This is a genomic window from Ewingella sp. C233 (assembly GCF_055407225.1).
Genome location: NZ_JBUZRI010000002.1, coordinates 402,065 through 516,619 on the forward strand (window position 1 = coordinate 402,065; position 114,555 = coordinate 516,619).

Here is a 114,555-nt window from a genome sequence, read left to right on the forward strand (position 1 = left end):
CATTAATGACCAGTTATGGTTATTTGAATGGATTATTTACTTTTGCATAATCAAAAGGTGAGATAGTTTGCTGCCTGTTGGCATCCAAAAAATCCGCCCACCACTGCAGCATCAGTCTGCGCTCTCCCAAATGCTCCGCTTTATGAATGTAAGACGCACGCACGGAGTTACGCTCCTGATGGCTCATCTGCCGCTCTACTGCATCCTTCGACCATATCCCTGACTCAATTAACGAACTACATGCCATTGTTCTAAAACCGTGACCACAGACTTCAACTTTCGTGTCATAGCCCATAACTCGTAGTGCATTGTTAACCGTGTTCTCACTCATCGGTTTACGCGGATCATGGTCGCCAACGAAAATTAAATCGCGATTACCATTTAGTCGTTTTATTTTCTCAAGGACTGCAAGTGCCTGACGAGATAACGGTACCAGATGCGGCGTTCGCATCTTAGATCCACGGTGAGAATGCTTAACGCCTTCCAATTGTTCACGGTCAGCCGGTATCGTCCACATGGCTGTCTCGAAGTCGATCTCTGACCAACGTGCGAACCGCAGTTCACTAGAACGGATAAATACCAGCAGCGTCATCTCTATAGTTAAACGAGTGAGCGGTCTGCCGGTGTAGGTATCAATACGGTGAAGGAGTTCAGGAGTACGGCTAAGTTCTAAAGCGGGACGATGTTGCCGTTTTGCTGTAGCGACGGCTCCAGCCATTTCCTGCGCGGGATTATAATCGGTCAAACCGCTTTGAACGGCATAGCGCATGATTGCGGTGGTACGCTGCTGAAGACGTGAAGCAACCTCAAGACGCCCTGACTTCTCTACAGCTTTGATGGGTGCCAGCAAATCGCGGGTTTTAAGTTCGGCAATATTGAATTTACCGATGAAGGGGAAGAGGTTGTCCTCGAGGGTTTTCAAAACACGATTGCTATGATCCTTCGACCACTTTTTATTCGTAGCATGCCATTCAATCGCAACTTCTTTAAATGTTCGAGTTTCAGCTTGCTCGATCTTATCTGTTTTCTTTTTATCACTAGGGTCAATACCGTTCGCTAACTGCTTACGGGCTTCATCACGTCGCCCCCTGGCATCAGCAAGCGTTACTTCTGGGTATATACCCAGCGCCAGCATCTTCTCCTTACCATCAAAGCGATAACGTAAGCGCCAATACTTTGAACCGTTAGGATGAACCAGCAACACCATGCCATCGCCATCTGTGAGCTTATAAGCTTTCGTTTCAGGCTTGGCTGTACGAACCTTCACATCACTCAGAGCCATGTTGAATATCCTTTCAAAGGTTCTGTGTGGGTACAAATATTATCGAAGCGGGATATACCCACAATTGTACCCACATCAGTAAGTTGATGTAGATTGAATCAGGTTGACTTATGTTGACTGAAAAAGCGAGAGGAGCCTTGCGGGGACTGAATTTTAGACATAAAAAAAGACCTCAGTTGAGGTCTATTTACATACTAATGGTGCCGAAGGCCGGAATCGAACCGGCACGCCTTGCGGCGGTTGATTTTGAGTCAACTGCGTCTACCGATTTCGCCACTTCGGCACAGAAAGTAGTATGCGGAAAACGTGGGCATTATACCCAGCACAGCGAGTCACGCAATAGTTATCCTGATGGTGACGCGCTAAGTGTTGAAAAATTCCGCGTTTTGGCGTTTTTTGAGCCGGTGACTGTCAGTTTAGCGGGCTGAGGGGCCGCAAAAAGCCGTCGATCAGCGGGTCGCGTTGTTCGAACATGTTTACCAGCGCTTTCACCACTTCTCCACCCCGCTCATGGGACCATGCCAATGACAGCGGTGAACTTTGACGTTTATTGACCAGCGTGCGGGCCAGCAGTTCGCCGCTGTCGAGATACGGCTGGCACAACACTCTTGGCAGAAAGCCGATTCCCACACCGCGCAGGTGACATTGCAGTTTGGTTTGCATATCCGGCACTTTGATTTCGTTTTGCCCGCTCAGCAGCCAGGCCACCCGCTTGGTGATATTTATCGCCGTATCTTCTATGTTAACGGCGGGATAACCACGCAGCAGCTCTTCGGTCAGAACGCCTTCCTGCGCCGCCAGCGGATGCCCCGATGCCACCACGAATACCCATTCGACTTCGCCGAGTGCCATCACGCTGATGCTGTTCTCCAGCGACTCCCTCCCCGTTACGCCAATCGCCAGATGGCTGTCGCCGTTAAGCAGCGTGTCCCACACTCCCATATAAACCTGACGCGAAATATGAAACGTGGTGAACGGGTAACGCTGGTTGAGGTGCGCCAGCAACGTTGCCACACAGTGGCTATCATAGAGCAGGTTGTTAACCACGATATCAATGCGGCTCTCAACGCCCTGATTAATTTGCCGCAGTTCGCCCGGCATGGAGTCCAGCCAGCTCAGCCATTGCTTACAGCGCTCAAGCAAATACTCACCGGCGGGCGTCAGTACCACGCTGCGGGTCGTGCGCAGAAAAAGCTGCGTACCTATCCCCTCCTCCAGCATTTTTATCCGGTAGCTGATGGTCGCCGAGGTTTTATGCAGTGACTCGGCGGCACGGGAAAAGCTGCTGCACTCAGCAACTTTGACGAAAGAACGGATAGTCTCGTGGTCCAGCATGAGCAGTCCTGAATGAGGTAAGCGACGCTCTACTATGGCTTTTATTCGCTATAAAAGTCTCCTCATAGGCCTGACCTGAATCACAAAACGTGCACGACGCCGGTCTGAATGCGTAAAATCTGTGCGAAATTTGCTGTAAGGAAGAATAAGGTCGCCGGAATTAAAATCTGCGCCCTCACATTTTTCAAAAATAACGCAGGCGAAAAAGACGGTAACGTTATTCAACTCGCATTTAATTAATCCGGGTAAATATAAAATCAGGTTATGGATTGCAATGACTTGCAGCCCTAAGACTTTTCTTTATCACCCTGCATCATTAACAATGATGTAACAGCCGTCTGGCACCCACTTATACAACCGGTCTTAATAAATAAAATTGGATAATAAACCAGGGAGATAGGTATGGCCGTTACCGATACGATCAGCATTACAACCCGCCATGAAAAATCAAAGCTTTATCGAAAAATCGCATGGCGAATAATGCCTATTCTGTTAATAAGCTACGTGGTTGGCTATCTGGACCGCGTGGGGATCTCATTTTCAAAGTTTCAAATGATGCCGGATATTCTCCACGGCAATACAACGCTGGCGGAATCGGTATATGGGCTCGGTGCTGGCGTATTTTTTCTCGGGTATATCATCGCCGGCGTTCCCAGCAATATGGTTCTGAGTAAATATGGTGCCCGGAAAATTATCGCGTTATTGATGGTGATATGGGGCGTTATTTCCATGCTCGGCATATTTATCACGTCACCCACTCAGTTTTATATTGCCAGATTTTTCTTGGGTATTGCGGAGGCCGGGTTTTATCCGGGGGTTATTCTTTATTTGACGCTATGGTTCCCCTCCGGTCAGCGCGCGAAAATGACCGCGTTGTTCGTCTGCGGAATTCCCATCAGTAACATTATCGGCGGGCCGCTGTGCGGCTGGATCATCGAGCATATGAACGGTCTGCTGTCGCTCTCAGGCTGGCAGTGGCTGTTTTTTATCAGCGGGCCACGTGCGCTGCTTATCGCACTGGTGATTTTTTTCTTCCTCGACAACACCTATCAGAATGCTAAATGGCTGAGCGATGACGAGAAAGCGACGATTCGTGAAGATATGGAAAGCGCCAATCAGCAGCGTTTACTCAACTCTCAAATCGGAGAAATACGGCAGGAGTGGACGATGAAAACCATGCTGAAATCCTCCGCGTTCACCAAGATGTGGCTGATCTGTTTTTGCACGGTAATGGGCCAGGGCGGGCTGGCGTTCTGGGTGCCGACCATCATCAAAGACACGGGCGTAAAGTCGGTGTTTGACGTCGGGCTGCTGACGATGGTGCCGTACATGCTGGCGGTGGTGGCGATGCTGTTAGCCGCACGCAGTTCCGATAAACACCGCGAACGTCGCTGGCATATTGTGGTGCCATTTTGTATTGCAGCCGTGGCGCTGGTAAGCATCGGGCTGTTTCAGGATAACAAACCGGTGGTGATGTTCTCGCTATGCGTGGCCGTCGCGGCCAGTCTGGTACCGTCGCCGCTGTTCTGGAGCCTGCCGAATGCCATTTTTACCGGCACCTGTGCCGCTGCGGGTATCGCACTTATCAACTCCATCGCCAACATCGGCGGTTTTATCTCGCCTTACATTATCGGCCACTTCAAAAATGTGACGCACAGTAATCTGGCCGCCATGTGTGTGCTAGCCTCGATGATGATCCTCGGCGCGCTGATTACCCTGTCGGTGCCCGCAAGAATGGTCAATAAGTAGCGGCGAAGCGTAAAAAAAGGCCTGAGGATCGCACCCTCAGGCCTTATTCAATTTACCGATACGCTGTTACAGCTCTGCGTCGCGATGGCAATCTTTAGAGTATATGTAGCTGAAGACCTCACTCTGGCCGACGGCATAACCCGCCTGCGGGCAGTATGCGCCCATAAAGATGTAATCTCCTTTCTTCACCGGCACCCATTCGTTGTCGAGGTTATACATGCCCGCGCCACTGAGAATATAGGCGCCATGCTCCTGCACATGCGTCTCGATATAACCATGGCTGGCGCCCGGTTCGAACGAGAGGATGTGCATGTTCATATCAAATCCCAGCTCTTTTGGCAGGAAGTCCTGCAAAATCACGTCACTCATGCCTTCGTATTGAATGCGCTCAAGCTGGCTGGCATTGCCGCTGACCACATAGGCTTTGTGTCCGGCAACCGGCTGATATTTTCTTTTATACAAGAACAGTTTGCTGGTATGGCCTTCGCTGTTGTTGTCGAGAAACAGCGGCGTACCGGCCGGGCAATAGAGGTATCCCCCGGCCGTCAGAGAGAAAGACTGATCACCCGCGCCAGCGGAGACGCTGCCGTCAATCACATACACGAAGGTTTCAATATCGCTGCCGCCAAAACCCTGATGGTTTCTGCCGCCGTCGTGCATCGTCACGAGATAGTCGACAAAAGTCGCACCCAGTTTTGGCGAGGAGAGGATGGTGATATCGCAGTTTTCGAAGCCCGGTATAATGTTTTTTACCAGCCCGTCGGGTTCGATCAGCGCGTAGTTGTGGCGCTTGATAATAGAGCGCGAAGAGAGAATATCCGCCGGATAACCGGTCCGCTGATTGATGTAGCCCATGAGTTTCTCCTTAATCTTTTAAGACAATACGTTATGGCGTTGCCCGCATCAGGAAGCCGCAGGCAACATTTTTTTCAGAGGGAACCGGTCAGAGCCGGTGCAGGCCTGCTTTTCTGTTTCATCAGCACGTTGACGGTGAAGAACACCGCAGTGCCGATAACCAGAATCGCAGCCGAGATATAAAAGCCCATCACCTTGGAACCGGTGTGATCGGAAATCATGCCGGTGACCAGCGGCGCGATAACGGAAGAGGACATGCCGAAGAAGTTGAAAACGCCGAAGCTGGTGCCGTAGCCTTTTTTCGGCGCGTTATCTGCGACAAACGAAATCATGATGGGGTCGACCGCCAGCTTGCCGAGCAGGCCATAGAGGATGAGGCTTATCAGCAACATGGTTGAGTCCGGCGACAGCACGGTGCAGGTGAGCATCACCGCCGCGCAGATCTCAAGGAAGATAATCAGGCTGATTTTTTTGTTGCGAAAACGGTCTGACATGCGGCTGAAGAACAGCGCGCCCGGCACAGAGGCAAAGGCCACCAGCGCCGAGGAAAAACCAATCGCCACCCCCTGAAAACCACGTTCTTGTTGCAGGAACGACGGTAGCCAGGTGACGATCATGTAGTAGCCGTAACAGGTGGCGAAATACATGATGTAAGCCGAAATCATTCGTGCACTGAACAGGCCGCCGGGGTTGTCATTTGCCTCTTCGGCCACCGGGGCAGCTTTAGTCACCGTCGCCGCAGCCGGAGCCGGAGCCGGAGCCGCTTTTGGCGTACTTTTGATAACAAAGAAAAACACCAGCGTCATAATGATCAGCAGTGCGGTGATCATAAACAGCAGCAACTGCCAGTTCATACCGACACTTTTCACCAACAGGCTTGATGCGATAAGCCCAATCCCCATCCCCAGCGCCGAACCACTGTTGATGATTGCCGTGGACAGCCCACGTCTTTCCAGCGGAATATTTTCAGAAGAGAGGGAGTACGCCGAGCCGTAGTAAGACCCGCACCCCATCCCCGCCAGCAAACTGCCCGCATAAATCATATTGAGACTGGTGGCGTTACCGATAAGCAACGTCGCGATGATAAACAGACAGAAGCCGGGGATCAGCACCACTTTCTTGCCAAACTTATCGACCAGGATCCCGGCTGGGATCTGCATACCGGTATAGGCGAAGAAGTAGAAACTGGCGATAAGCCCCATCTGGGTGTCGGAGTGCGCGCCGATAGTCGCCTGAATCTCAGGAAAAATCGGCGTGAGGATGGTGCGGTAAATCCAGATCACCGCCCAGCCGAGGCACAGTACCACCACGATTTTTTTCCAGTACAGCGGATCACTCGCGGCATTTTTTTGTGTAGTCACAGTACTCATTGGGCACCTCCCGTCTCCTGATAGGCCAGTGCGTAAAGCACATGCGCCAGTGCGTTAACGCCTTCGTTCAGATCCGCCAGCGCGGTTTTCTCCGCCGGGTTGTGGCTGATACCGGCGATGCTCGGGACAAACAGCATGACGGTCGGCACGCGGGGGGCGAAAATCTGCGAGTCATGGCCTGCGCCGCTGTGCATCAGGCGGTAATTGAGCTTCTGGCCTTCGAAAATACCGGCGACCTGCCTGACCAGCGCCTTGTCCATCGGGATTGGCGGTTCATCCATCCACAGATTAATCTCTGCGGTGATGCCCATTTCGCCACTGATGCGCTGAATATCCGCTTCGAGTTCCTGTGTAAAACGCAACAACACGGCCTGATCGGTATGGCGGCAATCGAGCGTAAAATGCGTAAAGCCCGGCACCACGTTGACAGTGTTCGGTTTTGGCTCAACTTTGCCGAAGGTCAGCACCAGCGGATCGCCTTCGCGACGGGCTTTTTCAATCGACTCACAGCAGATACGGCTGAAAGCGTGCACGGTATCCCGGCGATAGCTCATCGGCGTGGTACCCGCGTGATTAGACTCACCTTGCAGACGAATATCATATCGGCGTTGGCCCACAATGCTGGTCACGACGCCGAGGGTTTTCCCTTCGGTCTCCAGCACTTTGCCCTGTTCGATATGCAGTTCAACAAAGGCTTTAATATCCTTGCGCACCGGTTCATCCGTTGGCCTGAAATCAAAACCTGCGTCGTGCATGGCGGCAACAAAACCGACGCCTTTCGCGTCCTGTACGTTGTGCATGTCGCCATTTTTAGCCAGACCAAACACATTTTTGCTGCCCCAGAAAACGAACGGGAAACGGCTCCCTTCCTCTTCAGCCATTGACAGTATTTCCAGCGTGCGCAGCGGTTGTCCGTACTTCTCTTTCAGGTAATTCACCGCGAGATAGGCCGCTTCGATACCAAACTGACCGTCAAGGTTGCCGCCGTTCACCACGGTATCAATGTGTGAACCGGACATAATCACGTCTTCAGGATAACGGCTACCCTCAAGGCGGGCCGAGAGATTACCGACCGCGTCAAAGCGCGTAATAAAACCCAATCCGGTTAACCGCGCTTTGAGCGCCTGCTGCGCGGCGACCCATTCCGGCGTATATAACAGACGCGTCATTCCGCCTGTCGGGTCAGCACCAAATTGCGAAAGCCATGCCGAGGACTCTTCTATCTGGCGTGAGAAATCATGCATATTCCTGTCCTTATTCAATTTCCCTATCAATGGCTGTTAACCATGGCGTGGATAAACAGAAAGAGAATGACGGGTCACACGCTTTATGCGGCCCGTCGTCATTACACATTATTTAATTAACTGGCGAAGGGATCTTTGTGATCGTACGAACGTAAATAGAGCGCATCGGAAATAAGGTAGTTATAAATTTCATCGACAATTTCAATGCCATTTATTTCGCTATCACGCTCGTTATTTTCGCTGTTCTGCCCCGGATACATAACCTGCTTAACACCCGGCGCAGGGGTAATACCATTTAAATCATGCATGACCTGCGTGATATTTTTGCGGAACCCTTCGACGCTGGTAAATGCGGCCGGATCAATCACGATATGCAGCTGGCCCAGATTGCGGCCTTCGGTCAGATCGTGATACATCGAGCTCACGTTACGACCAAACGGCAGGCCAAGCAGGATGCCTGACAGCACGTCCACCATCAGCATCAGGCCATACCCTTTCGGCCCGGCAATCGGCAGCAGACCGCTGACCGCAAACGGATCGGTGGTACGTTCACCAGCGGCATCAACCGCCCAGGTATCCGGAATTGTGGCATTGCGTGAGCGAGCGTCGAGCACTTTGCCCCACGCCTGCACGGTGGTCGCCATATCAAACGTGATCATTTTGCCGTCTTCGCCCGGTGCGGCGAAGGCGATAGGATTGGTGCCGTAATACACTTCTGCACCGCCGTAAGGGACAACCATCGGGTCAGACTGGCAAAGAGAAATTCCGATAAGCCCCTGTTTTGCCGCTTGTTGCACGAAATAGGACAAGGCACCGCTGTGGCCGATGCGGCGGATCCCCACCACTGCCACGCCGTTGTCTTTGGCAATGTCGATGGCGTGTTCCATGGCGATTTTCGCCGCGACCTGGCCCGAGCCATTGTCTCCGTCAAATACTGCACTGCACGGCCCGGTCTTCTCAAATTTGAATTCAGGGCGGTTATTCGTGCCCCCTTTGCTGATACGTTCTGAATAATATTCCACCCTGACTGCGCCGTGGGAATGCACGCCTCGGGCATCGGCATGGACTAAAACGTCGGCGACAATATCGGCCTGATCTTTCGGTAATCCGGCATTATTGATTTTTTTACTGATGAGCTCGTGAAGCTGTTCCCGGGTGACTTTCATAGATAATCCTTTTTGGTAACCACATACAGAACGTATTAATGGTCACAATCTATAACCCTGAAACATTAAAAATGTGATCGCTGGCATTGTTATTCTATTAGATTAAATTTTCATTCACTCGGGCGGTAATTATTAGAATTATTTTTATAAACCTCCGAACCATTACCTCACTATTTTAAATAAACATGCCCTGTTCATATGAATATTTCTAACAATGTGCGAAGTGTGATTAATCTCTCCTTGTGGACCGCCGGTAATTTGTAATTTCCAGCCAGCCGTTAATGAATTAAAAAGCACAAGGAAATAACCATGGTCCACGCTTTTATTAAGAAAGGGAGTTTTCAGGACTCGGTCAGCCTGATGCTGGTTTCCCGCAAGCTCAGTGAATTTCCCCAGGTTGACGAGACGTCAGTGATGATGGGCACGCCAGCCAATAAATCGCTGCTGGAAGCGACCGGCTTCTGGCACGACCTGTTTAACGACGCCACGCCGAACGACATTTGTGTTGCGATAAAAACCGACGCGGCCGACCCGTCCATCACTCAATTTATCAGCGATGCGCTGGAAGAAGCCCTCAAGGCCATCGCACAGGGCCAGCAGGGCGGCAAACGCCTGCCGGTGGCACGAAGCTGGCAAACCGCCTGCCATAAACTGCCGGACGCCAATCTGGTGCTGATCTCCATTGCCGGTGAATACGCGGCAGATCTGGCCGATCAGGCGCTCGACGCGGGCTGTAACGTGATGATGTTTTCCGACAACGTTTCGCTTGAACAAGAGGTAGCGCTGAAGAAAAAGGCCCAGGAAAAGCAGCTCATTGTCATGGGCCCTGACTGCGGCACCGCCAATATCGCGGGCGCACCGCTCGCTTTCGCCAATATTGCGCCAACGGGCGGAATTGGCATTATCGGCGCTTCAGGCACCGGTATTCAGGAGCTGACGTCTCAGATAACCCTGGCGGGACAAGGCATTTCCCACGCCATCGGGCTGGGCGGACGTGACCTGACGGCTGACATCGGTGGTATCAGCGCGCTGACCGCCCTTTCGATGCTGGAAAACGACAGCCAGACCCGTGTCATAGCCTTCGTGTCCAAACCGCCTGCCCAGTCGGTTCAGCGACAGGTAATGCAGGCGATGCAAAAAATCCCCAAACCGGTGGTCGCACTTTTCTTAGGCACAAAACCTGAGGTTCGCCAACAGGGCAATGTATGGCTCGCCAGCACGCTGGATGAGGCCGCCCGCCTCGCGGCCATGCTTGGCAATGTGCAGCAGCAGGTGGCGGAGCAGCCCGCCGTTCACGGCAAGAAAATTGCCGGTTATTATGCCGGAGGCACGCTGGCAGCCGAAGTCACCATGTTGCTGGCGGAACATTTGCACGTGGAAACCGACCGTCAGCATCACCACGGCACCATGCTCGACACTCACGGACACCGCATTATCGATATGGGTGATGACTTCTACACGCAGGGCAAACCGCACCCGATGATCGACCCGTCCACCCGCAATCAGGCGATCGCCAAACTGGCGCAACAACCTGAAGTCGGCATTTTGCTGATCGACGTGGTGATCGGTTTCGGCGCGCAGTCAGACCCGGCCACGTCGCTGGCAGAAGAGGTGCGTCGCGTAACAGCTTTACGTGGCAACGCCAGTCCGCTGGTCGTCATCGCCACCGTCACAGGCACCGAGCAAGACCCGCAGCAGCGCAGCCAGCAAATTGCCATGCTGAAATCTGCAGGCATTGTGGTGATGAACACCCTGCCCGAGGCCGTGCTGCTGGCCTATCAGCTCATCAGCCCGCCACCACTGGTGGCTAAACTCACGCCTTATCCGCTGCTGAAAGGTGTCTCGGTGATCAACGCCGGACTGCGCAGCTTCGCCACCGATTTGCAGACCAATCAGGTGCCGGTGGTGCATTACCAATGGGCACCGATCGCCGGTGGAAATCAACGTTTAGCCGCGATTTTGAAAAAATTGCACTGAGGGATCTTATGTACGCAACTATTGAACAGGCCAATATCGCCGTTATCGCCCGCATCAAAGAAGCCCGTCCGCACTGGTGCGACGTCAAACTGGCTAAAGAAGTGATCCCTGCGTTATTGCAGGGCCGCGCGTTACTGCATGCCGGGCCACCGGTTATCTGGGAAGACATGAGCGGGCCGGTTCGCGGCGCGTGTATCGGTTGCTGTCTTTTCGAGGGCTGGGCCGACACCGAACAGCAGGCATTGGCGCTGCTGGAACAAGGCGAAATCACATTTATCCCTTGCCACAGCGTGCGGGCCGTCGGGCCGATGGGCGGCATTACCTCAGCCAATATGCCGATGATCGTGGTGAAGGATCAGGTTCACGGCAATGATGCCTTCTGCAACATGAACGAAGGGATCGGCAAAGTAATGCGCTTTGGCGCATACGGCCCGGATGTTCAAACCCGTCTGTGCTGGATGCGCGACACGCTGGCTCCGGTGCTCAAGGACGTGCTGGCCGATGTGCCGGAAGGCATCGATCTTACCGCGCTGATGGCGCAGGCCATCACCATGGGGGATGAATTCCACCAGCGCAATATCGCCGCCTCCGCGCTGCTGATGCGCCAACTGGCACCGAAAATCGCCGGTCTGGACCGTCCGCAGGAAGAAAAAACCAGCGTGCTCTCTTTTCTGGCGATCACCGATCAGTTCTTCCTCAATCTGGCGATGGCCTACTGTAAAGCGGCCATGGACGCAGGCGCGGAAATCAAGCAAGGCACCATCGTCACCGCCATGACCCGTAACGGCAAAGACTTTGGCATCAAGATCAGCGGCATGGGAGACACCTGGTTCACTGCGCCGGTCAACACGCCTGAAGGGCTGTTCTTCTCTGGCTACAGTCAGGCGGACGCCAACCCGGATATCGGCGACAGCGCCATCACGGAAACCTTCGGCATTGGCGGTGCGGCCATGGTGGCTGCACCAGGCGTGACCCGTTTTGTCGGGGCAGCAGGTGGCATGGGGGCGGCGCTGGATGTCTCCGAAGAGATGGCTGAGATCTTCCTCGAGCGCAACATGATGCTGCAAATCCCAACCTGGGATTTTCAGGGGGCCTGTCTTGGTCTGGATGCCCGCCGTGTCGTGGAAACCGGCATCACACCGCTGATTAATACCGGCATCGCCCACCGTGATCCGGGCGTCGGGCAGATTGGTGCCGGAACAGTTCGCCCGCCTCTGGCCTGCTTCGAGAAAGCCATTGAAGCGCTGGCCGCTGAGCTTGGCATCAGCGAATAACGCTTAGCGTTATTCACACCACATTTGCCCGGCCTCTGCGCCGGGCAATCAGGAGCCTTTATGGTTTGTATTGTGATTTCATCCAGCCTTCATGCCACTCAGGACTTCGGGCCGTTACGCCGGGCCGGGCTCTTCAATAATGCGATGAATTTCCTGACGTCAGGCAATCAGTTACTGACCTTACATCGTGATGGTTACGGCTTAAGCCCGATGGGCTGGGTCATTGATGAAAGCGATTTTGACCTGATTGCCCGCCATCTTCATACGGCAGAGCCGCTGCGTTATGACGAACAGGGGGTGTGGTTTGATGCGCTACAACTGAAAAATAGCGGGCCGCGCCGCGCGCTAACCGTGCCACAGCAGGGTCAGGTGACCGCTCAACCGTTACGGCGAACGCTGTTTTGCTCCCCGGCAGAAACGGGTTTGTTTGGCCCTCTGGAACGGGTGATCGAGCAATCCGCCACCGGCGAACTTCTGGCTCTGCAACACGCGTTTGCAGACTGGTTGAAAGGAGCCCGCGTTGACTGGTCAGCCTTTATCGGTAAAGGGCCGGGGCTGACGCCGAGCAACGACGATACGCTGACGGGCATGTTGCTGGTTGCGTATACCGATAGCCGTGTTGACCCGGCGCGGCTGGCACCTTTTTTCGCCGCGAGTAAGCCTCTCGCCGGTTTAACAACACTGATAAGCCACCACTATCTGGCCTATGCACAGCAGGGCATTTTTGCCACACCGCTGCTGGATATTGCTGCGGGCCTGCTGGCTCCGCAAACCCTGCTGCCGGCGGTACAGCGCCTGCTCGGCGTCGGCCATACGTCGGGGGCAGATACGCTGCTCGGCGTCTGGCTGGCGACCCAAACCCTCAACCAGCAACAGGATCAGAGCGTCAGACTGCGCCCTGCGACCTCTTCATCTTTCTGACTTATTACTGACTTTTGAGAGCCGTAAATGGAAACTTTGGTTATCGCTTTAGGTGGGAATGCCCTGCTGCAACGCGGCGCGGTGCTTTCTGCCGAGAATCAATACAAGAGCATCGCGCTGATAGCGGAGGCTATCGGCGAGTTAGCGAAAAAATACCGTATCGCCATTGTCCACGGTAATGGCCCGCAGGTCGGGCTTCTGGCCCTGCAAAATCTGGCTTATCGTGATGTCCCGCCCTATCCGCTCGACATTCTGGTGGCCGAAACACAGGGCATGATTGGGTACATGATCGCTCAGCAGCTTTCGGCACACCATCCTGAGCAGCCGGTGTCCACGCTGCTCACCCGCATTCTGGTGGATGCCCAAGACGCGGCATTCAGCCAACCCAGCAAATTTATCGGGCCGGTTTACCCACCGGAAGAAAAACAGGCTTTGCAACAGCGTTACGGCTGGTCAATGAAGCAGGACGGCGAACACCTGCGCCGCGTTGTACCGTCGCCGGATCCGAAGAAAATCCTTGATATCGAAGCCATTAATACGCTGCTGGCGAAGAATCACATTGTGATTTGTAACGGCGGCGGCGGCATCCCGATGGTCAGCACTGAGCAAGGTTTACAGGGCGTAGAAGCGGTGATCGACAAAGACCTGGCCGCCGCCTTGCTGGCCGAAGCGCTGAATGCTGACCATCTGGTCATTCTCACCGACGCCGATGCGGTTTACAGCGGCTGGGGCACGCCATATCAGCGGGCGATCCGCGCCGCAACCCCACAGGAACTGACCCCGATGGCGGTGCAGGACGGCTCAATGGGGCCGAAGATCATCGCCGTCAGCCGCTTTGTTCAGCGCTCAGGAAAAGAAGCGCATATCGGCGCACTGAAAGATATTCAGGCCGTACTCACGGGTCAGGCAGGCACATTAATTCATCCCTGAAACGGGATTTCACACTGCGGCTTCGCAGAAGGAAAACACCATGGAAAATACCCAATCCGCCTCTCGGTTCCCCTATTGGATCCGTCTGGTCATTATTTTCTTTTTTGGCTGGGTGGTAATTTACGCGGGCCGCTCGGTGCTAAGCCCCTTAATGCCAATCATTCAGGACGAATACGGGCTGACGAAAACACAGCTTGGTACGATCAGCAGCCTGTTTTTCCTCGCTTACACCCTGTTGCAGGTTCCGGCGGGGCTGTTGGGTGACCGACTTGGTCACAAGAAAGTGCTGGTGACCGGTTTTATGTTGTTTGCGGTCTTTATTGCTTCCATCAGCATCACGCCCGGATTTCTGGGTTTCATCATTTTATGGATGATGACCGGTGCCGCACAAGGCGTGTATTACGGCCCGCAGTACGCCGTCTCCTCCAGCGCGATCCCTAAAAAGTGGCTAACGCTCGGCAGTGCGGTGATTGGCAGTGGCATGTCGTTTGGTATTGCGTTGGGTTATCAACTTTCCAGCATCTCGGTAAATCACTTTCATACCGGCTGGAAATTACCCTTTGTGATCATCGCCCTGCCGGTGTTGATCGTTGCGCTGTTAATGCTGTTTGTGATTCACCGCAGACCGCCATTGCCCGCAGGAAAGGCAGTGCAAAATGAAACCGGAGAACCCCCGTTTCGCTTTACCGATCTGCTGAAAAACCGCAATCTGGTGCTGGCCTACATCACTATTTTCTGCTCGATTTACGGCTTCTTTGTGATCATCTCCTGGCTGCCGTATTACCTGCAACAGGAGCGCGGTATGGATATGGCCCGCGCCAGTAACATCGCGTCGATTGTGCCGTGGATTTCTATCATCGGGACGCTGATTTTCAGCTACATGTCAGACAAACTGGGCCGCCGCAAACCGGTCGTGCTCTGCATGATGCCGCTGTCATTAGTGGCGCTGTTTGGCATCGTCTATTCCACATCAGAAACCATGCTTATCGCGGTGCTGATCCTCTACGGATTGATTGGAAAAATCAGCCTGAACCCGATTCTGGTGGCACTGGTCGCCGACAATGCCCCCAAACAGGCGCTCGGCACGGCCTTCAGTTTGTATAATTTCTTTGGCATGGCGGCGTCGATTTTCGCCCCTTATGTCACCGGCTTTATTGCCGACCGCACCGGTTCGCTTAACGCAGGTTTTTACTTTGCCGCCTTCATTACGCTAATAGGTATCAGCGCTATGCTGCTGGTCAGGGAAAAGCGGCCATATCAGGCCAACGCCTGAGGTCGGGGGGATTTCTTACAAGATTTTTTGCGTTTGCGCTCTTTTTTCTCATGCCGTTTAAGAAAGTTCGCATTAGTATACGAATCATCGAAGAATACTTTGCTTTGCTGATGGATACCGGTTTGTTGAAAAAATTCTCTCTTACGCTTCTGGCGATGGCTTTTGCCAGCGCGCCACTGTTGAGCCATGCGCAAAATGCGCGTCTGGCCTCGCAAGTTGTTGATGATTATGCCGAGCACATTTTCTATGGCAGCGGTGCCATGGGCATGGCGCTGGTCGTAGTCGATAATCAGCAGCAGGTGTTCCGCAGCTTTGGCGAAACCCGCCCCGGTTCGGATATCCGCCCGCGTGAAGACTCGGTGATCCGCATCGCTTCGCTGACCAAGCTTATTACCAGCGAAGTGCTGGTGAAGCTGTCGCAGCAAGGCACGGTGCGCATTAACGATCCGCTTCGCAAGTACTCCGGCGGCAACGTAGTGCCTTCTTACAGCGGCACCACGCCTATTACCCTGCTGAACCTGGCGACCCACACCAGCGGCCTGCCGCGTGAGCAGCCGGGCGGCGCACCCAATCGTCCCGTTTTTACCTGGCCGACCAAAAATGACCGCTGGACCTGGCTGCGGGTGGCGAAACTGACCACGCCACCGGGCGCCAAGGCGGCGTATTCAAATCTGGCGTTTGACCTGCTGTCTGACGCGCTCTCAAACGCGGCGCGCAAGCCTTACACCCAGTTGCTGAGTGAGCAAATCACCCAGCCGCTCGGCATGGTAGATACGACGCTGACGCCTAATGCCAGCCAATGTGCTCGTCTGATGAGCGGCCTGCGCCCAAGCCCCTGCCTGAACACCACGGCAGCGGCGGGCAGCGGCGGCATTTACTCTACCCCAGCCGACATGGCCCGCTGGATGCGTCAGTTCCTGCCTTCTGCCCTCGGTAAACGCAGTGCGACCGCTGAACTGGCGCAGAAGATGTATTACCAGCGTACCGATCTGGTGTCATTGAAAGGGATGGACGTGCCGGGCATGGCGGACTCTCTCGGGATGGGCTGGGTAACGATGGCCCCTACGCCACTGTTGCCGCGCATCATTCAGAAAACCGGCGGCGGAGGCGGGTTTATCACCTATGTGGCGATGGTACCGCAGCGCGGTATTGGCGTGTTCGTGGTGGTGACCCGCAGCGAGCTGACTAAGTTCAAGAACATGAGCGACGGCGTGAACGAACTGGTGGCTGAACTGGTTCGCAATAACGAAATCTGACGGCACCACAACACAATAAAAAAGGGCGCTCACGGGCGCCCTTCTGTTTATCTGTCACTTTCAAACTATCGTCATCGTTTTTTCAGCAGCAGGAAGATACTGATCACCAGGAACAGCGCGCTAGGCAGCAGCGCACCGAGCACCGGCGGAATGCTGTACACCAGGCTGAGTGGTCCGAAAATCTGATCCAGCACGTAGAACAGAAAACCAAAGCAAATCCCCGTCACCACGCGCACGCCCATAGGTACGCTGCGCAAAGGTCCGAAGATAAACGAGAGTGCCATCAGCATCATCACCGCAACCGACAGTGGCGAGAAGATTTTGCTCCACATGTTCAGCTGGTAACGCTTGGACTCCTGCCCGCTTTGTTTGAGGTATTTCACATAACTGCGCAGGCCGCTGATCGACAATGCGTCCGGATCGAGCGCCACTACGCCCAGTTTGTCTGGCGTCAGGTTGGTTTTCCAAACGCCTGTCAGGGTCTGAGACCCCGTGATTTGCTTAGGATCGGTCAGGATAGATTCATCCACCTGAGACAGTTTCCACACGCCATTCTCGAAGGCCGCTGAGGAAGCGTACCGCACGGATTGCAGTTTATTGGCATCATCGAAATGGTAGATGTTAACGCCGGTGATCTCGTTGTCACCTGCCACCCGCTCGATATAGATAAAGTCTTTACCGTCTTTGGCCCACAGGCCGCTCTGCGTGGAAAGCAGTGAACCGCCGTACATCTGCTGCGCACGGTAGTTACGCGCCATCTGCTCGCCCTGTGGTGCCACCCATTCACCAATCGCCATGGTCAGTAATACCAGCGGAATGGCGGTTTTCATCACGGAAGAGGCAATCTGCATACGGGTAAAACCCGACGCCTGCATGACCACCAGCTCACTGCGCGTAGCCAATGTGCCAAGGCCAAGCAGTGCGCCCAGCAGGGCCGCCATCGGGAAGAAAATCTCGACGTCTTTCGGCACGCTGAGCAAGGTATAAATACCAGCACCCGATGCGGAATAGGCACCCTGCCCGACCTTGCGCAACTGGTCGACGAACTTGATGATGCCCGACAGCGACACCAGCATGAACAAGGTCATCATGATGGTATTGAAAATAGTGCGGCCGATATACCGGTCTAAAACTCCAAACATCAGGCAGCTCCTCTTAAACGCGCCCGGATTTTACGTACCGGCAGCGTGTCCCACATGTTAAGCATCATTGCTAACGCGAAGTAGGCCAGGTTGGTGACCCACATCCAGACCAGCGGGTCGAGCTTGCCTTTCGCGCCGTTAGACCGCAGCGAGCTTTGCAGCAGGAAGAAGATTAAGTAGAGCAATATAGCGGGTAGCATACTGAGAACACGGCCCTGACGCGGGTTCACCACGCTGAGCGGCACCACCAGCAGCGCCATAATAAAGACAGACACCACTAAGGTCAGACGCCAGTGGAACTCGGAACGGGCATCAGGCTCGTTGGACTGCCATAGCTGATGCATCGACATCTGGTCGGAATCGCTCTCATCTACCGCCACCGTCTGATGGCCAATCACCGCCAGATAGTTAGTGAAATCGGTAATGCGGAAGTCACGCAGCAGCGCGGTACCTTCGTAGCGGGTGCCCTGATCGAGAGTCACCATCTGGGAACCGTCCGGGCGCTGTTCCATATGGCCCTTATCGGCGATAACCACGGAAGGACGCTGGTTGCCGTTAGGCCGCAGTTGCGCCAAGAAGACGTTATGGAACTCTTTTCCCTTCACGCTGCCGACAAACAGCACCGCGTTACCGTTCTGTGCCTGCTGGAACTGGCCTTCAACCATGGCTGCCATGCTCGGGTTGGCCTTGGCCTCGGCCAGCACTTCGTCCTGATGTTTTGAAGACCAAGGGCTGACCCAGAACGCATTGATACCGGCAAAAACAGCGGTGATCAGCGCCAGACTGAGGGCAGCAAGGATTAGTGAACGTTTACCGAGTCCACAGGCATGCATGACCGTGATTTCACTGTCAGTGTAGAGCTTGCCTAACGTCATCAATAAGCCCAGAAACAGACTCAAAGGCAGGATGAGCTGCGCCATTTCCGGCACACCTAAGCCCAGCAGAGAAAGGACTAAATTTGTTGGGATATCGCCATCAACCGCCGCGCCCAGAACCCTGACCAACTTCTGACAAAAGAAGATTAACAGCAGGATAAAGAGGATTGCGATTTGGCTCTTGAAGGTTTCCCTAACCAGATATCTAATGATGATCACGCTTAATACGCCTGTGAAAACTTGTCTTTTTGCAGGAAAATCGATAGTTTCATCGCTAATCCGTCATTTATTCTCATCATATGGCAACCTTCACACTAAAATAGTATTAAAACACCGAGAATTGGGGTGTCCTATAGGAAGATACTTATAGCCGCCAAAATAAAAACTAACGCCGTTCAGGTTAACACAGGTCGTTAACACAGTGACGGGAGATGTCTCCGGCGATCCATTCTAGCCGCAGCCCCCGCCGTTGTCTTTAAGATTCAGGAGAGTGCATGGAGTTCAGCGTAAAAAGCGGTAGCCCGGAAAAACAACGCAGTGCCTGTATTGTAGTCGGCGTTTTTGAACCTCGCCGTCTGTCACCGATTGCCGAGCAGCTCGACAAAATCAGTGACGGTTACATCAGCGCTCTGCTTCGCCGCGGCGAACTTGAAGGCAAAGTAGGCCAGACCCTGTTGCTGCACCACGTTCCAAATATTCTTTCCGAACGCATCCTGCTTATCGGCTGCGGGAAAGAGCGTGAGCTCGATGAGCGCCAGTACAAGCAAGTGATTCAGAAAACCATCAATACCCTGAATGACACCGGTTCAATGGAAGCGGTCTGCTTCCTGACCGAGCTGCACGTTAAAGGCCGCAACACCTACTGGAAAGTGCGTCAGGCGGTTGAAACGTCCAAAGAGTCGCTTTACACCTTCGATCAGCTGAAAAGCAACAAAGTCGAACCTCGACGTCCGTTACGTAAAATGGTCTTCAACGTGCCAACGCGCCGTGAATTGACCAGTGGCGAACGTGCTATTCAGCACGGTCTCGCGGTCTCTGCCGGTATCAAAGCGGCGAAAGATCTCAGCAACATGCCGCCAAACATCTGTAACGCCGCCTATCTGGCCTCTCAGGCCCGTCAGTTGGCGGATGCTTTCAGCACTAATATCACCACCCGCGTCATCGGCGAACAGCAGATGAAAGAGCTGGGCATGAATGCCTATCTCGCCGTCGGTCAGGGTTCGAAGAACGAATCATTGATGTCGGTGATGGAATATAAGGGCAATCCTAACCCGGACGCTAAGCCTATCGTGCTTGTCGGCAAAGGTTTAACCTTCGATTCCGGCGGTATTTCCATTAAGCCTGCGGCTGATATGGACGAAATGAAGTACGACATGTGCGGTGCAGCCGCGGTCTACGGCGCAATGCGCGTGGTGGCTGAGCTGAATCTGCCGCTCAACGTGATTGGCGTGCTCGCGGGCTGTGAAAACATGCCTGGCGGCCAGGCGTTCCGTCCGGGCGACATTCTGACTACCATGTCCGGCCAGACCGTCGAAGTGCTCAATACCGATGCCGAAGGGCGTCTGGTGCTGTGTGATGCGCTGACCTACGTCGAGCGTTTCGATCCTGAGCTGGTGATTGACGTTGCCACGCTGACCGGCGCGTGCGTGATTGCCCTCGGCCATCACATCACCGGTTTGCTGTCGAACCACAATCCGCTGGCTCACGAACTGATCGGCGCGTCCGAGCAGTCCGGTGACCGCGCATGGCGTCTGCCGCTGGCTGATGAATATCAGGAGCAACTGGACTCGAACTTTGCGGACATGGCGAACATTGGTGGCCGTCCGGGTGGTGCTATCACCGCCGGTTGCTTCCTGTCGCGCTTTACCCGCAAATACAGCTGGGCGCATCTGGACATCGCCGGTACTGCATGGCGCTCAGGTAAAAACAAAGGCGCGACCGGTCGTCCTGTCGCACTGCTGGCACAGTTCCTGCTCAACCGCGCAGGTCTCGACGGCGACGATTAATCTATCCCAACCTCTAAACGATACCCAAAATCATTCGAGCTGTATCAAGGCGGCAACTGAATGAATCCCTGGGAGCTTACATCAAGTAAGTGACCAAGGTGAATGAAGGCAGCCAACGCAGAGACAGCTTGAAGGATGAAGGGGATCAGGCCGGTTAACTCCGGCCTGTTTCATTCTGCATAAATGCACTGGATAACTGATGAAACAAGCCACCTTTTTCCTTATCGATGCGCCCGACCCGGACGGAACCCTGACTTCTCACGAAGCGCTGGCCTGCCAGATTGCGGCCGAGCGTTGTCGTGCGGGGAAACGCGTTTTGCTGGCCTGTGAAGATCAGCAGCAGGCAGAGCGTCTGGATGAAGCCTTGTGGCAGCGTGATCCAAGCCAGTTTGTCCCGCACAATTTAGCCGGTGAAGGGCCGAAGTTCGGCGCGCCGGTTGAGCTTTGCTGGCCAGGAAAACGCGGTAATGCGCCGCGTGATTTACTGATAAGCCTGCTGCCTCAGTTTGCAGATTTTGCTACTGCTTTCCATGAAGTGGTAGACTTCGTTCCTTACGAAGATTCCCTTAAACAACTGGCGCGCGATCGCTACAAAGCCTATCGCAGCGTCGGTTTTACGTTGACCACGGCCACGACGCCGTCTGTCACTACATCGACCGACTAAAAAACGAAAGCGAAATGGATAAGACATATAACCCGCAAGACATCGAGCAGCCGCTTTACGAGCACTGGGAAGAACAGGGCTACTTCAAGCCACATGGTGATACCAGTAAAGAAAGCTTTGCCATCATGATCCCGCCGCCGAACGTCACCGGTAGCTTGCACATGGGTCACGCTTTCCAGCAAACCATCATGGACGCCATGATCCGCTATCAGCGTATGCAGGGTAAAAATACTCTGTGGCAGGCGGGGACAGACCACGCCGGTATCGCCACGCAGATGGTCGTTGAGCGCAAAATTGCCGCTGAAGAAGGCAAAACGCGTCACGACTATGGCCGCGACGCGTTTATCGAAAAGATCTGGGACTGGAAAGCGGAATCAGGCGGCACCATCACCCGCCAGATGCGCCGTCTGGGCGACTCCGTGGACTGGGAGCGTGAACGCTTCACCATGGATGAAGGCCTGTCCAACGCCGTGCGTGAAGTCTTCGTGCGTCTGTACAAAGAAGACCTGATTTACCGTGGCAAACGTCTGGTGAACTGGGATCCGAAACTGCGCACCGCGATCTCCGATCTCGAAGTGGAAAACCGCGAGTCCAAAGGTTCCATGTGGCACCTGCGTTATCCGCTGGCTGACGGCGCAAAAACCGCTGAAGGCAAAGATTATCTGGTGGTCGCCACCACCCGTCCGGAAACCGTGCTCGGTGATACCGGCGTGGCCGTTAACCCGGAAGATCCGCGTTACAAAGATCTGATCGGCAAAGAGATTATCCTGCCGCTGGTCGGCCGCCGCATTCCGATCCTCGGTGACGAACATGCCGACATGGAAAAAGGCACCGGCTGCGTGAAGATAACGCCAGCGCATGACTTTAACGACTATGAAGTCGGTAAACGTCACGGCCTGCCGATGATCAACATCCTGACTTTTGATGGCGATATCCGCGAAACCGCTGAAGTGTTCGACACCAACGGCGAAGAAAACGACGCGTGCAGCAACGATATTCCGGAGCAGTTCCGTGGCCTTGAGCGCTTCGCCGCGCGTAAAGCCGTGGTCGCCGCTTTCGACGAGATGGGCCTGCTGGAAGAGATCAAACCTCACGACCTGACCGTACCTTACGGCGACCGTGGCGGCGTGGTCATCGAACCCATGCTGACCGATCAATGGTACGTTCGCACTGCTCCGCTGGCGAAAGTTGCGGTGGAAGCTGTAGAAACGGGCGAGATTCAGTTCGTACCAAAACAGTACGAAAACATGTACTTCAGCTGGATGCGCGACATTCAGGACTGGTGTATTTCCCGTCAGCTTTGGTGGGGACACCGTATTCCAGCGTGGTATGACACCGAAGGCAACGTATTCGTCGGCCGCGACGAAGCGGAAGTGCGCAGCGAAAACAATCTGGGCGCAGACGTGGTTCTGACGCAGGACGAAGACGTGCTCGACACCTGGTTCTCGTCCGGTTTGTGGACCTTTTCCACGCTGGGCTGGCCAGAGCAGACGCCTGATCTCAAAGCTTTCCACCCTTCAAGCGTGGTCGTGAGCGGCTTCGACATCATCTTCTTCTGGATCGCACGCATGATCATGATGACCATGCACTTCGTGAAAGATGAAAACGGCAAACCGCAGGTTCCGTTCAACACCGTTTACATGACCGGTCTTATCCGCGACGACGAAGGGCAGAAAATGTCCAAGTCAAAAGGTAACGTCATCGATCCTCTGGATATGATCGACGGGATTTCGCTGGAAGATCTGCTGGAAAAACGTACCGGCAACATGATGCAGCCGCAGCTGGCGGAGAAAATTCGCAAGCGCACCGAGAAGCAGTTCCCGAACGGTATCGAACCGCATGGCACCGACGCCCTGCGCTTCACGCTGGCGGCACTGGCCTCTACCGGCCGTGACATCAACTGGGACATGAAGCGGCTTGAAGGCTACCGCAACTTCTGTAACAAGCTGTGGAACGCCAGCCGCTTCGTGCTGATGAACACAGAAGATCAGGATTGTGGCCTGAACGGCGGCGATCTCGAACTGTCACTGGCTGACCGCTGGATCCTCGCGGAATACAACCGTACGGTGAAAGCCTACCGCGACGCGATGGACACCTACCGCTTCGATCTGGCCGCCAGCATTCTGTATGAATTCACCTGGAATCAGTTCTGCGACTGGTATCTGGAACTCACTAAACCGGTCATGACTGGCGGCAGCGAAGCACAACTGCGCGGTACCCGTCATACGCTGGTCGAAGTGCTGGAGGGTCTGCTGCGTCTTGCGCACCCGATCATTCCGTTCATCACAGAAACCATCTGGCAGCGCGTGAAAACCCTGAAAGGCATTACGGCTGACACCATCATGCTGCAACCTTTCCCGGAATTTGACGCGGCAAAAGCAGACGAACTGGCACTGGCCGATCTCGAGTGGATCAAGCATGCGATCATCGCTATCCGTAACGTGCGCGCCGAGATGAACCTGTCTCCGGGCAAACCGCTGGAACTGCTGCTGCGTGGCGCAAGCGCTGAAGCACAGCGCCGCGTCGAGCAGAACCTGAACTTTATCTCCTCGCTGGCACGTTTGGAGTCCATCACCATTCTGCCTGCTGGCGACAAAGGCCCGGTTTCTGTCACCAAACTGGTGGAAGGCGCTGAGCTGCTGATCCCGATGGCCGGTCTGATTGATAAAGACGCCGAACTGGCGCGTCTGGACAAAGAGATGGCGAAACTGGATGGCGAGATTGCGGCTATCGAGGGCAAACTGTCGAACGAAGGTTTTGTGGCGCGTGCGCCAGAAGCCGTTGTCGCCAAAGAGCGCGACCGTCTGGCAGCCTGTGGCGAAGCCAAAATCAAGATTGCAGAACAGAAAGCGACTATCGCTGCGCTGTAAGGTGTAGTGCAAAGAAAGCCGTAACGAAAGGCCGCGAAAGCGGCCTTTTTTATTGCGCTGCCGCCTCGATATGTTCGATGCGCGACTGCATGGCCGGGTGCGTGCTCAGCCAGTCTGGCAGTCCGCTGCCCTGCTCATCTTTAGACTCCGCCACGAGCCGTCGGAACATGCCGGCCATCTGCGTCAGTGAACGCCCCTGATGTTTCATTTCGACAATCGCCCAGTCATCGGCCTCCTGCTCCATCCTGCGTGAAAACTGCAACTCGTTCGCCAGAGAAGCCGCCTGTAACAACGTGTCACCCACGCCGCTGACGTCGCCGGTCATCCACAGCAGGCTGAGCGAAACCAGCGAGGAACGCACCAGCATACGCATCGGATGCCGGTAAGCATGATGGGCCATTTCATGGAGCATCACCGCTGCCAGCGCGTCGCCGCCCGGCGCAAGCGCGACCAGCTTATCGCTAAGCACCAGCGTGCCGTCGGTCAGCATAAAAGCGTTGGCGACATCGGGGATGTTCATCAGTTTCAAAGTGACCGGCGTTCGGGCATCACGCAACGATTCAGGCAACACCTGCCGGAACAACACTTCGGTCCGCTTTTGCTGCGCCAAGGATAATTCCGTCGGTTTGAAATCGCTGGCCTGAAGTAACGTCATGGTATGACGACCCAGACTTTGTTCGACAGAGGTGGGTATGCGCAGCGCAATAGCATTGCTGGCCCACGGCAGTAAACCGTAGACGTAGAATACAATCAGCAGGCAGGTCACCAGCAGTGTAGCAATCACGCCGATTTTGTGACTTTCCATCCGGTGAACTAGACCGGGTTTGCGCCACTGCCGATACCAGTGGCGAAACGCCTTGTCATCGGCAGGCACAAAACGGCCGCCGTCAGGAAAAGTGAGAAACAGCGGAATGGTGCCAAGTGCACCGGACACTGCGATCTGAGACAAGGTGAACGTCTGCGTGACGTCCTGCGCAGTCAGCGCCAGGCATTGTTCATCGCCTAAAAAGAGACGGGCAGCCTCGCGAGCTGCCCGTCCGGGAGGCTGATAAAAGCCATCAAGCGTCATGCATTATATTCCGACGCCGAGATCAAACGCCTGCGCTACTTCTTCTGCCACTGCCGTATTGGCGGTGTCATGGTGCGCCTGCACGTTCAGCAGTGAGAGATCACCCTCAACCGCCGTACAGTTTGCGATGTAACGTGCGTAACGCACATGCGCCACCGGCGTCGCCAGACCCAGCGAGAAGATAACGATCAGCGAGTTGGTGAACAGCAGACCGAGATACGACAGGGTTTTCATCGATGAATGCAGCTGCACGTGGCCGTCAATTTTGGTCTGGTTAAAGACGTAATTACGGATTGCCACCACCTGATAACTGGCAACGATCAGCGCACCGACAAACAGAATCACCATCGACATAGAGAAGTTAAACAAATAACTCATCATGATGGCGTTAGTGGTGTCAGGGGAAATATCACCCAGCATGGCTATTTGATAAAGCGTGACAATGAATGAGCCCATTAACCAGAACGCCGCAGCCAGGAAAGGCACAAACATCAGCAGGCCAAGCAGGCTGTATTTAATGAAAGCCTTTTTCTTTAAGGCTGCCCGGAATGACGCATTGCCGAAGAACATATTATTCACGTACAAATCATGCTGCATGGTGCTGATAATGCCCTGCACCACCGCCACGCCTAATATCAGACCGACAACCACAATCAGCACGGCCAGCAGCATCACAGAGAGACTGCCGGTTTGCATGGCCACCATAACGATGATCGCCATCGGCAGATAGAGGGCCACCATCAGCAAAATCGGACACAGGTACATGGCCCAGTAAGCGCGGCCCACTTTGCAGTGATAGTTAAAACGCACGCCACGGAAGCTGGTCATAATGGCGTTATACCGCCAGCTGCGGATAATCACCCACGGCAGCAGCGCCAAAAATGCCAGTACAAACACCAGGGCTAATTGCGGCATGAGAGCCACCAGAATATAAAATACGATGATTCCGGCAACGACCAGCAGACGCCCTTTCAATATTTGCATCGGCTTCGCGTGGTAATCGAAACGATCGCCATTAATTTCTGTGTTACCCAGGAAATAACGACGACGCCTGACCGTCGCCCAGGCGGAGTAAATTCCTAACGTGATAATGGTCAGTAATGCGTTGACTAACCAAATCGCAAAATATTCTCCACCCTTGCCATGAAAACGAACTGGATGGTATGGCCCGTCAATTTTTTTATTATCAGACATTTTTTCTTTCGTCCTGAAAGCAATAAGAAGCCGTCTCGCTTAAAATAAGAGAGAGGATAAGTACCTAATGGAACGCTGAAGATTTAATCACGCACGTACACATTCAGGCAATGAGTTATTCACACTTTAGATGAAAAAGATTCTCATTACTCCACTAAAAACCTCAGGAAGTGCGTGCAGCGTTGCATCGGCGCGCCTTTAGATGGTATTAAGTCGGACTGATCCGTGTAACGCCAATACAAAACCGAGTGAGTAATATGTCTACCGCAACGCCCCTGAGTCTGCTGGTGCGCCCTATCCGTCCTGAAGATAATGCCGCCATTGCCAACGTGATCCGCCATGTGTCCGCTGAGTTCGGCCTGACTGCCGACAAGGGCTATACAGTGGCCGACCCCAATCTCGATCATTTATACGACATTTACAGCCAGCCACGCTGCGCCTATTGGGTCGTTGAGCTCGACGGACAGATCGCAGGCGGCGGTGGCGTAGCGCCTTTAAGCGGCGGAGAAGCAGATTTGTGCGAATTGCAGAAGATGTATTTTCTGCCTTCATTACGCGGCCAGGGTTTGGCCAAAAAACTGGCCTTGCAGGCGATGGAATTTGCCCGTACTCAGGCATTTGCGCGCTGCTATTTAGAAACAACCGCCAGCCTGACGCAGGCCATTGCTCTGTACGAGCGTCTGGGATTTGAGCATATCGATGGCGCACTCGGCAGTACCGGCCATACTGACTGTGAAGTCACTATGCTGAAATACCTCTAATTATCGGCTCGTTTAACCGCTGGCGCAGGAAGAAGAATGTTCACTTATAAAGAAATTTCGACGCTGAACGAACTGGAGTTGATGGTCTATAACACCATCATAAAAAATACGGATAAAGTGATGTATATGACTATCCGTGAACTCGCTGATGTCGCCGGAGTTTCTACTACCACCGTTTTGCGTTTCTGCAAAAAAATGAATTGTGACGGATATTCTGAATTCCGCATCCGTTTTAAACTACATCTTGAGCGCGATGAGATACCGCCGGTGTCATTTGGAATCAGCGAGATCATCAGTTATTTCAAAAGCATTAATAACCGTGAATTCGATGAACTATTAGATCTCGCCGCTGCGCAAATAGCGGCAACACGACGTATCATATTTGTTGGCATTGGCACTTCCGGCGCTCTGGGAAAATATAGCGCACGCTTCTTCTCCAATATCGGAAAATTCAGCACATATATTGACGATCCTTATTATCCGATTAACAGCGATATGTATCAGGATGCCATCGCGATTATTCTTTCTGTTTCCGGAGAAACCGAGGAAATTATCCGCATCGCCAGTCAGTTTAGCCTGCAAAACTGTAAAATTATCAGCCTGACTAACAGCGAGAGCTCCACGCTGGCACGCATGGCGGACCTCAACATCTCCTATCACATGCCACCCATCCTGCTTGAAGGCCACTATAATATTACGACACAGATCCCCGTTCTTTATATTATCGAAACAATTGGCAAAAAGTTACCGACGTTAATTACCTCCGGCATTGTTCCCCGCCCGAAATAAAACAGGGCGTTTTACACTTGTGACATCTACCAAATACCGTATTTTGTTATATCGTGACTTCATTTCTCCTTTTGTTACACTCCCGCCCGAAACCTAAAAAAATATTAATAATAATCTTACCTCTCAGTTCGAGTAATACACTGTACCTGGAGAATTATAATGGCGATTGATTACGCTCAGACTGCTCAAGCTATTTTGAAATACATCGGCGGCGATAATAATGTGATTAGCATCACACATTGCGCAACCCGATTACGTTTTATTTTAAAAGATAATAGCGTGGTCGAAAAAGAAGAATTAAAACGCGTCAAAGGCGTGATCACCGTTATTGAAGCCGGTGGCCAGATGCAGGTCGTGATCGGCAATCACGTGAGCGACGCATATAAGCAGGTGCTGAAACTGATTACCGTTGATGAAAATGCCCCGGTATCAGCGCCCAATGTCGGTATCGTCAGCCGCGTCATGGACGTCATCTCCAGCATTTTTACCCCCTTCCTTTATCAGCTCGCCGCCTGCGGTATTTTGCAGGGGATTATTTCTTTCCTCGCCGCAGTCGGGCTTATGGATGCCAACAGTGGCACCTACCGTATCCTTAACTTTGTTTCATGGACGGCATTTACCTTCCTGCCAGTGATGATCGCTTTCACCGCCGCGAAAAAATTCAACGTCAATCCTTTCACCGCGGTGATCACCGCCTGTGCGCTCATCAGCCCTGATTACATGAACATGCTGACGGCGTTCAAGATAACATCCATTAACTCAGCCGATCCGGCCATGCAGCAGTTGATGCGTGAAGCGGTGAATAACCCGGAAATTGCCCGCATCCTGACGGATGTCGTCGGCATTCCGATTGCCTCACCGACGCTCGATTTCCTCGGTATTCCTGTGAAATACCTGAGTTATACCGCTTCTGTTATCCCGGTCATTCTGATGGTCTGGGCGATGTCTTACATCGAACGTTTCTTCAATAAAGTGTTGCCAATCGTTATCCGTAACCTTTTCACGCCGATGTTTTGTATCGCGATTATGGTTCCGATGACGCTACTGGTCTTCGGCCCTGTTGGCAATCTGATTGGCGGCGCGATTGGTGGCGTTTATAACTATCTTTATCACCTCAGCCCGACGGTAGCCGGATTCGTCGTTGGTGCATTCTGGCAGCCGCTGGTTACGCTGGGCGTCCACTGGGGCATTACCCCCGTCACCGTCGGCAACTACGCGACTCTCGGCTATGACACCTTTACCGGTCTGCAGGCTTCAGCGGTCTTCGCGATGACCGGCAGCATGTTCGGCGTCTACCTGAAAACCCGCAGCCGCGAAATGAAAGGCATTTCTCTGTCCGCTGGCGTCACCGGTCTGTTCGGTATCACTGAACCCGCCATTTACGGTGTCGCCCTGCGTCTCAAAAAACCCTTCCTGTGCAGTTGCGTCGCGGGCGGTATCGGTGGTGCGATTGCCGGTTCCTTCAACGCGGTTTCATGGAGTTATTGCCTACCGGGCATTGCGGTTCTGCCGGTGTTCTTCAAAGAAGGCCACATGCCGCAGTTCCTCGGCTTCCTGCTGTCGATAAGCGTCGCGTTCGTACTCGCCGCTGTGTTCACCTATCTGGTGGGCTTCAACGATGAAGTAGAAGCAGCTCCGAAAGCCAGTGCAAAAAACCCAGAGACACCGGCACCACAGGCGCAGTTAAACCAGGTCTGAGTAACAGTATTTCAATGAGAGGGCGGACAGTTGTCCGCCCGTAGTGAGGGAGAATATGTATGAATAGTCAGCAATTACCGAAAGATTTCTTATGGGGCGGCGCCGTCGCGGCACATCAGGTCGAAGGCGGCTGGAATAAAGGCGGCAAAGGCGTGAGCATCGCCGATGTGCTGTCCGGCGGTTCGCACGGCGTGGATCGTGTGATGACCGATGGCGTGCTGGACGGTTACCGCTACCCAAACCATGAGGCGGTAGATTTCTATTCGCACTACAAGGAAGACATCGCGCTGTTCGCCGAGATGGGTTTCAAATGTTTCCGCACCTCGATCGCCTGGACGCGTATTTTCCCCAATGGTGATGAGTTGCAACCGAACGAAGCCGGCTTACAATTTTACGATGATATGTTCGATGAGCTGCTGAAGTATGGCATCGAACCGGTGATCACCCTGTCGCACTTCGAGATGCCCTATCATCTGGTGAAAGAGTATGGCGGCTGGAAAAACCGAAGAGTCGTCGATTTTTTTGTGAAATTCAGTGAAGTGGTGCTCGAGCGTTACAAGGGCAAAGTGAAGTACTGGATGACCTTTAACGAGATCAACAACCAGCGCAACTGGCAGTATCCGCTGTTTGGTTACTGCTGTTCCGGCGTGATATTTACCGAGCATGAAAACCCGGAAGAGACCATGTATCAGGTACTGCACCACCAGTTTGTGGCCAGCGCTAAAGTGGTAAAACTCGGTCACGCCATTAACCCTGACTTCCAGATTGGCTGCATGGTCGCCATGGTGCCACTCTATCCGTTTTCCTGTCACCCAGACGACGTGATGTACTCTGTGGAAGCCATGCGTGAGCGCTACCTGTTCGGCGACGTGCATATGCGCGGTTATTACCCGTCGTACATTTTGAATGAGTGGGAACGTCGCGGTTTTAACATCAAAATGGAAGAAGGTGATCTCGACGCTTTGCGCGAAGGCTGCGCCGACTATATGGGCCTGAGTTACTACATGAGCAACGCGGTATCTGCGCATAATCCAGGCGATGACAACGGCCTGTCTGGCTTTGCGGGCAGCGTACCCAATCCGCACGTTAAAGCCTCCGACTGGGGCTGGCAGATTGACCCTGTTGGTCTGCGTTACTCACTGAGCGTGCTGTATGAGCGTTATCAGAAACCGTTGTTCATTGTTGAAAACGGCTTCGGCGCCATCGACAAAGCAGCACCTGACGGAATGATCCATGATGAATACCGCATCGCCTATCTGAAAGCGCACATCGAACAGATGAAAAAAGCGGTGCTGGAAGACGGTGTGGATCTGATGGGCTATACCCCGTGGGGTTGTATCGACTGCGTGTCATTCACCACCGGCGAATACAGCAAACGCTATGGCTTCATCCACGTCGATAAAAACGATGATGGCACCGGCACGATGGCGCGGTCACGTAAGCAGAGTTTTGACTGGTATAAGAAGGTCATTGAAAGTAACGGGGAAGATATCTAAGCAAATATTGGCTGGGCTATTTTGCTTGCCATTTTGCGCCCGGGCAGTGCTCACAATCCTCACGTACTAAGTGTACGCTCCGGTTGTTGCGCGCTGGCCGGGCACAAACTGGCTGCGACAATTACGCCCTGAATAACCGTCTAAAAGGCGTTATCTAAAAGATTAATGACGTTTACCGTCATCATCTTCATCTAGGCCTTCTTCTTCTTCATCGCCTTCTTCGCCGTCTTCGCCGTCTTCGCCGTCTTCATCTTCGTCGTCGTCGTCGCCTTCGAAGTATGTACCCCAACCGTCGTAGTTGACGCCCTGAGCTTCGGCCAGGTTCATTAGCTGCTCAACCTGGGTGTCGATTTGTTCAGCATTCAGCGCAATTTCGCTGATCACGTCGCAGCACATCACGGTACTGCCATCTTCAACTTCCAGCTCTTCCGCGTCGGTCACTTCATAACCCAGTTTGAAAGCTTCGACCGCTGCTTTCTCCAGAACGTCGAAATTCTCTGAAGATAAGTGGTGTTCGATAGTGTAAAGCGCGTCAGGATCGCTGCCATCTTCCAGCAGTTCTTCGATGATTAAGCGGGTTTCTTCACGTTGTTCTTCCAGCAATTCACGATTTGCCATGCCTCAGTCCTCAATCAATGTGACGTATCTGGGCGCCATTTTCACACAGCCAAGGTTCTGCCTCCACTATAAATGACAAAGTTTTTACGCCGGGGTTGTAATTGCATATTCATACATATAAATTGAATTTATATTCACCATAAAATGCACAATACAATGCAAAAGCATCGGAGAGGAACATCATGAGTCTTTTGAGTAAACGTCATTTTCTCAGGTTACTGGATTTTACCCCGTCGGAAATTTTATCCCTTCTCAAACTCTCGGCTGAGCTTAAAGCTGCCAAGAAGAATGGCACGGAAAAAGCCCATCTGACGGGGAAAAACATCGCGCTCATCTTCGAAAAAGACTCGACCCGTACCCGATGCTCTTTCGAAGTTGCCGCTTATGATCAGGGTGCCAGAGTCACTTATCTCGGCCCGAGCGGCAGCCAGATCGGCCATAAAGAGTCGATGAAAGACACTGCACGCGTGCTGGGAAGAATGTATGACGGTATTCAGTATCGTGGTTTTGGCCAGGATAAGGCTGAAACGCTGGCTGAATTTTCCGGCGTGCCGGTCTGGAACGGCCTGACCAACGAATTTCACCCGACACAGCTGCTGGCCGACCTGCTGACCATGCAGGAGCAGTTACCGGGCCTCCCCCTTAAAGGCATGAAACTGGCCTATCTTGGCGACGCACGCAACAACATGGGCAACTCGCTGTTGGAAGCGGCGGCGTTGTGCGGTCTGGACTTACGCCTGGTCGCGCCGACGGCCTGCTGGCCGGATGCGGAGCTGGTTGAAACCTGCCAGCATCTGGCACGGGAGAACGGCGGTAACATCACCCTGACCGAAGATATTGCCAGCGGCGTGAAAGGGACCGACTTCCTTTACACCGACGTGTGGGTGTCGATGGGGGAGCCGAAAGAGACCTGGAAAGAACGCATCAGCTTACTGCGTGCTTATCAGGTTAACAGCGCCATGCTGGCGCTGACAGGCAACCCGCAGGTGAAATTCCTGCACTGCCTGCCCGCATTCCATGACGATCAGACCACGCTCGGCCGCCAGATGGCGCAGGAGTATGACCTGCACGGCGGCATGGAAGTCACCGACGAGGTGTTTGAATCCGCGAACAGCGTAGTATTTGATCAGGCTGAAAACCGCCTGCACACCATCAAAGCCGTGATGGTCGCCACGCTCGGTTCTGTTTGATTTTTCCACAGCCTGACGCAATCTTCAGCCCGCGTCAGGCCAGTTTTTCGCCCCACTTTTGCCCCGATGTTTTTACATAACATTGCAGTTTTTCCCTTCAGATGCGCGCCGGAAGGCCGATTTTTCAACTAACCTTTTAAGAAAGCACTCCTTCTTTTGCCGTCTTCAGGTGAAGGGGTAAGAAAAAAGGGCACCGTTATGAAATCTGTGAATTTGGAATACGTTCTGCGCCTGGAAAGTTTATTAAGCCGGATCTATCCCAGGGAACACATCGCCGACTTGCTGAAGAAAATCCTCCATCTGGCTGAGAAATGGAACTACGGCAAACACAGTACCGAGCAGTGGGTCGATGGCACTAACATCTACCTCATCACCTACGGCGATAACGTGACTCAGGGCGAACAGCCTCCGCTGGCAACACTTAACCACTTCGCGGACAAATACTTACGTGACATCATCAGTGATATTCACATCCTGCCGATGTACCCATACAGCTCAGATGACGGCTTCAGCGTGATTGATTACCGCCGCATCGACGAGAACCTCGGTGGCTGGCCCGATATCCACCAGCTCTCGACCCACTTCAACCTGATGTTTGACTGCGTGATCAACCACATCTCGCGCTCCAGCGACTGGATGAAAGGTTATCTGCATGACGAGCCGTACTACAAAGATTACTTTATCGACTCCAACCCGGCACTGGACTACAGCCGCGTAGTTCGCCCGCGCGCCTCGCCGCTGCTGACGCCCTTTATCAAAGCCGACGGCACCGAACTCTATCTGTGGACCACCTTCAGTGAAGATCAGGTGGATATCAACTTCAAGAATCCGCAGGTGTTGCTCGAAAGCATCGACGTGCTGTTGCAGTACGCCGCCAGCGGCGGGCAGTCGATTCGCCTTGATGCCATCGGCTACATCTGGAAGGAGGTCGGCACGCGCTCCATCCACATGCCACAGGCGCATAACATCATCAAAGTGTGGCGCACCATTCTGGATGAAGTGATCCCCGGTACGCGCTTGATCACCGAAACCAACGTGCCGCACCATGAAAACATCAGCTACTTTGGCGAAGGCGACGAAGCACACATGGTGTATCAGTTCCCGCTGCCACCGCTGACGCTGCACGCTTTTTTGCGCCAGGACACCACCACGCTTACCCAGTGGGCGCAAAGCCTGAATGCCGAAGCGCGCTACCCAAAAACGACCTATTTCAACTTCCTCGCCAGCCACGACGGTATCGGTCTGCGCCCGACGGAAACCTTCCTCGATGATGACGAACGCAAATACATGGCGCAGGAGACGCTGCGCAAAGAGGGCCGCGTCTCTTACAAAGACAATGGTGACGGTACGCATTCGCCGTATGAGCTGAATATTAATTTCCTCAGCGCACTGACTGAGCAGGAGGATGGCGTCGAACTCAAGGCGCGCAAATTCCTCGCCGCCCAGGCATTGCTGCTGTCGTTTATTGGCGTGCCGGCCATCTATATTCACAGCCTGCTGGGGAGTGAAAACGATCTCGATGGTATGCATCAGTCGGGGCTCAACCGCCGCATCAACCGTAAGAAACTCAAACTTGATGAACTGGAAGCGGAGCTGGAGAAAACCGACAGCCTGCGTGCCCTGGTGTTTAACGGCCTGAGTGATTTGATTAAACACCGCCGTGCGCACCCGGCGTTTTCACCGCAGGCGGGCCAGCGGGTATTTGATTTGGGGAAATCGCTGTTTGCGATGGAACGTTATGATCCGCAGACCGAAGACCGCATTACCTGTGTCTTCAATATCAGCGGCCAGTCTCAGGTAATGAAACTGGCCGTGGAAGGGAAAGATCTGATTGGTGGCGAAGCCTTTACCGGCCAGACGCGCTTACAGCCTTGGCAGGTGGTGTGGATTAAACACAAGCTGAAAGCCCCGGAACGGCTGGGCCGTCTGCGCCGCTGGCGGATGAAGATCTTTAAGCGTTAACCCGCATTTTAACCACCGCTTTGCGCACCATGCCTGGTTCGCCCACGGCGCACAGCGGTTTATGTACTTCGCCGGGGTAGAACACCACAAAGTCACCGGCGTGCATCACGATAGTTTTTTCCTGCTCACCGGCGGGTAAAAACGCGATGTCTTTGTCGGCCAGCCAGTCGGTATCGACTTTCCCGGCGGGCAGATTGCTGAACGTCATGCCTTCTGTACCACTGAGGACAATCTGGATATCCAGATACCGGGCATGAAACTCTGCCCGGCGCACAGACTGCGGCTCCGTGCTGTCATGGAAAACCATCACAAACATCTCTTCCCCACGCACTTCATGTTTACCTAAAGGGGTTTCAGCGGTGATGTTTTTCTTCACATATTCGATGGCGTCGCGCAGTGCTGCGGGCAGGTAAGGTACTAAATGCAGTTGATGAATATTTCCGGTTAACATGAACGTCCCTTGATATAAGTAAAATGAAATAGCATTTCAAAGTCGCACTATCATAAAGGAGTCCCCTGGCTGACTATGCGATCTGCGTAACATTTTCACCGGTACACCGGTTTTCGGCCAACCGTTTGCTTTCCCTGACCGGTTCGATTAAAACGGCAGCAAAAAAAGCGCCCCGTACCTCTTGCAGCCAGATTTTCTGCGCGTATAATGCGCGACAATTTGCCGGGAGAACCCATGAACATTCGACAGGTTTGCAGTGTACAAAAATACGCACAAAACGCCGTCCCAGAAGGCAGCCCGCTGCCGTTGTTCTTCCGTTGCATAACCGATCTGATGAAAGCCCCTTTTTAAAGGGGCTTTTTTTTGTCCAAAATTTGAGAATCGATAGTCCAAGCAGACAAGTAGAGGAGAGTGACAATGGCTAACCCGCTATACCAAAAACACATTATCTCAATCAACGATCTCAGCCGTGAAGAGCTGGAGCTGGTGCTCGACACCGCAGCCAGCCTGAAAGCCAATCCGCAGCCGGAACTGTTGAAACATAAAGTGATCGCCAGCTGTTTCTTTGAGGCCTCTACCCGCACACGCCTGTCGTTTGAAAGCTCAATGCACCGCCTCGGGGCTTCTGTGGTGGGTTTCGCTGATGGCTCGAATACGTCCCTTGGCAAAAAAGGTGAGACGCTGGCCGATACCATCTCGGTGATCAGCACCTACGTTGACGCCATCGTGATGCGCCACCCGCAGGAAGGTGCAGCGCGTCTGGCGACGGAGTTCTCGGGCGGTATTCCGGTGCTCAACGCCGGTGATGGTGCCAACCAGCACCCGACACAAACCCTGCTCGATCTGTTCACCATCCGTGAAACTCAGGGCCGCCTCGATAACATCAACATCGCCATGGTCGGTGACCTGAAATATGGCCGCACCGTTCACTCCCTGGCGCAGGCGCTGGCCAAATTTAAAGGCAACCGCTTCTACTTCATCGCTCCCGATGCGCTGGCTATGCCGGGCTACATCCTTTCCCTGCTCGAAGAGAAAGGTATTGAATACAGCCTGCATGAGAGCATCGATGACGTGGTGCCGGAACTGGATATTCTCTATATGACCCGCGTACAGAAAGAGCGTCTGGACCCGTCCGAGTACGCCAACGTCAAAGCCCAGTTTATTCTGCGCGCCGCCGATCTGGCCCAGGCTCAGCCACACCTGAAAGTGCTGCACCCGCTGCCGCGCGTGGATGAAATCACCACGGACGTCGATAAAACGCCATACGCCTGGTATTTCCAGCAGGCCGGCAACGGCATTTTTGCGCGCCAGGCCCTGCTGGCACTGGTTTTAAATGCCGATACCGCCCAATAAACTTGAGGAGAAAACAGTATGACTCACGACAATAAACTTCAGGTTGAAGCCATCAGATGCGGCACGGTGATTGACCATATTCCAGCCCAAATCGGCTTCAAATTACTGTCACTGTTTAAGCTGACCGAAACCGACCAGCGCATCACCATCGGCCTGAACCTGCCCTCCAATGAGCTGGGCCGTAAAGATTTGATCAAAATCGAGAATACGTTCCTGACCGAGCAGCAGGTTAACCAGCTGGCGGTCTACGCGCCAAACGCCACGGTTAACCGTATCGACGACTATGAAGTGGTGAAAAAACTCATGCCGACGCTGCCTGACCATATTGTAGGCGTACTCCGCTGCCCGAACAGCAACTGTATTAGCCGCTCCGAGCCCGTGGCATCGAGCTTTGCGGTGAAAAAGCGTCAGGGCGAAGTGCATCTTCAATGCAAATATTGTGAGAAAGAGTTTGAGCATCAGGTTGTGATGAATAACGACTGACGCGACAGGCGTAATGACTTTTGATGCGTGGCCTTTATACTGGCTCCCAGTTTTAAAATCCGACAACTCAAATCAGGAGACACTATGTCCCGCGAAATCAGCACTGAAAATGCACCAGCCGCCATCGGCCCTTATGTTCAGGGTGTGGATCTTGGCAGCATGATCATCACCTCCGGGCAGATCCCGGTGGATCCAAAAACCGGCACCGTAGCCGACGATATCGCCGCTCAGGCTCGCCAGTCACTGGAAAACGTCAAAGCGATCGTTGAAGCCGCCAACCTGAAAGTGTCAGACATCGTGAAAACCACCGTTTTCGTGAAAGATCTGAACGATTTCGCCACCGTTAACGCCACCTACGAAGCCTTCTTCACCGAGCACAATGCGCCGTTCCCTGCGCGTTCATGCGTTGAAGTTGCCCGTCTGCCAAAAGATGTGAAAATCGAAATCGAAGCCATCGCCGTACGTCGTTAATCGCGTCAGTGATGCACCAGACCAGCCTGCGGGCTGGTTTTTTTTGCCCTTTTTTCATGCAGTCCATCGCCTTCACGCCCCCGCACAGAGCAGACTTCCCCTTTTTACCCTGATTTTCCGCCGGTTTTGCACGATGGCACACTTTGTGCCTGATCCTTTGTGGATGAATAAATAAAACCTGAAGCCAGACCTGTCAATGAGGTGAATATGATCAACATCGACCTTTCCGATTCACCCTTTTTTGATGAAATGTTAATGGCGCAAGGGCAGCATCGCGGCCATTACCAGGCTTACTGGCAATGGTTACAGCAGGCCGATCAACAGGCCATCGAGCGCAAGAAAGAGGAAGCCGCGCTACTGTTCCATCGGGTGGGGATCACCTTTAATGTGTATGGCGAAGATGACGGGGCCGAACGGCTGATCCCTTTCGACAGCGTGCCGCGCATTATTCCTGCCAACGAGTGGAAGATGTTGGATCTGGGGATCCGCCAGCGCGTGCAGGCGCTGAATGCGTTTTTGCATGATATTTATCACGACCAGAAGATCCTCAAGGCCGGAATTGTTCCCGCTGAACAGGTGCTGGCGAATGACCAGTATCAGCCCTGCATGCAGGGTATTGACCTGCACCGCGACACCTACGCGCACATTGCCGGTACCGACATGGTGCGCGGCGGCGATGGCGAGTATTACGTCCTCGAGGACAACCTGCGTACGCCGTCGGGCGTCTCCTATATGCTGGAAAACCGCAAAATGATGATGCGGCTTTACCCGGAACTGTTCGCCGAACAGCGTATTGCGCCGGTTTCCCGCTACCCTTCCCATCTATTACAAACCCTGCGCGAAAGCACGCCGGTCAATGACCCTACCGTGGTTGTGCTGACACCGGGACGCTTTAACAGCGCCTATTTTGAGCACAGTTTCCTCGCTCAGCAGATGGGGGTCGAACTGGTCGAGAGCGTCGACTTGTACGTCAAAGATGGTGCGGTGTTTATGCGTACCACTTCAGGCCCGTGCAAGGTCGACGTGATTTACCGCCGACTCGATGACGCCTTCCTCGACCCGCTGGCCTTCCGCGCCGACTCTATGCTCGGCGTACCGGGGCTGCTGTCGGTCTATCGCGCTGGTGGCGTGGTATTAGCCAATGCTATTGGCACCGGCGTGGCCGATGACAAATCCATCTACCCTTATGTGCCGGAGATGATCCGCTTTTATCTGGCCGAAGATCCTATTCTCAATAACGTGCCCACCTGGCAATGCCGCGATGAAAAAGCCCTGTCGTTCGTGCTGGCTAATCTGGAAAAGATGGTGGTGAAAGAGGTTCACGGCGCAGGCGGTTACGGCATGCTGATCGGCCCGACCGCCAGCAAAGCGGAGATCGCCCGCTTCCGCGACCTGCTGAAAGCGCGCCCGGAAAACTACATTGCGCAAGAGACGCTGGCGCTCTCCACCTGCCCGACATTCGTTGGCAGCGGTCTGGCACCGCGTCACATTGACCTGCGGCCATTCGCACTGACCGGTGCGGAGATCCGCTTGGTTCCCGGCGGACTCACCCGCGTGGCGCTGGAGGAGGGATCACTGGTGGTCAACTCGTCGCAGGGCGGCGGGACCAAAGATACCTGGGTATTAGAGGATGAACGGGTTGAGCAAAACAGCGTGGAGGACGACCTATGTTAAGCAGAACCGCCAGCGAACTTTACTGGATGTCGCGTTATCTGGAACGCGCTGAGAACATTGCCCGCCTGCTCGATGTAACCAACAAGCTGTCGATGATGTCGATCCGCGACACCACGCAATTGCACGACGACCAGAATGACCTGATGGTACCGCTGATGCTAACCGGCACACAGACGCTGTTTAGCGAGCACTATCCGCAGGTCACTATGGGGAATCTGCTTAACTTTTTCGCGCTGGATAACATCAACCACAGCAGTATTTTCAGCTGTCTGCAGATGGCGTGGAATAACGCGCATGCGGTGCGCGGCAGTCTGTCGTCGGAAGTGTGGGAGAGTATTAACGCCTCGTGGATTGAGATGAAACTGATCCGCCGTCAGGGGGTGGCGTCCGTCGGTGCTGATGCTTTTTTCGACTGGGTCAAAGAGCGTTCACACCTGTTTCGTGGAGCAATGTTTGGCACCCTGCTGCGCAGCGATGCGCTGAATTTTATCCGGCTCGGCACCATGCTTGAACGCGCTGACAGCACTGCACGCTTGCTGGACGCCACTCACCAGCTGCTCGAAGCCGATAACGACCCGGTGCGCGAATATTACCGGATGGATACCCTGCTGCGCGCCGTCAGCGCCCGCGAGGCGTTCCATACACTGTACAAACAGCAGATCAGCCGCGAGTCGATTTCAGAACTGCTGATCCTGCGCCGCGAACTGCCGCGATCTCTGCTGGCTTGTGTGGAGATCATGGCCGAACAGCTTGAACTCATTGGCACCACCACCGGCAATTTGCCACGTCGTCTGGTGCATACCCTGCATGCTGAGCTGCGTTTCACCACGCTGGAAGAAATTCTGGCAGAAGGCCTGAGCGATTGGCTGACGCAATTCCTCGGCAAGACCAGCGCCATTGCAGAGAGCATCCATCAAACTTATCTGGAGGCACAATAATGAAACTGAACGTCAGTCATCAGACGCATTACACCTATGCGCAGCTGGTCAAACGCAGCACGCAATATCTGCGCCTGACCCCGCAGGATTCGAGCCATCAGAAGATTTTGTCCTGGGATTTAACCCTGCCGGAGTACGCTACCCGCACGCTTGATGCCTATGGAAACGTGCTGCACGTGCTGACGCTGGATCAGCCGCATCAGGCGATCACTATCGAGGCCAATGGCGTAGTGGAAATCGAAGATAACGTGGAAGACGACCATTGCGGGCATTTATCACCGCTGGTCTTTTTGCGCACCAGCCCGCTGACCCACGCCGACGGCGCAATCCGTGACTTTGCCAGCCGCTACTACCGTGCGCAGGCTCAGCACGAAAGTTTGTGCACGCTGATGGGCGAACTGCTGCTGAAAATGCCCTACAGCCCCGGCACCACCACGGTCAAAGACAGCGCGTCGCAGGCGTTTTCTGCACAACAAGGCGTCTGTCAGGATCATACCCATGTGTTTCTGGCCTGCTGCCGCAGCCTGAGCATTCCCGCACGCTACGTCAGCGGTTATCTCTACAGCGAGGACTCCACGCATGTCGCCATGCACGCGTGGGCTGAGGCCTGGCTGGACGGGCGCTGGCAGAGTTTCGACGTGACGAACAATACCAGCCAGCCCAATCAGCATTTGAAACTGGCTATTGGTATCGATTATCTTGATGCATGCCCGGTTCGCGGCATCCGGTTAGGCGGAGGATGCGAAGATATGCACACCGTCGCGGCGGTTCACATGCTCGATATCCCCCAACAATAGGAATTTTTTCTATGACTTACTGTGTGGCCATGCGCTTGTCCTCTGGCCTGGTTTTTGTCTCGGACTCGCGCACCAACGCCGGGGTGGATCACATCTCCACCTTCCGTAAACTGCATGTTTTTCATCAAAGCGATGAGCGGATGCTGGTGATTCAGAGTGCAGGGAATCTGGCGACCACACAGAGCATTATCAGCCTGCTGCACCGCCGCTGCCTGGACCCTGAGCGTGAGAATTTGCTTAACGTGGCGTCAATGTATGATGCCGCCAGCCTGCTTGGTGAGACGGTGCGTGAAGTGATTGCCCGCGATAGCGGCGCCAATCAGGGCGGGATGACGGATTTCAGCTGTAACCTGCTTCTTGGCGGCCAGATTCAGGGAGAAGGGTTACGACTGTTTCATGTTTACCCGCAGGGGAATTTCATTGAAGCGACGCATGACACGCCCTATTTTCAGGTGGGTGAAAGCAAGTACGGCAAGCCGATTATTGACCGCGTACTGACCTACAACACGCCGCTGGAACAGGCCATGCAGTGCGCGCTGATCTCGATGGACTCCACCCTGCGCAGTAACCTGTCGGTGGGTTTACCACTGGATGTGATGATCTATCCGACCGACAGCTACAGCAGCGCCCAGGAGCACCGCATCACAGAAGAACACCCCTATTTCGATATGATCCGCAAAGGCTGGGGCGAAGGTTTGCTGAGTATTTTCGGCCAGTTGCCGCCACTGAAACTGGATTAGGCATCCTGCCAGATCACCGTTTCTTCTCCACGGCGAACGGATCAATACCCTGTCGTTGCAGCTGGCGGAAACGCAGGATGTTGTAGCCGTTCATCAGCAGGAAACTGCCTTCAATCAGCGAACCGCCTATCGAACCAAGCCAGATATTGTGGATCACCCAGCAGCAGGTGGAGCACCACATAATGCATCGAGTCGTCAGGCCGCTGGTACGAAAAAGTGCCCAAGTACTGACGACAGTACCGACGACCGGCAACAACTCCATCAGGTGTTTAGCTTTGCCTATGCCGAAGATCAGCGTCAGGGCGATAAAGACCACCATCACCCACTGGTTGCGTGTTTTCAGGGAAATCAGGGTACGGACGGCGTTGAGCAAAGCGCTCATACCAGCCGGATTCGCTCCCATCAGGAGAAAGTGAACGCCGATAATGGCGCTGTAGGCAGAGAGTTGTTGTTTAAAACGGCGGTCATTGCGATTGAAGAACATCGTGATGCCGACAAAGAAAGCCAGCACGCCAACGCCCTGCGCAAACCAGAAATAGTGCGCGTTCCAGAAGTTACTCATGTGCGAAACAGTCATCATTGACATCATCATCCACAGTCCGTCAGGAGAAACTCTGCGGCGCTCCATCCACTGAAACGCCGCTTCACCTCGGGCTAACTATCAACTACTACAATGTGACTCCGCTTTTAAAAATCGCCAACTCGCGGAAATCATTCAGTTCGTTCTTCGACAGCTTACCGTCAGCGATACCCACAATCAGATCGACAAATTCGGTAAGCAAATCATCCATCGACACACCATGAATCAGCTTTCCGGCGTCAAAATCAATCCAATGCGGTTTTTTCGCCGCCAGTTCGCTGTTGGTCGCCAGTTTCACCGTCGGCACAAAACCGCCGTACGGCGTACCGCGCCCGGTGCTGAACAGCACCATGTGACAACCGGCTCCGGCCAGCGCGCTGGTCGCCACCGCGTCATTGCCCGGTGCGCTCAGCAGGTTCAGGCCGTGACGGGTAAGGCGCTCGCCGTACTTGAGTACATCCACCACGGGGCTTTGACCGGCTTTCTGAGTACAACCGAGGGATTTCTCCTCCAGTGTGGTGATCCCGCCCGCCTTGTTTCCCGGCGACGGATTCTCATAAATCGGTTGTTTATGTTCAATGAAATACTGCTTGAAATCGTTGACCATGTGGACGGTTTTGTCGAAGGTCGCTTCATCGCGGCAGCGGCTCATTAAGATGCGCTCAGCACCGAACATCTCTGGCACTTCGGTCAGCACGGAGGTGCCGCCGTTAGCGATCACATAGTCGGAAAAACGCCCGAGCAGCGGATTCGCCGTGATCCCCGACAGACCGTCAGACCCGCCACATTCGAGGCCAAACTTCAGCTCGCTGAGTTTTCCCGGTACCCGCTGGTCGTTACGCATGGCGGCGTAAAGCTCACGCAGACGTTCCAGCCCGGCTTCCACTTCGTCATCAAATTTTTGCAGGGTCATAAAGCGCACACGCTCGTCGTCCACGTCGCCCAGCGTGTCACGGAAAACATCCACCTGATTATTTTCACAACCCAGGCCAATCACCAGCACCGCGCCGGCATTCGGGTGGCGTACCATGTTTTGCAACATAGTGCGGGTATTGATGTGGTCATCACCCAGCTGTGAGCAACCGAACGGATGGGTAAACAGATAGACGCCGTCAGTGCCTTCCGCCTGATGGGTTTCTTTCAGAAAGCGTTGCTGAATCTGTTTCGCAATCCCGTTGACGCACCCGACCGTCGGGATCAGCCACAGTTCGTTGCGGATCCCCACCAGACCGTTTTTACGGCGATAAACCTGCACGTCCCGGTCGGCCATTTGCGGCGGAAGTTCGACGAATTCTGGCTGGTACTGATACTGGTCCAGATCGCTGAGATTGGTTTTGGCATTCTGCGAATGGATATGCTCGCCAATGGCGATATCCTTCAGCGTATGGCCGATAGGCAGGCCATATTTGACGATGTTCTGCCCGGCCGCGATAGTTTTTATCGCGAACTTATGACCACGCACCACTTCTTGCAGCAAAGTGACGCCTGCTTCCGTAGCCTCACCGGAGGCCAGATCCTGCAACGCGACGGCGACGTTATCTGCGGGATGAATCTGTATGATACTTTGCATAATCAACCTCTTAACTGTAAACCGCGAGGGCATCGCGCATGCCATGGTCCTGGATTGCCTGTAGCTGCTCTGTCACTTTTTCACCGAGCCCCGGCACGGTATTGAGGTCCGAACCCCAGTGCTGTTCATCAGCCAGAACGGTTTCCACCAGTTTGCTCAGGGGAAGCTCTTCGCGGCGCACCTCGCTCCACAACGTGGAAAACAGGCTCAGCCACGGCACGTCATCCTGCAACGGGAAGATTTCGCCGTTACGCTCACCGCGATAAAACGCCAGTAAAGCGGCCAGCGCAAACGTCAGACGCGGCGGCAACAGGCCGTTTTTCTGCTGGCTGGCCAGCAGCTGCGGCAAAATACGGGTACGGAATTTCGTCATGCCATTCAGGGCAATCGACAGCAACTGATGCTGAATGAACGGATTGCGGAAACGGCTTAACACCGCCTGCGCAAATGAGGTCAGCTCGTCTTGCGGCAAATTGAGCACCGGTGAGATCTCTTCAGCGATGATCAGTTCAACAAAGCGGCTGATTTGCGGGTCATTCATCGCTTCGCCTACGGTATTCAGCCCGGCGAGAAACGCCACCGGCACCAGCGCGGTATGCGCACCGTTGAGGATCGCCACTTTTCGTTCTTTGTAGGGCTTGATGTCATCGACCAGACGGATATTCAGCGGGAACTGGTCCAGACGCAGCTCCTGCGCCAGACTTTGCGGCCCCTGAATCACGAACAGATAGAAGTGCTCGGCGCTGTCAAAAAAGCTGTCCTGATAGCCCAGTTCTGCCTGAAGGCTCTCCACTTCGCTGCGCGGATAGCCGGTCACAATGCGGTCCACCAGCGTCGAACAGAAGGTGTTATGGCTGAGCAACCACTGTCTGAAGGCCGGCGCCAATGCCCACTCGGTGGCATAACGCAGTACCAGTTCCAACAGTTTTTCGCCGTTATAATCAATCAGCTCACACGGCAGCAGCACCCAGCCTTTGTCAGCAGCGCCGTCGAAATGTGTAAAGCGCTCGAATAATAAACGGGTGAGTTTGGCCGGGAAACTGGACGGTGGCGCATCGTCAAAACGGTCACCCTGCGCGTAGCTGATACCCGCTTCGGTAGTGTTCGAAAACACAAAACGTATATTCGGGTCACGGGCGAGTGCCAGATAGTCATCGAACCGGTGATAAATATTGATTTCGCGGTTAACCGAGCGGATGACGCGGGTGTCGCGTACACGCTCACCCTGCTCATTCAGGCCACTGATGATCGTGGTGTACAGGCCGTCCTGCTCATTGAGCGACGGCGGAAAGTCGCTGTCGATCGGGCGAACGATCACGATACCGGCATTCAGGTCGGTATGCTCATTCAGCAGGTCAATCTGCCAGTCGACAAAAGCACGCAGGAAATTGCCTTCGCCAAACTGGATAATTTTGTCGGGGAAATGGCGTCCGGGAAAGTCACGACGGTTTAACCTTGGCATCTCATACTCACCTTAAATTTACGCAAACGCCGGTCTTTGAGGGCGGTTTATGCCCATCACCGTCGTGTTCAGAAGAAAGAGTCGATCGGATAGGAATGCTGTTTTCATCACGCCGGGCGCGGCAGAAAGCACCCGGCGGGTCAGGCTCAGTTCAGCTCAATACCGAAATAATCTTTCGCATTATCAAAACAGATATTTTTGACCATGCTGCCGAGCAGGGCCATGTCGTTCGGCGCTTCGCCGTCTTCCACCCAGCGGCCAATCATCTGGCACAGGATGCGACGGAAATATTCATGACGCGTATACGACAGGAAGCTGCGGCTGTCAGTAAGCATCCCAACGAAGCGGCTCAGCAGGCCAAGATTAGCGAGCTGCGTCATCTGGCGCTGCATGCCATCTTTCTGATCGTTAAACCACCAGCCGGAACCAAACTGCATTTTCCCCGGCATCCCTTCACCCTGGAAGTTACCCACCATGGTGCCGATCACTTCGTTATCACGCGGATTCAGGCAGTAAAGAATGGTCTTCGGCAACCCACCGGCCAGCCCCTGCGCACCGAGCAGTTTTGACAGCGGTTCAGCCAGCGGCTGGTCGTTGATCGAGTCAAAACCTACGTCGGCGCCAATCAGCTGGAACATGCGGGTGTTGTTATTACGCAGCGCACCAATGTGATACTGCTGCACCCATTCACGGCGTTGATATTCAGAAGCCAGATACAGCAACACGCCAGTTTTGAACTGGGCGATTTCGTCTTTGTTTGGCATCGTGCCGCTCAGGCGACGGGATAAAATACCATCCAGCGTCGCGTCGTCCGCTTCGCCATACACCACCACATCCAGCGCATGGTCAGAGACTTTGCAGCCGTGCGCCGCAAAGTGATCCAGACGCTTATTCAGTGCATCGCGCAGATCGCTGAAGCGGGTAATGGACACATCGGCGGCCACTTCCAGTTTCTTCATGTAATCAGTGAAGCTATCGGCTTCAATATTAAACGCCTTATCCGGGCGCCAGCTCGGCAGCACTTTGACGTCAAAACTGCCGTCCTGTGCCACAGCCTTATGGTGTTCAAGGGAGTCGATCGGGTCATCGGTCGTACCGACCATTTTCACGTTCATCTGCTTCATGATACCGCGCGCGCTGAAGCTTTTTTGGGCCAGCAATTCATTGCCACGCTCCCAAATTTCCGACGCTGTCGTCGGTGACAGCAATTTGCCGGTAATACCAAACGGGCGGCGGAGTTCCAAATGCGTCCAGATATAGAGCGGGTTACCGATGGTGTGAGGAACGGTGGCGGCCCAGGCATCAAACTTTTCACGATCAGTGGCATCGCCGGTACACATACGTTCCGGTACACCGTTGGTGCGCATCGCACGCCATTTGTAGTGATCGCCTTTCAGCCAGATGTCATACAGATTTTTAAACTGGTAGTCCTGCGCGATCTGTTCAGGCGGCAGGTGACAGTGGTAGTCAAAAATCGGCTGGTCTTTCGCGTAGTCATGATACAGGCGACGTGCGACTTCAGTGTCGAGCAGGAAATCTTCAGTTAAAAACTGCGCCATCTTAGGTTCCTCACCTTGAGTTCAATTCTGAGTTATCTCTCAATGGTGCGAAGTTATCACACCAATTATAGTCATCGTCCAGCACTATTTAATGGAAAGAACAGGCCGAATATTGTTAGCCCGATCACATAAAAATCGTTATCACATTGAATTTAATGATATTCGTCAAATTTCTGTGCTGCTAACTATTATCCACACATTCTAAATGTGGTTTTGTGATGTCATTCAAATTTTAAATCTGTATGACAAGTTATCTTTAGCTCGCCCGAACAAGAGCATCAGTGACGACCTGCCACATCACTGACGCTTTTGTCCGGGACATGGGGATAACAAAAACAGGGTAGTCAAATAACGTACTCATCAGCAGCACAACCAGAAGCCCGCCCTACGCGGCGTGCTCAGTGTGCCGCGGCCGCCAACGCGCAGCCAATACCGGATTATTTACTGGGAGAGAGTTAAATGGGTAAGATCAAAGGGTTACGCTGGTACATGATCGCACTGGTCACAGTCGGTACTGTATTAGGCTATTTAACACGTAACGCCATAGCCGCTGCGGCACCAACGCTGATGAGCCAACTCCACATCAGCACACAGCAATATTCCTATATTATTGCCGCCTATTCCGCCTGCTATACCATTATGCAGCCGGTTGCCGGTTATGTGCTGGACGTTCTGGGAACCAAAGTCGGTTATGCCATGTTCGCCGTCATGTGGGCCATCTTCTGTATGGCGACCGCGCTGGCAAGCAGCTGGGGTGGCCTGGCCATTGCCCGCGGTGCCGTCGGCATGGCAGAAGCTGCGATGATCCCTGCGGGCCTGAAAGCCACCAGCGAATGGTTCCCGGCCAAAGAACGTTCTATTGCCGTGGGCTACTTTAACGTCGGGTCTTCTATCGGCGGGATGATTGCGCCACCGTTGGTTGTCTGGTGCATCATTATGCACAGTTGGCAACTCGCCTTCGTCATTACCGGCGCCCTGAGCATGATCTGGGCTGTCTGCTGGTTAGTCTTCTATAAACATCCGAAAGATCAGAAGAAACTCAGCGAACCTGAACGTGAATATATTCTTGGTGGTCAGGAAGCTCAGCACCAAACCAGCAATGCGAAGAAGATGTCTGCCTGGCAAATCCTGCGTAACCGTCAGTTCTGGGGCATCGCGTTGCCGCGCTTCCTGGCAGAACCGGCCTGGGGCACATTCAACGCCTGGATCCCACTGTTTATGTTTAAAGCCTACGGCTTTGACCTGAAACACATCGCGATGTTCGCCTGGATGCCAATGCTTTTCGCTGACCTCGGTTGTATCGTCGGCGGCTATCTGCCACCGCTGTTCCAGAAATATTTCAAAGTAAACCTGATCGTTTCGCGCAAACTGGTGGTGACCATGGGCGCCGTCCTGATGATAGGCCCCGGCATGATTGGTCTGTTCGCCAGCCCTTATGCGGCAATTGCCCTGCTGTGCGTGGGTGGTTTTGCGCACCAGTCGCTCTCTGGCGCGTTGATCACGCTCTCTTCCGACGTATTTGGACGTAACGAAGTCGCCACAGCCAACGGACTCACCGGCATGGCCGCATGGACTGCCAGTACCCTGTTTGCTCTGGTGGTCGGTGCACTGGCTGACACACTGGGCTTCAGCCCGCTGTTTGCTGCACTGTCAGTGTTTGATCTGTTGGGTGCCATTGTTATCTGGACCGTTCTGCAAAACCGCTCAGCGGTCGAGCCTGACCCCCAGCCTCTGCACACCGCGAAAGCCTGACAACAAGGTTTAGCCCGGGAAACAGTCCGGGCTTTTTCGTTTTAACAGCCCGGTTATGTCCTGCAGACAGATGTTCGACGGTGCAACCGGCCTGCGTTCCTCGTATACTGGTATAACAAGTTTCACCCCGGCAGGCGATTGACCTTCCTCACTCAACGAGCCTTCCCGCTTGCGTTTATATCAATGAAGAGCAAAACCATGGAACCCACTGAAACCAGACGTCTGTACCAACAACTGGCAGCCACGCTCAAGGAGAGAATTGAGGGCGGCGTTTACCCCGTCGGTGAGAAATTACCGGCCGAACGCCTGATTTCAGAGGAGATGAACGTTAGCCGCACCGTGGTGCGTGAAGCCATCATCATGCTGGAAGTGGAAGGTTATGTTGAAGTACGTAAAGGGTCTGGCATTCATGTGATGTCCAACCAGCAAAAGCATCTGGTCGTAACCGACAATGGCCTGGAATTTGGCGCCGCAGGTCCGTTTGAACTGTTACAAGCGCGCCAGTTGATTGAGAGCAATATTGCCGAATTTGCCGCCACACAGGTCACGAAGCAGGACATCATGCGCCTGATGGAAATTCAGGAACAGGCACGTCTGGAAGACCGCTTTCGCGATTCCGAATGGGACCTTAAGTTTCACATTCAGGTGGCGCAGTCCACCCAGAACAGCGCGATGGCGAGTATCGTCGAGAAGATGTGGAGCCAGCGCCGTCAAAATCCTTACTGGCGAAAATTGCATGAGCATATTGATGCGAAGTCGATCGAAAGCTGGTGCGAAGATCATGACCAGATCCTCAAGGCGTTGATCCGTCGCGATCCGCACGCGGCCAAACTGGCGATGTGGCAACACCTCGAAAATACCAAGCAGATGCTGTTTCGCGCCACCAGCGACGATTTTGAGTTTAACGTTGACCGCTATCTCTACTCCGAAAATCCGGTCGTGCATCTCGACGCGCCGACATTGAATGTCACGTCGCTGCTGAACAACAAATAGTCCCTCTGTTTGCGGCAGGCCGTTTTCTGCGGTCTGCTGTCCCCGCGTTAAGATCTTCTTCTGTCCCGGTTAATTCCTTCGCCCACAGTGAACGTTTCCAAATAAAAGTTTTCTGAAATAAGAGTTTCTTAAAAAACGAATTCCAGACACACCTGTCAGCCACTGTCGAGTTGTGTCAGCGAGTGTAAAAGCGCGGCCCGCTGGGCGTTGCGAACTTATATCATTCGGTTTTAACAGGTATATTTACCTGTCTCAAACAGGGTAGTTTTGTTACAGTTACTGGACTTTTCTTACCGTGAGCGCCATGGAAAGGCGTACTTATCGGTCGGGTTATTTCGCGCTGAGCCGTGGCGCTCCGCACTAACTCCGGCGGGTTAACTGAAAATTATGGAGTTCCGCTAAAGTACATGGAAATCATTAGTTCGCTCATCGATGCCCTCTGGCAACAAGATTACGAAACTCTGGCCAACCCTTCGCTGGTCTGGGCCCTCTATATTATTTTGTTTCTGATTATATTTCTGGAAAATGGTCTGCTTCCGGCCGCTTTTCTTCCCGGTGACAGCCTGCTGATTTTAGTCGGCGTGCTGATCGCAAAAGATGCGATGAATTTCCCGCTCACTGTTTTCCTGCTCACCACCGCGGCCAGTCTCGGTTGCTGGCTGAGTTATATTCAGGGGAAATGGCTGGGGAACACCCGAATAGTTCAGGGCTGGCTGGCCCATCTTCCCGTGCAGTATCACGAACGCGCCCACAACCTCTTCCATAAACATGGTCTTTCGGCCCTGCTAGTTGGCCGTTTTCTGGCGTTTGTTCGCACACTGCTGCCAACAATCGCCGGGTTGTCGGGACTGAACAATATGCGCTTCCAGTTCTTTAACTGGGTGAGCGGTCTGCTGTGGGTGTTGATTCTGACGACGCTCGGCTACTTCCTCGGTAAAACGCCACTTTTCCTGAAGTACGAAGATCAGTTGATGAATTGCCTGATGCTGCTCCCACTGGTCTTGCTGGTCGGCGGTTTAGGAGGATCGTTGCTGCTGCTATGGCGTAAAAAGCAGGCTGACCGCCAGAATAAAGGCAATAAAGCACCATGAAAATGCCGCGCTTCCAACGCCAGGCAGTGTGGCCAACGCTCTTTTTAATGCTGCTGCTGATAGCGGCCGCAGCGGGCTTCACTTTATCGCGGATGCCGCAAAGCAACATTACCTTGCAGATACGCCCCGCGCGTACCGGGCTTGCTTTACCAGACGGTTTCTTCGTCTATCAAAGCCTTAACGAGCGCGGTATCCGTATTAAAAGTATTACGCCATTGCAGGACGGGCTGATTGTCCAGTTGGACTCCCGTGAGCAGCGCCAACTGGCTGAACGCGCCTTGCAGGATATCCTGCCGGTAGGGTTCTCTATCAAGTTGTGCGAACCGCCTAAATCCCCGCTGTGGGTGCAGAAATTCGCGGGCGAGCAGCTCAAAATCGGCTGACCCCGATCCGGTTTCAGATTCCTCCTTTAAGCACATCTATTTTTAGCTGTTATAATTCCTTCTGAAATATCGAAAAAACGTATGCGTCACGCAACGCAAGACGTCCCAGGAAGAAACGTTCTGCGTTTCACAATGATTAAGGAAGCTCTCTCATGAAATTGCGTTTATCTGTTCTGCTCGCTTTACCCGTTCTCGCCTTATCCAGCGCCGCTTTTGCTGCTCCGCAACCTGAGAGTTGTGTGACCAAGCAGCAGGAAATCCAAACTCAGCTCGATTATGCTCATCAGCATAATAATAAAAATCAGATCAATGGCTTACAAAAAGCCCTGAGCGAAAGCAAAGCACATTGTACCGATGCCGATCTAAAAGCTGACAATGCCAAACGCGTCGCTGAAAAAGAGAACAAAGTTCAGGAACGTGAACAGGAGTTGAAAGAAGCTCAGGCTACGGGTGATCATGAAAAAATCGCCAAAAAACAGAAAAAACTGGACGAAGCCCAGTCTGAATTACGGGAAGCACAGGGCAAATAATCCCCTGCATGACTGTCCATTTTTACCGGTACATAGCGGATTTTCGTTGGGTTTTTATGACCTTTCTGAGTGGTTATCAGCGCATTCGCAGTTGCACTCAGCCAAATATCCGCTATGTTAAAAGTTCGCATCAGTTAACGTATGGAGTGACTTACACATGGCTAATAACACCACATCAGAACATCTGCGCGCAGAACTTAAATCATTGGCAGATACCCTGGAAGAAGTACTTCACACTTCTACTGACAAGCCAAAAGCGGAACTCGACAAGCTGCGCGGTAAAGCAGAAAGCCTGCTGAAAGATACCCGTTCACGCCTGAGTGATACCGGCGACAAACTGGCTCATCATTCAAAAGAGATCGCTGGCCGTGCCGACGATTACGTTCATGACAAACCCTGGACTGGCGTTGGTATTGGTGCTGCCGTCGGCGTCGTGATTGGCGTTCTGTTAGCCCGCCGCTAATTATGGCTGATCACTTAAAAACGCCGCCACAGGGACCGGGCAAAGGGATCCTCGATACCGCTTCACGCATCGTCACCGTACTGGTGGGGATTGTTGAAACGCGTGTCAGGCTGGCTGTTATTGAGCTGGAGGAGGAAAAGGCCAATATTTTCCAACTCCTGCTGATGGCAGGCATCACCCTGATTTTCACTGCATTCGGTTTAATGAGCCTTCTGGTCGTGCTGTTTTGGGCGATCGATCCGGCTTACCGTTTGATGGCGATGGGAACCACGACCGGGGTGCTGTTATTCCTGGCGGTGGTTTTCGGTTTATGGACGCTATCCAAAGCGAAACGTTCAACGTTATTGAGCATGACGCGCAAACAGCTGGATATTGACCGTATATTGCTGGAAAAGGATGACGAATGAGTACGCCTGACCGCGTTATCGAAAAGGTAAAACTGCTGCGTAAGATTGATCGTCAACGTGCCGAACTGGCTGTGGGCAGCGTCGAGTGGCTTGAAGCCACAGCAAAAGTGGATCGCGGCTGGGTGAAGTTGATTGATATGCGCAAGTATCTGGTGCTTGGCTCCAGCGTACTGGCCATTTATGGCATTCGCCACCCGAGCAGTGTGGTTCGCTGGTCGCGACGGGCGTTTGGCATCTGGGGTACGGTGCAGCTTTTTCGCCGTAATTTTATGAAGCTTTAATCTTCATATCCCGCTGAAAATAAACACATAACCAGGCTCTTTTCGCCTCTGAAAAGCAGCCAACTAAAGAGGCCAGGCTGAGTTATTCAGTCTGGCCTCTTTCTTTATGTTCCTGGCTACCCATTCAATTTATTTGATGTTAATAGACAGTTTTACTTGCTAACAACCTCACAACTTTCGACTTATTATCTCGCCATCAACCTGACGCGGTAACGCAAGGGGATAATACCCGAACGTACCGTTAATATATTTTCGCCCATTTGGGCGACACTTTCCCGGAGTCGAAGATGAACAAGGTAAATAACACAGTCCTGCTGATTGCACGTATTTTGATGCCAATTCTTTTTATCGTTGCAGGCTGGGGCAAAATTAATGGCTACACCGCCACTGCCGGTTATATGACCTCAATGGGCGTACCTAGCTTCTTCTTGCCACTGACTATTCTGCTGGAATTTGGTGGCGGTCTGGCGATTCTGTTCGGCTTCCTGACCCGTACTACTGCGATCATCACCGCTGTGTTTACCGTTCTGACCGCGCTTATCTTCCACACTGATTTCGCTGTCCCAGTAAACCAGATGATGTTCATGAAAAACCTGTCCATCGCCGGTGGTTTCCTGGCCCTGTTCGTGGCTGGCCCGGGCGCATTCAGCATCGACCGTTTGATCAAGAAAAACTGGTAATCCCCGCACCGGGATATACCGCTATACTGAATAAGATTGTGGGCGATGTGATTATTCACCTCGCCTTTTTTATTTCCTAAAGATCACCGGAATGAAAGGTAAAATCATGGGACAACTGGTTGACGGTATCTGGCAAGACATCTGGTATGACACCAAATCTACCGGCGGACACTTTAAACGCACGGAGTCGCAGTTTCGTAACTGGATAACACCCGACGGTGAAGCGGGCCCGCACGGTAAGGGCGGTTTTGCCGCTGCGAAAGACCGTTATCATCTGTACGTGTCGCTGGCCTGTCCGTGGGCACACCGTACGCTAGTGATGCGCACGCTAAAGGGGCTGGAAAAAATCATTCCCGTCTCCGTTGTTCATCCCCTGATGCTAGAAAACGGCTGGACTTTCGGCACTGATTTCCCCGCGGCTACCGGTGATGATCTCTACCACCTCAATTTTGCCTACGAGATTTATCTGCGCGCGCAGAAGGATTACACCGGGCGCGTGACGGTGCCGATTTTGTGGGATAAGCAACAGCAAACCATCGTCAGCAATGAATCCGCCGATATCCTTCGTATGTTTAACAGCGCATTTGATGCGCAGGGCGCACTGGCCGGAGATTATTACCCGGAGAAACAGCGTGAAGTGATTGATGAAGTGAACGCGTGGGTTTATCCGCAGATTAACAACGGCGTCTATAAGGCCGGTTTTGCCACCAGCCAGGACGCTTATGATGAAGCGGTAAATAGCGTCTTTGCGGCTCTGGACAAGGCCGAAGCGATTCTGGAGAAACAGCGTTATCTGACCGGCAATCAGCTTACCGAAGCCGATTTACGCCTGTGGACTACGCTGGTGAGATTTGACCCGGTGTATGTCACGCATTTTAAATGCGATCGTCACCGCATCAGCGATTATCCGAACCTGTACGGCTTCCTGCGTGACATCTACCAGATGCCGGGCATCGCTGAAACCGTGGATTTCGCGCATATCCGCAACCACTATTACCGCAGCCATGCGACCATCAATCCCTTCGGCATTATCTCAACCGGGCCAGCGCAGGATCTTGATGTCGCACACGGGCGTGACGTAAGGTTTGCCTGAATCTGCGCCTTCCCTTTTCACGAGGGGAAGGCGCAGAGGGAGCGTGGGTGGCGCTGCTCAGAGAATTATTTCACTTCCCGCGTCGCCAGCAGTTTCACAATTTCACGCAGGAACCAGGCTTTCGCCTCGCCCATGCTGTCGCGACGCCACGCCATAATAATATCCGACTCGCGGTTGTATTCCGCACTGACTACCCGCAGACGCCCTTCGGCGATATCCTGCTCGACCAACGGATAGGGCATCGTCGCGACGCCTAATCCTGCCAGCAGCGCTTTACGCTTTTCTTCAATAGTGCTGACGGTGAGACGTTGTTGCTTGTCGAGAAGCTGTACAGTGATCACCGGCCGCTCGCGGGCGGTGTCCGCCACGGCAATGCCGCGGTATTTGACCCGGCTGACCTCGGAGAGAGGTTCGGCTTCCAGATGAATAGGATGATCCGGGGCCGCCACGTAAACGCTGACCAGCTTATAGAGTTTGCGGCTATTGATTTCTGACGAAGACCGAAAGTGCATATCAGGCGCGATGACGATATCGGCGCGGCCCTGCTCCAGACGCTCCCAGGCACCGGCTAGCACTTCGGTGATCAACGAAACCTGAGTATTGGCTTTCAGCGCCAGTTTTTCGATCAACGGGAAAAGCTGCGTGGCGGGCGCCAGCGCTTCACAAACGATGGTGATCTGGGTTTCCCAGCCGCGCGCCAGTGCTTCAGCATCGACGGTGAGTTTGTCGGCCGCTTCGAGCAGAACCCGGCCGCGTTCCAGCAACATGCGCCCCACATTGGTGAATTTTGTCCGATGACCTGAGCGGTCAAACAGCACCACGTCGAGCTCCTCTTCCAGCTTCTGCATAGTGTAGCTCAATGCAGAAGGCACACGGCCCAGCTCGTCTGCCGCCGCCGCGAAACTGCCACGACGGTCAATGGCATCCATAACCCGTAATGCTTCAAGCGTTAGTGCGCGATCCTTAGCCATGCGTTTCTCTGTCAGGAATTTTGAATATGCCGACCAGATTAACTGGCTAACAATCGTGCGTCCAGACGCTTACCATTTATCCATCGATTATTTTAATGAGCCAGACCGCCATGATTAAGAGCAGAACAGCAAAAGAGTGCGGCACAGCTGACTTTGGTTGGTTGAAGGCGCGCTATACCTTTTCGTTCGGACACTATTTTGATCCGAAATTAATGGGCTATGCCTCTCTGCGGGTGCTCAACCAGGAAGTGCTGGCGCCGGGTGCCAGCTTCCAGCCGCGTACCTATCCGCGTGTGGATATTTTGAATTTAGTATTGCAGGGTGACGCGGAGTACCGCGACAGCGAAGGCCACAGCGTTCGCGTAAAGGCCGGTGAGGCTGCGCTGCTTTCTACCCAGGTCAATGTCAGCTATAGCGAGCACAATCTCAGCGCAACGCAGCCGCTGACCCGGATGCAGCTGTGGCTCGACGCCTGCCCGGAGCATGAAAATCCGTTGATTCAGCAAATGAACGTCGGCAACGCGCCGCACCTTTTGCTGGCATCGCCGGACGGTGAAGACGGCAGCCTGCAATTGCGACAGCAGGTGTGGATCCATCATCTGGATCTCCCCGCCGGTGAGCAAATAACCTTGCCGCTGCGCGGCCCTCGCGCCTATTTACAATCAATCCATGGGCAGATCAACGCGCTCGGGGAGGAAAGTCAGGAGATGCAGAGGCTGGTGTGTGGCGACGGGGCGTTCATCCACCTCGAACCGCAGATCACGATCACTGCCAGTACGCCGTTACGGGCATTGCTGATTGATTTGCCGGTGTAAAAGGTTAGAGAAAACGCGGTTCCCAGAAATGATAAAACCCCGTGTAACTTGCGTTACACGGGGTTTCTTTATAGAGGGAGTTGACCGTTAAGCCGGGTTCTGTCGTGGACAATCATTCCTCTAGGCCAGCAATCGCTCACTGGCTCAAGCAGCCTACCCGGGTTCAGTACGGGCCGTACCATGTGAACCCCTATTTGGCCTTGCTCCGGGTGGAGTTTACCATGCCACGGACTGTTGCCAGCCGCGCGGTGCGCTCTTACCGCACCCTTTCACCCTTACCTGATCCCACTTGCGTGGGCCATCGGCGGTTTGCTCTCTGTTGCACTTGTCGTAAGCTCACGCTTCCCAGGCGTTACCTGGCACCCTGCCCTATGGAGCCCGGACTTTCCTCCCCTTCATCTGTCTCCCCCGAAAGGGACGGCAACGAAGCGGCGATTGTCTGGTCAACTCCGCGGCGGATAATAGGGCATTACTCCCTACTTGTCACCCTCTTGCTGGTCGAGTGCGTATTTATACAACGCATTTTTCTTCACATTATGGATTTCAGCCGCCAGCGCTGCGGCCTTTTTCAGCGGCAACTCTTTTTGCAGCAGCGCAAGCGTACGTAATGCTTCGGCAGGCAGCACTTCGGTATCCACTTTGTGACCTTCAACAATCAGCACCATTTCGCCACGCTTACGGGTTTCATCCTCCAGCACCCAAGCCAGCAATGCGCCGACCCCGTCACCGCGAATATTTTCCCAGGTTTTCGTCAGCTCCCGGGCAAGAACGACGTAGCGATCTGGCCCCCAGACTTCGACCATATCCTGCAGGCTGTCGAGTAAACGGTGGGTGGATTCGTAGAAAATCAGCGTGCGCGGCTCTTCAATCAGTGCCTGAAGGGTATCTTTTCGTGATTTCGTTTTTGCGGGAAGAAAGCCTTCGTAACAGAAGCGATCAGAGGGTAAACCGGCCGCGCAAAGTGCGGTGATCGCCGCACAGGCACCGGGTAATGGCACCACGCGCACACCGGCTTCGCGGCAGCGGCGAACCAGGTGATAACCGGGGTCATTGATCAGCGGCGTCCCGGCATCAGAAACCAGCGCAATACTCTGACCTTCCTGAAGTTTTGATAATAAATGCTCGGCTTTTTGCTGCTCATTATGGTCATGTAAAGGATACATTTTGGCGCTGATACCAAAATGATGCAGCAGTAATCCGGTATGGCGGGTGTCCTCCGCGGCAATCAAATCGACGCTGTTCAGCACGGCCAACGCACGTTGGGTAATGTCCCCTAAATTGCCGATCGGAGTCGGTACGATGTAGAGCGTTGATGCAGAAATATCTGCTTGATCGTGTTGATTCATTGTTTCATCCGGATTGCCGATTTAATATTGAGCATCTTGAAAAAAACATCACTGGAAACTGAATGCCTTCCTCAACTACTTTTCGTACCCGCACGGGACGTTTAATCCCTGCCGTTATCGTGGCGATACTTCTCGCCAGTTGTTCGAGCCAGGCTCCGCAGACGCCGACTGAAACCGCTCAGTCCAAGGCGACCGGCAGCTCAGACTATTATCTGCAGCAGGCACAGCAAAGCGGTGATGATACCAAGGCTGACTGGCAATTACTTGCAGTTCGTGCCCTGCTGCGCGAAGGCAAAGTGCCACAGGCCGCCAGCCAGCTGGCACAATTGCCGCAGAAACTGAGCGCAGCACAAACTCAGGAGCAGCAACTGGTCAGCGCCGAAGTTCAGGTTGCCCAGCAAAATTATCAGGCTGCCGCGACCACACTCAGCAAAATTGATCCCTCCAACCTGACTGACGCGCAGAAAGCCCGTTTCTATCAGGCACAAATTGACGCCAGCCAGGGCCGTACCAGCCTCGGCCTGCTGCGCGCTTATATTGCTCAGGAGCCGCTGCTGCAAGGTAAACCGCATCAGGACAATATCGATGCGACCTGGAGTGCGCTGACGCAAATGACGCCGCAGGATGTGAGCGGAATTGCCATCAATGCCGATGAGAATACCCTGCAAGGCTGGCTGGATCTGCTCAGCGTCTGGCAGAGTAATAAACAAGATCCTGACCTGCTTAAAGCCGGTATCAAAGACTGGCAGCGCCGTTATCCGGTCAATCCGGCGGCGAAAACCTTGCCAACACAGCTCAACGGCGTGCTCAGCTTCCAGCCCTCTTCTACTGAGAAAATCGCCCTGTTCCTGCCGATGAGCGGTGCCGCACAAGTTTACGGTAACGCAATTCAGCAAGGTTTCAATGCGGCAATGAACGGCTTGCCTGGACCGGCTGCACCACAGCAGGCGCCGGTAGATCCTAACGCCGCGACACCGCAAACCGACCCGAACGCTGCCGTCAGCCCGTCGGCTGCGGATACCACAGCAGCACAAGGCACGCCAACGCAGGCTCAACCGGCCGCACCCGCAGCGCCGGCAGTGAGCGCCACACCGGCTAATCCTCATGCGCAGGTGAAAGTCTACGACACCTCCACACAGCCGCTGGCCGCCTTGCTGACTCAGGCGCAGCAAGACGGTGCCACCATCGTGGTGGGACCGCTGCTCAAAGATAAAGTGACAGAGCTGGGTTCTACTCCGACGCCATTGAACGTTCTGGCCCTGAATCAGCCAGAAACTGAGAAAAACAGTCCTAATATCTGTTACTTTGCGCTCTCGCCGGAAGATGAAGCGCAGGATGCAGCCCGTCATATGTGGGCTCAGCATCGCCAGATGCCATTACTGTTAGTACCTCGCGGTAGCTTCGGTGACCGTATCGCTCAGGCTTTTGCCGATGAATGGCAAAAACAGGGCGGGCAAACCGTGCTTAAACAGGGTCTGGGCTCCTATTCTGAACTGAAATCGACGATCCGCAGCGGTATCCGCCTGACGGGTACGCCAGTTTCCAGCAGTGCGCAAACGGCCGCGCCGGCTCAGCAGGGTGTGACCATCGGCGGGATCACCATCCCGGCACCACCAAGCGATGATCAAATCACGCAGGCCACCAGCGGTGGCGTTTCCGGCAATGTGGATTCGGTTTATATCGTTGCCACGCAGGATGAACTGACGCTTATCAAGCCAATGATTGATCTGGCCGTCAGTGGCCGTAACAAACCTGCCGTTTACGCCAGTTCGCGCAGTTATCAAGCCGGTGCCGGTCCGGATTACCGTCTGGAAATGGAAGGCGTGCAGTTCAGCGACATTCCGCTGCTGGCAGGTAACAACCCGCAATTGATGCAGCAAGCAACCAGTCAGTTCAAAAATGACTATTCGCTGGTGCGTCTGTATGCCATGGGAATCGATGCATGGGATCTGGCTAACCACTTCTCGCAAATTCGTCAGATCCCCGGCTTCCAGGTTTCAGGAACCACCGGTCAGCTGAGCGCCAACGAGAATTGTGTGATCCATCGCAAACTGCCGTGGCTGCAATACCGTCAGGGTTCGCTGGTGCCGGTTTCTTCTTAAGGTTTCCGGCCTAAGACAACACTGAAAGTTTCGCTCAGGCATCGGAATTGCCGCCATTAACACGTACAAGGATGTACTGATGTTTAAAAAATTACCGACGGCCCGCGAGTGTGGTGCAGACTATGAAGCGTTCGCCCGCCGCTATCTTGAGAAAGCAGGGCTGATTTTCGTCGCCGCCAACGTGGCGTGCCGACGGGGTGAAATTGACCTGATCATGCGCGATCGGCAAACCTGGGTGTTTGTTGAGGTCCGCTACCGTCGTAATGCCTTGTTTGGGGGCGCAGCGGCCAGCGTAACGCATCAAAAACAGAAGCGGCTGTTGCAAGCCGCCTCTTTCTGGCTTGCAGATAGAAACGCAAGCTTTGACACATCATCTTGCCGTTTTGATGTTTTAGCCATCACGGGTAGCCAGATAGAATGGCTGTCGGATGCATTCAATGCGGATTGAGATCGTTTTGAGACTGACGGACTGCCCGACCGAGCAGCCGACATTTTACTGACTGGACTAAATCACGTGCTGGATAGAATCAAAGCCTGCTTTACTGAAAGTATTCAAACCCAGATTGCCGCTGCTGAAGCGCTGCCCGATGCCATTTCCCGTGCTGCGATGACGCTGGTCCAATCGCTGCTCAATGGCAATAAGATCCTCTGTTGCGGTAACGGTACGTCGGCTGCCAATGCCCAGCATTTTTCAGCCAGTCTGATTAACCGTTTTGAAACTGACCGGCCAAGCCTGCCAGCTATCTCGCTTTGTGCGGATAATATTGTGCTGACCGCCATTGCCAACGATCGTCTGCACGAAGAGATTTACGCCAAGCAGGTTCGCGCACTGGGCCAGGCGGGCGACGTTTTACTGGCGATTTCCACCCGCGGTAATAGCCGTGATATCGTCAAAGCCGTTGAAGCAGCGGTGACCCGTGATATGACCATCGTCGCGCTGACAGGTTATGACGGCGGTGAGTTGGCCGGTTTGCTGGGGCCTCACGATGTTGAGATTCGTATTCCGTCCCATCGCAGCGCACGTATTCAGGAAATGCATATGCTCACAGTGAATTGTCTCTGTGACCTGATTGATAACACGCTGTTCCCACACCAGGACGATTAAGGAGTTCCAATGAAGGCAAGTCCTCTGTTTGCAGTACTGTTAAGCGCCCTTCTGTTACAAGGCTGCGTGGCCGCTGCCGTTGTTGGCGTCGCCGGCGTGGCAACCAAGACCACCACCGATCCGCGCTCCGTGGGTACACAGGTGGATGACGGTACGCTGGAAGCGCGGGTAAGCAACGCGATCAGCAAAGATAAACAATTAAAAGATGAAGCCCGTATTGTCGCCACCGCCTACCAGGGAAAAGTCCTGTTAACCGGTCAGACCCCAACACCTGATATGGCCGCTCGCGCCAAACAGATCACCATGGGTGTCGAAGGTGCAAACGAAGTTTATAACGAGATCCGCACTGGTAAACCTGTCAGCATGGGAACCGCGTCAATGGATACCTGGATCACCACCAAGGTGCGTTCACAAATCCTGACCAGCGATACGGTAAAATCTTCCAACGTGAAAGTGACGACCGAAAACGGCGAAGTGTTCCTGCTGGGACTGGTAACGCCTGAAGAGGGCAAATCAGCGGCAAGTATTGCCGCCGGTGTCAGTGGCGTGAAACACGTCACCACGGCGTTCACTTACGTGAAGTAAGCGTTAGCCATCAAGATCGTAAAAAGGGCCTGGCATTGGATGCTGCGCCCTTTTTTTATGCCATGAGACAGGCAGGACTAACGCAGTTTGTGTTCTGCGAGGAAGTTATCGCCACCTAGCTGGCTCATCTGGCGCAATATCCACTGCTGACGACGCAGCACGTAAGCCGAAGGTGCATTGACTTTAAACAGGTGCGGATTAGGTAACACCGCCGCCAGCAGTGCGGCCTGAGACGCGGTCAGCTTACTGGCTGGTTTATGGAAAAAGTGCTGGGCAGCCTGCTCGACGCCAAAAACACCGTCGCCGAACTCCACAATGTTCAGATAAACCGTGAGGATTCGACGTTTACTCCACACCGTCTCAATACCGACTGTGAGCCCGGCCTCCAATCCTTTGCGTACCCAACTGCGCCCATCCCAGAGGAACAGGTTTTTGGCGGTCTGCTGAGAAAGCGTCGAAGCGCCACGAATACGCCCATCGTCTTTATCACTTTTTTCCAGCACCGACTGAATGGCGTCCACATCAAAACCCCAGTGCTCGGGGAATTTTTGATCTTCCGCTGCCATGACTGCTAGCGCCATTGGCGGTGATATTTCACTCATCGGTACCCAGTCCGAATGGGCGACGTAGCTGAAATCGCCACTCAGCCAGGCGGAAATTTGGCGCTCCACCATCACGGCGGAGAATGGCACCGGGAGAAAAGAGAACAACAAAATTCCCGCCACCCATAAGCCAAGGAACAGTATTACCAGGCGCTTCAGCCATTTTATCGGAGCCCTGAACAGGGCCATTCCTGACGATTTACTCATTTAATCCATTCCATGACACATCTGACCAGCTTATCAATTCCCACGGCTGCTTCACCGTCGGATTCCTCCGACAACAAGCCCGGAGTGCTAACAATTTTCATTTCGAGATTGACGACAATATCATCTGCCGGACACGAAACATGTTCAGCCCCAATCTCATCAAGGAGTTCCGCGCGATCAACATCCGTACCCAAAGTGACCCGTACGTCGGCATCCGTAAGTTTAGGGGCCAGTATCGCCGCCTGACTAATGAAGCCCAATGGTTTGCGCTGCTTATGTATTTCCTGCGCTAAGGTAAGCAGTTCTTTATCAATAGTGTAATCGTTTCCATCGATCTCCAGTGTCGTTAAGCGCCGGATCGCGCCAAATCCACCGGGGAAAATCAGCGCGCTGAGGTCCTCAGGAACCGATTCCTTAAGTGAAATAATTTCACTTAAGGAGAAAATCGATGTTTCTGTTGTACAAAGAACCCTTTCACTTTCACAGGATAAAAATAAACTTTTTATTACAGCAGGTTGAACGTCGCTCATTGTAATACACTGGTTTTTTATACCGTACTTTTTCAGAGTCAGAAGGACTAAAAATGCCTCCTGAAACTCCGTTTTATCGGCAAAATCCTCACCACAGAGCAACACGCCGACAGGCTTCATTTGTATTCTCCAAAAATTCCTGCAATAAAGGCTTGAAGTTTTGTATAGACAAAGACTAATCTACATCACAGTTTTTAATGAATCTTGTAACAGTTACGCTTATATTTGTTATGTTGATTCCTACAAGATGTATTAGACTTATCGGCAGAATTACCAAAACCTGCGAAACCAGAACCCTTAAAATTATCGCGGGTTAACGATTTCCCTGGTGTTGGCGCAGTATTCGCGCACCCCGGCCTCGGCTGGGGTTATTTTTTTTCAGCGTTTGCTGTCCATTCGCGTAAAGTTTGCACATCGTTGCGCCACTCCAGTTTCAGCTCATCAATCCATTCCTGAACGTTGTCCCACCATGCCGGCAACGTTGGCGTCTGAATTTGTTGCGCCAGCTGTTGCAGATGTTTCAACCCCACTGACCCCGCCGCCCCTTTGATCTTATGACCTTCCTCAGCGATACCCGTCTGATCGCGGGCGATCATGTTGGAATCCAGAACAGCCAGATAATCCGGCATCATTTTTTCAAACATATCGGCACTCTGATAAATCAGGCCCGGCCCGACCAGCTCCATGTATTGTTCAAGCATGGTGATATCCAGCAGTGATTCTTGCGTTTGGGTGGTCACAGAAGGCTCCTCAGTTGAAACAGTGTCAGGTTGGTGATCCCAGAATTGTTGAATCATGGCGGTCAGCGCAGAAACAGACAGCGGCTTACTCAGCACGTCGTCCATGCCTGCGTCGAGATACTCTTTCTTATCCTTGAGCACGTTGGCGGTGAGCGCCACCAGCGGTGGAAGATGCTGCCCGGCGTAGTCCTGGCGCAATTTGCGGGCAATATCCAGACCGGTCATATCTGGCAGCTGGATATCCAGCAGCACCAGATCAAACTCGTCCGGGTCGAACATCGCCAGCGCGTCATGGCCGTTCATCGCGACTTCCACGCTGTTGCCCAGTTTCTCCAGCACCGAGCGTGCCACGATCACGTTCAGTTCAATGTCTTCCACCAGCAGCACGTTCAGCGCAGGTAAAGGTAGCGCTTCCTCTTCATCCTTTTCGCTGAGAGGCTCGTCCGGCGTCGGCGCATTGACCGTCAGGGTGAAGCACGAACCTTTGCCCTGATCACTGCACACCGTAATGTCACCGCCCATGCTCTGCGCCAGGCGTTTGGAAACCGCCAGTCCAATACCCGTGCCGGTCGCAGGCTTGCCACCGTTCTGATCTTTCACCTGGTAATACATGGCGAAGATTTTATCCTGCTCATCTTTCGGAATGCCCATTCCGGAATCCTGCACGTCGAAGCGCAGCAATTCGCCACCGTCATGATGAACACGCACGACGATTTCGCCTTCACGCGTAAATTTCACCGCGTTACCAATCAGGTTCCACAGGATCTGCCGCAGGCGGGTGCCATCGGTGATGATGCTATGCGGCAGTGGCAAGTCCGGCTGCATCACAAATTTTAGCCCTTTAGGCTGGGCCAGCAAACCGGAGAGGTTCTCCAGGTCGGAGAGGAAACCGGTGAAATCGACCGTCTGGTTATCAAGATGGACTTTGCGGCGTTCAAGTTTGTCCATTTCAATGATGTCATTGAAGATGTTGCCGAGCGTGATCGCGCTGACGTGAATAGTTTTCAGGTAATTGTGCTGCTCGGCGTTCAGGTCGGTATCAAGCAAAATACGGCTAAGGCCGACAATGCCGTTAAGCGGCGTACGTAGCTCGTGACTGATTGTTGAGATAAAGGTGGTCTTTTCCCTGCTGGCGTTCTCCAGCGCGTCCTGATAGCGCTTACGCTCGGTAATATCGCGCCCGAAGCCCATCAGGCCGTGGCGTTTACCGATGCGGTCATAAAACGGCACTTTACGCAGTTCGAAACAGGCTTTGCGGCCATCGGGATAGACTAGCCACTGTTCATACGTCAGGGAAACGTTATGGCGGAACACTTTCTCATCAGTTTCTATCACCTTCTCGGCGATATCCGGGCTGTAGACATCGTCCGGCGTCAGCCCAATCAATTGTTTCTCGCTTTTGCCGGTCAGCAGTTCCATGGCTCGGTTACAGCCTGAGAATTCTTTGTCTTCGTTACGGTAGTACACCAGATCCGGCGAGGCATCGAGGAAAGAACGCAGCAAAGCTGATTGCTGGCTGAGTTCGATTTGCGCCTGCTCACGATGGTGCATTTCAAGTTTAAGTTTATCGACCACCGCCAGACGGGCTTCTTCAGCCTTAATACGGTCGGCAATCTCCTGATTGAGCTGCGTGATATTGTCTTTGAGCTGCTGGTTCAGCTCGAGATCGCGATGGCGCATCTCTTCAAGCTTGTCCACCAGCCGCGACAAACGCTGACGGGACTCTTCGAGCTGTTCCACGACAACCGAAAGAAAATAGACTGCCCAGGGCGTTATCAGCAAACCAAAGAATATCGAGCGAACCACGTCGATGCTGTCGACCTGCCCGCGCAACAACATGGTGACGGCCATCTGGACAATCATCGCCAGCACGACCAGCGCGGAAGCCAGCAGCAGTGAAAAACGTACCAGTCCCAACTTGACCATCAGGTCAACGTAATACTGGGCTAAAACCCGGATTTGCTTCATAACGATTCCCTAAAGACGAAGACGTTCGAATCATACCGCATTTACACGCTCAGATAAGCCCGGGATGCGCCTGCGGGTAGCGTCGGGTATCAACAATGTGAACCGCGTTATGCACTGCACCGTTGAGGGGCCTGCCATAGTGCATCGGGGCTTAAATACGTGCAGATATTGACTAATAACCGGCGGGATATTATTAATATTGCCCGGCGTCAATCAGCCAGGTCCTTAATCTTCTCAGGCTTTACGCCACTCCCTGTCAAAACGCCCCTCATGCCGCGCATTGCAAGTGAGAATAACTATTCATTATTACTGCAAATAAAGTCACTTCATGTGGTATGAATAATTCTTATTATTGCGGCCCTCTTAGTACATTATTACTGTCTGGTTAAAAACAGTCACAAAGCACATGCGGTGGCGATTTCTCAGTATAAAACACTACGATAATGACCACTGCCAGCACGGTGCACAGTTAGCCCCCAGTCAGGACAGTGAGACAGCTCACACTTCGGGGAACAAACCTTATTGAAGTCATGGGTTAAAAAATGGCTATAAATACAAATAAATCATACTCATAGATAGGTTTTACGCCTTTTTGTTATAACTTAAATCCGTATTTGACCTGCTTGTGCTTTCTCGCTAAGTTGGAAGTCCGCTGGAAGCAATCTCGACGGGTGTACCACTCGTCATATTTATGCAGTAATTGAAGACTCCCTCATTAAAACAAGTCAACCACCACTTGTGAGAACCGTCACGAGGGGCCTTTGACCGGGAAACTCAGGCATTCAACGCACCGCAAGAGTGCGCGAAAATGTGAGCCCTCCCTGTCTAAAAGCCCCCTCGCAACAGGTGTGAGAGTCTCGCAGAGCCTGGGGAGGTTCACGAATATGTTGTACGATAAATCCCTTGAGAGGGACAACTGTGGTTTCGGCCTGATCGCCCACATAGAAGGCGAACCTAGCCATAAGGTCGTGCGTACAGCGATTCACGCACTGGCCCGTATGCAACACCGTGGGGCTATACTTGCCGATGGTAAGACTGGCGACGGTTGTGGCCTGCTTTTGCAGAAACCTGACCGCTTCTTCCGCATGGTTGCCGAAGAGCGTGGCTGGCGTCTGGCGAAGAATTACGCCGTGGGCATGATATTCCTCAGCAAAGATGAAGAAGAAGCTGCTGCGAGCCGCCGCATTGTCGAGGAAGAACTGCAAAACGAAACGCTGTCCGTGGTTGGCTGGCGTGACGTGCCGACGAACCCTGACGTTCTCGGTGAAATTGCTCTCTCCTCCCTGCCCCGCATCGAACAAATTTTTGTTAACGCGCCCGCCGGCTGGCGTCCGCGTGATATGGAACGCCGCCTGTATATGGCGCGCCGCCGTATTGAAAAACGTATTACCGACAAAGACTTCTACGTCTGCAGCTTCTCCAACGTGGTGACGATCTATAAAGGCTTGTGTATGCCAGCCGATCTGCCGCGTTTCTATCTGGATCTGGCGGATCTGCGTCTGGAATCGGCCATTTGCCTGTTCCACCAGCGCTTCTCCACCAACACCGTGCCGCGCTGGCCACTGGCTCAGCCGTTTCGCTATCTGGCGCACAATGGCGAAATCAACACCATTGCCGGTAACCGCCAGTGGGCTCGTGCCCGTGGGTATAAATTCAAAACGCCTCTGATCCCCGATCTGCAAGATGCGGCACCGTTCGTGAACGAAACTGGCTCAGACTCCAGCTCACTCGACAACATGCTGGAACTGTTCCTGGCCGGTGGTATGGATTTGCTGCGCGCCATGCGTTTACTGGTGCCGCCAGCCTGGCAGCAGAACCCGGATATGGATAACGACCTGCGAGCCTTCTTCGACTTTAACTCCATGCACATGGAGCCGTGGGACGGTCCTGCCGGTATCGTGATGTCAGATGGCCGCTACGCCGCCTGTAACCTCGATCGTAACGGTCTGCGCCCTGCGCGTTATGTCATCACCAAAGACAAGCTGATCACCTGCGCGTCGGAAGTCGGTATCTGGGATTACCAGCCGGATGAAGTGGTCGAAAAAGGCCGCGTCGGACCGGGTGAACTGATGGTTATCGATACCCGCAGCGGTAAGATTCACCACTCCGCAGAAACCGATAACGACCTGAAAGGTCGCCATCCATATAAAGAGTGGATGGAGAAAAACGTTCAGCGTCTGGTGCCGTTCGAAGATCTCTCTGACGATCAGGTCGGCAGCCGTGAGCTGGACGATACCCAGCTCGAAACCTTCCAGAAGCAGTTCGGCTACAGCAGCGAAGAGCTGGACCAGATCCTGCGAGTTCTGGGTGAAAACGGTCAGGAAGCCGTCGGTTCTATGGGTGACGATACCCCATTCGCCGTGCTTTCCAGCCGTCCGCGCATTATCTATGACTACTTCCGTCAGCAGTTTGCGCAGGTGACCAACCCGCCTATCGATCCGCTGCGTGAAGCCCACGTGATGTCTTTGGCGACCAGCATTGGTCGCGAGATGAACGTGTTCTGCGAAGCCGAAGGTCAGGCGCACCGCTTAAGCTTTAAATCGCCCATTCTGTTGTGGTCTGACTTCAAACAGCTCACCACGCTGGATAGCAAATACTATCGCGCTGACACGCTGGACCTGACTTATGATCCGGCCGAGCAGGATATGGAAGCGTTCGTTGCCAAACTGTGCGACGAAGGCGAGCAAAAGGTCCGCGACGGTGCCGTATTGCTGGTGCTGTCTGACCGCAACATCGCGCCAAACCGTTTACCGCTGCCGGCCCCGATGGCGGTCGGTGCGCTGCAACGCCGTCTGGTTGAGAAAAACCTGCGCTGCGATGCCAACATTATTGTCGAAACCGCCAGTGCCCGTGACCCGCACCACTTCGCTGTGCTGCTGGGATTTGGTGCCACTGCCGTTTACCCGTATCTGGCCTACGAAACACTGGCCAAGCTGGTCGATACTCAGGTTATCGACAAGAAATACCGTGAAGTGATGCTGAACTACCGTAACGGCATCAACAAAGGCCTCTACAAAATCATGTCCAAAATGGGCATTTCGACCGTGGCCTCCTACCGTTGTTCTCAGCTGTTTGAAGCAGTTGGCCTGCATAAAGAACTGTGCAACACCTGCTTCCATGGCGTGGTCAGTCGTATCGGTGGCGCAAGCTACAACGACTTCGAGCAGGATCTGTTAAACCTCTCCAAACGCGCCTGGCTCAAACGTAAGACGCTGGATCAGGGTGGCTTGCTGAAATTCGTCTACGGCGGCGAATACCATGCTTACAACCCGGATGTGGTCAACACGCTGCAAGCGGCGGTGAAAAGCGGCGAATACAGCGACTATCAGGTTTATGCCAAACTGGTCAACGAACGTCCGGTAGCCGCACTGCGCGATTTGCTGCAGATCACCCCGAAAGGTCAGCCGATCCCGGTGGATCAGGTGGAACCGGCTGAAGGCCTGTTTACCCGTTTCGATACCGCGGCGATGTCCATCGGGGCTCTCAGCCCGGAAGCGCATGAGTCTCTGGCAGAAGCGATGAACAGTATCGGCGGACGTTCTAACTCAGGCGAAGGCGGCGAAGATCCGGCGCGCTATGGCACCAATAAAGTGTCGCGTATCAAGCAGGTGGCTTCCGGCCGTTTCGGCGTAACCCCGGCGTATCTGGTGAATGCTGACGTTATTCAGATCAAAGTCGCTCAGGGTGCGAAACCGGGCGAAGGGGGCCAGTTACCCGGCGACAAAGTGACGCCGTACATCGCGAAACTGCGTTATTCCGTGCCGGGTGTAACCTTGATTTCCCCGCCACCGCACCACGATATTTATTCCATTGAAGATCTGGCTCAGCTGATTTTTGACCTGAAACAGGTCAACCCGAAAGCCATGATCTCGGTGAAACTGGTTTCTGAACCGGGCGTAGGCACCATTGCCACCGGCGTGGCGAAAGCCTATGCCGATCTCATCACCATCGCCGGTTACGACGGCGGTACCGGTGCGAGTCCGCTGTCATCGGTGAAATATGCGGGTAGTCCGTGGGAGCTTGGTCTGGTGGAAACCCAGCAGGCACTGGTAGCAAATGGTTTGCGTCACAAAATCCGTCTGCAAGTGGATGGCGGCCTGAAAACCGGCGCCGACATCATTAAGGCGGCGATTTTGGGTGCAGAAAGCTTCGGCTTTGGTACCGGCCCGATGGTCGCGCTCGGGTGTAAATACCTGCGAATTTGCCACCTGAACAACTGCGCAACGGGCGTGGCAACTCAGGATGACAAACTTCGCCGCAATCATTACCACGGCCTGCCAGAACGTGTAGTGAACTACTTCAAGTTCATCACTCAGGAGACCCGTGAAATCATGGCCGAACTGGGCGTCAGCCAGCTGGTTGACCTGATTGGCCGTACTGACCTGCTGTTAGAACTGGATGGCTTCACCGCCAAGCAAAACAAGCTCGACCTTTCTGCGCTGCTGGCGACTGCCACGCCGCATCCGGGTAAAGCAGTCTACTGCACCGAGAACAATCCACCGTTCGATAAAGGCCAGTTGAATAAAGACATTCTGGATCAGGCAGCACCGCATATTGATTCGAAACAGAGCAAATCGTTCTTCTTCGATATCCGTAACACGGACCGCTCCGTCGGCGCTCTGCTGTCCGGTGCTATCGCTGAGAAACACGGCGATCAGGGCATGGCAGCCGATCCGGTACGCATCAACTTCAACGGTACCGCAGGCCAGAGCTTCGGCGTCTGGAATGCCGGTGGCGTAGACCTGATGCTGACCGGCGACGCCAATGACTACGTGGGCAAAGGCATGGCCGGTGGCCGCATTGCGATTCGTCCGCCAATCGGCTCAGCCTTCCGCAGCCACGAAGCCAGTATCATTGGTAACACCTGTCTGTATGGTGCCACCGGCGGCAAGCTGTTTGCAGCAGGCCGTGCGGGTGAGCGTTTCGCGGTGCGTAACTCCGGTGCTATCACCGTGGTAGAAGGCATCGGCGACAACGGTTGTGAATACATGACCGGCGGCATCGTCTGCGTAATGGGCCGCACCGGCGTCAACTTCGGCGCAGGTATGACCGGGGGCTTCGCCTACGTTCTCGACGAAGACGGCGAATTCCGCAAACGCGTTAACCCGGAACTGGTTGAAGTGCTCGACGTAGAAGAGCTGGCCATCCATGAGGAGCATCTGCGCGGTTTGATCACCGAACACGTACAGCTGACCGCATCGACCCGTGGTGAAGAGATTTTGGCGAACTGGCCGCAATGGGCACCGAAATTTGCCCTGGTAAAACCGAAGTCCAGTGATGTCAAAGCATTGTTGGGTCACCGTAGTCGTTCCGCAGCTGAGCTGCGGGTACAAGCGCAGTAAGAGGTCAAAATGAGTCAAAACGTTTATCAATTTATCGACTTACAGCGCGTTGATCCGCCGAAAAAACCGTTGAAGATCCGTAAAATTGAATTTGTCGAAATTTACGAGCCGTTTTCAGCCACACAGGCGGCATCACAGGCAGATCGCTGTATCTCCTGTGGTAATCCGTATTGCGAATGGAAATGTCCGGTCCATAATTACATTCCGAACTGGTTGAAGCTGGCAAATGAAGGCCGCATTATGGAAGCGGCCGATCTCGCGCATCAGACCAACAGTCTGCCGGAAGTCTGCGGGCGCGTTTGCCCGCAGGATCGCCTATGTGAAGGTTCCTGCACCCTGAACGATGAGTTCGGTGCGGTCACCATCGGTAATATCGAGCGCTACATCAGTGACAAAGCCATTGAGATGGGCTGGCGTCCGGATATGTCGCACGTCCATCCTACTGGCAAGCGAGTGGCCATCATTGGCGCTGGCCCCGCAGGTCTGGCTTGTGCTGACGTACTGACCCGTAACGGCGTCAAAGCAGTAGTTTACGATCGTCACCCTGAGATCGGCGGCCTGCTGACCTTCGGGATACCGGCCTTTAAGCTGGAAAAATCAGTGATGACCAAGCGTCGCGAGATCTTCAGCGAGATGGGGATCGAATTCCAGCTCAATATTGAAGTCGGTAAAGACATCACCATCGACGCACTGATGGCGGAATACGACGCTGTGTTCCTCGGCGTAGGGACTTATCAGTCTATGCGCGGCGGTCTGGAGAATGAAGATTCACCAGGCGTCTACGATGCGCTGCCGTTCCTGATTGCCAATACTAAACAGCTGATGGGCTACGAAGACAGCCCTGAAGAGCCGTATACCACGATGGAGAAGAAACGTGTTGTGGTACTTGGTGGTGGTGATACCGCGATGGACTGCGTGCGTACTTCCATTCGTCAGGGCGCCACACATGTTACCTGTGCCTATCGCCGTGATGAAGAGAACATGCCGGGTTCACGCCGTGAAGTGAAAAATGCCCGCGAGGAAGGCGTTGATTTCAAATTCAACCTGCAGCCGCTGAGCATTGAACTGAACAGTTCTGGCCGCGTCAGCGGCGTGAGAATGGCACGTACCGAACTGGGCGCACCGGATGCACAGGGCCGTCGCCGGGCTGAGATTGTTGCAGGTTCCGAGCACGTGATGGAAGCCGATGCCGTCGTGATGGCGTTTGGTTTCCGCCCGCATAAAATGGAGTGGCTGGCCGCGCACGATGTGGAGCTGGACACCCAGGGCCGCATTCTGGCACCGGAAGGCAGCGATAACGCTTTCCAAACCAGCAACCCGAAAATCTTCGCCGGTGGCGATGCAGTTCGCGGTTCAGACTTGGTGGTGACCGCCATCGCTGAAGGCCGTAAAGCCGCAGAAGGTATCATGGGCTACCTCGAAGTCTGATGAAGCCCTGCTTTGAAAAAGGCCGCTCAAGCGGCCTTTTTTATTAGTAGAAAATCTTAGCGCTCCTTCTTTTTTAGCAATAAAAAACCCCGCATCAAGATGCGGGGTTTATGTCGTTTCTGTTGTGCGAAAAGCTTATTTCACAACACGCAACGATGGGCGTCCACCTCGTGGCGGCGTTGGCGGTTCATCATCCGGGTTTTCATCAGCAACGTCGGGCAAGTCACCATCAATGACCGACATCGTCGGTGCAGAGACTGGATCTTTGTTATCGTCGTCGTTGTGCCCTTCGAATGCCCCTTCTGACTCATAAGCCGCTTCAGGCTCGAACATCGTTCCGGCGCCATTCTCACGGGCATAAATGGCCAGTACCGCAGCGATAGGAACGAACACGTTACGCGGAACACCACCAAAACGGGCGTTAAAGCGAACGTCATCGTTACCGAGTTCAAGATTACCAACAGCGCGAGGCGCAACGTTCAGGACAATCTGACCATCACGGGCAAATTCCATCGGTACCATCACGCCGGGCATTGTTACGTCAACCACCAGGTGCGGCGTCAGCTGGTTGTCGAGCAACCATTCATAGAACGCACGCAGCAGGTACGGACGGCGCGGAGACATGTCGGTCATCTCCATGCCTTAGCCCCGGGTATGCAAACGCATTTCGCGCTCGGATTCAGTCATGGAAGCCAGGAAAGAATCACGCTCGAATACACGTGTCATGTAGCCTTTCAGCTCTTTAGAACCGGTACCCGACAGCTCAATGCCCAGTTCCGGCAAACGCCATAACAGCGGTGCCAGATAGCAGTCAACCAGACTGAACTCTTCGCTTTTGAAGTAAGGCATGTAGGAGAAGATTGGCGCAATCGCCAGCAGCTCTTCACGCAGTTGCTTACGTGCAGCATCCGCTTCCTGTGCCGTACCCTGCTCAACCAAACGCAACAGTGAGTACCAGTCGTTTTCAATGCGATGCATCATCAGACGGCTTTCACCACGGGCAACCGGGTAAACGGGCATTAATGGAGGATGTGGGAACCGCTCATCAAGATATTCCATGATGATGCGTGATTCAAACAACGTCAGCTCACGATCGACCAGCGTTGGAACGGTGCGATAGGGGTTGAGGTCAATAAGATCCTGCGGCAGGTGATCCATATCAACCTGCTCAATCTCGACACTGACACCTTTTTCGGCCAGTACGATACGTACCTGATGGCTAAAAATGTCGGTCGGGCCGGAAAACAGCGTCATTACCGAACGTTTGTTGGCAGCGACAGCCATGAAAACCTCCAAGTTTATCTAGAATAATCTGCGAATAGCCAACTGTCAGGCTGCTATCCTGAACAATCATCTTTACTGCCAGCCAGCAGTTTCGTCCCGTGGTTTCGCCCCTCGTTTCATCAACAGGCGTTGGCAAGGTAAACCCGGCCAGGAAGCGCGGCAACAGTCACTGCCCGATGAACAGGCACAAAAGTGTGTGATAGTTTACCAGATTTTGGCCAGTCTGTGGGGACGGCGTAAGTGATTTCGTGGGGAAATGTGTATCAGGCAACGATTTGCTGGAGACTATGCCATCTCGCGGGCATAAAAAAACCCGGTGTAGCACCGGGTTTTTGGCGTTGTTCTTTGTGTCGAAACACTGCACTGCCGGAGCAGTAAAGAATTAACGCTTGGAGAACTGAGGACGACGACGTGCTTTACGCAGGCCGACTTTCTTACGTTCAACTTTACGAGCATCACGAGTAACGAAACCTGCTTTACGCAGTTCGCCACGCAGACTTTCGTCATATTCCATCAGTGCACGAGTAATACCGTGACGGATAGCACCAGCTTGACCAGAGATACCACCACCTTTAACAGTGATGTACAGGTCAAATTTAGAAACCATGTCGACCAGTTCCAGAGGTTGACGAACTACCATGCGGGCAGTTTCACGACCAAAGTACTGTTCCAGGCTACGCTGGTTAATTACGATGTTACCACTGCCCGGCTTGATAAAAACGCGAGCGGCGGAGCTTTTGCGGCGACCAGTGCCGTAGTATTGATTTTCAGCCATTGCCTATAATCCCGATTAAATGTCAAGAACTTGCGGTTGCTGTGCCGCATGAGTGTGCTCGTTACCCGCGTAAACTTTCAGTTTACGGTACATTGCACGACCCAGCGGGCCCTTCGGCAGCATGCCTTTAACCGCGAGCTCGATGACACGCTCTGGACGGCGAGCAATCATCTCTTCAAAGGTCGCTTGTTTGATACCACCGATGTGGCCGGTGTGATGGTAATAAATCTTGTCATTACGCTTGTTGCCAGTAACAGCAACTTTTTCTGCGTTCAGAACGATGATGTAATCACCAGTATCAACGTGCGGAGTGTATTCCGCTTTATGCTTGCCACGCAGACGGCTGGCCAGTTCAGTGGCCAGGCGACCTAAGGTCTTGCCCGTTGCGTCAACTACGAACCAGTCACGTTGTACTGTTTCCGGCTTAGCTGTAAAAGTTTTCATTAAAAGCTTACCCAATTAAAGTTACACGTTGGCGAACACCCAAACGCTTACTTGTTTATAAAATAAGTATTGGAGGTTCACACGACCATCAGTCCAGCAAACCTACCCCTTCGAATAGCCATTGCCGGCACTATGAAGTTTCGGGAAAAAAACTTCGTTGTAACGTGGGGTCGCAGGATTATAGAGAAGTCACCCGCAAAGATCGAACCCTTTTTTGACTAAAGCGCAGATTTCGCATCATTCCATTTAGTCTTTCGGGGGTAAGTCACCCGCTCAGTTTTTGCCACAGCACAATTTGCAGGTCAAGGCAGATGCGGCAACCTGAGATACTCCTCGCTTTGCATCTCCTGTAAACGCGACAGACAGCGCTGGTATTCAAATTTTAGCCGTTCACCCTGATAAATTTCATACATCGGCGTTTCTGCTGAAATAACTAGTTTGACGTGGCGCTCATAAAATTCATCGACCAGCGCCAGAAACCGACGGGCGGCGTTTTCATCTTTCAGCCCCATCACCGGGACATTATGCAACAGAACGCTGTGGTAAATCTTCGACAGCGCAATGTAGTCCAGCTGGCTGCGCGCCTCTTCACACAAAGTATGAAATTCCACGGCCAGTACGCCGTCGCCAGAGGCAATCGCCTGCAAGGGACGGTGATTGACCTGCAACAACGGGTGGGCTTCGCCTTTCTGTCCTGCCAGCTTGTCGAACATATGCTGCATCACGACCGCGGTTTCAGGTTGTAAAGGCGCCAGCCACAGATTGGCCTGCGTTAACGTGCGCAGACGATAATCAATACCTGCGTCGACGTTCATCACGTCGCAATACTCTTTAATCAGATCGATAGCAGGTATGAAACGCGCACGTTGTAGCCCGTTGCGATAAAGATTGTCCGGCGGAATATTGGAGGTTGCAATCAGCGTGATACCGCGCGCAAACAGCGCCTGCAACAACGTTGCCAGCAGCATGGCGTCGGTGATATCGGAAACAAAAAACTCATCAAAACAGAGCACATCGGTTTCGGTCTTGAAGCTGTCAGCGATGATTTCCAGCGGATTCTCCTGCCCCTGTAATTCCGTCAGCTGCTGATGTACCCGCAGCATGAAACGGTGGAAATGCAGTCGCAGCTTTCTGTCACCGGGCAGCGTCTGGAAAAAAAGATCCATCAGCCAGGTCTTGCCCCGTCCGACACCGCCCCACATATATAAGCCCTGTGCAGGCCGCAGGGTCAGTTTCACGCTGCTTTTACCAAACAGCCGTCCCAGTAGCCCGGAAGAGGACGTTGTTTTCGCAGCGGGCGGGTTATTCAGCGCATGATAAATCCCCTCCAGCCGGGTCACGGCCTGCAGCTGAATGTCATCCGGCTGGAACTCTCCGGCAGCTAATGCGCTCTTATATAAGGTCAGTGGTGTCGTGGGTTGCATGTTGATCAACGTCCCTGAGAAAATATTTTTCAGTATTTCACGGCGGTTACCCGCAGATTTAGCACCTGTTCGCCGCTTTTACCGCCCGTATGCTCGTGAAAAAATCGCTTTGCGACAGTGAATGTCAGCTCAGGATTCCACTCGGGCGAAGTAAACGGTTATAGTGGACTGATACAGGTGGAAAACGTAGGTAGAATTTACGTTAAAACCATTGCATGAAAAAGCCCTGCGGAAAAACGAAGTCAAAATAGGAGTCATTATGACCTGGGAGTATGCGCTCATTGGATTAGTGGTCGGTATCGCAGTTGGTGCGGTGGCGATGCGCTTTGGCAATCGTAAATTACGCGATCAGCAAGTGATGCAAAACGAGCTGGACAGAAGCAAGGCGGAGCTGGACGAATATCGTCAGGAGCTGACGGGGCACTTTGCCCGCAGCGCAGAGCTACTGGACAACATGGCCACCGACTACCGCCAGCTGTATCAGCACATGGCGAAAAGCTCCAACAACCTGCTGCCCGATATGCCGGAACAGGATAACCCGTTCAATTACCGTTTGACCGGTTCTGAGGCTGATAACGATCAGGCACCGGTAGAAATGCCGCGCGACTATTCCGACGGTGCCTCAGGCCTGCTGCGTGGTCAACGTACAGGTCGTAAATAAACGATGGGAATTACCCGTGGCGATGTTCATCGTCACGGGTCAGCCCAAGACGTGCAGGTTTACCGACGTCGCTCCTCTACAGACTGACTCTTCCTAAATACCCAACGCAGACTATCGTTCATAGTCCATAACAGACAGCGAGAGTGTTATCCTGATGAAGAAAAAGTCTTTTTTGCTCAGCGTATTAGCGATAAGTCTCGGCTTAACCTTCGCTTCTGTTCCTGCCGCGAATGCCGGTATTCCGATTGCCGTGGGTGGCCAGCCGTTACCGAGCCTGGCGCCTATGCTGGAAAAAGTCCTGCCCGCCGTTGTTAGCGTACAGGTATCCGGCACGCAGCCGCCAAGCAGTGATGTGCCACCTGAATTCAAATTCTTCTTCGGGCCTCAGGCGCCTTCCGAAGATCAGGGCGGTCAGGCCTTTGAAGGTCTGGGTTCTGGCGTGATCATTGATGCCGCCAAAGGCTATGTGCTGACCAACAATCACGTGGTCAATAACGCCGATAAAATTACCGTACAGATCAACGATGGCCGCGAGTACTCAGCCAAACTGATAGGTAAAGATGACCAGTCTGATATCGCCTTAATTCAAATCATCGATGGCAAAAACCTGACGCAAATTGCGATGGCCGACTCCGATACCCTGCGAGTGGGTGATTTTGCCGTCGCCGTGGGCAACCCATTCGGCCTCGGCCAAACGGCCACCTCCGGCATTATCTCAGCGCTCGGGCGCAGCGGTCTGAACCTCGAAGGGCTGGAGAACTTTATCCAGACCGACGCCTCGATTAACCGTGGTAACTCCGGCGGCGCACTGCTGAACCTGAAGGGTGAACTGATTGGTATCAATACTGCCATTCTCTCCTCGCAGGGCGGCAGCATCGGTATTGGCTTTGCCATTCCGGTGAATATGGCGAAAAACCTGAGTGAGCAGTTGATCCAATACGGTGAAATTAAGCGTGGTCTGCTGGGTATTCGCGGGACGGAAATGACGCCTGAACTGGCCAAAGCCTTCAAGCTCGACAGTCAGCGTGGGGCATTCGTAAACGAAGTCCTGCCTGATTCAGCCGCCTCGAAAGCGGGCATTAAATCAGGTGATATTCTGGTGACGCTCCAGGGCAAACCGCTGAGCAGCTTTGCTGAACTGCGCGCCAAAGTGGGCACTGCCGGTCCTGGCGTGACGATGCAGATTGGTCTGTTGCGCGAAGGCCAATCGATGACCGTGAATGTCACGCTGGATAAAAGCCCGACGATAGAAACCAGCATCGATAAGCTTAATCCGGCGTTGCAGGGCGTTACGCTGAGCGATCTCGATTCGAAAACCGCGAAAGGGATCCGCGTTGATGACGTGAAAAAGGACTCCCCTGCCGATCAAATTGGCTTGCAGAAAGATGACGTGATCGTCGGCGTTAACCGTGAAAGTGTCGATAATCTGGCGGCGTTCAGGAAGATCCTGGAAACCAAACCTGCCCTGATCGCTCTGAGCGTTCAGCGTAAAGGCCAAAATATCTATTTGTTGATGCCTTAAAACCGCCGTTAATGCCGTAAACCTCTGAAAATCGGACGTAGCCCGTGCTGCGTCCGATTAACTCATGCTATCCTTCTGAAATATTCCACCCACCATTCCAGACACTTATGCTTGTTAAGTTATTGCGATCTGCCGTTATTGGATTGATTGTTGCCGGTATTTTACTGGCCGCAGTACCCATGTTGCGCAAAAATATTGCCCAGCCATTGTTCGATCACAACTTTAGCGAAAACAATGAACAGCCTGTCAGCTTTAACGAAGGCGTACGTCATGCTGCCCCTGCCGTAGTGAATGTCTATAACCGTAATATGGGCACCAACTCGCAAAGTGAGTTACAGATCCGCACGCTGGGTTCGGGCGTGATCATGAACGATAAGGGCTACATTCTCACCAACAAGCATGTGATCAATAACGCCGATCAGGTCATTGTTGCCTTGCAGGACGGACGGGTATCTGAAGCCTTGTTAGTCGGTTCAGACAGTCTGACCGATCTGGCCGTGTTGAAAATCGATGCCGGTAACCTGCCGGTCATTCCGATTAACACCAAACGCGTTCCCCGTGTAGGCGACCTCGTGATGGCTATCGGTAACCCTTATAATCTTGGGCAGACAGTAACTCAGGGCATCATCAGCGCCACGGGCCGTATCGGCCTGAGCCCTTCCGGGCGTCAGAACTTCCTGCAAACCGATGCCTCGATTAATCAGGGCAACTCGGGGGGCGCATTGGTAAACAGCCTTGGCGAACTGGTAGGAATTAATACACTCTCCTTTGACCAAAGTAATGATGGCGCTACGCCGGAAGGCATTGGGTTCGCCATACCGACCGCACTTGCCATGAAAGTCATGGGGAAATTGATCCGCGATGGCAGGGTTATCCGCGGTTATATCGGTATTGGTGGGCGTGAAGTATCACCGCTGCATGGCCCGGCAAGCGGTCTGGACAGGATGCAGGGGATCATTGTTAACGAAGTGACGCCGAACGGGCCAGCCGCCAATGCCGGTATGGTCGTCACCGATGTAATTGTCAGCGTGAACGGTAAACCGGCGATATCAGCCATTGAGACGATGGATCAGGTCGCTGAAATCCGCCCTGGTACGGTCATTCCGGTAGAGATTATGCGTAACGGCAAGAAACTCACGCTGCAGGTCACCATTCAGGAATACCCGTCACACTGATTGCACGCAGGCCGTGAAAACGTAAAAAAGCCGGATGGGTTTCCCCTTCCGGCTTTTTATTTATCCCACAGATGGCAGAATTAAAAGACGATCACTCGCCTTTAAAACGCTCAATCTTCGCACCCAGCTGACGCAGTTTATCCTCGATACGCTCATAGCCGCGGTCGATATGATAAATACGGTCAACGATGGTGACGCCTTCAGCGATACACCCCGCCAGAACCAGGCTGGCAGAGGCGCGTAAATCGGTCGCCATCACCTGCGCGCCGGAAAGCTGCTCAACACCATGACAAATCAGGGTGCTGCCTTCAATCTCGGCGTGAGCGCCCATACGGATAAGCTCAGGAATATGCATGAAGCGGTTTTCGAAGATGGTTTCGGTGATAACACCGGTGCCTTCGGCGACCAGATTCAGAAGGCTGAACTGCGCCTGCATATCGGTTGGGAAACCAGGATGCGGTGCAGTGCGGAAGGTCACGGCTTTCGCACGTTTGCCATGCATATCAAGGCTGATCCAGTCTTCGCCCACTTCGATATCCGCACCCGCTTCACGCAGTTTCGCTAACACCGCATCCAGTGTGTCAGGACGCGTATCACGGCAAACCACTTTGCCACCGGAGATGGCAGCAGCGACCAGGAAAGTCCCGGTTTCGATGCGATCAGGTACTACGCGATACACACCGCCACCCAGACGTTTAACGCCTTCGATGGTGATTTTGTCGGTGCCTGCGCCGGTGATTTTCGCACCCAGCGTATTAAGGAAACCGGCGGTATCCGTGATTTCCGGCTCACGCGCGGCGTTCTCGATAATCGTGGTGCCTTCTGCCAGAGTCGCCGCACACATGATGGTCACCGTTGCGCCAACGCTGACTTTATCCATCACAATATGCGCACCCTGCAAACGGCCATCGACGGAAGCTTTGACGTAACCTTCTTCCAGAACGATTTTCGCGCCCAGCTGCTCAAGACCCGAAATGTGCAGATCAACCGGACGTGCGCCGATAGCGCAACCGCCTGGCAGTGAAACCTGGCCCTGACCAAAACGAGCCACCAACGGGCCAAGCGCCCAGATAGAGGCACGCATGGTTTTCACCAAATCGTAAGGCGCGCAAAACTCGTTAACTTCGCTGGCGTCCACAAAGACCGAACCATTACGTTCGATTTTGGTGCCGAGCTGGCCAAGTAATTTCAGCGTGGTGTCGATATCTTTCAGATGGGGAACGTTCTGCAACTCAACTGGCTCTTCGGCCAGCAGTGCAGCAAACAAGATAGGAAGTGCGGCATTTTTAGCGCCGGAGATAGACACTTCGCCACTCAGACGAGTGCCACCTTGTACACGAAATTTATCCATTATGACGGCTCTCTTAATTTCAAATACTGAATTCAAATATGTGCTGCTGGCAGGGGGGAGCCTGCCGCCTTAAAAACCGTTCAGTTTGCGGTCACGCTGCCACTCTTCAGGGGTATAGGCCTTGATAGAGAGTGCATGAATGCGATTGTCTGCGATGTATTCCATCAAAGGGGCATACACGGTTTGTTGTTTTTTCACACGGCTCATGCCGTCGAATAATGCGCCCACCACGATGGCCTGGAAGTGGCTGCCGTCACCCGTGACGTGGGCTTCATCTAATGCCAATGTGTTCATCAGCACGTCTTTAATTTCGTTAGTGTCCATAGGAATCGATTCTTCTGAAGAGATCATAACAGCCGAACATCTTATAGGGATCCGGCCAACTCTTAAACCACGAAAAAGCCCCTGTGCGTGAGTTTTGCACAGGGGCTTATCTGTCTAATACCGGCGATTGCAGAAACCTTGCGCTAACTTGCGGTTACTGCTGCCTTATTTTTCCGCGCGTCACACCGTGCTGCTAATTAACAGGGATAATATCCTGCAAATTATAGAGCGCAATAAGTGTGCTCAAACGATCGGTGATCCCAGTAAGCGCCAGTGTACCGCCATCCTGCTCAACCTGTTCACGCAGATGAACCAGCATGGCAAGCCCAGCGGAATCGACGCGCTCCAGCCCGGCGACATCAATCACGTCAATCTGGCTCATCAGGGTGCGGCGCTGATTCCACAGCGAGAGTAACGTTTCGCGATCCAGCTCACCACGCAAAATCAGGCGCGGCGGCTGATGCTCCCAGCTCAGTGCGCCCTTCATCATTTTTGATCCAGCGTGATTGGTTGTGCAGCGGCTTGTTTCAGACGCTCAGTCAGACCATCGATACCTTTCTGACGCAAGATGTCTGCCCATTCGTTCTGTTTGGTGGAAATCATGCTCACGCCTTCGGCAATCATGTCATAAGCCTGCCATTCACCGGTTTTGGTGTTTTTACGCCATTGGAAATCAAGGCGAACTGGCGGACGGCCATTCGGGTCAACGATAGTGACACGGATAGCAATAATGTCCTGATTCGCATAAGGCTGCTCAGGTTGCACGTTATAAGTCTGGTTGTTATACAACGCCAGTGCCTGACCATAAGCCTGCTGCAGGTAGTCACCGAAAGCGCTGAAGTACGCTTCGCGCTGCGCCGGTGTCGCATCTTTGTAGTAACGGCCCAGCACCAGCGCACCAGCGTATTTGATCTGCACAAACGGCAGCAGCTCTTCACGCACGATCACACGCAGGTAGTTGGGATCCTGCTTGATTTTTGGCTGCTCTGTTTTCAGACGGGTAAAGGTGTTCTTCGCCGCTTCATTCATCATGCTGTATGGATTAGTCTTGTCTACCGCGGCATGCGCCAGCGGGGCCATGACCACCAGCAGGGTGGCTAAAATGATACGTTTAAACATGCAATATTCCTCTTTTAAACTCTGCTCGTGAAAAGTGCTTAATGACTGGTTGCCGCGGGCTGTGGCGCTACCGCTGCATCCGGGGCCGCCTGAGCATCGCCCGCATTAGCTTCCGTTTTATCTTTATCGCCGCCGCTCTTGTACAGGAACTGACCAATCAGATCTTCCAGCACCAGCGCAGATTTGGTGTCCTGAATCGAGCCGCCATCCTTGAGGATGGTGGTTCCCATATCAGGATCTTCAAAACCGATATTCAACGCCAGGAATTGCTCACCCAGCAGGCCGGAAGTACGGATAGCCAGCGTACTGGTGCTTGGGATTTGGTTATATTTTTGCTCAATATCCATCTCCACTTTTGGCGAATAATTTTTGTCCAGTGTGATCGCGCTGACGCGCCCGACGACAACACCGCCGACTTTGACCGGAGAGCCGGCTTTCAGACCACCAATATTGTCGAAGGTGGCAGAAATACGGTAAGTCGGTTCCGAGCCAATCGAACGGATATCCGCGACTTTGAGGCAAAGAAATAATACGGCACACAGGGCGATGATCAAAAACGCGCCAACCCAGATTTCACTCTTTTTCGTTTGCATTGATTAATTCCCAAACATCAGTGCTGTCAGCACAAAATCTAATCCCAGCACCGCCAGAGACGAATGCACCACGGTACGGGTCGTTGCCCGGCTGATCCCTTCTGAAGTTGGGATAGCGTCATAACCGTTGAACAGGGCAATCCATGTCACGGTAATGGCAAAAACTACACTTTTAATCAGGCAGTTAAGTAAGTCATGGCGCCACTCTACCGCACTTTGCATGGCAGACCAGAAGAATCCGCTGTCGATGCCTTTCCAGTCCACCCCCACCAGCGATCCACCCCAGATACCCACGGCCACAAAAATCGCCGTCAGTAATGGCATGGAGATCACCCCAGCCCAGAAACGGGGTGCCACAACGCGGCGTAGCGGGTCGATGGCCATCATCTCCAGACTGGAAATCTGCTCAGTGGCTTTCATCAACCCGATCTCTGCGGTCAGTGCAGAACCGGCGCGGCCCGCGAACAGCAGCGCGGTAACCACAGGACCCAGCTCACGCAGCAGAGAGAGTGCCACCATCATGCCAAGGCTGGCTTCCGCACTGTAGGTTGTCAGCACAATATACCCTTGCAGACCCAGCACCATACCGATGAACAGCCCTGACACCAGGATGATCAACAGCGACAGCACACCCACGCTGTAAAGCTGTTTAAGCAACAGCGGCCACTGTTTGGCAAACTGCGGCTTGCCGACCAGCGCCCGGAATAACATCAGTCCGGCGCGGCCAAACGAAGTGCAGGTTTGAATGCCACGGCGACCTGTAGAGGCTAATGCCTTAATTAACATTGATATACAACTCCATCATCCAAGCAGCTCGGCTTTATAATCACCAGCCGGGAAGCGGAAAGGCACCGGTCCATCGGCGATACCGTCGAGAAACTGGCGAACGCGGGGATCAGGATTATTTTGTAGCGCCTCGGGCGTGCCTTCAGCAATTACATGCTGAGCCGCCACAATATAAGCATAGTCAGCGATGCTCAGAACTTCAGGAACATCATGTGACACAACAATACAGGTGACGCCCAGAGCATGGTTAAGCTCATCAATCAGCTTCACCAGTACGCCCATCGTAATCGGATCCTGACCCACGAAAGGCTCATCAAACATAATCAGTTCCGGATCGAGCGCAATAGCACGCGCCAGCGCGACACGGCGGGCCATACCACCTGAAAGTTCGGCTGGCATCAGTTCACCGGCACCGCGCAAGCCAACGGCTTCCAGTTTCATGGTCACCGTGCTGCGCAGCAGTTCTTCCGGCAGTTTACTGTGTTCGCGTAGCGGAAAGGCGACATTCTCGAACACATTCAGGTCAGTAAATAATGCACCGGACTGAAACAACATGCTCATTTTCTTGCGCGACTCGTACAGCTTACTGCGCGATAAGGCGGGAATGTTCTCCCCGTCGAACCAAATTTCGCCGCTGTCCGGCGCCAGCTGCCCGCCGATCAGGCGCAGCAAGGTCGTTTTACCGATCCCGGATGGGCCCATGATGGCTGTGACTTTGCCGCGTGGCACCGTCATATTTATCTCTTCGAAAATGGGACGATCGCCGCGCGTGAAACTCATGCCCTTGATCTCAACCAGATTCGATTGGCTCTGACTCATTCAGTTTATCCCTTCGGATTGTTTCAGCTTACGATACCCCTGATGTTAGGGGCATCGGCGCGTAACTCTGGTATTTTTACAAAAACTTACCGCGTTTACGTCACCAAAATTGCCATTGTTTTACTTTTCTGCCCCAGATGGTCAAAAACAGTGAACAACACTATTAAAACAAACGCAGTATTCGTCTAACATACAGCAGCTTTGGCTGGCTGTTTTAGGACACAATAAAGCCCTTGTTCATTTTTTGACGACCTTTTGCTCGGCTGTTCAGGCAACGAACCTCGCATTATACCTAATTAAAGGATTTTTCATGCTTCTCGCTATCGTACTCATGGTTGTCGGCCTATTACTCTTAGTTTATGCCGCCGATCGATTAGTGTACGGAGCAGCCGTTCTTGCCCGCTCGTTGGGGATCCCCCCGCTCATCATTGGTATGACCGTCGTCGGTGTTGGTATTTCCCTGCCGGAGTTGGTGGTCTCAACCACCGCCGCCATTAACGATCAAATGGATTTAGCCGTCGGCAACGCGATCGGTTCAAATATCATTAATATTCTTCTGATTTTGGGCGGCGCGGCCCTGATTCATCCAATTTCCGTCGGTTCTGATATCCTGAGGCGAGAACTCCCTTTATTGTTACTGGTCACGGTGCTATGCGGTTTTCTGCTCAGCGACGGCGAACTGAGCCGTCTGGACGGTGTTCTGCTCCTGGCCAGCGCCGCGATTTTCGTCATTTTGATGATTAAAATCGCCCGGGCGGCGGAAAAGCAGGGTCTGGACACGCTGACCTACGAGCAGATGGCAGAACTTCCGCAAGACAGCAGCAACACCGTTGCCTTCCTGTGGCTGGCGCTGGCGTTCATTATTATGCCGCTGGCGTCGAGCATGATCGTCGATAATACCACGGTCATTGCGCGCTATTTTGGGGTCAGTGAACTGATTATCGGTTTAACGGTTGTGGCTATCGGCACCAGCCTGCCAGAAATGGCGACCTTTATTGCGGGTTCCGTGAAAGGTGAGGATGATATTGCACTGGGTAATATCATCGGCGCCAATATTTTTAACACCTGCCTGGTGCTGGGATTACCGGCACTGGTTGCTCCGGGTTCGTTCAGCCCGGAAGCGTTTCACCGCGACTACTGGGTGATGCTGGCGGTGAGCGTGGTACTGACCGGACTGTGCCTGATGCGTAAACACCGCATCGGTCACCTGGCCGGCGCCCTGTTATTATGTGGCTTTATCGCTTATCTGGCGTTGCTGTACTTTGTACCTGGCAGCGTTGAGTTTTAAACCCCATCAGGAAGAGATCATGGGAAATTTCGAGCAAGAAGGAAGATTTGACTTCCAGTCTGCAGGAAAGGCCGTACTCAAGACCGAACGTGAGGGACTGGACCAACTCGACCAGTACATCAACGACGACTTTACCCGCGCATGTGAAAAGATGTTCGCTTGCGTCGGTAAAATAGTGGTGATGGGCATGGGCAAGTCAGGTCACGTCGGCCGCAAAATGGCGGCAACGTTTGCCAGCACTGGCACCCCTGCATTCTTTGTTCATCCGGGCGAAGCCAGTCATGGCGATCTGGGTATGGTGTCCAAACAAGACATCGTGATCCTGATTTCCAACTCGGGTGAATCACACGAAATACTGGCGCTGATCCCGGTATTAAAACGTTTGTCGATCACCATGATTTGCTTGACAGCCAACCCGGAAAGTTCAATGGGGAAAGCGGCCGATGTGCATATATGCGTCCGCGTTCCACAGGAAGCCTGCCCGCTCGGGCTGGCCCCGACGACCAGTACCACCGCCGTAATGGTGATGGGTGACGCGCTGGCTGTGGCACTTTTGCAGGCACGCGGTTTTACTGCCGAAGATTTTGCCCTGTCACATCCGGGCGGAGCACTGGGTCGCAAGCTTCTGCTGCGGGTCAGCGATATCATGCATACCGGTGCCGAAATCCCGCACGTCAGCCGCGACGCGTCACTGCGCGATGCCCTGCTGGAGATCACTCGTAAAAATATGGGGATGACGGTCATTTGCAATGACCTCATGAAGATCGAAGGCATCTTCACCGACGGTGATTTACGCCGCATCTTCGACATGGGTGTCAATATCAACGAAGCAGCCATTGCTGACGTCATGACCACCGGCGGCGTTCGCGTTCGTCCGACACTGCTGGCCGTTGATGCCCTGAACCTGATGCAGGATCGCCACATTACCTGCGTCATGGTTGCCGATGGCGACCAGTTGTTGGGTGTGGTACATATGCACGACATGCTGCGCGCTGGCGTAGTTTAATTGAGGAATGTCCCGAATGAGTAATAGCGCAGCCACGGTGGATACCTGCTATGGTCCGGTCAGTGCTCACGTGCTGGAACGGGCAAAAGCTATCCGCCTGCTGATTTGTGACGTGGACGGCGTCATGTCTGATGGCCTGATTTATATGGGAAATCAGGGCGAGGAGCTGAAAAGCTTCAACGTTCGAGACGGTTACGGTATCCGCTGCCTGCTGACCTCCGATATTGAGGTCGCCATCATTACCGGCAGGAGCGCGAAGCTGCTGGAAGACCGCGCTAATACGCTGGGTATTCGCCACCTGTATCAGGGGCAATCGGATAAGCTTTTGGCCTTCCGCGAACTGTTAGATACACTGTCTTTAGAGGCCAGCCAGGTCGCCTATATTGGTGATGACCTGATTGACTGGCCAGTGATGGCCGAAGTTGGCCTGTCGGTTGCCGTACAAGACGCGCATCCGATACTGCTGCCCAAAGCGCATTATGTGACGCATATCCCCGGCGGACGCGGCGCAGTGCGCGAATTATGCGACCTGATTCTGCTGGCGCAGGGCAAGCTGGAGGACGCCAAGGGGCTGTCGATATGAATAAACCAAAGCTATGGGTAACCATCCTGCTGGCCCTCGTGGCATTAGCACTAATTGGCTGGTCTCTTTCTGACTCGGATGATCCGGCACCGTCTGCGACTAACGATCAGGACCCAACGTATCAGAGCCAGCACACGATCACCGTGGTGTATAACCCGCTCGGCAGTCTGAATTACAAGCTGGTCTCCGAAGAGGTCAAATATTACACTACCGATCAACTGACCTGGTTTACCAAGCCCGTGATGACCATGTACGACAAAGACAAAATTCCTGTCTGGACCGTACGCTCGGATCGCGCCAAGATGACCAATGACAAAATGCTCTATTTGTACGGGCACGTTCAGGTGGACAGCCTGACGCCGGATACGTCGCAGTTGCAGCGTATCGTAACGGACAACGCTTCAGTTAACCTGGTCACACAGGACGTGGCTTCAGATGATGAAGTAACGCTTTACGGCACAGGCTTTACATCTAACGGCATGAAAATGCGTGGAAATCTGCGTAATAAAACCGCAGAGCTGATCGAAAAGGTAAATACCACTTATGAAATTCCAAGCAAAAAATAAAATCCGTAATTTCCTGATCACCAGCACACTGCTTGCCGTCAGCATTCCGGCGTTTGCGCTGAAAGATGACACCACCAAGCCGATCACCATCAACTCGGTTAATCAGGCGCTGGACGTCAACACGAACACCGCCACGTTTACCGGTAACGTGATCGTCAATCAGGGCTCGATTCAGGTTAAAGCCGATAAAGTCGTGGTTATCCGACCTAAAGGTGAGTCTGGCAAGGAAGTGGTAGAAGGTTACGGTAACCCGGTGACTTTCTATCAGATGCAGGACAACGGCAAACCTATCAGCGGCCATGCATCGAAAGTGCGTTATGAAGTTGCCACTGACCTCGTGACTCTGACCGGTAATGCCTACCTGGAACAGCAAGACAGCAATGTGAAGGGTGACCGCATTACTTATCTGGTGCAAAAACAGCAGATGGAAGCCTTCAGCGACAGCAAAGGCGGCCGCGTGACCACCGTTCTGGTTCCTGCACAGTTGCAGGACAAAAATCAACCGGCCGCTAATACCACGACCAACCAGACGAAAAAGAGTAAGTGATAATTTATGGCAACGTTAATCGCAGAAAATTTGGCTAAGGCCTACAAAGGCCGCAAAGTGGTTGAAGATGTCAGCCTGGCGGTCAACTCAGGCGAAATCGTCGGGTTGTTAGGTCCAAACGGTGCGGGTAAAACCACCACCTTTTACATGGTCGTGGGCATTGTCCAGCGCGATGCGGGCCGTATTATCGTTGACGATGAAGACATCAGCCTGCTGCCGCTGCATACACGCGCACGCCGTGGAATCGGTTATCTGCCGCAGGAAGCGTCGATCTTCCGCCGTCTCAGCGTCTTCAACAACCTGATGGCCGTACTCGAGATCCGCGAAGATCTGACGAAAGATCAGCGCAATGATAGAGCAAACGAACTGATGGAAGAGTTCCATATCTCCCATCTGCGCGACAACCTCGGGCAATCCTTGTCCGGGGGTGAACGCCGCCGCGTCGAGATCGCCCGTGCACTGGCGGCCAATCCGAAGTTTATTCTGCTGGATGAGCCCTTTGCCGGCGTTGACCCGATTTCAGTTATTGATATCAAGAAGATCATTGAGCATCTGCGTGACAGCGGCCTTGGCGTGCTGATCACCGACCACAACGTGCGTGAAACGCTCGATGTGTGTGAACGTGCTTATATCGTCAGTCAGGGCAAACTCATCGCTCACGGCACACCGACTGAGATTCTGGCGGATGAACAAGTGAAACGTGTCTATCTCGGTGAAGAGTTCCGCCTGTAAATCACGCCATAAGAGTTCAGGACGTAAAGCCAAGATATGAAGCAAGGTTTGCAGCTCAGATTCAGCCAGCAATTGGCCATGACCCCTCAGTTACAACAGGCTATCCGCCTGCTGCAGCTGTCGACGCTTGAACTCCAGCAGGAGATCCAACTGGCGCTGGAAAGCAATCCGCTGTTAGAGCAAACCGACCTGCATGAAGAGATCGACTCCGTAGAAACCCCAGATAGCGAAGGCCTTGATACCCGCGAAGCTCTTGAGCAGAAAGACATGCCCGAAGAGTTGCCGCTGGACGCCACCTGGGACGAGATTTATACCGCCGGTACGCCTTCCGGTACCGGTAACGATTACAGCGACGATGAGCTGCCAGTTTATCAGGGCGAAACCACCCAGACGCTTCAGGATTACCTGATGTGGCAGGTTGAACTAACGCCTTTCACTGATACCGATGCGGCAATCGCCACCTCGATTGTTGATGCCGTGGATGACACCGGCTATCTCACCGTGTCGCTGGAAGATATCCTGGAAAGCATGGGTGACGAAGACGTCACCATGGAAGAAGTGGAAGCCGTACTTAAACGCGTTCAGCGTTTTGACCCGGTGGGCGTGGCGGCAAAAGACTTGCGTGACTGTCTGCTGATCCAGCTTTCTCAATACGTTCCAGAAACCGCTTTTCTGATCGAAGCTAAACTGATTGTCAGCGAACATCTGGATCTGCTGGCGAATCATGATTTCCGCGCACTGATGCGATCAACCCGGCTAAAAGAAGATACACTCAAAGGAGCGATGCAGTTGATCCAGTCCTTGGATCCGCGCCCCGGACAGTCGATCAACACCGGTGAATCTGAATACGTGATCCCGGACGTGCTGGTCCGTAAAGTGTCAGGAGTCTGGACGGTGGAACTCAACTCCGACAGTATTCCACGTTTGAAGATCAACCAGCAGTACGCCGCAATGGGCAGTTCAGCCCGCAGCGACAGCGACGGCCAGTTCATTCGCAGCAATTTGCAGGAAGCAAAATGGCTGATAAAAAGTCTGGAAAGCCGTAACGAAACCCTGTTGAAAGTGACCCGCTGCATCGTCGAACAGCAGCAGGCTTTTTTTGAATCAGGCGAAGAGTTTATGAAACCGATGGTTCTGGCAGATATCGCCGGAGCCGTCGAAATGCACGAATCGACGATTTCACGCGTGACCACGCAGAAGTTTTTGCACAGTCCTCGTGGCATTTTCGAGCTGAAATATTTCTTCTCCAGCCATGTCAGTACTGACAGCGGCGGTGAGGCATCGTCGACGGCTATCCGGGCGCTGGTGAGGAAATTGATCGCGGCGGAAAACCCCGTCAAACCGTTAAGTGACAGCAAGTTAGCTACCCTGCTTTCCGATCAGGGGATCATGGTGGCCCGTCGTACCGTTGCCAAATACCGAGAGTCTTTGTCCATCCCGCCCTCAAACCAGCGTAAACAGTTAGTTTGACCTCAACAGAGAAGGAAGACATTATGCAGCTCAACATTACCGGACATCACGTCGAAATCACGGAAGCCATGAGAGAATTCGTTTCGTCGAAATTTGCCAAACTTGAGCAATATTTCGATCGAATTAATCAGGTATATGTGGTGCTGAGCGTTGAAAAAGTGCAGAAAGTGGCTGAGGCCACACTGCATGTGAATGGAGGCGAGTTGCACGCCACCTCGGAACATCAGGATATGTATGCGGCCATCGACGGCCTGGTTGATAAACTGGCACGCCAGCTCAATAAGCATAAAGATAAACTGAAACAGCACTGACACTCACCTAACCTCTCGCATGAAAAACCTTGAGAGCATCGGCTCGTGACCTTCGGGAAACGAGCCGAACTGTCATTTAGGGCGAAAGAGCATTGAGAGTGAAAGAGCGCTAAAGTGAAGATGAAATGATTAACGATACAGCTATGCAGTTAACGTCAGTCCTTAACGCCGAATGCACGAAAAGCGGCGTTCACTGCGCCAGTAAAAAACGCGCGCTGGAAATCATCAGCGAACTTGCCGCCAAGCAGCTTAATCTGGCCCCGCAGGTGATTTTCGACGCCATTCTTACCCGCGAAAGAATGGGCAGTACCGGGATTGGCGCAGGCATTGCCATTCCGCACGGAAAACTGGAAGAGGACACGCTGCGCGCTGTCGGCGTATTCATTCAGCTGGAACAGCCTATCGCCTTCGATGCTATTGACAATCAGCCGGTTGATCTGCTTTTTGCCTTACTGGTCCCTGCTGATCAATGTAAGACCCACTTACACACCTTGTCTTTAGTCGCTAAAAAGCTGGCTGACAAAACTGTGTGTCGTCGTCTGCGTGGTGCACAAAGCGACGAAGAACTGTTCCAGATCATGACCGAAAGTGAATAATAGAAAGATCGGAAGTACTAACTGTTGATGTTCAGCCGGTGCCCTTTTGTACCGGCAAGATTTTGCCAATGATGGTTCCCGGTTAGCTTGCCGGGGAAGTGAATTCTGAACACTGAATTGCAGGGGAGTGACAACATGGTGCTGATGATTGTCAGCGGCCGTTCCGGTTCCGGGAAGTCGGTTGCTTTGCGGGCACTGGAAGATATGGGTTTTTATTGTGTGGACAACTTGCCGGTGGTCTTACTGCCCCAGCTTGCCCAGACCCTCGCCGACCGCAACACGTCTGCCGCCGTCAGTATCGACGTGCGTAACATGCCGGAAAACCCGGAGATTTTCGACCACGCGATGTCACAGTTGCCGGAGAGTTTTTCACCGCAACTGTTGTTCCTCGATGCCGATCGCAATACGTTGATCCGCCGTTATAGCGACACCCGTCGTCTACACCCTCTTTCCAATAAAAATCTCTCGCTCGAAAGCGCCATTGACGAAGAGGCCGATCTGCTCGAACCTTTGCGTTCATCGGCAGATCTCATCATCGACACCTCAGAAATGTCAGTGCATGAACTGGCCGAAATGCTGCGCGCCCGCCTGCTCGGTAAACGTGAGCGCGAGCTGACGATGGTGTTTGAGTCATTCGGCTTTAAGCATGGTATTCCAATCGATGCTGATTACGTGTTTGACGTGCGCTTCCTGCCTAACCCGCACTGGGACCCTAAGCTGCGCCCGATGACCGGCCTGGATAAACCCGTGGCGGCTTTCCTTGACCGCCACACCGAAGTGCACAACTTCATTTACCAGACCCGCAGCTACCTCGAACAGTGGCTGCCGATGCTGGAAACCAATAACCGCAGTTATCTGACCGTCGCCATCGGCTGTACGGGCGGTAAACACCGCTCGGTGTATGTCGCAGAACAGCTGGCCGACTACTTCCGTTCCCGCGGGAAGAACGTGCAGTCCCGCCATCGCACGCTGGAAAAACGTAAATCATGACGGTAAAGCAAACGGTAGAGATCAAAAACCGGCTGGGGATGCATGCCCGTCCGGCGATGAAATTGTTTGAGCTGGTACAGAGCTTTGAGTCAGAAGTGATGCTGCGTAACGACGCAGGCATTGAAGCGGAAGCCAGCAGCGTGATTGCGCTGCTGATGCTCGACTCTCCGAAAGGCCAGAAAATCGAAATCGAAGCCACCGGCCCTGATGAAGCCGAAGCACTGAGCGCCGTGGTGAACCTGATCAATTCCGGTTTTGACGAAGACTAATCTTCATACACTCATCCCCTAAATCATTCGGTGTGCATCAAGGCGGCAACTGAGTGAATCCCCCGGAGCTGACACCAGTAAGTGATCGGGGTGAGTAAAGGCAGCCAACGCAGGGAAAGCTTGAAGGATGACGGGGATGGCTAGATTCTGCTGAGGCAATCTATGGCTATGGCCTTAAAACTTTCGAAGTTAGAACTGCTCAGCAAACGGCTCATCGACCGTTCCCGCACAAAAGTCACAAACAGATCGTAAATCGCCATCGCCTCTTCGTAATCCGCCTTGCTGATCGCCAGCAGGAAGATCACGTGCGCCGTTTCTCCCTCTCCCCACACAATACCCTGCGGGGACAACAGCGTGATCACCACGGTTTTCTTCGCTAACAGCCCCAGAGAGTGCGGCAGGGCGATGCCCTCACCCAGCATGGTCGAGACAATCTCTTCCCGCTCCACCACTGACGGGTAGAACTCGGCGTCAACATAGCCCTCCTCTTCCAGCTGGGTGCAGACCTTATGGAACAGCTGAGCCTGAGTCATCGGTTCGTTGATGATCATAAAATGTTTTTCGTCGAAGAACTTCTCCAGCATGTAAGGGCGCGTGCGATCCACTAACACCAGTTTGCCCAGCTGCTCCATCTGATATTCGGTTGGGAAAGGCGACAGCACGACCACCGGCTTATTTTTTTCAGTAATACGCGCATTGGAGATAATAAAATCTTCGTCGATATATCCGAGCTTCTCGTAGTCGCGCAAAGAGACCACCTGCGTGACCACCAGCTGCGGATATTTACGGCTGATCTGCGCCTGGATCATGCGGATCGTAGAGTTGCCGGTATCGCACACCAGCATCACCTGCGGATGTCGCTGGTAACCGATGTTGTAATGCCGCTCCAGGCCCACGCCAATGTGCAGCACCAGAAAACCAATCTCGTTCTCACTCAGTGAATACGGCGTGTATTTACCCCAGCTGGAGACGGCCGCCAGGGTCACGTCGTAAGCCATCGGATAGTGCTGCTTGATGTTGCCGAGCAGGGGGTTGGGAATATTGATCTGGTATTTGACGCGGGTGATCATGGTTTTGATGTGCGTCAGCAGATCAGCGCGAAGCTGCTTATCACCTTGTAAATCATAGTTATAATGCGCATTAATGTACGAGAGAATGTAATCCACCAGCGATTCATCATCGTCGGCATTAATGTCAGTCGGCAAAATGTTCTGAACCCGCCGCGCCGCAATATTGACCCGCAAATAGGCCTCTTCCGCCGCCGGGATCTCTTTCCCCACCAGCGATTTCAGCTCTGCCGCCAGACGCACAGACACCTGCCGCACGGCCGGATCGCCCTCTTCTGCGTCGAAATCAGTCAACGGATAGCCCCCGGTAATACGCTTGATAGCCACCGCGCAGTAAAGGATCAGGTACTGTTCACCTTCGTCAGTCAGCTGGATCGATGACTGGGCCAGCAGCTGATGCATAAAATCAGTCAGCGGCGCCAGCGCCTCACGCTCCAGACTTTCGGTTTTCAGCAGCGGATTGGTCTGCTCTTCGCCATCCAGTTGGAACAGTAAATCGGTCAGGCAGGCGCGGATAGCCAGCTCAGCGCCGAACAACTTCATGCCATAACGCGGCTTGGTTTCAATACTCAGGTGATAGCGCGCCAGGTGCTCCCTGACCTCAGCCATATCATTTTGCAGGGTTCCCCGGCTGACAAACCATTCATCGGCCAGATCTTCCAGCTTGAGTGAAAAAGCTGAGGTCAAAAAGCGTATTAGCAGGTAATTCACCCGCTCAGGGGCGGTACGGGGGGTCGGGCTGATGCGGCGGTTATTGGTCTGTTGCAGGACGCTGAACAGCGCCGGATCGTCAATTTTAAGCTGATATCCGCTGCCACGGTTGTGTACGAAAGAGGCGCCGTACTGCTCCATGATTTCATTAAGTGCCGTAATATCCGCACGCACTGTGCGCGTCGAAACATCCAGCCGTTTCGCCAGCTCATCCTGCGGCAGCGTTTCGGCCTGTAGCGCATCAAATAAATGGGCTAATCGTTGATAGGGAAATCTCACCATAATCCTTCCAGTCAGTGGTTAGCGTAGAACATCAATTTTCAGAGCGCGTTAAATAACAAGGCGGGATGACAAAAAACGTCACCCCGCACCGGTTATTCACACTGAGTCACTTCAGTGTCTGACATCTCAGGGAACAATCACCATTTGCGACGGGCTGCCCACTGACGTGTATTCATCAACAAAAGTCAGTTTACCGCTGCTGGCGGAAACATTGAATCTTGTGATGTTATCGCTTCGTTGATTCATTGCGTAAATGTATTTTCCATCCGGCGAGAAGTTTATGGTCCGAGGATAGTCGCCACGGGTCCAGACCTCTTCACCAAAGGTCATCGCGCCTTCGCCAGTGACGTTGATCTGCGCAATGCTGTTGTGCAGACGGTTTGCCACGTACAGATGGCGCCCGTCTTTGCTCAGCACGATCCCTGCGGCAAAGTTAGTACCTTTGAAGTTAGCCGGTAATGACGACAATACATGCAGCTGCGTCAGCGTGCCTTTGGCGCTGTCAAAGCGATAGCTGGTCAGCGTCGAGGCTTCTTCGTTGATCAGGAAGACCACTTTACCGTTGGGATGGAACACGAAATGACGCGGACCGGCGCCCGGTGATGACGCGCTGATGAAAGCCGGCTCGTTAGGCGTCAGTTTCCCGTTATCCAGTTTCCACTGATAAATGCGGTCCAGACCAAGATCGGTAGAGAAGGCAAACTTGCCGCTCGGATCAGTGGCAATCATGTGCGCATGGGGGCCGTTATGGTCACTGGCGGCAAAACTGCCTTCGGCAGCGGCCTGAGGTTTAGCGGCCCCGGCCGGACCGGAATCCTGCTGATGATCGCTGGCCTCACCCAACTTTCCGCTGGCATCTACCGGGAAAGTCGCCACCACTCCGCTGATGTAGTTTGCCACCAGCAGATGATCGCCTTTTGGCGTCAGCGACAGGTAAACCGGGCCTCCGCCCTGTGAATCTACCTGATTAATCAGCGTCAGGCTGCCGTCCTGCGGGTTAATTTCATAGGCCGCAATTGCACCGTTTTTCCCGCCGTTGTAGTTATCGATTTCATTGCCGATAAACAACGTTTTGCCATCATGGCTCGCAACCATCTGGGCCTGATTCGGCAACTGGCTGGCCAGCACGCGGTCGGTCAGCGCGCCGGTTTTACTGTCAAATTTAAAGCGGTAAACGCCTTCACCATTAGGATTATAGGTGCCGACGTAGGCGTAATGTTGGGTTTGCGTCATGGCCTTTTCTGCTGCGTAAAGCGGTGTGGCAGACATCGCCAGCATCGCGGATGTTAAACCTGAAATCAGTAACCAGTTTCTCATACATTTCCTCAATCTAAAGGGATTGCCAGACAAACGCGGGAGTCCTGCGCCCCCCGTAACAGGGAAAGGCGCAGGGTGTTTAACAGCGCAGACAGCTCACAGCGCGGAAGGAAATGCGGTTTGTGAACCTTAACCAATCAGCTTTTTAACGCTAGCCAGCAGGGTTCTGACGTCGTCAGGGCGAGTGTTGCCGCTGGCACTGTCGATAATCGAGCTATAGACGTGCGGGATGATTTTGCTCACACCTGCTTCCAGCGCGATTTCCATAATCGGCTCGAAGTTTTCCAGGTCGATTCCGCCAGTCGGTTCCAGCCAGAAGTCATGCTCCGCACAGGCGCGGGCCACAGCGGCGAACTCATCGCGGGTTTTGAGGCCGCCCATCGGGAAGTATTTGACCGAGCTGCCGCCCATGTCTTTTAGCAACGCAATAGCAGTTTCTACCGGCACAATCGCGTCAGCGGCGCCAGAACTCAACGGCCCGGTGTTAATTTTCACCCAGCCCACTCTGCCGGTTGGCGAGATCAGGCCGTTTACGACGCTCTCATTCTGGCCAAGCAACGCACGGCTGGTACCCACGCCGGTGAAAACCTGATTCACATGCTGTGGCTGAACCTGCTGGGAGATCTTGCTGACCATCAACGACTGGCGCGGGTCGCCGGCACCCAGGCCGACAGACAACGCGTTTTCAATCAGCGCGGCGTACTCTTTCATGTCCGCCACGGCGCTCGCCACATCGGCATAATTTTTTGACAGTACGCCAACCAGTACGTGGCCCTCAGCGGCTTCATAGATGTCACGGGCATTGTCTTTGGAACCGGCCAGCACATTCAGGCACACGCGGTCACGGTAGAAATTCGGGGTCAGTTTCATGCTTTTTCTCCGCTGAAAAGTTGTTTGAAACGCGCGGCGACAATGGCGAGCTGCGGCGGCGTTACGCTGCGCACGTCTACTTCAATCTTGCCTTCGTTGGCCCGGTATCCACGGAAATAAATGGCGATATCGCCATTTTTCATCGCCTCGACAATGGCTTTGGTTTTCCAGCCCAGCACCGTTTCATCGAAGGTTATCTCGGTGCGCGCAATGTCGCGCCCGGCACTGTCCCACACCACACGGCCAGTAACGCCGTTGATTTGATTCAGGCTATCAATGAATGGCGTCATCTTGCCGACCATCTCCTGACCGGTGGTTTTCGGCAGGGTAACGTAGCTTTCAATCGCCTGCGTCAGGCCGAGGATGCCCTCTTTGCCGACTTTCATCGCGCGGCCAATGCCGTTGGACTGCAACTTCACCCATTCGACAACCTGCTGTTTACCGAGCACAAGACCGCTGGTCGGCCCTTCAATGGCTTTTGCACCGCTGTAAATCACCAGATCGGCGCCCATTTTGTAATAACAGGTCAGATCCTCTTCGGCTGCCGCATCCACAATCAGTGGCACATTGTGTTCACGCGCTACGGCTGCGGCTTCTTCAACAGACAGAATGCTTTTCTGCACGGAGTGGTGCGATTTGATGTACAGAATAGCTGCCGTACGCGGCGTAATGCAGGCGGCGAGCTGCGCTGGCGAGCATTCGTTGGCATATCCGGCTTCGACCACTTTCCCGCCGCCCAACATGACCATGGTGCCTACCGGCGCGCCGAAGTTAACGTTGTGACCTTTCGGCAGCACGATATCGTGAGGCACTTCCAGCGGCGCGGCGTGCAGGTTTTCCAGCAACCACGCGTTATCTTTGACGATCACGGCTGCAACAGACTGCGCCATACCGGACGATGCGCAGGAAACCACCACCGCATTCTCGACGCCCAGCAATTTCGCGATGTACGCACCGGTTTTATTGACCACATCCTTCATCTCGAAGAAGTGATTCAGGCCAGTATTTACTACGTCAGCCACTTCCGGGCGCGGGGTTGAAACCCCCAGAATCGTCATGCGGCCGGAGGCGTTAATGACCTGCTTAAGACCGTATTTCTCGTACAGCGACTGTTCAGACTTCGAAGACATGATTTGATTTCCCTTCATCAGTTAATAAGGTAACGCCCGCTACCACGGCGGCCAGTGGCACCAGAAGCTGATCACCGGTGACTGACTGACCTTCAGAGTCGACGAACACCTTAGGCGCATGTTGAATGTTAAACAGCGTCAGGTCGGCGTCAGCGCCAACCTCAAGGCGTCCTTTGGACGGCAGGCGGAGCGCATCGGCCACGTTACAGGTGACGCATTCGATCACCTGTTCAAGCGAAAGGCCGACGGTAAAGAATTTGGACATCACGGTCGCGAGGCTGTGTACCGGCCCGGTGACGCGGTTGCGGCAGTAGATATCAGAGCTGATGGTGTGCGGCACGATACCCTGTGCAATCGCCAGTCGGGCCACTTCAAAACTGAAGCTGGCGCTGCCGTGACCGACGTCGAGCAACACACCGCGGCTGAGCGCGCGTTTGACCGAGTCACGCAGTACGCCCTCTGGCGACAAAATTCGGTTCGGTTTGCCGTTATAGCAGTGGGTGATGATGTCGCCCGAGGTCAGCAAATCGGTAATTTCATCCAGATCCGGCGGGTTGTTGCCAATGTGTACCATCAGCGGCAGATCGTTATTTTCCTGCTGGATCTCTTTGGCGCGCACCAGCGGTTTAATGCCGTTTTTGCCCACCACGCTGCTGCTCATGCGCGCTTTGATGCCAATAATAAAATCAGGATTGCGGGCAATGGCGTCGCGCACTGCCGCTTTGTCAATCTGGTTCATATCGGCCAGTTCGTTTTGCGTCACAATGCCGGTACGAGCAATATTCAAAAAGGCGAGGACATTAGTTTTGGCCTCGCGGGTCAGCTGGTAGAAATCATCGACGTCGTTAGCGCCGGTGCTGCCTGCATCTACCACGGTGGTGACGCCGCTCGCGACGCCGATAAGATCGGGTTCGTCATGATAAATCGGCGATTTGATGTAGCAGTGAACGTGGGAGTCAATCCACCCGGCGCTGGCGTAAACCTTACCGTGCAGGTCGAGAATTTGTGTGGCGGTCGCGCCGCTGTCGAGCTGGCCGGTGGCGGCAATTTTACCGTCGCGGATGGCAATATCGGTCAGGCTGCCGTCGGGGCATTTTGCCTGGCGGATTATCAGATCATACATACGCTTTTCTCCGTACTCTTTTCTCAGTGGCACCAGACGCCAGAAAGAGTTCCTGACGTCTGATTTAACTGCTTATTGACTGCTGTTCTTACAGGGCTACCGGGTAAATCGCACCAAGGATCATCGCACCAAGAATGGCACCGCCAGTGATCGGTTTCTGCCAGATATAGAACCCCAGCGCACCGAGCAGCGAACCCAAACCGATTGGAATGGAGGCCGCCATTGCAGACAGGATAATCAATGGGCCAAGGAAGCGGCCTGAGGCGTTACCGGCCCCCATCATCACGTCTGCACCGTAGGTGGAATTACTCTGGTTGATAGTAAATTTTCGCGCCAGAATAATGATGTAACCCACTGCCAGGCCCAGAATCAGACCGGTAGCCAGTGATGCCGCAAAGTTCGCTACCGGGAAGATGATCCCGGCACCCAGCAGCATGGCGGGAACGCCAAGGCCAATGCCGGTCTGGATGGCGCCACCGATATCGAGAATACCGACCAGTGAACCTTCGATAATGCGGGCAAACAGGAAGCTGGCGCCGAAGGCCGCAACGGCCCCGTAAACGCCGGTATCCATGCCGGCACGCAGCATTGCGACAAACGCCACTTCGTTAAAAGCACCGATGCCATACAGGTAATACATGTGCGTCCCGGCAAACACCCCGGAGGAGAGTAACCCAACAAAAATCGGGAACGACCACTCGGCGTACCAGAAATTACTTTTGGCTTGTTCTTCCATTGTCATAAGCTCCAGTTCAATTTATTCGCGAACTTACTTGCCGCTAAGAGAGTTGTGAATGCCGTTCAACCATGTCGGGACGTCCAGCATGAAAGATTGCAGTAATTTCACATCGAAGCCGCGGAAGAACCCGCTGAGCACGAACAGCGCGATAATAGCCCCCATCATCACTCGCGTGACATGGTTCCAGCCGCCCTCTTCTACGCCTTTACCGATCAGGATACCCAGCACCAGACCTGGTACGGCGTTGCCCATGATCATCTGCGCCAGACCGCCAAAAATGGTGGCCCAGAAACCGGAGCGACGTCCTGCGTCAATCGCCGCCAGCCAGAAAATCACGGGCATCACGGTGTTAACCAACAGGTTGGCAGCCGGCACCAACACTTTCACGGCCGTAACTTGCAGCGATGCAGGTACAGCGGACGCGGTGGTATTGAGGAAAGTGACGACAATCATACCGATAACAGCACCGGCGATGGCCATCTTGCGCGGGTCATGCAGGGTTTCAGCGACGTTACGGTTTTTAAACATTAACGCGGCCGCAGCCCAGTGAGGAATGATGCGGTGGTCTACGTCTTGTGTGAACGAGCCTGCTGCGACAGAAGAGGCCCAGGCGTTGAAGAAGAAGCCTAAACCGAACGAGAAATGCGAAGCCGGATCGCCTTCACAGGAATTTAATTCCCCAAGAGTACGAAAAGCCCCCATCCCTTGCACGTTTGGTGCGTGGAACATACGTGCAGCACCTGCACCTACGCCCACACCCACCAATCCGCCGATAATAAGCGACTTAAATAAAATAATTAAAAACATCAGTATATCCTTGTCATTTATAGCTAACGTTTTTGAGCCTGTTGATTAGGTAACGATCCCCAATGCGACAGGCACTTATTTAGTGACAAAAACTACCTGGTCAGTATTTATTGCCGTCATGTTGACGGTAATGTCTAACGCCACGTAATAACTTTTTCTCTCCCTGGCCAGAAAAAAGAAGAGGAATTTTTCTCTTTTTACCGTTTCCTCAGCCGTAATTACCTTGACGTCCTGCGGTTCAATACGCAGCAAGATATTTTGCGTCGATTTAAGAACGGTTCGCTGAACCTGACTGAGTGCAGCAGAAAAGGCGGCAGCCTTATTTTCGCCTTTTCCTTCAACCCGCACCGTAGTGGTTAATTGTTGCTTCATTACGGTTGGCCGAATTTCTTGATATAAGCTTCAACTAAACGTTGCCCAAGTTCTTCTTTATCCATAAATCCGAAACCTAATACATTACAGCCTTCATTAATTGCGGTGACGCCTTCATCCACAGAGCGCATACCGTATTTGGCTTTATATCCATATTTTGTTTGCGCGGTAATTGCGCCTGCGCCGCCACTGCCACAGAAGGAGATGCCAAAGGTGGCATTTTCTGCTTTCATCACGTCGCCTAGTTTCATGTCAGCTGCAACGCCCGGTACAACAACGGCACGGCCACCTGCGGCTTCAACACCGGCTGCAACTTTCTGGCCTTTACCCAAACGGTCGCCGATAACAACAGTAATTTGTCCCATGATCTCTTTCTCCAGATGTTTTATGAAAACTGATAGTTATGCCGATAAATAATTATGAATTATTGTCTTTCGCGACTTCGAAATGCACCGAGAGTAAATACGCTTCCTCAATCGGTAAATTTCCAAACAGGCCAACCACCTGTTCCGCCATTCGTATAGAATCCGCAGATATTTCGTCAAACAGCTCTTTATCAACTTCAGGTAATGGCTCGCCGGTAATAGAACGTAATACCATCGCCTTAACATGTGAGGTCAACATCTGCTGCTGGACATCATTGGTGTAGATATTTTCGGCGTTTAACATGGCCTGAATATCTTTTAGCACTTTCTCTGTGGTTGCTTCTGCGTCTTCCAAACCAATTTGCCCTGCCGTATTAACAGATGCGGTTCCGTTATTCACTGGCGGTTACCTCTCCTTGCCGTGCAATGCCTAAAAAGCCGTTTATTTCGTCTGTCTTTACCCTAACCGCAAGGGGATTTCCTGTGTAGCCGTTTTTTTTCCAGTTCGAAGTGGAAATGTCATGGCCTAAGCGGATCACATTCTCAAAACTGAGATTAATCTGGAGATAACACTGCTTAGCCAGCAGCGATTCAGGGTATTGCACTGGTAATAGGATTTTTAGCAGCACCGAATGAATTGTCTGGCTCTTCCCTTTTCGTCTATCAACGCCTAGTATCAAGGTATAGAAGATGAAAACACCAACACCCCTGCGCTGATGCGCGGGGGTGTTGCTTTTTGACAACCGGCAACCGTGCCGATCCCTACGTCATCCACACAGCTGACGAGATAGAAGGATATAGGAAAAATGCTATGAGCAAACCGACCCTGACCATCAATGAGCTTGATGCAGAACGTTTAGACACCCTCCTGGCGCAGGCGGCGTATGCCAACAGCCCGGTTGCAGAGGCACTGAACGAAGAACTGGATCGCGCTGAAATCCTGCCGCCGCAGGACATGCCTGTCGACGTCGTGACGATGAACAGTAAGGTACGCTTCACGGAAGGCAAAGAAGGCGAAGAACATATCCGCACGTTGGTCTATCCGGCGGCGCTGAAAGACACTAATGAACAATTGTCAGTGATGGCTCCGCTCGGTGCGGCACTGCTCGGCCTGCGCGTCGGCAGCACCATTACGTGGACCATGCCTAACGGCAAAGAGAGTGAAATTCACGTGCTGGAGTTATTGTTCCAGCCAGAGGCCAGCGGCGAATTACGCCGTTAACAGGCCAGATATGACAAGGGCTCAGCATGCTGAGCCCTTACTATTGAAACTATCAAAAACCGTTACTTGAACTTCTTATGGTTCTCGTTGCGGGTCGCTTTAAACCCTTCGGCTTCTTTCTTCGCTTCATCCAGCTTGCCGGCTTTCGCCAGTTCCGACGCTTTATCGATCTGACCGATTAAGGTATCCAGACCTTTGTGGTAATCCTGCATCTGCAGGCTGTTGGCATCCTGACCTTTCAGTTTTGGCGGCGTGGATTTTTTAGCATCCTCAGCAGCCGCTTTCATATTAGAAAGACCTGCGGTGAAATCGTTGGCGTTATCTGCTTTGAGCACCTTGCCATAGTTATCGGCAATGGTGTCCATATCCGAAGCTAAATCTGCCGCCAGTGCGACCGTGCTGCTGCCTAACATTGCTACCACTGCTAAAGCCATCAGTTGTTTACGCATATACGTTCTCGCTTGTTTTAAGTCTTATTGGATAAAACGACATTACTTATAGGGCTTATTAAAAATAAGCGGTGAGGGAGCAAAGTGGCATTACTTTTTTGTAAAGAATTGACGCAGCGACCGGGCAGCCGCTGCGTGGAGGGAAACAGAGGGAGTTATTCGCCAGCGATTTTCATCTGAGGAAGCAGAACAGAACCGCACTGGATGTTGCTGCGGGTTTCAATATCGCTACCAATACTGACCATATTGCGCCACATATCCTTCAGGTTACCGGCGATAGTGATCTCGCTGACCGGATACTGAATTTCGCCGTTTTCGACCCAAAAACCGGCCGCACCGCGTGAATAGTCGCCGGTCACACCGCTGACTCCCTGGCCCATCAGCTCGGTCACGACCAAACCTTTGTCCATCTTGCGCAGCATGGCGGCGAAATCATCGCCCTGACCGGCAATGCGCCAGTTGTGAATACCGCCCGCATGGCCGGTGGTTTGCAGACCCAGCTTACGCGCTGAATAACAGGTCATCAGCCAGTTCTGCAACACGCCATCTTTGACGATATCGCGACGCTCAGTACGCACGCCTTCGCTGTCAAACGGCGTAGAGGCCAGTCCCTGCAACAGATGCGGATGTTCTTCGATGGTCAGCCATTCCGGCAAAATCTGTTCGCCAAGACTGTCGAGCAAGAAAGAAGATTTACGGTAAATGCTGCCGCCACTTATCGCCCCGACCAGATGGCCGAACAGGCCGGTCGCCACTTCGGCAGCGAACAGCACCGGTGCATGGCGGGTGGTCAGTTTACGTGGGGAGAGGCGCGACAGCGTGCGGCGGGCGCACTCGGCACCGACCCACTCTGGGTTGGCCAAATCACTCATACTGCGGGCGATAGTGTAGGCGTAATCGCGCTCCATATCGCCGTCATGCTCGGCAATCACCGAGGCAGAAATCGAGTGGCGGGTGGAACAGTAGCTTTGCAGCATACCGTGACTGTTACCAAACACGCGGATACCGTAATGGCTGTTAAAGCTGCCACCTTCGCTGTTGGTAATGCGCTTATCCGCCGCCAGGGCTGCCTGCTCGGCACGCGCTGCCAGTTCGATGCCGCGATCGGCGTCGAGCTCGGTCGGGTGGAACAAGTCAAGATCCGGAGCTTCAAACGCCAGCATCTCGCGGTCGGCCACACCGGCAAAGGGATCCGGTGAGGTGAAACGGGCGATGTCCAGCGCGGCCTGCACGGTGCGTGAAATCGCATCGGCGCTGAGGTCGGTCGACGACGCGCTGCCTTTACGGTTCTGATAATAAACGGTAATACCCAGCGCACCGTCGCTGTTGAACTCAACATTTTCGACGTCGCCAAAGCGGGTGCTGATACCAATACCGGTGGTTTTACTGACCGCCACTTCAGCCGCATCTGAACCTGCTTTCGCCAATTCCAGAGCCTGAGCGACGGCCTGTTCCAGTGTCTTACGCTGTTCTGCAACTTGATTGACTACGTTCATCAGCTTCATCACTTATGAGAATAAAGGAATGTTATTGCCATTGAGTCTAACAGAGAGTCAGGTGAATTTCGCACTCAGACCGGCTGGATCCGGCTTAATCTGCAACAGAACGTGGAGGTATTAAACATAACCATGCATAATGCCGCCATGCAATAAAGCACAATCAAGCTGACAGGAATATCCCGACGGGTATTCCCGGGAAAGAGAAAGCGCCCCATGATAAAGAAAATAGACGACTGGTCCGATGATGTTCCTGAAAATGAGAACGAAGAAGATGATGAGATCATCTGGGTCAGCAAAAGTGAAATTAAGCGTGACGCCGAAGCCCTGAAAGATCTGGGTCAGGAGATGGTCGATTTGGGCAAGAACTCGCTCGACAAACTGCCGCTCGACGAAGACCTGCGTGCCGCAATCGATCTGGCTCAGAAGATCAAAAAAGAGGGCCGCCGCCGTCAGATGCAGCTGATCGGTAAAATGCTGCGCTCGCGCGACGTGGAGCCTATTACCACCGCGCTCGACAAGCTGAAAAACCGTCACAACCAGCAGGTGTCGTTGTTCCATAAACTGGAAGTGCTGCGTGACCGCCTGGTTGAAGAAGGGGATGACGTCATTCCTGCCGTTTTAGATCTCTATCCGGACGCCGATCGCCAGCAGTTACGTGCCCTGATCCGCAACGCCCAAAAAGAGAAGGCGACCAATAAACCGCCTAAATCTTACCGCCAGATTTTCCAGTACCTGCGCGAACTGGCCGAAGCCAAAGATATGTGATCCGCTGATTTCAGCGAATAAAAAAGCCACCGTAATTCTATTACGGTGGCTTTTGTTTTTGTGGCTACTCAGGCTTTGTGTTTATGCCCGGCTGGTTTTTCCAGCACGTTGAAACGCAACCCACCGTCCAGCTCCTCTTCCGCCTCTTCGAACAGCAAAATCAGCGCACCGAAGCGCCGTTTGCGCCCGGCGGACAGGTTGGCAAAATCTATTTCCACCGGCAATGTAATGCCACCGGTGACCTCATCCCAAAGTGCATCCAGATTGGCACCAAAGCTTTCGCTCAACCCAAACTGACGTGCAAACTCGCCATAAAAGGTGGCTAAATCCGGGATGTGATTAAAATCGAAGACCACTTTATTCATCGAATTCACTCCACCCGAACAAATTGTCTGTAGTGATTGCGGCTGACATAAATCAGACCATCACTGGCGAAAAGTACCCGGTCTGCGCCACGGCGGCCACAGTGGTAATTAATATCAGCCTCACGCCATACGCGCTTATAAGCGCTGGGTAGGCGCCCTTCACGGTTGGAAAAACGATCGCCGCCAATCGCTTTGCCCGGCAGCACCTGGCAGAGATTTCCCGCACGGGCATCCCATCCTGCGTCGCGCGCCTCTCTCTTAGTGACATAATAATCAGGCAGACGATGATTCTGCCGCAAGTAGTTGACCACTGTTTGTTCCGAAGTCAGTGCCGCCAGTGTATCACTGGTTTGTTTCGCCAGCGCGACAGCGGGGAACTGCCCCACCAGCATTCCCAAACACAACATCAGCCAGAGGCTACGTAAACGCTGCCCTATCATTCGATTCATCGTCATCCTGTTAATTGGCCATTCGCCCGTATTTTACAAGTTACCCAAGTGCAGCGTTTTCACCTGCAAATACTCTTCCAGCCCTAATACTGAACCCTCACGGCCAAGGCCGGACTCTTTTACGCCACCAAATGGCGCCACTTCCGTAGAGAGCGCACATTCGTTAATACCAATCATGCCGCTTTCAATGGCGTCTGCCACACGGAATACACGTTGCAGATTCTGGGTATAGAAATAGGCCGCCAGACCAAATGGCGTGGCGTTGGCGCGCCGGATGACTTCCTCTTCGGTTTTAAAACGGAAACAGGCCGCCAGCGGGCCGAAAGTCTCTTCTTCAGCCACTTTCATGTTGTCGTTGGCGCCAGCAATGACTGTTGGCTGGAAGAAATTACCCCCGAGAAGATGACGCTGACCGCCCGCCACCAGACGTCCGCCTTTTTCGAGCGCGTCTTTGACGTGATCTTCTACTTTCTCCAGCCCTTTGCTGTCAATCAGCGGGCCGACGACGACGCCCTCATCCATACCGTTACCGACTTTCAGCTTACTCACTTCTTCAGCCAGACGCGTGACGAACAGGTCATAGATGCCGTCCTGCACATAAATCCGGTTGATGCAGACACAAACCTGCCCGCTGTTGCGGAATTTACAGGTGACCGCGCCTTTGACTGCGGCTTCCAGATCGGCATCATCAAACACAATGTACGGTGCGTTGCCGCCCAATTCCATCGACACTTTTTTCATGGTATCGGCACTGTTGCGCACCAACGTTTTACCCACTTCAGTCGAACCGGTAAAGGAAATTTTACGCACTGCGGAACTTGCCATAATGGCGTCGCTGATGGCGTGTGTATCACCGGCAACGCCGTTGATCACGCCCGCAGGCACGCCCGCTAGATGGGCCAGTTCAAGTAAGGCAAACGCCGACAGCGGTGTGTTATTGGCCGGTTTAATCAGCCCGGTACAGCCCGCCGCCAGCGCCGGACCCAATTTGCGGGTCAGCATCGCCAGCGGGAAATTCCACGGCGTGATAGCCGCAACAACGCCGACAGGTTCACGGGTCGCGAAAATGCGCGAGCCCCCTTTCACCGGCGGAATAATCTCGCCATTGGCACGCTTGGCTTCTTCACTAAACCATTGCAAGAAGCTGGCGGCGTAATCGACTTCGCCCAGTGCTTCCTTCAGTGGCTTACCCTGCTCTGCCACCATCAGCTCGCCGAGAAACTGTTTGTTTTCGATCATCAGCTCATACCAGCGGTGCAAAATTTCGGAACGCGCTTTGGCCGTGGTTTTACGCCAGGCGGGGAACGCTTCGCTGGCGGCCTTGATCGCCGCTTCCGTTTCCGCTTTACCCGCTTTGGCCACTTTCGCCACCACATCACCGGTAGCCGGGTTCAGTACATCAAACGTTTCTTTGGCTTCCTGCCATTTTCCGCCCGCGAAAAAGCCGGTTTTGAACAGTTTATGGGAAGTGAGTTTCTGTTGATTGGCTGACATAAGGATATTGTCTCCTGCAAATACCGCCGTCCTGAAACAACGACATAAGAATGTAAGTTTGGATATTCAATCTATTAAGTATAGCGGCTAATAACGGCGGCGATGGCCGCACCGCACGTCATGCTTATGATGTCAGACACAAAAAAGCCGGTGCTGTTGAAGGCACCGGCCCATTTTGCGGCTCCTGGCTCTCAGGCAAGGAACGAATGCTGGTATTTGTGCAGCATCTCCGCCAGTCGTTTTACCGGCTCGGTGACTTTCCGCGGGGCGTCATATTCCACCAGTTTTTGCTGGTACTCGTTCAGTTCCGACAGCAGCCGCTGGTAATAGTACGTGCGCTTGCCTTCTCCCGAAGAGACCACGTGGTCGGCGGTATTACGGATGCGTTTATGGAACGCTGACAGCTCTTCGCTGGCCGGAATTTCCGCCATTTTCATCCGCTGATGGGCGATGATCAACATCAGCGCCAGACGATATTTACCGATGTCATTCGGGAACATCACCAGCAGTTGGTTGAGCTGATGATAGAGAGCGGGCAGATGGTTTTCGCGGCGGCGATACGCCTTGGTGGTCAGCGCCGATACCGCACTGCTCATAAAGCGATTGAGTAAGGTGCGGCCGGTTCTCTCACGGGATTTATCACGGATCAGCAGTAACACCACCAGCGCGATAATGGTACCAATCGCCTGCCCGGTTGCATTATCGAGAAACGCCGTAACGTTGAATTTCATCGGGTTACTGAGCACCAGCACGTTAATAGTCCCGGCCAGTAAACCCAGCATCCCCAGGCGCCGTTTCTGCACTTCGATGCCGACAAAGAAAGTAAACAAACCAAGACACAAGCAGAGCAGGAACAGGCTTTGCTGGGTCGCGGGCATGATCAACATAAAGTAGATGGAACCGACCGGGATCGCCAGCAGCATCCCGACGATAAAGTCGAGGGCCATCCCTTTCGGATTCGGGGTACGCATGGCCAGCGACGTCACTACCGCGATGATCACCACGCAGCCGCTGCCGGAGGTCCAGCCGGTCCACAGCCATAACAGGCAACCGGAGGCGGTGGCAACAAAGGTACGCAGACCGTTAATCATGGCGTGATGGCGTTCGGCTGAGGCCGGTTTCACCACCACTTCGCTGCTAAGCACGTTGCTTTCCACGCTGCTGATACTGCTGTTGGTATGAATACCTTTTAGCAACATGAGTGCCCGCGTCCCCGCGCCGATCCAACTGCTGACAGTCAGCAGAATATCGTCGCCGCGCGTTGAGGAGATTGCCTGACGCAGCTGTTTTATGCGCCGGTGAACGTCAACCACCGTTTCTGCCGGTTCAGCAAACAGGGCCTTCACTTCGGGCGTGATGCGATCCGGTGAGTTTTGCAGGATAAGATACGTTTCACATGCCTGTGTGATCATGCTGAGTGAGGTGCTGTGCAGGGCTTTCAGCCGCTGATTACAACGCTGCCAGCGGGAAGACTCCATCATCAGGCTGCTGCGCATACCGTTCAGCGCCGTGGTGCTTTTAATCAGGTTACTCCACGACTTATCGATATCTTCCTTTTCACCGCGATTGATACAAATGCGCATCAGTGCGAACTGATCGAGCAGCAGCTGGCTGACCGCACGGTCGATATCTTTTTTGATGGAACGTGGTGAAAACAGCAGATCAGCCACGATAGCGCAGCAGATACCCAGCACGATCTCACTGCAACGCTCGACGGCAAATTGCGGGGTTTGAAGCGGAGAGGCCGCGGAGGTGACGACGATAATCAGCGCGGTATAACCTGCAAGCCCGAGCGCGTAGGAATTTTCGACGCGCACCAGAGAAGACCACCAAGTACAGACTCCGGCCCACATACAGCATAAAAGCAGCATGACCACCGGCGCACGCGCCGTGGCAATCACGATCACCACTGCCGCGATACAACCTAAAAACGTCCCAATCACACGCAGAAAACCACGATGACGGATGGCACCGGCAAACGGCTCGCCACCGGCGGCCATAGCCGGGCCCGAGGCCACAATGGCTGCCGTCATGGCAGACCAGCGCGGGGTCTCCAGCTGCAAATAGAAACCGAGCACCAGCGCGCCGAGGATCGCAAACGTCAGCTTAAAAGCAAATCTGACGCGCGGGATGAATTGGTTATTCATCGTGCCTTAACCGAACTCACGTAAGCGATGCAGCAATCTGGCAAACGGGGACTGATGTTCTGGTTGTCTGTCGCGCTCACCTGTGATCACCACGGTCGCCGTGGTACCCGCCGGGTACGGATGCTGCTGGTCGGCATCATCAAGCACAATTTTTACCGGAACACGCTGCGCCAAACGCACCCACTCGAGGTTGCTGTCAATAGTCGCCAGACCATTGGTGGCCGCAGAAGAGGAGCTGTTGGTAACTGCCGCCGCGACGCTGTCTACGGTGCCGTGCATGATGCGGTTGCTGCCGAGCGGCGTGATTTCAGCGCGGTCACCCTTTTTCAGGCCAGACAGTTTGGTCTCTTCCAGATAGGCCAGAATATAGAATGTGTTTTTCTTCACCAGCGCGACAGCCGTCGAGCCACGGTTGATATAGTTGCCGGGATGCACGTTAAGGTTGGTCACCCAGCCGTCAGCAGGGGCCGTCACTACAGTGCGCTGGAGATCCAGCACCGCCAGATCGCGCGCGGCCTGAGACTTAGCCAGCTGATGCTGCGCGGTCTGCAAGACGTTATTCGCCTGATCAATCTCTTCCTGAGACATGGCCTGCACGCCCAATTTTACACGGCGGCCCGCTTCACGTTTTTTCTCGGCAGCCAGTGCCTGATAGTAAGCCACGTCAGCCGTGGCCTCATCAAGCGCCTGCTGGTAGCGCGGCTGGTCGATTTTGAACAGAATCTGGCCTTTTTTCACCAGCTGGTTGTCAACGATGGGCACATCGGTGACCAGCCCGGTGACGTCAGGCGCGATGGAAACCACGTCAGCGGTGAATTTGGCATCACGGGTCCAGGGTGATTCAGTATAGAACGCCCACGCCCGGAAGATCGCGATGCAAGCAAGGACGACAAGGATTAACGTTATTGCGTAACGTATTATTTTTATAGAAAAGTTTTTCACGACACCCTCAGATGAAGAAGCAGGAAATCAGATAGAACAAACAGCAATACAGTGCTGTGTTAAATAACGCCGGATGCCAGACAAAGTCATAAATCCCGGTAGGTTGTAATAACCGTCGCAGCAGGAAAAACACTACCAGCGCCAGCAGGATTTCAAAAAACACCGGAGGAAACGACAATCCGAAAATCACCATTACCGGAAGCAAACTCATGCATAATTCCTTAATTAAGCGCAGCGGGAAACTGCCCCTCGCTACATCCGCGCATTATTCATTATTTTAGACAATACCGCCTCTTTCTGAGAGCCAGAATTTAGTAAAGAGACCATGGATTTGCCAGGGAAGTGTGCGAAGGTAAGCAGAGATACCGCCAGTCAATGCCGAACCTGAGATTTTTCACCCAGGGCGGTATATTAGCGTGCTTATTATCAAGTTATCAACATTCTGTGATCACAATCACTTTTAAGCCAGAGTTAACAATGGACCGATTAAAACGCATGTCGATTTACGCTCAGGTGGTGGAAAGCGGCTCTTTTACCGCAGCCGCCCGTCGCCTAGATATGAGCGTTTCCGCCATCAGCCAGACGATATCGAAACTGGAAAATGAGTTACAAGTCAAACTGTTAAACCGCAGCACCCGCAGTCTTGGGTTGACGGAAGCTGGCAAAATTTATTATCAGGGTTGCCTGAAAATGCTGCAGGACGTGCGCGAAGTGCATGAGCAATTATATGCCTTCAACAACACGCCCACCGGCACATTGCGCATCGGCAGCTCATCAACAATGGCACAAAACGTATTAGCCGCGATGACCGCTGAGATGCTCGTGGAATATCCGGGGTTGAAAGTTAACCTGGTTACCGGTATTCCCGCACCGGATCTGATTGCCGATGGCCTCGACGTGGTGATCCGCGTTGGTGCGCTTCAGGATTCCAGTTTGTTCTCCAAACGGCTGGGCTCGATGCCAATGGTCGTCTGCGCGGCGCGCAGCTATCTGAGCCAGCACGGCACACCGGAGAAACCGGCCGATATGGTTAACTTCTCATGGCTTGAATATAGTGTACGGCCCGACAGCGATTTTGAGTTAATCGCCCCCGAAGGTATTACCACACGTATTTCGCCTCAGGGACGTTTCGTCACTAATGACGCGCAAACCATGATCCGCTGGCTAAAGGCCGGAGTGGGCATCGCTTATGTGCCGCTAATGTGGATCATTGATGAAATTCATGCCGGCAACGTAGAGATTCTGTTCAGTAACTATCAGTCTGACCCGCGCCCGGTCTACGCGCTGTATACCGAAAAAGACAAAATGCCGCTGAAAGTGCAGGTTTGCATTAACTATCTGACCGAGTATTTCAAACAAGTGGGCAAGGTGTATCAGGGATACCGGCAGGGAAAGACGGGGCAGAACGCGTCGAAATAAAAACGGGAACCCGAAGGTTCCCGCTATAACCGCATAGAAAGTCGCAATTACGCGCTGCCACCCACGGTAATATTGTCGAGTTTCAGCGTCGGCTGGCCGACACCGACCGGCAGGCTCTGGCCTTCTTTACCGCAAACGCCAACGCCTTTATCCAGCGCGAGGTCGTTACCGACCATAGAGATCTGCTGCATGGCTTCAATACCGGAACCAATCAGCGTCGCGCCTTTCACCGGTTTGGTGATACGACCTTTTTCGATCAGATACGCTTCTGTGGTTGAGAAGACGAATTTGCCGGAGGTGATGTCCACCTGCCCACCGCCAAAGTTCGGCGCATACAGACCGTATTCTACGCTGCTGATAATTTCTTCCGGAGTGGATTTCCCCGCCAGCATGTAGGTGTTGGTCATGCGCGGCATCGGCAGGTGCGCATAAGATTCACGGCGGCCGTTGCCGGTTGGCGGAACGCCCATCAGACGCGCATTCAGTTTGTCCTGCATATAACCTTTCAGCACACCGTTTTCGATCAGCACATTGTACTGGCCAGGGACGCCTTCATCGTCAATCGCCAGCGATCCGCGACGTCCGGGCATAGTACCGTCATCGACCACGGTGCAAAGCTCGGACGCCACTAACTGGCCCATCTGACCGCTGAACATTGAGGTGCCGCGACGGTTAAAATCGCCTTCCAGACCGTGACCGACCGCTTCATGTAGCAGCACGCCTGGCCAGCCCGCGCCCAGCACGACGGGCATTCCACCCGCCGGGGCTGCGACGGCATTCAGATTAAGCAACGCCATGCGAACGGCATCACGCGCGTAAGCTTCGGCACGTACTTCGCCATCCACGGTTTCTAGGAAGTAGTCGTAACCAAAACGACCGCCGCCGCCGCTGGAGCCACGCTCACGGCGGCCATCATCTTCCACCAGCACGCTCACCGACAACCTTACCAGCGGGCGGATATCCGCTGCCAGCGTGCCGTCAGTGGCGGCTACCAGTACACTTTCATACACGCCGGTGATGCTGGCGCTAACTTCCTGAACTCGCTTGTCAGCAGCGCGCGCCACACGATCAACGCGGTGCAGCAGGTCAATTTTGGCTTCACGCGACAGACTTTGCAGCGGATCGAGGATTGGATAGAGAGACTGATAAGCAATTTCGCCCAAGGTGTGGACTTTGCCATTACCCTGCTCACGCACAATACTGCGCGCCGCAGCGGCACTTTGATTCAGGGCATTCAGGGTGATTTGGTCGGCATAAGCAAAACCCGTTTTCTCACCGCTGACGGCACGCACGCCCACGCCCTGATCGATATTGTAAGAGCCATCTTTGATGATGCTGTCTTCAATCACCCAGGCTTCGTGGAAACTGGATTGAAAAAAGAGATCGGCATAGTCGAGACGGCGTTCAGCCAGCTGACCTAACACTGCAAACAGGTCTTGATGACTCAGATTATTGGCGGTTAGTAACCGCTCACTGACTAAGGCCAGACTCATAGATTTTTCACTCTCTTTGGGGATGAATTAACCCGACCGGAAGATAACTCATTCACAGCCAGACCATGCCATCGTAACACGGGTTATAGGTAGCCTAACACAGCTGCGCAATTAGGGAGCAGCGGCCGCAGCAGGCTCCTTCGCAGGTCTTGGCTGGCGCAGAACCTCATTAATTCTTGGTTCGGCGATAGTGCCGTCGATGTGATAACGGATCAGTGAAATTTTATTCCATAACGGCGCCAGTACTTTACTGGCTGCAAAGACCGCTGCTCCGACAATCGGGTTGATGACAAACGCCGTCGCGACGCCCACGGTGGCTGAAATTTCAGGCGCGATCACCGCTTCCAGATTCAGACGCTGATTCACCAGATCCACACTGCCCGACATGGCAATATCCGCCGCCAGGCCGTCAACCAGCAGGTCATCGGTATGAAC

111 protein-coding genes, 1 tRNA gene and 1 other RNA gene (1 of these 113 running past the window's edge) are annotated in these 114,555 nt (G+C 53.5%); 57 read left to right on the forward strand and 56 right to left on the reverse strand.

Translation table 11 applies throughout. The annotated features are described in order from the left end of the window. Positions 1-19: 19 nt before the first annotated feature. From ACZRKO_RS14250 to allS, 3 genes are all read right to left on the reverse strand, one after another. Positions 20-1,282, reverse strand: a complete 1,263-nt coding sequence (locus ACZRKO_RS14250) for a tyrosine-type recombinase/integrase (RefSeq protein ID WP_463737901.1) — start codon at positions 1,280-1,282, stop codon at positions 20-22. A 198-nt stretch (positions 1,283-1,480) separates the two neighbouring features. Continuing rightward, positions 1,481-1,565 (reverse strand) — tRNA-Leu (locus tag ACZRKO_RS14255). 128 nt (positions 1,566-1,693) lie between these two features. Continuing rightward, positions 1,694-2,617 carry an HTH-type transcriptional activator AllS gene (allS, locus tag ACZRKO_RS14260; protein WP_463737902.1) on the reverse strand — a complete coding sequence of 308 codons (924 nt, stop codon included), beginning with the start codon at positions 2,615-2,617 and terminating at the stop codon, positions 1,694-1,696. A gap of 480 nt (positions 2,618-3,097) precedes the next feature. Here allS and ACZRKO_RS14265 point away from each other — a divergent pair, with 480 nt between their 5' ends. Then, positions 3,098-4,366, forward strand: a complete 1,269-nt coding sequence (locus ACZRKO_RS14265; RefSeq protein WP_463737903.1) for an MFS transporter — start codon at positions 3,098-3,100, stop codon at positions 4,364-4,366. Positions 4,367-4,432: 66 nt separating this feature from the next. On the opposite strand, the gene allE is transcribed toward ACZRKO_RS14265, so the two are convergent. From allE to allD, 4 genes are all read right to left on the reverse strand, one after another. Next, positions 4,433-5,221, reverse strand: coding sequence for a (S)-ureidoglycine aminohydrolase (gene allE, locus ACZRKO_RS14270; RefSeq protein ID WP_463737904.1), 789 nt, complete (start codon positions 5,219-5,221; stop codon positions 4,433-4,435). Between the two features lie 74 nt (positions 5,222-5,295). After that, on the reverse strand, positions 5,296-6,591 hold the full coding sequence (locus ACZRKO_RS14275; protein WP_463737905.1) for an MFS transporter: 1,296 nt from the start codon (positions 6,589-6,591) through the stop codon (positions 5,296-5,298). Next, positions 6,588-7,835 carry an allantoate deiminase gene (allC, locus tag ACZRKO_RS14280; protein WP_463737906.1) on the reverse strand — a complete coding sequence of 416 codons (1,248 nt, stop codon included), beginning with the start codon at positions 7,833-7,835 and terminating at the stop codon, positions 6,588-6,590. The genes ACZRKO_RS14275 and allC overlap by 4 nt, the downstream gene beginning before the upstream one ends. Positions 7,836-7,951: 116 nt before the next feature. Further along, positions 7,952-9,001 (reverse strand): ureidoglycolate dehydrogenase, encoded by a 1,050-nt coding sequence (gene allD / locus ACZRKO_RS14285; protein WP_463737907.1) that lies wholly within the window; start codon positions 8,999-9,001, stop codon positions 7,952-7,954. Between the two features lie 309 nt (positions 9,002-9,310). Here allD and fdrA point away from each other — a divergent pair, with 309 nt between their 5' ends. The 6 genes from fdrA (at position 9,311) to ampH (ending at position 16,632) form a co-directional block, all read left to right on the forward strand. Further along, positions 9,311-10,978, forward strand: a complete 1,668-nt coding sequence (gene fdrA, locus ACZRKO_RS14290) for an acyl-CoA synthetase FdrA (protein ID WP_463737908.1) — start codon at positions 9,311-9,313, stop codon at positions 10,976-10,978. Positions 10,979-10,986: 8 nt separating this feature from the next. Further along, positions 10,987-12,252, forward strand: a complete 1,266-nt coding sequence (locus ACZRKO_RS14295) for a YlbE family protein (RefSeq protein WP_463737909.1) — start codon at positions 10,987-10,989, stop codon at positions 12,250-12,252. 60 nt (positions 12,253-12,312) lie between these two features. After that, entirely contained in the window at positions 12,313-13,173 is an 861-nt protein-coding gene (locus ACZRKO_RS14300; protein WP_463737910.1) for an oxamate carbamoyltransferase subunit AllH family protein, read from the forward strand. A 27-nt stretch (positions 13,174-13,200) separates the two neighbouring features. Then, on the forward strand, positions 13,201-14,103 hold the full coding sequence (locus ACZRKO_RS14305) for a carbamate kinase (protein WP_463737911.1): 903 nt from the start codon (positions 13,201-13,203) through the stop codon (positions 14,101-14,103). A 40-nt stretch (positions 14,104-14,143) separates the two neighbouring features. Next, complete coding sequence (locus tag ACZRKO_RS14310; RefSeq protein ID WP_463737912.1) at positions 14,144-15,376, forward strand: MFS transporter; 1,233 nt, start codon at positions 14,144-14,146, stop codon at positions 15,374-15,376. 110 nt (positions 15,377-15,486) lie between these two features. Next, complete coding sequence (gene ampH, locus ACZRKO_RS14315; protein WP_463738108.1) at positions 15,487-16,632, forward strand: D-alanyl-D-alanine-carboxypeptidase/endopeptidase AmpH; 1,146 nt, start codon at positions 15,487-15,489, stop codon at positions 16,630-16,632. Positions 16,633-16,703: 71 nt separating this feature from the next. Here the strand turns inward: ampH and lptG are convergent, their stop codons facing one another. Further along, complete coding sequence (gene lptG, locus ACZRKO_RS14320) at positions 16,704-17,774, reverse strand: LPS export ABC transporter permease LptG (protein WP_463737913.1); 1,071 nt, start codon at positions 17,772-17,774, stop codon at positions 16,704-16,706. Further along, the gene (gene lptF / locus ACZRKO_RS14325; RefSeq protein ID WP_463737914.1) at positions 17,774-18,868 is read right to left on the reverse strand and encodes an LPS export ABC transporter permease LptF; all 1,095 of its coding nucleotides are present in this window, start codon (positions 18,866-18,868) and stop codon (positions 17,774-17,776) included. Before lptF ends, lptG begins: the two co-directional genes overlap by 1 nt. Positions 18,869-19,143: 275 nt before the next feature. On the opposite strand from lptF, the gene pepA reads away from it, so the two are divergent. The 3 genes from pepA to ACZRKO_RS14340 all read left to right on the forward strand — a co-directional run bounded on the left by pepA (position 19,144) and on the right by ACZRKO_RS14340 (position 24,189). Further along, positions 19,144-20,655 (forward strand): leucyl aminopeptidase, encoded by a 1,512-nt coding sequence (gene pepA, locus ACZRKO_RS14330; protein WP_463737915.1) that lies wholly within the window; start codon positions 19,144-19,146, stop codon positions 20,653-20,655. Positions 20,656-20,854: 199 nt separating this feature from the next. After that, entirely contained in the window at positions 20,855-21,319 is a 465-nt protein-coding gene (locus ACZRKO_RS14335) for a DNA polymerase III subunit chi (protein WP_463737916.1), read from the forward strand. Positions 21,320-21,333: 14 nt separating this feature from the next. Continuing rightward, on the forward strand, positions 21,334-24,189 hold the full coding sequence (locus tag ACZRKO_RS14340) for a valine--tRNA ligase (protein WP_463737917.1): 2,856 nt from the start codon (positions 21,334-21,336) through the stop codon (positions 24,187-24,189). A gap of 49 nt (positions 24,190-24,238) precedes the next feature. Here ACZRKO_RS14340 and ACZRKO_RS14345 read toward each other — a convergent pair whose 3' ends face one another. Both ACZRKO_RS14345 and ACZRKO_RS14350 read right to left on the reverse strand, forming a co-directional pair. Continuing rightward, positions 24,239-25,258, reverse strand: a complete 1,020-nt coding sequence (locus ACZRKO_RS14345; RefSeq protein ID WP_463737918.1) for a M48 family metallopeptidase — start codon at positions 25,256-25,258, stop codon at positions 24,239-24,241. 3 nt (positions 25,259-25,261) lie between these two features. After that, positions 25,262-26,452, reverse strand: a complete 1,191-nt coding sequence (locus ACZRKO_RS14350; RefSeq protein WP_463737919.1) for a YjgN family protein — start codon at positions 26,450-26,452, stop codon at positions 25,262-25,264. Between the two features lie 257 nt (positions 26,453-26,709). Between ACZRKO_RS14350 and ACZRKO_RS14355 the strand changes: the two genes are divergently transcribed. The 4 genes from ACZRKO_RS14355 (at position 26,710) to ACZRKO_RS14370 (ending at position 31,196) form a co-directional block, all read left to right on the forward strand. Beyond that, the gene (locus ACZRKO_RS14355; protein ID WP_463737920.1) at positions 26,710-27,213 is read left to right on the forward strand and encodes a GNAT family N-acetyltransferase; all 504 of its coding nucleotides are present in this window, start codon (positions 26,710-26,712) and stop codon (positions 27,211-27,213) included. A gap of 36 nt (positions 27,214-27,249) precedes the next feature. Next, positions 27,250-28,002 (forward strand): MurR/RpiR family transcriptional regulator, encoded by a 753-nt coding sequence (locus ACZRKO_RS14360; RefSeq protein WP_463737921.1) that lies wholly within the window; start codon positions 27,250-27,252, stop codon positions 28,000-28,002. Positions 28,003-28,161: 159 nt separating this feature from the next. Continuing rightward, positions 28,162-29,700, forward strand: a complete 1,539-nt coding sequence (locus ACZRKO_RS14365) for a PTS transporter subunit EIIC (RefSeq protein ID WP_463737922.1) — start codon at positions 28,162-28,164, stop codon at positions 29,698-29,700. 59 nt (positions 29,701-29,759) lie between these two features. Continuing rightward, complete coding sequence (locus tag ACZRKO_RS14370) at positions 29,760-31,196, forward strand: 6-phospho-beta-glucosidase (protein ID WP_463737923.1); 1,437 nt, start codon at positions 29,760-29,762, stop codon at positions 31,194-31,196. A 162-nt stretch (positions 31,197-31,358) separates the two neighbouring features. Here the strand turns inward: ACZRKO_RS14370 and rraB are convergent, their stop codons facing one another. Then, complete coding sequence (rraB, locus tag ACZRKO_RS14375) at positions 31,359-31,814, reverse strand: ribonuclease E inhibitor RraB (protein ID WP_463737924.1); 456 nt, start codon at positions 31,812-31,814, stop codon at positions 31,359-31,361. Between the two features lie 182 nt (positions 31,815-31,996). On the opposite strand from rraB, the gene argF reads away from it, so the two are divergent. Both argF and ACZRKO_RS14385 read left to right on the forward strand, forming a co-directional pair. After that, on the forward strand, positions 31,997-33,004 hold the full coding sequence (gene argF / locus ACZRKO_RS14380) for an ornithine carbamoyltransferase (RefSeq protein WP_463737925.1): 1,008 nt from the start codon (positions 31,997-31,999) through the stop codon (positions 33,002-33,004). Positions 33,005-33,202: 198 nt separating this feature from the next. Next, positions 33,203-34,966: a sugar phosphorylase gene (locus tag ACZRKO_RS14385; RefSeq protein ID WP_463737926.1), complete on the forward strand. Its 1,764-nt coding sequence runs from the start codon at positions 33,203-33,205 to the stop codon at positions 34,964-34,966. Here the strand turns inward: ACZRKO_RS14385 and ACZRKO_RS14390 are convergent. After that, positions 34,956-35,417: a NanQ anomerase/TabA/YiaL family protein gene (locus ACZRKO_RS14390; protein ID WP_463737927.1), complete on the reverse strand. Its 462-nt coding sequence runs from the start codon at positions 35,415-35,417 to the stop codon at positions 34,956-34,958. The genes ACZRKO_RS14385 and ACZRKO_RS14390 overlap by 11 nt on opposite strands. A 417-nt stretch (positions 35,418-35,834) precedes the next feature. On the opposite strand from ACZRKO_RS14390, the gene pyrB reads away from it, so the two are divergent. The 7 genes from pyrB (at position 35,835) to ACZRKO_RS14425 (ending at position 41,873) form a co-directional block, all read left to right on the forward strand. Then, positions 35,835-36,770, forward strand: a complete 936-nt coding sequence (gene pyrB, locus ACZRKO_RS14395) for an aspartate carbamoyltransferase (RefSeq protein ID WP_463737928.1) — start codon at positions 35,835-35,837, stop codon at positions 36,768-36,770. Between the two features lie 18 nt (positions 36,771-36,788). Next, the gene (gene pyrI, locus ACZRKO_RS14400) at positions 36,789-37,253 is read left to right on the forward strand and encodes an aspartate carbamoyltransferase regulatory subunit (RefSeq protein WP_463737929.1); all 465 of its coding nucleotides are present in this window, start codon (positions 36,789-36,791) and stop codon (positions 37,251-37,253) included. A gap of 84 nt (positions 37,254-37,337) precedes the next feature. Further along, positions 37,338-37,724, forward strand: a complete 387-nt coding sequence (ridA, locus tag ACZRKO_RS14405) for a 2-iminobutanoate/2-iminopropanoate deaminase (protein WP_188475385.1) — start codon at positions 37,338-37,340, stop codon at positions 37,722-37,724. A gap of 207 nt (positions 37,725-37,931) precedes the next feature. Next, a complete protein-coding gene (locus ACZRKO_RS14410; protein WP_463737930.1) occupies positions 37,932-39,398 on the forward strand; it encodes a circularly permuted type 2 ATP-grasp protein in 1,467 nt (488 codons plus the stop codon). Continuing rightward, entirely contained in the window at positions 39,392-40,336 is a 945-nt protein-coding gene (locus tag ACZRKO_RS14415) for an alpha-E domain-containing protein (RefSeq protein ID WP_463737931.1), read from the forward strand. Before ACZRKO_RS14410 ends, ACZRKO_RS14415 begins: the two co-directional genes overlap by 7 nt. Then, the gene (locus ACZRKO_RS14420) at positions 40,336-41,133 is read left to right on the forward strand and encodes a transglutaminase family protein (RefSeq protein WP_463737932.1); all 798 of its coding nucleotides are present in this window, start codon (positions 40,336-40,338) and stop codon (positions 41,131-41,133) included. Before ACZRKO_RS14415 ends, ACZRKO_RS14420 begins: the two co-directional genes overlap by 1 nt. 11 nt (positions 41,134-41,144) lie before the next feature. Then, the gene (locus ACZRKO_RS14425) at positions 41,145-41,873 is read left to right on the forward strand and encodes a proteasome-type protease (RefSeq protein ID WP_463737933.1); all 729 of its coding nucleotides are present in this window, start codon (positions 41,145-41,147) and stop codon (positions 41,871-41,873) included. A 13-nt stretch (positions 41,874-41,886) separates the two neighbouring features. Here the strand turns inward: ACZRKO_RS14425 and ACZRKO_RS14430 are convergent, their stop codons facing one another. The 4 genes from ACZRKO_RS14430 to uxaC form a co-directional block, all read right to left on the reverse strand. Then, complete coding sequence (locus ACZRKO_RS14430; protein WP_463737934.1) at positions 41,887-42,453, reverse strand: YgjV family protein; 567 nt, start codon at positions 42,451-42,453, stop codon at positions 41,887-41,889. Between the two features lie 88 nt (positions 42,454-42,541). Beyond that, a complete protein-coding gene (locus tag ACZRKO_RS14435; protein WP_463737935.1) occupies positions 42,542-44,023 on the reverse strand; it encodes a UxaA family hydrolase in 1,482 nt (493 codons plus the stop codon). Between the two features lie 10 nt (positions 44,024-44,033). Further along, positions 44,034-45,485 carry a tagaturonate reductase gene (locus ACZRKO_RS14440; protein ID WP_463737936.1) on the reverse strand — a complete coding sequence of 484 codons (1,452 nt, stop codon included), beginning with the start codon at positions 45,483-45,485 and terminating at the stop codon, positions 44,034-44,036. 146 nt (positions 45,486-45,631) lie between these two features. Then, positions 45,632-47,044 carry a glucuronate isomerase gene (uxaC, locus tag ACZRKO_RS14445; RefSeq protein ID WP_463737937.1) on the reverse strand — a complete coding sequence of 471 codons (1,413 nt, stop codon included), beginning with the start codon at positions 47,042-47,044 and terminating at the stop codon, positions 45,632-45,634. A gap of 459 nt (positions 47,045-47,503) precedes the next feature. Between uxaC and ACZRKO_RS14450 the strand changes: the two genes are divergently transcribed. From ACZRKO_RS14450 to ACZRKO_RS14495, 10 genes are all read left to right on the forward strand, one after another. Continuing rightward, positions 47,504-48,796, forward strand: coding sequence for an MFS transporter (locus ACZRKO_RS14450; RefSeq protein ID WP_463737938.1), 1,293 nt, complete (start codon positions 47,504-47,506; stop codon positions 48,794-48,796). A 198-nt stretch (positions 48,797-48,994) separates the two neighbouring features. Continuing rightward, positions 48,995-49,789, forward strand: a complete 795-nt coding sequence (gene exuR, locus ACZRKO_RS14455; protein ID WP_463737939.1) for a transcriptional regulator ExuR — start codon at positions 48,995-48,997, stop codon at positions 49,787-49,789. 407 nt (positions 49,790-50,196) lie between these two features. Further along, positions 50,197-50,880: a DedA family protein gene (locus ACZRKO_RS14460; protein WP_463737940.1), complete on the forward strand. Its 684-nt coding sequence runs from the start codon at positions 50,197-50,199 to the stop codon at positions 50,878-50,880. Beyond that, the gene (mzrA, locus tag ACZRKO_RS14465) at positions 50,877-51,263 is read left to right on the forward strand and encodes an EnvZ/OmpR regulon moderator MzrA (RefSeq protein WP_463737941.1); all 387 of its coding nucleotides are present in this window, start codon (positions 50,877-50,879) and stop codon (positions 51,261-51,263) included. The genes ACZRKO_RS14460 and mzrA overlap by 4 nt, the downstream gene beginning before the upstream one ends. A 152-nt stretch (positions 51,264-51,415) precedes the next feature. Then, positions 51,416-51,793 carry a DUF1090 domain-containing protein gene (locus ACZRKO_RS14470; protein ID WP_463737942.1) on the forward strand — a complete coding sequence of 126 codons (378 nt, stop codon included), beginning with the start codon at positions 51,416-51,418 and terminating at the stop codon, positions 51,791-51,793. 157 nt (positions 51,794-51,950) lie between these two features. Next, positions 51,951-52,256, forward strand: a complete 306-nt coding sequence (locus tag ACZRKO_RS14475; protein WP_463737943.1) for an ElaB/YgaM/YqjD family protein — start codon at positions 51,951-51,953, stop codon at positions 52,254-52,256. A gap of 2 nt (positions 52,257-52,258) precedes the next feature. Then, positions 52,259-52,663, forward strand: a complete 405-nt coding sequence (locus ACZRKO_RS14480) for a phage holin family protein (protein WP_463737944.1) — start codon at positions 52,259-52,261, stop codon at positions 52,661-52,663. Then, positions 52,660-52,944 carry a YqjK-like family protein gene (locus ACZRKO_RS14485; protein ID WP_463737945.1) on the forward strand — a complete coding sequence of 95 codons (285 nt, stop codon included), beginning with the start codon at positions 52,660-52,662 and terminating at the stop codon, positions 52,942-52,944. The genes ACZRKO_RS14480 and ACZRKO_RS14485 overlap by 4 nt, the downstream gene beginning before the upstream one ends. Before the next feature lie 287 nt (positions 52,945-53,231). Beyond that, positions 53,232-53,624 (forward strand): DoxX family protein, encoded by a 393-nt coding sequence (locus tag ACZRKO_RS14490; protein ID WP_463737946.1) that lies wholly within the window; start codon positions 53,232-53,234, stop codon positions 53,622-53,624. 106 nt (positions 53,625-53,730) lie between these two features. Then, entirely contained in the window at positions 53,731-54,717 is a 987-nt protein-coding gene (locus ACZRKO_RS14495; RefSeq protein WP_463738109.1) for a glutathione S-transferase family protein, read from the forward strand. A 65-nt stretch (positions 54,718-54,782) separates the two neighbouring features. Here the strand turns inward: ACZRKO_RS14495 and ACZRKO_RS14500 are convergent, their stop codons facing one another. After that, a complete protein-coding gene (locus tag ACZRKO_RS14500) occupies positions 54,783-55,688 on the reverse strand; it encodes a LysR family transcriptional regulator (RefSeq protein WP_463737947.1) in 906 nt (301 codons plus the stop codon). Positions 55,689-55,798: 110 nt separating this feature from the next. Here ACZRKO_RS14500 and ACZRKO_RS14505 point away from each other — a divergent pair, with 110 nt between their 5' ends. Next, entirely contained in the window at positions 55,799-56,503 is a 705-nt protein-coding gene (locus ACZRKO_RS14505) for a pirin family protein (protein ID WP_463737948.1), read from the forward strand. Positions 56,504-56,575: 72 nt separating this feature from the next. Here the strand turns inward: ACZRKO_RS14505 and rnpB are convergent. Together rnpB and rsmI are read right to left on the reverse strand one after the other, a co-directional pair. Further along, positions 56,576-56,954, reverse strand: an RNA gene (gene rnpB, locus ACZRKO_RS14510) — RNase P RNA component class A. Between the two features lie 25 nt (positions 56,955-56,979). Continuing rightward, positions 56,980-57,849: a 16S rRNA (cytidine(1402)-2'-O)-methyltransferase gene (gene rsmI / locus ACZRKO_RS14515; protein WP_463737949.1), complete on the reverse strand. Its 870-nt coding sequence runs from the start codon at positions 57,847-57,849 to the stop codon at positions 56,980-56,982. Positions 57,850-57,911: 62 nt separating this feature from the next. On the opposite strand from rsmI, the gene ACZRKO_RS14520 reads away from it, so the two are divergent. The 4 genes from ACZRKO_RS14520 (at position 57,912) to dolP (ending at position 61,641) form a co-directional block, all read left to right on the forward strand. Continuing rightward, a complete protein-coding gene (locus tag ACZRKO_RS14520) occupies positions 57,912-59,951 on the forward strand; it encodes a penicillin-binding protein activator (protein WP_463737950.1) in 2,040 nt (679 codons plus the stop codon). A 79-nt stretch (positions 59,952-60,030) separates the two neighbouring features. Further along, positions 60,031-60,399 (forward strand): YraN family protein, encoded by a 369-nt coding sequence (locus ACZRKO_RS14525; RefSeq protein WP_463737951.1) that lies wholly within the window; start codon positions 60,031-60,033, stop codon positions 60,397-60,399. A gap of 66 nt (positions 60,400-60,465) precedes the next feature. Beyond that, the gene (gene diaA / locus ACZRKO_RS14530; RefSeq protein WP_463737952.1) at positions 60,466-61,056 is read left to right on the forward strand and encodes a DnaA initiator-associating protein DiaA; all 591 of its coding nucleotides are present in this window, start codon (positions 60,466-60,468) and stop codon (positions 61,054-61,056) included. 9 nt (positions 61,057-61,065) lie between these two features. Next, positions 61,066-61,641: a division/outer membrane stress-associated lipid-binding lipoprotein gene (gene dolP, locus ACZRKO_RS14535; protein WP_463737953.1), complete on the forward strand. Its 576-nt coding sequence runs from the start codon at positions 61,066-61,068 to the stop codon at positions 61,639-61,641. A gap of 77 nt (positions 61,642-61,718) precedes the next feature. Here dolP and mtgA read toward each other — a convergent pair whose 3' ends face one another. The 3 genes from mtgA to arcB all read right to left on the reverse strand — a co-directional run bounded on the left by mtgA (position 61,719) and on the right by arcB (position 65,688). Continuing rightward, positions 61,719-62,450, reverse strand: coding sequence for a monofunctional biosynthetic peptidoglycan transglycosylase (mtgA, locus tag ACZRKO_RS14540; protein WP_463737954.1), 732 nt, complete (start codon positions 62,448-62,450; stop codon positions 61,719-61,721). Continuing rightward, positions 62,447-63,100, reverse strand: coding sequence for a type 1 glutamine amidotransferase family protein (locus tag ACZRKO_RS14545; RefSeq protein ID WP_463737955.1), 654 nt, complete (start codon positions 63,098-63,100; stop codon positions 62,447-62,449). The genes mtgA and ACZRKO_RS14545 overlap by 4 nt, the downstream gene beginning before the upstream one ends. Positions 63,101-63,348: 248 nt before the next feature. Next, a complete protein-coding gene (gene arcB / locus ACZRKO_RS14550) occupies positions 63,349-65,688 on the reverse strand; it encodes an aerobic respiration two-component sensor histidine kinase ArcB (RefSeq protein ID WP_463737956.1) in 2,340 nt (779 codons plus the stop codon). A gap of 884 nt (positions 65,689-66,572) precedes the next feature. Between arcB and gltB the strand changes: the two genes are divergently transcribed. Both gltB and ACZRKO_RS14560 read left to right on the forward strand, forming a co-directional pair. Beyond that, positions 66,573-71,030 (forward strand): glutamate synthase large subunit, encoded by a 4,458-nt coding sequence (gene gltB, locus ACZRKO_RS14555; protein ID WP_463737957.1) that lies wholly within the window; start codon positions 66,573-66,575, stop codon positions 71,028-71,030. A gap of 9 nt (positions 71,031-71,039) precedes the next feature. Further along, a complete protein-coding gene (locus ACZRKO_RS14560) occupies positions 71,040-72,458 on the forward strand; it encodes a glutamate synthase small subunit (protein ID WP_463737958.1) in 1,419 nt (472 codons plus the stop codon). Positions 72,459-72,593: 135 nt separating this feature from the next. On the opposite strand, the gene sspB is transcribed toward ACZRKO_RS14560, so the two are convergent. The 5 genes from sspB to zapE all read right to left on the reverse strand — a co-directional run bounded on the left by sspB (position 72,594) and on the right by zapE (position 76,385). Beyond that, the gene (sspB, locus tag ACZRKO_RS14565; RefSeq protein ID WP_463737959.1) at positions 72,594-73,097 is read right to left on the reverse strand and encodes a ClpXP protease specificity-enhancing factor; all 504 of its coding nucleotides are present in this window, start codon (positions 73,095-73,097) and stop codon (positions 72,594-72,596) included. A 3-nt stretch (positions 73,098-73,100) separates the two neighbouring features. Then, positions 73,101-73,742 carry a stringent starvation protein SspA gene (gene sspA / locus ACZRKO_RS14570; RefSeq protein ID WP_463737960.1) on the reverse strand — a complete coding sequence of 214 codons (642 nt, stop codon included), beginning with the start codon at positions 73,740-73,742 and terminating at the stop codon, positions 73,101-73,103. A gap of 382 nt (positions 73,743-74,124) precedes the next feature. Then, a complete protein-coding gene (gene rpsI, locus ACZRKO_RS14575; protein WP_140472419.1) occupies positions 74,125-74,517 on the reverse strand; it encodes a 30S ribosomal protein S9 in 393 nt (130 codons plus the stop codon). A gap of 15 nt (positions 74,518-74,532) precedes the next feature. Beyond that, on the reverse strand, positions 74,533-74,961 hold the full coding sequence (gene rplM, locus ACZRKO_RS14580) for a 50S ribosomal protein L13 (protein WP_140472417.1): 429 nt from the start codon (positions 74,959-74,961) through the stop codon (positions 74,533-74,535). Between the two features lie 302 nt (positions 74,962-75,263). Further along, the gene (zapE, locus tag ACZRKO_RS14585) at positions 75,264-76,385 is read right to left on the reverse strand and encodes a cell division protein ZapE (RefSeq protein WP_463737961.1); all 1,122 of its coding nucleotides are present in this window, start codon (positions 76,383-76,385) and stop codon (positions 75,264-75,266) included. Positions 76,386-76,644: 259 nt separating this feature from the next. On the opposite strand from zapE, the gene zapG reads away from it, so the two are divergent. The 3 genes from zapG to degS all read left to right on the forward strand — a co-directional run bounded on the left by zapG (position 76,645) and on the right by degS (position 79,743). Further along, positions 76,645-77,046 (forward strand): Z-ring associated protein ZapG, encoded by a 402-nt coding sequence (zapG, locus tag ACZRKO_RS14590; protein ID WP_463737962.1) that lies wholly within the window; start codon positions 76,645-76,647, stop codon positions 77,044-77,046. Between the two features lie 154 nt (positions 77,047-77,200). Beyond that, a complete protein-coding gene (gene degQ / locus ACZRKO_RS14595) occupies positions 77,201-78,568 on the forward strand; it encodes a serine endoprotease DegQ (protein ID WP_463737963.1) in 1,368 nt (455 codons plus the stop codon). A 107-nt stretch (positions 78,569-78,675) separates the two neighbouring features. Further along, positions 78,676-79,743: an outer membrane-stress sensor serine endopeptidase DegS gene (gene degS / locus ACZRKO_RS14600; RefSeq protein WP_463737964.1), complete on the forward strand. Its 1,068-nt coding sequence runs from the start codon at positions 78,676-78,678 to the stop codon at positions 79,741-79,743. A gap of 91 nt (positions 79,744-79,834) precedes the next feature. On the opposite strand, the gene murA is transcribed toward degS, so the two are convergent. The 7 genes from murA to mlaF form a co-directional block, all read right to left on the reverse strand. Then, the gene (gene murA, locus ACZRKO_RS14605) at positions 79,835-81,094 is read right to left on the reverse strand and encodes a UDP-N-acetylglucosamine 1-carboxyvinyltransferase (RefSeq protein WP_463737965.1); all 1,260 of its coding nucleotides are present in this window, start codon (positions 81,092-81,094) and stop codon (positions 79,835-79,837) included. A gap of 69 nt (positions 81,095-81,163) precedes the next feature. Beyond that, a complete protein-coding gene (ibaG, locus tag ACZRKO_RS14610) occupies positions 81,164-81,418 on the reverse strand; it encodes a BolA family iron metabolism protein IbaG (protein WP_140472405.1) in 255 nt (84 codons plus the stop codon). A gap of 193 nt (positions 81,419-81,611) precedes the next feature. Continuing rightward, positions 81,612-81,905, reverse strand: coding sequence for a lipid asymmetry maintenance protein MlaB (gene mlaB, locus ACZRKO_RS14615; RefSeq protein ID WP_463738110.1), 294 nt, complete (start codon positions 81,903-81,905; stop codon positions 81,612-81,614). After that, entirely contained in the window at positions 81,905-82,537 is a 633-nt protein-coding gene (mlaC, locus tag ACZRKO_RS14620; RefSeq protein WP_463737966.1) for a phospholipid-binding protein MlaC, read from the reverse strand. The genes mlaB and mlaC overlap by 1 nt, the downstream gene beginning before the upstream one ends. A 38-nt stretch (positions 82,538-82,575) precedes the next feature. Beyond that, the gene (gene mlaD, locus ACZRKO_RS14625; RefSeq protein WP_463737967.1) at positions 82,576-83,130 is read right to left on the reverse strand and encodes an outer membrane lipid asymmetry maintenance protein MlaD; all 555 of its coding nucleotides are present in this window, start codon (positions 83,128-83,130) and stop codon (positions 82,576-82,578) included. 3 nt (positions 83,131-83,133) lie between these two features. Then, positions 83,134-83,916, reverse strand: coding sequence for a lipid asymmetry maintenance ABC transporter permease subunit MlaE (mlaE, locus tag ACZRKO_RS14630; RefSeq protein WP_463737968.1), 783 nt, complete (start codon positions 83,914-83,916; stop codon positions 83,134-83,136). A gap of 15 nt (positions 83,917-83,931) precedes the next feature. Then, positions 83,932-84,735, reverse strand: coding sequence for a phospholipid ABC transporter ATP-binding protein MlaF (mlaF, locus tag ACZRKO_RS14635; RefSeq protein ID WP_463737969.1), 804 nt, complete (start codon positions 84,733-84,735; stop codon positions 83,932-83,934). A 310-nt stretch (positions 84,736-85,045) separates the two neighbouring features. Here mlaF and ACZRKO_RS14640 point away from each other — a divergent pair, with 310 nt between their 5' ends. The 11 genes from ACZRKO_RS14640 (at position 85,046) to npr (ending at position 93,093) form a co-directional block, all read left to right on the forward strand. Next, complete coding sequence (locus ACZRKO_RS14640) at positions 85,046-86,023, forward strand: calcium/sodium antiporter (protein ID WP_463737970.1); 978 nt, start codon at positions 85,046-85,048, stop codon at positions 86,021-86,023. A gap of 19 nt (positions 86,024-86,042) precedes the next feature. After that, entirely contained in the window at positions 86,043-87,029 is a 987-nt protein-coding gene (gene kdsD, locus ACZRKO_RS14645) for an arabinose-5-phosphate isomerase KdsD (protein WP_463737971.1), read from the forward strand. 16 nt (positions 87,030-87,045) lie between these two features. Continuing rightward, a complete protein-coding gene (kdsC, locus tag ACZRKO_RS14650; RefSeq protein WP_463737972.1) occupies positions 87,046-87,612 on the forward strand; it encodes a 3-deoxy-manno-octulosonate-8-phosphatase KdsC in 567 nt (188 codons plus the stop codon). Next, entirely contained in the window at positions 87,609-88,178 is a 570-nt protein-coding gene (gene lptC, locus ACZRKO_RS14655) for an LPS export ABC transporter periplasmic protein LptC (RefSeq protein WP_463737973.1), read from the forward strand. The genes kdsC and lptC overlap by 4 nt, the downstream gene beginning before the upstream one ends. Then, on the forward strand, positions 88,156-88,725 hold the full coding sequence (lptA, locus tag ACZRKO_RS14660) for a lipopolysaccharide ABC transporter substrate-binding protein LptA (RefSeq protein ID WP_463737974.1): 570 nt from the start codon (positions 88,156-88,158) through the stop codon (positions 88,723-88,725). Before lptC ends, lptA begins: the two co-directional genes overlap by 23 nt. Positions 88,726-88,731: 6 nt before the next feature. After that, a complete protein-coding gene (gene lptB / locus ACZRKO_RS14665; protein ID WP_463737975.1) occupies positions 88,732-89,457 on the forward strand; it encodes an LPS export ABC transporter ATP-binding protein in 726 nt (241 codons plus the stop codon). 36 nt (positions 89,458-89,493) lie between these two features. Further along, positions 89,494-90,927, forward strand: a complete 1,434-nt coding sequence (gene rpoN, locus ACZRKO_RS14670; RefSeq protein ID WP_463737976.1) for an RNA polymerase factor sigma-54 — start codon at positions 89,494-89,496, stop codon at positions 90,925-90,927. A 23-nt stretch (positions 90,928-90,950) separates the two neighbouring features. Beyond that, positions 90,951-91,238, forward strand: coding sequence for a ribosome hibernation promoting factor (gene hpf, locus ACZRKO_RS14675; protein ID WP_463737977.1), 288 nt, complete (start codon positions 90,951-90,953; stop codon positions 91,236-91,238). 125 nt (positions 91,239-91,363) lie between these two features. Next, positions 91,364-91,834, forward strand: coding sequence for a PTS IIA-like nitrogen regulatory protein PtsN (ptsN, locus tag ACZRKO_RS14680; protein WP_463737978.1), 471 nt, complete (start codon positions 91,364-91,366; stop codon positions 91,832-91,834). A gap of 135 nt (positions 91,835-91,969) precedes the next feature. Continuing rightward, positions 91,970-92,824, forward strand: coding sequence for an RNase adapter RapZ (gene rapZ, locus ACZRKO_RS14685; RefSeq protein WP_463737979.1), 855 nt, complete (start codon positions 91,970-91,972; stop codon positions 92,822-92,824). Further along, positions 92,821-93,093 carry a PTS phosphocarrier protein NPr gene (gene npr, locus ACZRKO_RS14690; RefSeq protein WP_463737980.1) on the forward strand — a complete coding sequence of 91 codons (273 nt, stop codon included), beginning with the start codon at positions 92,821-92,823 and terminating at the stop codon, positions 93,091-93,093. Before rapZ ends, npr begins: the two co-directional genes overlap by 4 nt. A 140-nt stretch (positions 93,094-93,233) precedes the next feature. Here npr and ACZRKO_RS14695 read toward each other — a convergent pair whose 3' ends face one another. The 11 genes from ACZRKO_RS14695 to ACZRKO_RS14745 form a co-directional block, all read right to left on the reverse strand. Beyond that, positions 93,234-95,153: a BglG family transcription antiterminator gene (locus ACZRKO_RS14695; protein ID WP_463737981.1), complete on the reverse strand. Its 1,920-nt coding sequence runs from the start codon at positions 95,151-95,153 to the stop codon at positions 93,234-93,236. Between the two features lie 126 nt (positions 95,154-95,279). Further along, on the reverse strand, positions 95,280-96,470 hold the full coding sequence (locus tag ACZRKO_RS14700) for a lactonase family protein (protein ID WP_463737982.1): 1,191 nt from the start codon (positions 96,468-96,470) through the stop codon (positions 95,280-95,282). 129 nt (positions 96,471-96,599) lie between these two features. Then, on the reverse strand, positions 96,600-97,340 hold the full coding sequence (dagF, locus tag ACZRKO_RS14705) for a 2-dehydro-3-deoxy-phosphogluconate aldolase (protein WP_463737983.1): 741 nt from the start codon (positions 97,338-97,340) through the stop codon (positions 96,600-96,602). Continuing rightward, positions 97,337-98,470 carry a DgaE family pyridoxal phosphate-dependent ammonia lyase gene (locus ACZRKO_RS14710; RefSeq protein WP_463737984.1) on the reverse strand — a complete coding sequence of 378 codons (1,134 nt, stop codon included), beginning with the start codon at positions 98,468-98,470 and terminating at the stop codon, positions 97,337-97,339. The genes dagF and ACZRKO_RS14710 overlap by 4 nt, the downstream gene beginning before the upstream one ends. Further along, the gene (locus ACZRKO_RS14715) at positions 98,454-99,593 is read right to left on the reverse strand and encodes an amidohydrolase/deacetylase family metallohydrolase (protein WP_463737985.1); all 1,140 of its coding nucleotides are present in this window, start codon (positions 99,591-99,593) and stop codon (positions 98,454-98,456) included. The genes ACZRKO_RS14710 and ACZRKO_RS14715 overlap by 17 nt, the downstream gene beginning before the upstream one ends. Before the next feature lie 88 nt (positions 99,594-99,681). Beyond that, positions 99,682-100,329, reverse strand: a complete 648-nt coding sequence (locus ACZRKO_RS14720) for a DUF4310 family protein (RefSeq protein WP_463737986.1) — start codon at positions 100,327-100,329, stop codon at positions 99,682-99,684. A 33-nt stretch (positions 100,330-100,362) separates the two neighbouring features. Then, a complete protein-coding gene (locus ACZRKO_RS14725; protein WP_463737987.1) occupies positions 100,363-101,139 on the reverse strand; it encodes a DUF4311 domain-containing protein in 777 nt (258 codons plus the stop codon). A gap of 75 nt (positions 101,140-101,214) precedes the next feature. Then, positions 101,215-101,511, reverse strand: a complete 297-nt coding sequence (locus tag ACZRKO_RS14730) for a DUF4312 family protein (protein ID WP_463737988.1) — start codon at positions 101,509-101,511, stop codon at positions 101,215-101,217. Then, positions 101,511-101,876 carry a glycine-rich SFCGS family protein gene (locus tag ACZRKO_RS14735; protein WP_140472361.1) on the reverse strand — a complete coding sequence of 122 codons (366 nt, stop codon included), beginning with the start codon at positions 101,874-101,876 and terminating at the stop codon, positions 101,511-101,513. Before ACZRKO_RS14735 ends, ACZRKO_RS14730 begins: the two co-directional genes overlap by 1 nt. A 52-nt stretch (positions 101,877-101,928) precedes the next feature. Then, entirely contained in the window at positions 101,929-102,276 is a 348-nt protein-coding gene (locus tag ACZRKO_RS14740; protein ID WP_463737989.1) for a glycine dehydrogenase, read from the reverse strand. Then, positions 102,269-102,619 carry a hypothetical protein gene (locus ACZRKO_RS14745; RefSeq protein ID WP_463737990.1) on the reverse strand — a complete coding sequence of 117 codons (351 nt, stop codon included), beginning with the start codon at positions 102,617-102,619 and terminating at the stop codon, positions 102,269-102,271. The genes ACZRKO_RS14740 and ACZRKO_RS14745 overlap by 8 nt, the downstream gene beginning before the upstream one ends. Before the next feature lie 68 nt (positions 102,620-102,687). On the opposite strand from ACZRKO_RS14745, the gene rnk reads away from it, so the two are divergent. Then, positions 102,688-103,098 carry a nucleoside diphosphate kinase regulator gene (gene rnk / locus ACZRKO_RS14750; RefSeq protein ID WP_463737991.1) on the forward strand — a complete coding sequence of 137 codons (411 nt, stop codon included), beginning with the start codon at positions 102,688-102,690 and terminating at the stop codon, positions 103,096-103,098. A gap of 62 nt (positions 103,099-103,160) precedes the next feature. Here rnk and cybC read toward each other — a convergent pair whose 3' ends face one another. Next, positions 103,161-103,547, reverse strand: coding sequence for a cytochrome b562 (gene cybC, locus ACZRKO_RS14755; RefSeq protein ID WP_463737992.1), 387 nt, complete (start codon positions 103,545-103,547; stop codon positions 103,161-103,163). 155 nt (positions 103,548-103,702) lie between these two features. Beyond that, positions 103,703-105,043, reverse strand: coding sequence for a metalloprotease PmbA (pmbA, locus tag ACZRKO_RS14760; protein WP_463737993.1), 1,341 nt, complete (start codon positions 105,041-105,043; stop codon positions 103,703-103,705). A gap of 216 nt (positions 105,044-105,259) precedes the next feature. On the opposite strand from pmbA, the gene yjgA reads away from it, so the two are divergent. Continuing rightward, entirely contained in the window at positions 105,260-105,811 is a 552-nt protein-coding gene (gene yjgA / locus ACZRKO_RS14765) for a ribosome biogenesis factor YjgA (RefSeq protein WP_463737994.1), read from the forward strand. A gap of 68 nt (positions 105,812-105,879) precedes the next feature. Here yjgA and ACZRKO_RS14770 read toward each other — a convergent pair whose 3' ends face one another. The 6 genes from ACZRKO_RS14770 to aaeX all read right to left on the reverse strand — a co-directional run bounded on the left by ACZRKO_RS14770 (position 105,880) and on the right by aaeX (position 111,419). Further along, a complete protein-coding gene (locus tag ACZRKO_RS14770) occupies positions 105,880-106,176 on the reverse strand; it encodes a barstar family protein (RefSeq protein ID WP_463737995.1) in 297 nt (98 codons plus the stop codon). Positions 106,177-106,181: 5 nt separating this feature from the next. Beyond that, on the reverse strand, positions 106,182-106,616 hold the full coding sequence (locus tag ACZRKO_RS14775) for a ribonuclease domain-containing protein (RefSeq protein ID WP_463738111.1): 435 nt from the start codon (positions 106,614-106,616) through the stop codon (positions 106,182-106,184). A 42-nt stretch (positions 106,617-106,658) separates the two neighbouring features. Continuing rightward, entirely contained in the window at positions 106,659-108,119 is a 1,461-nt protein-coding gene (locus ACZRKO_RS14780; protein WP_463737996.1) for an NAD-dependent succinate-semialdehyde dehydrogenase, read from the reverse strand. A 191-nt stretch (positions 108,120-108,310) separates the two neighbouring features. Then, complete coding sequence (gene aaeB, locus ACZRKO_RS14785) at positions 108,311-110,266, reverse strand: p-hydroxybenzoic acid efflux pump subunit AaeB (protein WP_463737997.1); 1,956 nt, start codon at positions 110,264-110,266, stop codon at positions 108,311-108,313. 6 nt (positions 110,267-110,272) lie between these two features. Beyond that, positions 110,273-111,208, reverse strand: a complete 936-nt coding sequence (gene aaeA, locus ACZRKO_RS14790) for a p-hydroxybenzoic acid efflux pump subunit AaeA (protein WP_463737998.1) — start codon at positions 111,206-111,208, stop codon at positions 110,273-110,275. Between the two features lie 7 nt (positions 111,209-111,215). After that, entirely contained in the window at positions 111,216-111,419 is a 204-nt protein-coding gene (gene aaeX, locus ACZRKO_RS14795; protein ID WP_463737999.1) for a p-hydroxybenzoic acid efflux pump operon protein AaeX, read from the reverse strand. A gap of 266 nt (positions 111,420-111,685) precedes the next feature. Between aaeX and aaeR the strand changes: the two genes are divergently transcribed. Further along, the gene (gene aaeR, locus ACZRKO_RS14800) at positions 111,686-112,627 is read left to right on the forward strand and encodes an HTH-type transcriptional activator AaeR (protein WP_463738000.1); all 942 of its coding nucleotides are present in this window, start codon (positions 111,686-111,688) and stop codon (positions 112,625-112,627) included. A gap of 47 nt (positions 112,628-112,674) precedes the next feature. Here aaeR and tldD read toward each other — a convergent pair whose 3' ends face one another. Both tldD and yhdP read right to left on the reverse strand, forming a co-directional pair. Then, on the reverse strand, positions 112,675-114,120 hold the full coding sequence (gene tldD / locus ACZRKO_RS14805; RefSeq protein ID WP_463738001.1) for a metalloprotease TldD: 1,446 nt from the start codon (positions 114,118-114,120) through the stop codon (positions 112,675-112,677). A 111-nt stretch (positions 114,121-114,231) separates the two neighbouring features. Next, positions 114,232-114,555, reverse strand: the end of a protein-coding gene (gene yhdP, locus ACZRKO_RS14810; protein ID WP_463738002.1) for an AsmA2 domain-containing protein YhdP. It continues 3,525 nt past the right edge of the window; only the last 324 of its 3,849 coding nucleotides appear in the window; the start codon falls outside the window, past its right edge; the stop codon is at positions 114,232-114,234.

Excerpts from the sequence above, each read along its gene's own strand:
- ACZRKO_RS14415 (WP_463737931.1), top strand. The coding sequence starts at position 39,392 with ATGTTAAGCAGAACCGCCAGCGAACTTTACTGGATGTCGCGTTATCTG.
- ACZRKO_RS14335 (WP_463737916.1), top strand. The coding sequence starts at position 20,855 with ATGAAACAAGCCACCTTTTTCCTTATCGATGCGCCCGACCCGGACGGA.
- ACZRKO_RS14640 (WP_463737970.1), top strand. The coding sequence starts at position 85,046 with ATGCTTCTCGCTATCGTACTCATGGTTGTCGGCCTATTACTCTTAGTT.
- ptsN (WP_463737978.1), top strand. The coding sequence starts at position 91,364 with ATGATTAACGATACAGCTATGCAGTTAACGTCAGTCCTTAACGCCGAA.
- ACZRKO_RS14505 (WP_463737948.1), top strand. The coding sequence starts at position 55,799 with ATGATTAAGAGCAGAACAGCAAAAGAGTGCGGCACAGCTGACTTTGGT.
- ACZRKO_RS14460 (WP_463737940.1), top strand. The coding sequence starts at position 50,197 with ATGGAAATCATTAGTTCGCTCATCGATGCCCTCTGGCAACAAGATTAC.
- ACZRKO_RS14350 (WP_463737919.1), bottom strand. The coding sequence starts at position 26,452 with ATGTCTGATAATAAAAAAATTGACGGGCCATACCATCCAGTTCGTTTT.
- ACZRKO_RS14410 (WP_463737930.1), top strand. The coding sequence starts at position 37,932 with ATGATCAACATCGACCTTTCCGATTCACCCTTTTTTGATGAAATGTTA.
- ACZRKO_RS14265 (WP_463737903.1), top strand. The coding sequence starts at position 3,098 with ATGCCTATTCTGTTAATAAGCTACGTGGTTGGCTATCTGGACCGCGTG.
- ACZRKO_RS14775 (WP_463738111.1), bottom strand. The coding sequence starts at position 106,616 with ATGATAGGGCAGCGTTTACGTAGCCTCTGGCTGATGTTGTGTTTGGGA.
- ACZRKO_RS14475 (WP_463737943.1), top strand. The coding sequence starts at position 51,951 with ATGGCTAATAACACCACATCAGAACATCTGCGCGCAGAACTTAAATCA.
- fdrA (WP_463737908.1), top strand. The coding sequence starts at position 9,311 with ATGGTCCACGCTTTTATTAAGAAAGGGAGTTTTCAGGACTCGGTCAGC.
- npr (WP_463737980.1), top strand. The coding sequence starts at position 92,821 with ATGACGGTAAAGCAAACGGTAGAGATCAAAAACCGGCTGGGGATGCAT.
- ACZRKO_RS14425 (WP_463737933.1), top strand. The coding sequence starts at position 41,145 with ATGACTTACTGTGTGGCCATGCGCTTGTCCTCTGGCCTGGTTTTTGTC.
- ACZRKO_RS14430 (WP_463737934.1), bottom strand. The coding sequence starts at position 42,453 with ATGATGACTGTTTCGCACATGAGTAACTTCTGGAACGCGCACTATTTC.
- ACZRKO_RS14250 (WP_463737901.1), bottom strand. The coding sequence starts at position 1,282 with ATGGCTCTGAGTGATGTGAAGGTTCGTACAGCCAAGCCTGAAACGAAA.
- ACZRKO_RS14435 (WP_463737935.1), bottom strand. The coding sequence starts at position 44,023 with ATGCAAAGTATCATACAGATTCATCCCGCAGATAACGTCGCCGTCGCG.
- mlaD (WP_463737967.1), bottom strand. The coding sequence starts at position 83,130 with ATGCAAACGAAAAAGAGTGAAATCTGGGTTGGCGCGTTTTTGATCATC.
- yjgA (WP_463737994.1), top strand. The coding sequence starts at position 105,260 with ATGATAAAGAAAATAGACGACTGGTCCGATGATGTTCCTGAAAATGAG.
- lptG (WP_463737913.1), bottom strand. The coding sequence starts at position 17,774 with ATGTTTGGAGTTTTAGACCGGTATATCGGCCGCACTATTTTCAATACC.
- ACZRKO_RS14780 (WP_463737996.1), bottom strand. The coding sequence starts at position 108,119 with ATGTCAGCCAATCAACAGAAACTCACTTCCCATAAACTGTTCAAAACC.
- lptA (WP_463737974.1), top strand. The coding sequence starts at position 88,156 with ATGAAATTCCAAGCAAAAAATAAAATCCGTAATTTCCTGATCACCAGC.
- sspB (WP_463737959.1), bottom strand. The coding sequence starts at position 73,097 with ATGGAGATGACCGACATGTCTCCGCGCCGTCCGTACCTGCTGCGTGCG.
- mlaB (WP_463738110.1), bottom strand. The coding sequence starts at position 81,905 with ATGAAGGGCGCACTGAGCTGGGAGCATCAGCCGCCGCGCCTGATTTTG.
- ACZRKO_RS14440 (WP_463737936.1), bottom strand. The coding sequence starts at position 45,485 with ATGCCAAGGTTAAACCGTCGTGACTTTCCCGGACGCCATTTCCCCGAC.
- ACZRKO_RS14470 (WP_463737942.1), top strand. The coding sequence starts at position 51,416 with ATGAAATTGCGTTTATCTGTTCTGCTCGCTTTACCCGTTCTCGCCTTA.
- ACZRKO_RS14365 (WP_463737922.1), top strand. The coding sequence starts at position 28,162 with ATGGCGATTGATTACGCTCAGACTGCTCAAGCTATTTTGAAATACATC.
- murA (WP_463737965.1), bottom strand. The coding sequence starts at position 81,094 with ATGGATAAATTTCGTGTACAAGGTGGCACTCGTCTGAGTGGCGAAGTG.
- ACZRKO_RS14385 (WP_463737926.1), top strand. The coding sequence starts at position 33,203 with ATGAAATCTGTGAATTTGGAATACGTTCTGCGCCTGGAAAGTTTATTA.
- allS (WP_463737902.1), bottom strand. The coding sequence starts at position 2,617 with ATGCTGGACCACGAGACTATCCGTTCTTTCGTCAAAGTTGCTGAGTGC.
- ACZRKO_RS14720 (WP_463737986.1), bottom strand. The coding sequence starts at position 100,329 with ATGGAAGAACAAGCCAAAAGTAATTTCTGGTACGCCGAGTGGTCGTTC.
- ACZRKO_RS14500 (WP_463737947.1), bottom strand. The coding sequence starts at position 55,688 with ATGGCTAAGGATCGCGCACTAACGCTTGAAGCATTACGGGTTATGGAT.
- ACZRKO_RS14360 (WP_463737921.1), top strand. The coding sequence starts at position 27,250 with ATGTTCACTTATAAAGAAATTTCGACGCTGAACGAACTGGAGTTGATG.
- ACZRKO_RS14490 (WP_463737946.1), top strand. The coding sequence starts at position 53,232 with ATGAACAAGGTAAATAACACAGTCCTGCTGATTGCACGTATTTTGATG.
- ACZRKO_RS14715 (WP_463737985.1), bottom strand. The coding sequence starts at position 99,593 with ATGTATGATCTGATAATCCGCCAGGCAAAATGCCCCGACGGCAGCCTG.
- mlaC (WP_463737966.1), bottom strand. The coding sequence starts at position 82,537 with ATGTTTAAACGTATCATTTTAGCCACCCTGCTGGTGGTCATGGCCCCG.
- lptB (WP_463737975.1), top strand. The coding sequence starts at position 88,732 with ATGGCAACGTTAATCGCAGAAAATTTGGCTAAGGCCTACAAAGGCCGC.
- ibaG (WP_140472405.1), bottom strand. The coding sequence starts at position 81,418 with ATGGACACTAACGAAATTAAAGACGTGCTGATGAACACATTGGCATTA.
- ACZRKO_RS14520 (WP_463737950.1), top strand. The coding sequence starts at position 57,912 with ATGCCTTCCTCAACTACTTTTCGTACCCGCACGGGACGTTTAATCCCT.
- degS (WP_463737964.1), top strand. The coding sequence starts at position 78,676 with ATGCTTGTTAAGTTATTGCGATCTGCCGTTATTGGATTGATTGTTGCC.
- aaeX (WP_463737999.1), bottom strand. The coding sequence starts at position 111,419 with ATGAGTTTGCTTCCGGTAATGGTGATTTTCGGATTGTCGTTTCCTCCG.
- ACZRKO_RS14305 (WP_463737911.1), top strand. The coding sequence starts at position 13,201 with ATGGAAACTTTGGTTATCGCTTTAGGTGGGAATGCCCTGCTGCAACGC.
- ACZRKO_RS14450 (WP_463737938.1), top strand. The coding sequence starts at position 47,504 with ATGGGTAAGATCAAAGGGTTACGCTGGTACATGATCGCACTGGTCACA.
- ampH (WP_463738108.1), top strand. The coding sequence starts at position 15,487 with ATGGATACCGGTTTGTTGAAAAAATTCTCTCTTACGCTTCTGGCGATG.
- ridA (WP_188475385.1), top strand. The coding sequence starts at position 37,338 with ATGTCCCGCGAAATCAGCACTGAAAATGCACCAGCCGCCATCGGCCCT.
- ACZRKO_RS14560 (WP_463737958.1), top strand. The coding sequence starts at position 71,040 with ATGAGTCAAAACGTTTATCAATTTATCGACTTACAGCGCGTTGATCCG.
- ACZRKO_RS14525 (WP_463737951.1), top strand. The coding sequence starts at position 60,031 with ATGTTTAAAAAATTACCGACGGCCCGCGAGTGTGGTGCAGACTATGAA.
- mzrA (WP_463737941.1), top strand. The coding sequence starts at position 50,877 with ATGAAAATGCCGCGCTTCCAACGCCAGGCAGTGTGGCCAACGCTCTTT.
- rpoN (WP_463737976.1), top strand. The coding sequence starts at position 89,494 with ATGAAGCAAGGTTTGCAGCTCAGATTCAGCCAGCAATTGGCCATGACC.
- ACZRKO_RS14420 (WP_463737932.1), top strand. The coding sequence starts at position 40,336 with ATGAAACTGAACGTCAGTCATCAGACGCATTACACCTATGCGCAGCTG.
- ACZRKO_RS14730 (WP_463737988.1), bottom strand. The coding sequence starts at position 101,511 with ATGAAGCAACAATTAACCACTACGGTGCGGGTTGAAGGAAAAGGCGAA.
- rnk (WP_463737991.1), top strand. The coding sequence starts at position 102,688 with ATGAGCAAACCGACCCTGACCATCAATGAGCTTGATGCAGAACGTTTA.
- allC (WP_463737906.1), bottom strand. The coding sequence starts at position 7,835 with ATGCATGATTTCTCACGCCAGATAGAAGAGTCCTCGGCATGGCTTTCG.
- ACZRKO_RS14275 (WP_463737905.1), bottom strand. The coding sequence starts at position 6,591 with ATGAGTACTGTGACTACACAAAAAAATGCCGCGAGTGATCCGCTGTAC.
- pmbA (WP_463737993.1), bottom strand. The coding sequence starts at position 105,043 with ATGAACGTAGTCAATCAAGTTGCAGAACAGCGTAAGACACTGGAACAG.
- allD (WP_463737907.1), bottom strand. The coding sequence starts at position 9,001 with ATGAAAGTCACCCGGGAACAGCTTCACGAGCTCATCAGTAAAAAAATC.
- ACZRKO_RS14725 (WP_463737987.1), bottom strand. The coding sequence starts at position 101,139 with ATGTTTTTAATTATTTTATTTAAGTCGCTTATTATCGGCGGATTGGTG.
- ACZRKO_RS14310 (WP_463737912.1), top strand. The coding sequence starts at position 14,144 with ATGGAAAATACCCAATCCGCCTCTCGGTTCCCCTATTGGATCCGTCTG.
- aaeR (WP_463738000.1), top strand. The coding sequence starts at position 111,686 with ATGGACCGATTAAAACGCATGTCGATTTACGCTCAGGTGGTGGAAAGC.
- lptC (WP_463737973.1), top strand. The coding sequence starts at position 87,609 with ATGAATAAACCAAAGCTATGGGTAACCATCCTGCTGGCCCTCGTGGCA.
- ACZRKO_RS14735 (WP_140472361.1), bottom strand. The coding sequence starts at position 101,876 with ATGGGACAAATTACTGTTGTTATCGGCGACCGTTTGGGTAAAGGCCAG.
- aaeB (WP_463737997.1), bottom strand. The coding sequence starts at position 110,266 with ATGAATAACCAATTCATCCCGCGCGTCAGATTTGCTTTTAAGCTGACG.
- ACZRKO_RS14695 (WP_463737981.1), bottom strand. The coding sequence starts at position 95,153 with ATGGTGAGATTTCCCTATCAACGATTAGCCCATTTATTTGATGCGCTA.
- zapE (WP_463737961.1), bottom strand. The coding sequence starts at position 76,385 with ATGCAACCCACGACACCACTGACCTTATATAAGAGCGCATTAGCTGCC.
- ACZRKO_RS14485 (WP_463737945.1), top strand. The coding sequence starts at position 52,660 with ATGAGTACGCCTGACCGCGTTATCGAAAAGGTAAAACTGCTGCGTAAG.
- rplM (WP_140472417.1), bottom strand. The coding sequence starts at position 74,961 with ATGAAAACTTTTACAGCTAAGCCGGAAACAGTACAACGTGACTGGTTC.
- pyrB (WP_463737928.1), top strand. The coding sequence starts at position 35,835 with ATGGCTAACCCGCTATACCAAAAACACATTATCTCAATCAACGATCTC.
- ACZRKO_RS14710 (WP_463737984.1), bottom strand. The coding sequence starts at position 98,470 with ATGTCTTCGAAGTCTGAACAGTCGCTGTACGAGAAATACGGTCTTAAG.
- ACZRKO_RS14340 (WP_463737917.1), top strand. The coding sequence starts at position 21,334 with ATGGATAAGACATATAACCCGCAAGACATCGAGCAGCCGCTTTACGAG.
- ACZRKO_RS14300 (WP_463737910.1), top strand. The coding sequence starts at position 12,313 with ATGGTTTGTATTGTGATTTCATCCAGCCTTCATGCCACTCAGGACTTC.
- exuR (WP_463737939.1), top strand. The coding sequence starts at position 48,995 with ATGGAACCCACTGAAACCAGACGTCTGTACCAACAACTGGCAGCCACG.
- mlaF (WP_463737969.1), bottom strand. The coding sequence starts at position 84,735 with ATGAGTCAGAGCCAATCGAATCTGGTTGAGATCAAGGGCATGAGTTTC.
- ACZRKO_RS14295 (WP_463737909.1), top strand. The coding sequence starts at position 10,987 with ATGTACGCAACTATTGAACAGGCCAATATCGCCGTTATCGCCCGCATC.
- sspA (WP_463737960.1), bottom strand. The coding sequence starts at position 73,742 with ATGGCTGTCGCTGCCAACAAACGTTCGGTAATGACGCTGTTTTCCGGC.
- ACZRKO_RS14700 (WP_463737982.1), bottom strand. The coding sequence starts at position 96,470 with ATGAGAAACTGGTTACTGATTTCAGGTTTAACATCCGCGATGCTGGCG.
- ACZRKO_RS14355 (WP_463737920.1), top strand. The coding sequence starts at position 26,710 with ATGTCTACCGCAACGCCCCTGAGTCTGCTGGTGCGCCCTATCCGTCCT.
- dagF (WP_463737983.1), bottom strand. The coding sequence starts at position 97,340 with ATGAAACTGACCCCGAATTTCTACCGTGACCGCGTGTGCCTGAATGTG.
- arcB (WP_463737956.1), bottom strand. The coding sequence starts at position 65,688 with ATGAAGCAAATCCGGGTTTTAGCCCAGTATTACGTTGACCTGATGGTC.
- ACZRKO_RS14545 (WP_463737955.1), bottom strand. The coding sequence starts at position 63,100 with ATGAAGCCTGTCGGCGTGTTGCTCTGTGGTGAGGATTTTGCCGATAAA.
- rsmI (WP_463737949.1), bottom strand. The coding sequence starts at position 57,849 with ATGAATCAACACGATCAAGCAGATATTTCTGCATCAACGCTCTACATC.
- pepA (WP_463737915.1), top strand. The coding sequence starts at position 19,144 with ATGGAGTTCAGCGTAAAAAGCGGTAGCCCGGAAAAACAACGCAGTGCC.
- ACZRKO_RS14370 (WP_463737923.1), top strand. The coding sequence starts at position 29,760 with ATGAATAGTCAGCAATTACCGAAAGATTTCTTATGGGGCGGCGCCGTC.
- ACZRKO_RS14345 (WP_463737918.1), bottom strand. The coding sequence starts at position 25,258 with ATGACGCTTGATGGCTTTTATCAGCCTCCCGGACGGGCAGCTCGCGAG.
- mlaE (WP_463737968.1), bottom strand. The coding sequence starts at position 83,916 with ATGTTAATTAAGGCATTAGCCTCTACAGGTCGCCGTGGCATTCAAACC.
- zapG (WP_463737962.1), top strand. The coding sequence starts at position 76,645 with ATGACCTGGGAGTATGCGCTCATTGGATTAGTGGTCGGTATCGCAGTT.
- pyrI (WP_463737929.1), top strand. The coding sequence starts at position 36,789 with ATGACTCACGACAATAAACTTCAGGTTGAAGCCATCAGATGCGGCACG.
- argF (WP_463737925.1), top strand. The coding sequence starts at position 31,997 with ATGAGTCTTTTGAGTAAACGTCATTTTCTCAGGTTACTGGATTTTACC.
- tldD (WP_463738001.1), bottom strand. The coding sequence starts at position 114,120 with ATGAGTCTGGCCTTAGTCAGTGAGCGGTTACTAACCGCCAATAATCTG.
- rapZ (WP_463737979.1), top strand. The coding sequence starts at position 91,970 with ATGGTGCTGATGATTGTCAGCGGCCGTTCCGGTTCCGGGAAGTCGGTT.
- ACZRKO_RS14480 (WP_463737944.1), top strand. The coding sequence starts at position 52,259 with ATGGCTGATCACTTAAAAACGCCGCCACAGGGACCGGGCAAAGGGATC.
- ACZRKO_RS14390 (WP_463737927.1), bottom strand. The coding sequence starts at position 35,417 with ATGTTAACCGGAAATATTCATCAACTGCATTTAGTACCTTACCTGCCC.
- cybC (WP_463737992.1), bottom strand. The coding sequence starts at position 103,547 with ATGCGTAAACAACTGATGGCTTTAGCAGTGGTAGCAATGTTAGGCAGC.
- uxaC (WP_463737937.1), bottom strand. The coding sequence starts at position 47,044 with ATGGCGCAGTTTTTAACTGAAGATTTCCTGCTCGACACTGAAGTCGCA.
- ACZRKO_RS14495 (WP_463738109.1), top strand. The coding sequence starts at position 53,731 with ATGGGACAACTGGTTGACGGTATCTGGCAAGACATCTGGTATGACACC.
- degQ (WP_463737963.1), top strand. The coding sequence starts at position 77,201 with ATGAAGAAAAAGTCTTTTTTGCTCAGCGTATTAGCGATAAGTCTCGGC.
- kdsC (WP_463737972.1), top strand. The coding sequence starts at position 87,046 with ATGAGTAATAGCGCAGCCACGGTGGATACCTGCTATGGTCCGGTCAGT.
- allE (WP_463737904.1), bottom strand. The coding sequence starts at position 5,221 with ATGGGCTACATCAATCAGCGGACCGGTTATCCGGCGGATATTCTCTCT.
- hpf (WP_463737977.1), top strand. The coding sequence starts at position 90,951 with ATGCAGCTCAACATTACCGGACATCACGTCGAAATCACGGAAGCCATG.
- mtgA (WP_463737954.1), bottom strand. The coding sequence starts at position 62,450 with ATGAGTAAATCGTCAGGAATGGCCCTGTTCAGGGCTCCGATAAAATGG.
- ACZRKO_RS14770 (WP_463737995.1), bottom strand. The coding sequence starts at position 106,176 with ATGAATAAAGTGGTCTTCGATTTTAATCACATCCCGGATTTAGCCACC.
- dolP (WP_463737953.1), top strand. The coding sequence starts at position 61,066 with ATGAAGGCAAGTCCTCTGTTTGCAGTACTGTTAAGCGCCCTTCTGTTA.
- rpsI (WP_140472419.1), bottom strand. The coding sequence starts at position 74,517 with ATGGCTGAAAATCAATACTACGGCACTGGTCGCCGCAAAAGCTCCGCC.
- kdsD (WP_463737971.1), top strand. The coding sequence starts at position 86,043 with ATGGGAAATTTCGAGCAAGAAGGAAGATTTGACTTCCAGTCTGCAGGA.
- gltB (WP_463737957.1), top strand. The coding sequence starts at position 66,573 with ATGTTGTACGATAAATCCCTTGAGAGGGACAACTGTGGTTTCGGCCTG.
- rraB (WP_463737924.1), bottom strand. The coding sequence starts at position 31,814 with ATGGCAAATCGTGAATTGCTGGAAGAACAACGTGAAGAAACCCGCTTA.